This is a genomic window from Micromonospora haikouensis (assembly GCF_900091595.1).
GTDB classification, from domain to species: Bacteria; Actinomycetota; Actinomycetes; order Mycobacteriales; family Micromonosporaceae; genus Micromonospora; species Micromonospora haikouensis.
Map to the genome: position 1 here is coordinate 111,489 of NZ_FMCW01000014.1, position 95,458 is coordinate 206,946.

The following is a 95,458-nucleotide window of genomic DNA, read 5'->3' on the forward strand; positions in this document are numbered from 1 at the left end:
TCGGGGCCGTCGTCGCGCACGGCCGCCGCCTGCTGCCCCTGGTCGGTGACGCCGGGAGCGCGGTCGGCGGCCAGGGCGGCGACGCCGGTGACACCGGCCGCACCGACCACCAGGCTGCCGGCCACCACGCCGCCGGCTAAGAACCACCGGGACCGCCGCCTGCTGGGCGTCGCTCGCCGGTTGCCCTGGTACGTGAACATCACGGTCCTGCCTCTCCTGCACGAAATGACGCGGCGGCACCGGAACGGGGCGCCGGGTGGCGTACCTCGCGGGGGCCACCGAAGGTCACGATACGGAGAGGAAACGGGCAAGTCAGGCGTACGTGAATAAACGTACGATTCACGTCGAGAGGGTGATTCAGTCGGCCCCGGGGAGGTCCCCCGCCGCTCAGCCGCCGACGTGGATGCCGGGGCGGCGCGACGGGTCCCGCTCCGACTTGCGGATGATCTCCCGCACCACCGGCGGGGTGTCGCCGCGCCCGAGGATCAGATAGCGCAGCAGGTGGGCGATGGGGTTGCCCTCGGACCACTCGAAGTGCGCGTGCGGGCGGACCCCGGTGGCGTCGCGCAGCGCGAGCAGGATCGCGGCGATCGCGTTCGGCACGGCCGGGCTGGCCGCCCGCAGCACCCGATAGCCGCCGACCTCCACCCCGTGCACCCGCAGCACCCGGCTGAACTCCGACGGGTCGACCACGTCGACCTCCAGGAAGAGCACGTCGGCGGCGCCCGGGACCGGGTTCATGCCGCGCTGCGCGCGCTCCTTGACCGTGTACTCCTTCACCGCCCCGCTGTCGCGCTTGTTGGCGATCAGGTGCAGCCGCCCGTCGTGGGCGACGGACTCGGCGACGAACCGGCGGGCGGCGTCGTCGAACTCGATCCGGTCGGCGCGCAGCTCCGTGGTGCGGGTGACCCGGGAGATCAGCGAGACGCCGATGATGCCCGCGATGAACAGGCCGGAGATGGCGATGCCGTCCGGCTTGGCGACCACGTTCTCCGTGAGGGCGTAGAGCAGGACGACGGTGAGCACGGCGAAGCCGACCGCCGCGAACCGGTGGCGGGCGCGGGCCGTCGCTATCGTCACCGCCACCGCGGCGGAGACCATCATCGCCAGGATCCCGGTCGCGTACGCGCCGGCCTGGGCGTTGACGTCCGCGCGGAAGGCCACGGTGATCACGATGCTGATCAGCGTGTAGACGATCACCACGGGGCGTACCGCCCGGCCCCACTCGGGCGCCATCCCGTACGAGGGCAGGTAGCGGGGCACGATGTTGATCAGCCCGGCCATCGCCGAGGCGCCGGCGAACCAGAGGATCAGCACGCTGCTGACGTCGTAGGCCGTGCCGAACGCCTCGCCGAGCCGCTCGTGCGCCAGCCAGGCCAGCGCCCGGCCGTTGGCCGCCCCGCCCGGCCGGAACTCCCGCGCGGGGATCAGCACGGTGGTGACGAGGGTCGTGGCCACCAGGTACACCGACATGATCAGCGCGGCGGCGGTGAGCAGCCGGCGCGTGTTGCGGATCCGGGCGGCGAGCCGACGCTCGGCGTCCGGGCCGTCACCGCGCACCAGCGGCATCATGCTCACCCCGGTCTCGAAACCGGACAGGCCCAGGACCAGCAGCGGGAACGCCAGCACCGCCGGGCCGACCAGGCCGGCGACCCCGCCGCCGCCGGCCGTCAGCGCGGCGGTCCAGTCACCCAGGGTCGCCGGATCCGCGACGATCGCCGCCACGCCCGCCGCGACGATCACCGCGTTCAGCCCCAGGAAGACCACCACCAGGGGCACCGCCACCGTCACCGCCTCGCGGAACCCGAGCAGGAACACCCCGCCGAGGACCAGCAGCAGCACCACGGTCACCGCCACCGCGGCGAGGGTGCCGCGCGGGAACGACGCCGGCAGGTACGGGTTCTCCAGCAGGTGGACGGTGGCGTCGGCGGCGGACAGCGTGATCGTGATGATCCACGAGGTGGCCACGAAGCCGAGCAGGACGAGGACGAAGACCTTGCCCCGCCAGAACGGCAACAGCCGCTCCAGCATCGCCACCGAGCCCTGCCCGTGCGGGCTCTCCCGGGCCACCCGCCGGTACATCGGCAGCATCCCGAACAGGGTCAGCGCCACGATCAGCAACGTCGCCACCGGGGAGAGCGCCCCGGCCGCCAGCGCGGCGATGCCGGGCAGGTACGACAGGGTGGAGAAGTAGTCCACCCCGGTCAGGCACATCACCTGCCACCAGGGATGCGCCCGGCCCTGGGCCTCCCCGGTCTCCGGACCGACCGGCGGCACCCGGTGCTGGAACAGCCAGCGGCCGAACCGGCCGGCGGGCTGCTGGGGGCGGGTCGCCCGGTCGACGCAGGCCGGGACCACCACCGGGTCGCCCGGGGCCGCCGCACGCCGGTGGCCCCGGGTCCGCCTCGGCTGCCCGCCGTCCCGCCGCTGCGCCATGCGCGCCCCCTCCACGCCCTGCACCGACCGTAGGCGCAACCCGACGCCCGCTCCGCCCGAACCGGCGAGGAAGGTCGGGCCGGCCCGTGGCCGGTCAGCTCAGCGCGGCGGACCAGGCGGCCACGTGGGCGTCGAGGTAGTCGGCGGTGGCCCGCCAGTAGGGTCCGTCGTCCACCCAGATCCGCGCCCATGGCTGCCGGCCCTCCCGGGCACCGGCCTCGAGCAGGTCACACATGGCGCGGGCCCGTCGACCGAGCATCCGGGGCAGCTCGGCCCGCTCCGGGCCCTCGAGGCCGTAGCCGTCGACGAGGGCCCGCAGCCGCGCCGCCGACTCGGGCACCGGCCGGTCCGCCCGCATCCCGGCCATGCTCTGCGCCGCGTACGCCAGCTCCCACGGCCGCGACCCGGGCCCGGCACAGTCCCAGTCGATCAGGACCCAGCCCCGGGGCGAGCGGATCAGGTTCCACGGCGCGGCATCGTGGTGGCAGACGAGATCCTCGCGGTCCGGCGGGATCACCCGCTGCCACCCCGCCGGCTGCGGCGGCACGAAGCCGGCCACCGCGCGGTGCAGGTCGGCCAGGAGCGCCCCGATCCCGGCCAGCTCCCCCGGGGTGTACGTGCCGGTGACGTCGCCGGCCGCGCCGGGCACGTACTCCAGCACCTGGCGGCCCCGGTCGTCGCGGCCCAGCGGGCGGGGCGCGCCGGGAAACCCCGCGTCGTGCAGGTGGGCCAGCAGGGCGTCGACGGTGTCGGTCCACGGGCCGGCCGGCCGGCGGACGGTGTCGCCCACCCGCACCACCCCGGCGGTGGCGTTGCCGGGCAGCGGCTCCTCGTGGTTGCTCACCCCGCCATCCTGCCGGCCGGCCCACCACCGGGCCACCTCGTTACGGACAGGGGGTGTCCCCGCGCTTCCCCCCCGGTAGCGCGGGGACCCCCCGTACCCGGCTACTGCAGGAACGCCCCGAGGGGCGAGAGCAGCAGCCGACCGAGCGCGGCGGCGTTGTCGTCCAGCCGTACGCGCTCACACTCGCGGGCCTCCGGATCGTGCCGGCAGCGCCAGATCTTCTGGGCGTTGCGCCACGCCACGTTGCGGGTGTACTCGACCAGTTCGCCCTGGTACCAGTCGTCGATGTCGCCGTTGAGCATGTCGATCATGAGCTGCCAGTTGTCCAGGTAGCCGCGTCGCAGCTCCGGGATCCGCTCGGCGAAGATCTGGTTGATCTCCAGGTAGTCGCGGTGCTGGTCGGTGCCGTCGACCGGCTCGGACTCCAGGCTGTCGAACGTGGTCACCAGCGCGAACGGCAGATCGAAGTTGATGTGGGCGTTCACGCCGGCGGCGGCCGACGGCAGCGGCCGGGCGTCCGGGCCACGCATCCGCCGGAACAGGCAGGCCCAGGCCCGGGGGGTGGCCGGGCTGGACTCCGTCCAGTAGCGCAGCGCGTCGAAGTAGCGGGCGGCGAACTCCACGTCGAGCCGGGCCAGGAAGACCGGGTCGGCGAAGCGGTCGTCGTACAGGCCGTTCAGCACGCTGGTGGTGATGGTCAGGTACAGCTCGTTGAAGTCCGCCAGGGGGCAGCTGCGCTCCAGCGGGGGCAGCCGCACCAGCAGGTCCTGGAGCTTGGTGAGGTGGTCGACCACCGCCGGCACGTCCGCCGGGTGGTCGGCGAGCAGCCCCACGATGTCCTGGTGCACCGGGCCCCAGACCGGTTCGCCCATCCCCATCCGTCCTCCCCCCTGCGCGCCGCGCCATTCCCGTGCCGCGGCGTCGGGGCACAGCCTCTCAGCCGTGGTCCGTGCGGCGGATCAGTAGAACGACGTATAAGCGGGCGACGGGCGTACGTCGTGGCGGATCTAATCCGGACGGTTACGCAGGAAGATCGCGCTGGCCTGCACGCGGGTGCGCACCTGGAGCTTGTCGAAGATGTGCGACACGTGCACGCCGATGGTGCGTTCGCTGATGAACAGCCGCTGGCCGATCTCCTTGTTGGTCAGCCCCTCGGCCACGGCGGCGAGCACCTCGCGTTCCCGGGCCGTCAGCATCGTCAGCTCGTCGCCGGACGGCTCGGCCCCGGTCACCGGGCGCCCCTCGGCCGACGCGCCCCGCTCCTCCAGGGTCACCCGGGCCCGGGTCGCCAGGGTGCGGATCTCGGTGCTCAGTGGTTCCGCGCCGAGCCCCTGCGCCACCTGGTACGCCTCGCGCAGCAGCTTGCCGGCGGTGGCCGTGCGGCTGCGGCGGGCCAGCAGCGCCTCGGCCTGCCGCAGCCGCGAATATGCCGCCGGGTAGGGGTGGTGGCGGCGGTCCCACTCGGTGACCGACCGGGCCCACAGCTGCGGGTCGCTGCCGTCGAGGCGGCTGACCTCGGCCTCGCACAGCGCCAGGAACCCGTCGACGACGTCGCGCACCGGCCGGGCGGCGTGTTCGCTCTTGCGGGCCACCCGCTCGGCCACCTCGCGCAGCCGGCGCACCGCCGTGGTGTCGACGCTCGCGCGGGCGGCGTGCGCCTCGGCCTCGGCGCGCAGCCCGTGCCAGACCAGGGCGGCGAGGATGCCGACATCGTCGGAGCGGACCTCGGTGAGGCCGCGCTGCACCGCCTGCCGGGCCAGGTCGTGCCGGCCCTGCCACATGGCCAGCCCGGCGCGCAGGGTCAGCAGCGGGATGACGTGCCGGGCGCCGCCGCCGGCCAGCACGGTGGCCACGGCCTCCAGGTCGCGGTCGGCGGCGGCGATGTCGCCGTACCCGACCCAGAGCCGGCAGCGGGCCAGCAGCAGCTCGACGGCGTCCGCGCCGGACGGGCGGTGCCGCAGCGCCGCCGCGACCACCTTCTCCGCCTCCGCCCACTGCCCCACCCGGAACAGCCCGTTCGTGGCGATGGCCAGCAGCCGGGTTTCGTACGTGCGGCCCAGGCCCAGCTCGGCGACCCGCTCGGCGCCCCGGCGGGCCACCACCACCCCCTCCTCCAGGATGTTCAGCGGCCCGGTCAGCAGCTCCGCCAGGTGCAGGTACGCGCACGCCACGTCCTCGGGCCGGCCGGCCCGCTCGGCGGTGTCGAGGGCCTCCCGCATGACGGCCAGCCCGGCGTCCGGGTCCTCCAGGTAGGCCTCGCTGAAGCCCAGCGCCATGCTGGCCAGCACCACCTCGGAGACGGACCCCTCCACCTGCGCGGCCAGCTCCAGGGCCTCCCGGGCCCGGTCGCCGGCGTCGGCGTAGCGGCCCAGGTGCAGCAGCAGCTCGGCCAGGTGCGCGGCGGCGGTGGCCCGCTCCCGCGAGGTGCAGTCGGCGGCGGCCAGGGCCCGCCGGTACTCCGCCTCGGCGGGCGCGGACCGGCCGGCGGCAGCCAGGTAGCGGGCCCGCCGGATGTGCAACGCGCAGGCCGGGGGCGCGTCCTCGGCGTCGGCCAGCTCCTCCAGCAGGGACAGCGCGCGGGCGTGCTCGCCGCAGTGGTGCGCCGCCTCGGCGGCGTGGCGCAGCAGCTCCGCCCGGTCGGCGGTGAGCCCGCCGCCGGCCGGGGCGACCCCGGCGGCCGGCGGGCCGGCCAGTTGCAGGGCGACCGACCAGTGGCGGTGCGCCTCGGCGTAGCCGTGCAGCCGCTCGGCCTCCTGCGCCGCCGCGACCGCCGCCGGCAGCGCCCGCGCCGGCTCCCCCGCCAACCGCCAGTGGTGCGCCAGCCGCGCCTGGTGCAACTCCGCCGGCGCCGTCGTCAGCGCCTCCGCGTAGCGGCGGTGCAGCGCCGACCGCTCCGCGGGCAGCAGCTCGTGGGCGAGCACCTCCGCCACCAACCGGTGCCGCAGCCGGTAGCCGTCGTCGTCGCCCACCAGCAACCGGTGCGCCACCGCCGCCCGCACCGCCTCGATCAGCTCCCCCTCCGGCAGCCGGGTCACCTCCGCCAACAGCCAGTGCGCCACCGGCTCCACCCCGGCGGCCACCGCGTGCACCACCGCGTGCGCGGCCTGCGGCAACGCGTCCACCCGGGCCAGGAACACCTCCCGCAGCGTCTCCGACAGCCCGTCGCGCCCCTCGCGCAGATCCCGCGCCAGCTCCTCCACCACGAACGGGTTCCCGCCGCTGCGCTGCCACAGCGACTCCGCCGCCTCCGCGCCCAGCGGCCCGCCCAGCACCGCCGCGGCCAACTGCTCGGTGCCCGCCCGGTCCAGCGGGGCGAGGTCGACCACCCGCACCGACCGCAGGCGACGCAGCTCGGTCAGCACCCGCCGCAGCGGGTGCGCGCCCTGCAACGACTCGGCCCGCACCGCCGCCAACACCGACAACTGCAGGTCACCGAGCCCGGCCAGCAGATAGAGCAGCAACTGCCGGGTGCTGCGGTCGACCCACTGCAGATCGTCGAGCACCAGCACCAACGGCCGCCCCTGCGCGACCAGGTGCAGCCCCCGGGAGACCCGCTCCAGCAGGGCGCCCGCCCCGTCCGGGCCGGCGGTCTCGGCGGCGAACATCTGCAACAGCCCGCGCACCGCCGACGACGTCCGTGCGTGCGAGGCCGTCAGCTCGGCGTCGAAGCGCCGCAACGCCTGCAGCAACGGATGCAGGGGAGACGAGTCGCCGATGTCGAGGCACGTGCCGGTGAGCACGAGCGCGCCCCCGGCGCGGAACCGGTCGCCCGCCTCGCGCAGCAGCCGGGTCTTGCCCACGCCGCTCTCGCCCGTGACGAACACCGCCGCCGTCTGCCCCGGACCCACGCCGTCGAGCAGCGCGGACCGCAGCGTCGCGAGGTGGTCGGCACGGCCGACGAGTGGTGCGAGGTCCACATCGCTGGCCATGGTTCGCAGCCTAGTCACAGGTCCCCGGACCGTTCTACGGGTCTTCGCCCCCACTGGTACGCCTCGCGTCGACATTGCGACTAAAGGTTGCGGTAGGCCGACATACGTCGTTCTGCCGATCCCCCGTCGGACCGGTGGTGGGAGTCTCCTGAGGTCGTCAGGCACCAAGCGGGGGGAAAGGCGGTGCGATGCCCATGTCCACGATCGTCACGGGAACCCAGTCGTCGACGCCGGCCGACTGGCCGGTGCCCGAGGAACGACGAACGGTCAGCGTGCTCTTCGCCGACATCGTCGGCTCGACCGCGCTGATCGACCGGCTCGACCCGGAGGAGGTCCGGGCCCTGCAGAGCGCCTACTTCGACACCGTCGTCGGGGTGCTGGCCCGCTGGGGCGGTGTGGTCGAGAAGTACGTCGGCGACGCCGTGATGGCCCTGTTCGGGGCCCGCGAGTCCGACGGCCACGACGCGTACCGGGCGGTGCGGGCCGGGTTGGAGATCCAGCGCGCCCTGGACGGGCGGGCCCTGCCCGGCGTGGCGGCCCTGCGCACGCGGGTCGGTGTCGCCACCGGCGAGGCGCTGGTGGACGTCGCGGCCATCCGCGACGGCGCGCACGGCATGGCCAGCGGCGCGGTGATCACCGCCGCTGCCCGCCTCCAGGAACACGCCCCGCCCGGCGGCGTCGTGGTCTGCGCGGCCACCCGCCGCGCCACCGCCGGGGTGATCGTCAACCGGGCACTGGGCCCGCTGGCCGTCGCCGGCAAGTCGCTGCCCATGGACGTGGCGCTCGCCGTCGGGGCCGCCCGTCCCGAGCCGGTCCGCCATCACGGCTGGCTGGTCGGCCGCCGCCGGCAGCTCGCCGCCGCCCGGGACCGGGTGGTCCGGGCCGCCCGCGAGCGCGACCCGCGCTGGGTGTCGCTGGTCGGCGCGGCCGGCAGCGGCCGGAGCCGGGTGCTGCACGAGCTGCGCCGCGCGGTCGCGACCGTCGACGGCGCGCCGGTGCGCTGGTACGCCGCCGCCTGCCCGCCGCGCGCCGAGGGGCCGTTGGAGCCCGTCGCCGACCTGCTGCGCGCGTTCGCGGGCCTGCGCGCCGACGAGACGCCGGCGACCGTACGCCGACGGCTGCTGGCGGCGCTCGACGGCGTGGTCCCTGCGGGGCGGGCGCTGTCCACGGTGGTCGCCTTGGAGGGGCTGCTCGACGGGGCGTCGCCGGTCGGCGCGGCGGTGTGGCAGCGGGTGCTGCTGCGCCTGGCCGACCGGCAGCCCGTCGTGCTGGCGGTCGACGACGCCGACCGGGCCGCGCCGGCGACGGACCGGTTCCTGCGCGCCCTGTTCGCGGCGGCCGTCACCCGGCGGGTGCCGCTGGCGGTGGTGACGACGCGGCGTCCGCAGTGGAGCGGCGACCGCCCCGGCCCCGAGGGCAGGCACGACGAGGTGCCGCTGCCCCCGCTGGCGGCGGTGGAGACCGGGCGGTTGCTGCGCCGCCTGCTGGTCCGGGCCGGGCGGCCGGCGACCCTGGCGACCCGGCTGCTGCCGCTGGTCGCCGGGTTGCCGGGGCGCGCCGAGGCGTACGTGCGGCACCTGGCCGACGACCTGGACCCGGCGCAGCCGCCGCAGCCGGTGCTCGCGGCCGCTGCGGCCGGCCTGGACGCCTGCGACGGCCGGGAACGGGCCGCGCTGATGGTCGCCGCCGCGCTGGGCCCGGGGGTCGCCGCCGCGGCGGTCGACCGGGCCCTCGGCTGGCCGGCGGGTGACGCCGACCGGACCATGTGCCGGCTCACCGCGCGCGGGCTGCTGCGCCGCGCGACGCGGGGCGGGTACGACGTCGCCGACCCGGCGCTGCGTCGGGTGGCGCGCGACCGGCTGCCCCGGACGGTCCTGGCAGCCGTCGTCCGTCGCGCCGGCGCGACGGCACCGGTGCGGCTGACGACGCACCCGGCCCCGGCGCGGCTGCGGCCGACGGCACCGGCCCGGCCGGCGCACCCGGGCCCGGGCGACCGGTCACCCGACGGCAGCCTGCGGCCACCCGGGGGTCGGGGGCAGGGCTGGGGCAGCACCCGGCCGGGCCGGGCCCGGGATCAGCGCAGCGTCTCCAGCCGGGACACCAGGTCCGCCGGTGCCGGCATGGCGGCGATCTCGCCGCTGACCTCGCGGGCTGCCCCGGCCAGCGCCGGGTCGGTGAGCAGCCGGGTGAGCAGTTCGGCGGTGATCCGTCGGGCCGGGACGGCGAGGCCGGCCCCCCGGGCGGCGATGAGCCCGGCGTTGTGCCGACGGTCCCCCGGCCCCGCGGTCGCCAACTGCGGGATGCCGGCGACGAGCGCACCGTACGCGCTGCCCGACCCGCCGTGGTGCACCAGCGCCGCGCTCGCCGGCAGGGCGGCCGCCAGCGGGATCCAGCCCACCGCCCGGACGTTGGCCGGCAGTCGCCGGGCCCGCCGGAAACCGGGCCGGACCAGGACGAACTCGGCGTCCACCCGGCCGGCGGCGGCCAGCACTGCGCGCATGAGGCCGGCGCCGACCGGGCCGGCGATCGTGCTGCGGGTGACCAGCACGCGGGGCCGGGGGCCGGGCTCGGCGAGCCAGCGCGGCAGCTCCCCGCCGCCGGACCAGGCGACGTGGCGCAGCGGCCAGCCGTCCTGGGTGGCCACGCTGGGCGGGGCGATGGCCAGGGCGGCGACGGGGGGCGGCAGCCCGGCGAGGCCGTGCCGGCGCAGTGCCCCGGCCAGCCGGGTGGTGGTCACCCGGACCAGCTCCCGGCCGTCGAACAGGGAGTTCTCGTGGCGTCCGGCGGGGACGTCGAGCCGGGCGGCGGCGAGCGCGCCGGCCACCGCGAAGGGCTCGTAGAGCACCAGATCGGGCCGCCAGCTTTCCGCGAGCGCCACGAGGCCGTCGGCCAGCTCGTCGTTGACCTGCCCGAAGAGCAGCGCGGCGCCCCGGGTGCCGGCCGTGCCGGCGACCTCGGCGCGGCCGACCAGCGGATGGCGCAGCAGCACCGACCGGGCGATCCGGCCGAAGTCGAAGCCCGGCACGACGTCGCGCACCGGCAGGCCGCTGCGGGCGGCGGCCATCCCCTCGGCGCCCGTGGCGACGAGCACCTCGTGACCGGCGTCGCGCAGCGCGAGGGCCAGCGGCAGCAGCGGGAAGACGTGCCCGATCAACGGCGCGGAGACCACCAGGACGCGCATCCGCCGATGGTAGGCGGCCGCCGGGCGGCGGTGGGGGCCGCGAGTCCGGGCGGCGGGCCACCGCCGACGCGCCAGCGTCCCAACATGTGGACGGTGGCGCGACGCGCCCGACGCGAACGGCCGCCGGTCCCGGGCCGTCGCCCACGGGAGCCGCACAATGACGCTGAGTTGCCTTCTCCCGAGAGGACCGCCGATGACCAGCAGCGGAGTCCGCCACGACACCTCACCGTCCGCAGTCACCTCCCCCGGTGTGCCACCCGCCACCCGCCGGGAGGACCTCGTCACCGTCCTGTCCGGCGCGGTGCTCACCGCCGGGGCGATGTCCGACGGCTGGGCGCACACCAACATCATCGAGACCATCGAGGGCTTCTTCACCCCGTGGCACGGGCTGCTCTACGCGGGCTTCGTCGCCACGGCGGCGTGGACGTTCTGGCTGGCGTACCGGCGGCGCGGCGGCGCGCCCCGGTGGTGGCGGGACGGCTGGCCCGCCGGCTACCGGGTGGGTGCGATCGCGGCGGTGACCTTCCTGCTCGCCGGGCTGGCTGACCTGGCCTGGCACGAGACGCTGGGAGTGGAGGTCGGCCTCGACGCCGCGTTCAGCCCGAGCCACCTGCTGCTCGACGCCTCTGCGGTGCTGCTGGTGACCAGTCCCCTGCGTTCGTGGTGGGCCGGCGGAGAGGGCGGCGCGCGATCGGTCACGGGCGTCGCGTCGCTCGTGCTCGGCGCGATGGCACCGTCGATCCTGCTCACCTACGCGTCGGCGTTCCTCACCCTCGCCCCGACCCGGACGATCGGCCTGGGCGCCCAGCAGCAGGCGGTGCTCGGCGTCGACGCGTACCTGCTCACGACGCTGCTGCTGGTCGGACCGTTCCTGCTGGTCCACCGGCGGCACGCGACCGTCGGGACGGGCGCCGCCCTGGTCGCCGGGGTGGCGCTGTACGACCTGGTGATGCACGAATTCCCGGCGACGCAGACGTGGGCCGCGCTGGGGGCACTGGGCGGGGCGGCCCTCGCCGACGCGCTGCTCTGGCGGCTCGACGCGGTACGCGGCCCGGCCGCGCCGCTGCGGCTGCCGCTGGCCGGGGCGCTGCTCGGCGGGCTGCTGGTCGCCGGGCACCTGACCGGCCTCGCCCTGGCCGCCGGGGTCCGCTGGACGCCGGAGGTGACCGGCGGCGTCGTCGTCCTCGCCACGCTGCTGGGTGCCCTGCTCGGCGGCCTGGCCGCCCGCCCCGCCGGGCCCGCCGGGCCCGCGCCGGTCCCGGCGGCGGCGACGCCGGCGGTCCCGGCCCAGGCGGTTCCGCTCGGCAGGCGGTGACCTACCCGGCCGCCGCCCGTCCCGCCCGACCCGCCCGACCCGCCCGTCCCAACCGTCCCGGCCGGTCGGGACGCGGGGCAGCGCGGCGGTTCGCCCGGCGGTCCCGCTCACGGGGTGAGCAGGGTCTTGCCGACCGCCGCCCGGCCCTCGACGGCGCGGTGCGCGTCGGCGGCGCGGTCCAGCGGGAACGTCCGCCCCACCAGCGGCGTCACCCGGCCGGCCGCGACGGCGTCCAGGGCGGCCAGCAGGTGCGCCCGCCTGGTCTGCGGCCCGGCCGCCTGCAGGGCCCCGATGCCGGTGACCACGATGCCCCGGGCGCGGGCCGAGGCGGGTTCGGGGACGGCGAAGCCGCCGGCCGGCGCGCCGTACGCGCAGACCCGTCCGCCCGGTGCCACCAGGTCGTGCGCGGCCCGGCCGTACGCGCCGCCGGCACCGTCGAGGAGCACGTCGACGCCGCCGAGGAGGGCGCGTACCCGGTCGGTCCAGTCCGGGGCGGAGTAGTCCACCACGTCGGTGACGCCGAGGCGACGCAGCGCGTCCCCCTTGGCCGTCCCCCGCGCCGCCGCGACCACCCGGGCGCCCGCGGCCCGCGCCGCCTGGACCAGCAGCGCGCCCGCTCCCCCGGCGGCGGCGGTGACCAGCACCCGGTCGCCGGGGCGCACGCCGGCCAGGTCGAGCACGGCGAACGCGGTGGCGCCGTCGGTGAGCAGGGCCGCGGCGTCCCGCAGCGACACCGCCGCAGGCACGGCGAGGACGTCGTCGACCGGCACCGGGGCCCGGTCCAGGTAGCCGCCGACCGCTCCGGTCCGGGCGACCACCCGCCGGCCGGCCCAGGCCGGATCGACGCCGGGCCCCACCGCGCTCACCGTGCCGGAAACCCCCGACCCGGGGCGGTACGGGGGCCGGACCGGGAACCACTGCCCGGCCCGGCCCGCGCGGATCGCCGTGTCGATCCAGAGCACGTTGGCGTACGCCGTATCGACGACCACCTCGCCCGGCCCGGGCGACGGGTCGGGGTCCTCCGTCAGGGTCAGCACCTCCGGCCCGCCGAACCGGGCCACCTCGACCACTCGCATCCCGCACCTCCGTGTCGCTCGACCGTGTGCGCACAGCGTCGGAGGTGAAGCGGGGTTGAGGTCAACCGGCGCGCGGGGTGGGCCGGGTCACGGGTTCTCCGGGTCCAGGTTGCGTTCGCGCAGCAGCGCGTCCAGCTTGGCCTCGATCCGGTCGTCGGACTCCCGCGGCTGGGACGAGCCCCAGTAGTAGAAGAGGGCCAGCCCGGCGGCCTGCCAGATCAGCTGGAGGAACTCGGACCAGGCGAACGCCTGGCCGTGCTGGCTCGCCTCGTTGCGCTGCACGACGAGCCGGAAGAGCGCGCCGGTGACCAGCGCGAAGGCGTACGCCCTGGGCCATCGCGGCTTACGGAACGGTGGGCCGGCCGCCGGTCCGCGACTGCGGCCACCCCCGGTGTCGGCGCTGACGGACGGGCGCGTGCCGGTCGGCGTGCTGGTCTCCGCCATCACGATCCCCCTCTCGGTAGTCGATCTCACCCGTGATGCGCCCCGCCCGAACCGATCGAAACCGTGCTGAAAAGGGACGGAGGCCGCGAACAACACTCCCCCCTTGTTGCCAATAGTTGGCAACAAGGCCTGGACGCCGACCGACGGCGTAACTAGCCTGATGCGCATGACTCCTTACATCAGCGAGAGTGCGGCCGAGGCGGCCGCCGGGCGCCCCGCGACGATCACCGCGGGTTCCGCCGGCCCCTCCGACCCCGACCCCGCCGATTCCGGGCTCGCCGTTTCCGACCCCGCCGTTTCCGGGCTCGCCGCGACGGCGGCGGCCTGGCAGGAGAGCTGGGACCGGCAGCAGGAGGGGTTCATGCCGGACCGGGAGGAACGCCTCGCCGCCATGCTCGACGCCGTCGAGGCCGTGGTCGACACGGACTCACCCCGTCTGCTCGACCTCGCCGGTGGCACCGGCACGATCACGCTGCGCGCCCTGGCCCGCTTCCCCCGGGCCCGGGTCACCCTGGTCGACCTCGACCCGGCCCTGCTCGCCCTGGCCCGCGCGTCGCTGGGCGACCGGGCCGTCGTGCTCGCCGCCGACCTGGCCCGTCCCGACTGGCCCGGCCGGCTGCCGCACCGCGACTACGACGCCGTGCTCACCGCCACCGCCCTGCACTGGCTGCCCGCCGAGCGCCTCACCGAGCTCTACGGCGAGCTGCGCGACCTGCTGCGCCCGGGCGGGCTGTTCGTCAACGCCGACCGGATGCCCGACGACGCGCTGCCGACGCTGACCGACCGGTTGACGGCCCGGGCCCGGGAGCGACGCGCCGCCCGGTACGCCGCGGGCGCGGCCCTGTCCTGGTCCGACTGGTGGGCACGGGCCGGCGCCGACCCGGTGCTGGGCCCGCTGGTGCGACGCCGCCACGAGATCTACCCGACCGGGCACAGCCCCGAGTGGAACCCGCCGGTCTCCTGGCACCTCGGCGCGCTGACCGCCGCCGGCTTCACCGAGGCCGGCACGCTGTGGCGGGGCGGCGCGGACGCCGCGGTGGCCGCCCTGCACTGACGCGCCACCCCGCGCCGCCCCTTGATCGTCTGCGCGGAAAGGAGACGACACACCGGCCGAACTCTCCGTTTCCCGCAGACGATCAAGGGGCCCTCCGGCGGGGCGGCGGGGGTAGGCTCGCGCTCGTACGCCCAGGCGGCTGGCGGGAGGGCGAGGGTGACAGAACCGACCCCGCGCCGGGTCGACCCCGACGTCGACCTGCGGGTGCCGGCCGACCGGGGCGAACTGCGCGCCCACCCGGCGGTCGTGCTCGGCGTCATCGCGGCCGGGGGCGTGCTCGGCGCGCTCGCCCGGGCGGGTGTCCAGGCGGCGTTCCCACACCCGCCGACCGGGTTCGGCTGGGCGACGTTCGGCGTCAACGTGTCCGGATGCCTGCTGATCGGCGCCCTGATGGCGGTGGTCACCACCGGCCGCGTCCCGCCGCTCACCCGACCGTTCCTGGGCGTGGGCGTGCTCGGCGGCTACACCACCTTCTCCACGTACGTGGTGGACGTGCGGCAGGCTGCGGCCGCCGGTGCGGCGGGCACCGCGCTGGCGTACCTCGCCGCCACCCTGCTGGGGGCGGTCGCCGCGGTCTGGGTCGGCGACGCCGCCGGCCGGCTGCTCGGCCGCGCGACCGGCGCGCGAGAGGGCGAGACGGCGACGGGGCGCCCGGGCGCCGACGGGGCACGGGCCGACGGCGGGCCGTCGTGACGGTCCTGCTGATCGCCCTCGGCGCGGCCGTCGGGGCGCCGCTGCGTTACCTCACCGACCGGGCCGTGCAGTCCCGGCACGCCTCGCCGTTCCCCTGGGGCACCCTGACCGTGAACGTGGTCGGCTCGCTGGTGCTCGGCGCCCTGGTCGCCGCGCCGGTGGGTCCGGCGGTGAGCGCGCTGCTCGGCACCGGCTTCTGCGGCGCGCTCACGACCTACTCCACCTTCGGGTACGAGACGCTGCGCCTGGCCCGCGACGGCTCCCGCCTGCTCGCGCTGGTGAACGCGCTGACCAGCGTCGCCGCCGGGCTGGGCGCGGCGACGCTGGGTTACGCGGCGACCCGCGCGCTGGTCGGCTAGCTCCCGGGGGAGGTCGTGTGGTCGAGGATCACCTCGGCCAGCCGGGGCGCGATCGCCTCCGGCAGGGCATGGCCGAGCCCGGGGACGGTGACGAGCCGGGCGTTGCCCAGCAGCGTCGCGAGGTGCCGCGCGGAGGCGGTGCCGGCGACCGGGTCGGCCGGGGAGTCGACCACGAGGACGGGGGTGGTGACCGCCGCCATCTCGCCGGCGCGGTCGAGGCCACCCTGGTCCGCGCGGGCGTGCGCGGCCGGGTTCTCGTGCCGCCCCGCGTGCGCCATGATGCGCTCCTCCCGACGCCGGAACTCCTCGGCGTCGAAGGGCGACTCGCCGCCGTTGAGGACGCGCCAGTGCCGCACGCGCCAGGCCAGTTCGGCGTCGCGGTCCCGTGGTTCGAGCATGGTCTCCCACAGCGCCAGCAGCTCGGGGGCGATCCCGGGCCCGTCGGCCGGGCCACCGTCGAGGGGGGTGGTGCCGACGAGGGTGGCCGTCGCCACGCGTTCCGGGTGGTCGAGCAGCAGCAGTTGCGTCAGCGTGCCGCCCAGCGACATGCCGATCACGTGGGCACGGTCGATCCCCAGGGCGTCGAGGACCCGTACGGCGTCGGCGGCGAGCGCGGTGAGCGGGTAGGGGTCCTCGTCGAAGGACCACGTCGACCGCCCGGTGTCGCGGTGGTCGTAACGCACGACCCGGTGCCGGCGGGCCAGCGCGTCCAGGAGGGCTTCCGGCCAGGTCAGGCCCGAGGCGTTCGCACCCATGACGAGCAGCAGTGCCGGTGCGCGCGGGTCGCCGCGTTCCTCGGCCCACAGCCGGACGCCGGGCGCGACGGTGATCTGGTGTTCCACAACCCCACCCTCCCGGATGGCCGGTTCACCGTCCACGGGGTTACCGGCCTACGGTTCGGCCGGGGGCGATCATGGCGCGGGAGACCAACTAGGATGAGCAGGTGACGAGCACGCCCCGGCAAGCCGAAGCCCGCATCGGTCCGATCGGCGCGCTGTTGTGCCGGCTGGTGTTCCTCGCCATCTGCCTGCCCGGGCCGGCCCTGCTCGTCGCCGGCCTGACGATGGACCCGCCACCGTCGCCCAAGGACTTCTGGGGCATGCTCGCCGGTGACGTGTTCATGACGATTGTCTGCGTCGGCTTCGGTGTCTTCGGCTTGCGGGTGGTCGCCCGGTCGCGACGCGACGCGCGTCAACTGTCCGCCGCGGGTGTCGCCGCGACGGCGGAGGTTCTCACCGTGGCGGACCGCGTGGACGGAGAAGACCCGGGGCTGACGCTCCGCCTGCGCATCAGCGGGCCCGGGTTCGCCCCGTTCGAGGCGGACGTGAACCACCCCGTCGACCCAGCCCTCGTGCCTGGCGGGACGCTGCCCGCCACCGTCGACCCCGCTGACCGTCTCTTCTCGATCCCCTGACGGCCTGGGGCAGCGTCGTCCGGGCTTTTCCCGCCCGATGTCACGGCTCGCCGGAGTGCGGTCGAGTGGTCGCCCCGCTGCCGGCGCGGATCACGCCGGTCGCCCGGTCACGCGGTCACCTTGGCGACGAACGCGGCGAGGTGGGCCACGGTCCGCTGGATCTTCTCCTCCAAAGTGATCGACTCCTGGAGGCGTGCGCCGGGCCCCGCGTCCTTCCTGCCGCGCACGTACAGGGAACAGGCGAGGTCGCTGCAGATGTACGTGCCCACGGTGTTGCCCTGCTGTCCGGGCTTGCCCGCCCGGCGCGCGACCATGAGAGAGACGCCGCCGGCCGGGGTGGTGAGGCAGATCGAGCACATGCCGCGCGGTCGCTGCGCGGCGGTGGGGCTGGGGCAGGCGCAGTGCGAGGGCCGTCGGGCGGCCGTCGAGGGCGGTGGCGAGGTAGGCGCGGTCCGGGGCCTGCGGGTCCCGCCAGCCGAGGTAGTCCAGGTCGCTCCAGGGGCGTTCGGCCAGGTCACGCGGCACGGAGAGGCGCTTCGACTCGCCCTTGGTGCAGTTGACGAACGCGGCGCGGATCTGTTGTTCGGTCAGTGGCTCCATGGCCGGCACGCTAGGCTGCCTAAAACCTTTAGGCAAACGCTTAATGAGTTTAAGCAACGAGGAGGACCATGGTCCGCGCCGGACTCACCGCAGAACGCCTGGCCCTGGCCGGGGCCGAGCTGGCCGACGAGGTCGGCTTCGAGCAGGTGACCGTCTCGGCGGTCGCCAGGCGGTTCGGCGTCACGGTCGCCAGCCTCTACTCGCACCTGCGAAACTCCCAGGACCTCCGGACCCGGATCGCCCTGCTCGCCCTCGACGAGCTCGCCACCCGCGCCGCCGACGCCCTGGCCGGGCGGTCCGGCAGGGACGCGCTGACCGCCCTGGCGAACGTCTACCGCGACTACGCCCGGGAGCACCCGGGCCGCTACGCCGCCGCCCAGCTCCGGCTCGACCCGGCCACGGCCGCCGCCAGCGCCGGCGTCCGGCACGCGCGGATGATCCGGTCGATCCTGCGCGGGTACGACCTGACCGAGCCCGACCAGACGCACGCCGTGCGCCTGTTGGGCAGCGTCTTCCACGGCTACGTCAGCCTGGAGCTGGCAGGCGGGTTCGACCACAGCGCCCCCGACACGCAGGAGACCTGGACCCGCATCCTGGACGCCCTCGACGCCCTCCTACACACCTGGCCCCCACCCGACCCCCGCCCCGCCCCACCGCCCCCGCCCACCCCCCGGTGATCAAGAGGTTTGCGTCACCGTCGAGATCACCCTTGACACTTTCCTCTTGATCACCGACGCGGGGCGGGGCGACGCGGGTGGGGGGCAGGGGCTGGTGGATCAGGGTGGGGTGGGGCGGGCGGACAGGACCAGGAGGAGTTCCGTGCGGGCGGTCGGGTCGGTCAGGTCGTCGCCGTACAGCTCGCGCAGGCGTCGGATGCGGTAGCTGACGGTCTGCGGGTGCACGTACAGCTCCGTGGCCACCTCGGCGCGCGAGCCCCAGTGCCGCAGCCAGCTGTGCAGGGTGGCCAGCAGGCTCTCCCGCTGCGCCGGGCGCAGGTGCGCCAGGGGCGCCAGCCGGCGGGCGGTGAGCACGGCCAGCGCGCCGGCCTCCCCGCGTAGGGTCAGCGCGATCAGGTGGTCGTCGACGAAGACCGGCCCCGGGTCGGGCCCGGCCGGTCCGGCGGTCAGCTCGGCGAGCCGGAGGGCCGCCGGCACCTGCGCCCAGCCCAGGGTCGGCCCCACCACCGCCCCGCGCCCCGCGAGGGCCTCGGCGAGCTGCGGTCGGGCGGAGCGCGGGCCGGCCCGCAGCAGCAGCACGGCGTCGCGTCCGCGTTCGACCACGAGGCCGTCCGCGCCGTAGCGGAACCGGGCGTCGCGGGCCTGCTCCAGCGGAAGCAGCACCGGCACCACCTCGTCGAGGTGCGGCCAGCCGATCCGGGCGGCGGCGGCCCCGACGGCGGCGGGCAGGCCGTCGCCGCGCAGCAGCAGCTCGGCGAGCTGCCGACGCCGCCGGTCGCCCTCCCCGGCCTGCTCGCGCAGTTGCAGGGCGTAGCCGTCGGTGCTCGCGGCGGCCAACTCGTCGACGTACGCGGTGATCGCGTCGGACAGGTCGATCAGCTCCGCGGTGTCGACGGGGCGCAGCCGGGCCAGCGACTCCGACGCGGTGCGCAGCATCAGCCGCGCCGCCGTCCGTTGCGCCGCCAGCAGCGCCTCCGGCCCGCGGTCCTCGCGCGCCTCGCCCGCGCCGAGCGCGACGAACACGTCCCGCACGCGCGGCGGCAGGGCGGGCTCGGCGGTGCCGACGAGGTCGACGAAGCGCTCGAAGGCGACCTGCACGGCGGTGCGCACGTCCCGGGCGAACTTGGCGTCGGAGATGGCGGCGAAGGCCGGGGTGGCCTCGGTGACCGCCGCGGCGACCGCCCCGACGGTGGCGGGCAGGTGGGGTCGCATCGCGGCGGACAGGTCGGCGGGGAGCCGCTGCCAGGGCGTGGCGGGGGCGGTCATCCCGCGATTTTGTCACGCGGTGACAATCGAGGGCCCGATTCTCGCGTCCGGCGGGACGGTGCTCCGCGTCGGCCGCCCAGCGACGATGGACCGCGACGGGCACCCCCGCCGATCCGCCGTGGCCCGACCGAGGAGAGCGCCGTGGAGCACCGCACGTCCCGCCAGCACGTCGTCGACATGTGCCGCACCATGCTCGCCCGCGGCTACCTCAAGGCCACGGAGGGCAACGTGTCGGTCCGCGTCCCCGGCCACGAGCTGTACGCGGTCACCCCCAGCAACTACGACTACGACCGGATGCGCGTCGAGGACGTCTGCATCGTCGACTTCGCCGGCAAGCACGTGCCCGACGACTCCGGCACGGGCCTCGCGCCGTCGATCGAGTGCGGGATGCACGCCAACATCTACCGGCAGCGGCCGGACGTCAACGCGATCGTGCACACCCACCAGCCGTACGCCTCGGCGCTGGCCTTCCTGCGCCGGCCGATCCCGGCGCTGACCGACGAGCAGGTGCGCTTCCTCGGCAAGCGGGTCGCCATCGTCGACTACGCCCCGTCGGGCACCGGGTTCCTGGCGCGCAACGTGCAGAAGAAGGTAGCCGGCGGTGACAACGCGTTCATCATCGCCAACCACGGGATCGTCGCTTTGGGCACGGACCCGGACCGGGCGGTGTTCAACATGGCGCTGCTGGAGAAGGTGTCGATCGCCTACCTGCTGGCGCTGACCACCGAGACCGGGAAGGTCTACACGATCCCGACGGCCATCCGCGAGGTCGCCTTCGGCAAGCTGCGCGCCGACGAGAAGCGGATCGCCGCCCAGATCACCGAGGCGGTGCCGCCGCTGCGGGTGCCCGCCGACGAGGAGCCGCCCAGCGCCGACGCGACGGCCGCCGCGCTCGCCGCTCCCACCGAGGGAAAGCTCACCGCGCCCACCGAGGGGGAGACGGAAGGCGGCGAGGCGGCCCGGCTCGGGTACGCGATCAGCGAGTATCCCGACGTCGACGACGTGCTGCGCCGGCTAAAGGCGCTGGTCGCCCAGCCGATCCGCGGGCTGCGCCACGACGCGCTGCTCGACGTGCTCAACTACTACGACACCAAGTGCCGGGCCAGCCGGGAGATCACCGACCGGGCGAAGCAGCGCATCCCCGGCGGCGTCCAGCACAACCTGGCGTTCAACTACCCGTTCCCCCTCGCCATCGAGCGGGCCGAGGGCGCGCACCTGGTCGACCGCGACGGCAACACCTACATCGACTTCCTCCAGGCCGGCGGCCCGACGATCCTGGGCAGCAACTACGGGCCGGTCAACGAGCGGGTCGCGGAGGTGGTGCGGGCGTCCGGGCCGGTCACCGGCCTGTTCCACGAGTACGAGCTGAAGCTCGCCGAGATCATCCACCGGTACCTGCCGCACGTGGAGATGTACCGGGCGCTCGGCTCGGGCACCGAGGCGGTGATGGCCGCCGTGCGCGGGGCGCGGGCGTTCACCGGCAAGAAGATGGTGATCAAGGTCGGCGGCGCGTACCACGGCTGGTCCGACACCATGGTCTACGGCCTGCGGGTGCCCGGCACCTACCGGATGAACGCCAAGGGCATCCCGTTCGGCGCGACCAGCCGCACCCGGGAGGCGTTCCCGCACGACCTGGGGCAGCTGCGGCGCAAGCTGATCGAGAACCGGCTGCGGGGCGGCACGGCCGCCGTCGTGGTCGAGCCCGTCGGCCCGGAGTCCGGCACCCGGCCGGTGCCGCGCGACTTCAACGCCAAGGTACGCCAACTCTGCGACGAGTTCGGCGCGCTGCTGATCTTCGACGAGGTGGTCACCGGGTTCCGCCTCGGCCTGGGCGGCGCGGCCGGCTACTTCGGCGTCACCCCCGACCTGACGGTGCTGGGCAAGGCGGTCTCCGGCGGGTACCCGATGGCCGGCGGCGTCGGCGGTCGCGCCGACGTGATGGCGGTCTTCGGCTCCGGCCTGGACGGCAAGAGCGGCGCGCACATCCAGGTCGGCGGGACCCTGTCGGCGAACCCGCTGTCCTGCGCGGCCGGCTACTTCGCCATCGAGGAGATGGCCCGCACGAACGCGCCGGTGATCGCCGGGCGGGCCGGCGACCGGCTCACCCGGGGACTGCAGCGGCTCATCGACCGCTACGGCCTGCCGTACGTCGCCTACAACCAGGGCTCGATCGTGCACCTGGAGTGCAGCGGCGTCATGCTGCTGGACATGCGCCACCCGGTGAAGCTGCTCAAGGAGAACAAGGCCCGCAAGCGGCTGATGGAGCAGATGGGCGCGGCGTACGCTGCGCACGGCATCATCACCCTGGCCGGCTCGCGGATGTACACCTCGATGGCCGACACCGACGAGGTCATCGACGACGCGCTCGCGCGGTTCGACCAGGTGTTCGCGCTGGTCGAAGGAGTCTGAGCCGGTGGCAGGCACGGCACCGCAGGTGCTCGCGATCGACCTGGGCACCTCGGGGATGAAGGCGGCCCTGGTCGCCGCCGACGGCACCGTCACCGGCTGGGCCGAGCGGGCCGTGCCGCTGCGGGTGCTGCCCGGCGGCGGCGCCGAGCAGGATCCGCGCGCCTGGTGGGACGCGCTCGGGCAGGTCGCCGCCGACCTGGGCCGGGCCCACCCCGACCACCTGCGCGCGGTCACCGTGGTGTGCGCCTCCACCCAGGGCGAGGGGACCATCGCCGTCGACGCGGCCGGGGAGCCGCTGACGGCGTGCATCAGCTGGCTGGACATGCGGGGCGCGGCGAACCTGCGCCGCCAGTTCGGCGGCTTCCCCGCGTACCACGGGATGTCGGTGCGTCGGATCGCGCGCTGGCTGCGGCTCACCGGCGGCATGCCGTCGCCGACCGGCAAGGACCCGGCGGCGCACATGCTGCTGGTCCGCGACGAGATGCCGCAGGTGTACGCGCGCACCGCGTCGTTCCTCAACGTGCTCGACTGGATCAACCTGAAGCTGACCGGGCGGACGGTGGCCACCGTCGACTCGATCCTCACCTCGTGGGTGACCGACAACCGGCGGCCGGGCGACGTCCGCTACTCCCCCGCCCTGGTCGCCGACTGCGGCATCGACCGGGACAAGCTGCCGCCGATCGTCGCCTGCACCGACGTGATCGGCACGCTGTCGCCGGCCGCCGCCGCGCACCTGGGCCTGCCGGAGTCGGTGCGGGTGGTCGCCGGCGCCATCGACAACACGGCCGCCGCGATCGGGGCGGGCACGACCGGCGACAACGAGCCGCACCTGTATCTCGGCACCTCGTCGTGGGTCGCCGCGCACGTGCCGGCGAAGAAGACCGACGTGGTCGCCGGGATCGCCTCCGTGCCGTGCGCCATCCCCGACCGCTACCTGATGACCGCGTTGCAGGCCACCGCCGGGGCGAACCTGACGTGGCTGCGCGACAAGGTCGTCGAGTACGACGACCCGCTGCTGAGCGCCGGGCACGTCAGCCGGGACGAGGGCACGATCTTCGACGCGTTCGACCGGATCATCCCGACGGTGCCGCCGGGCGCGAACGGCGTCATCTACACCCCGTGGCTCTACGGCGAACGCGCCCCGGTCGACGACCCGCACCTGCGCGCGGCGTTCCTCAACATCTCGCTGGACACCAACCGCTCCGACCTGCTGCGGGCGGTCTTCGAGGGCGTCGCGTTCAACACCCGCTGGCTGTTCCGGGCGGTCGACCGGTTTCTCGGCGCGCCGGTCACCTCGCTGGCGATCACCGGCGGCGGCGCGCTGTCGGACTCGTGGTGCCAGATCTTCGCCGACGTGCTCGGCGTCGAGATCCGGCGCGACGCGAACCCCCTGGCGGTCAACGCCCGGGGGGCGGGCTGGATCGGCGCGGTCGGCACCGGGATGGTCGACTTCGCCGACCTGCCCGGCCTGATGCGCAGCGACCGGACGTTCACGCCGACGCCCGCGCACCGGGCCACGTACGACGAGATCTTCGACGTCTACCGTCAGCTGCACCAGCGGCTGGCCCCGGTCTACCGGCGGCTGCGCCGGTAGACCGCCCGCGCCTGGCGGGCGCGGGCGGCCCGGCCCGTCGGTCAGCCGAGGTCGGCCAGCCTCGGCAGCACCTCGTCGGCGACCCGCCGGGTGAACTCCACCGGGTGCCGGTCCGGCATGACCTGCACCTCGGTCACCCCGAGCGCGGCGTACGCGGCCACGTCGGCGACGAACGCGTCGACGTCGGCCAGCGGCGGCCGCATCATGATCGCCGTCTTTTCGATGGCGTCGTAGTCGCGGCCCTCGGCGGCGCAGTGGCCGCGCAGCACGTCCAGCTTGTGGGCCACGTCGTCGGGGCTGGAGCCGAACAGGTTGCACGCGTCGGCGTAGCGGGCGACCAGCAGCAGCGTCTTGCGTTCACCGCCGCCGCCGATCATGATCGGCGGGTGCGGGCGGCGCAGCGGCTGCGGTGAGTTGAGCGTCTCGGCCAGCCGGTAGTGCCGGCCCTCGAAGGGCCCGTCGTCGTCGCCGAACATCTGCCGGCAGATGCGCAGCGTCTCCTCCAACCGCTCGAACCGCTCGGCCACCGGCACGACCGGCACGCCGAGCCCGCGCTGTTCCCGCTCGTACCAGGACGCGCCGATGCCGAGGCGGGCCCGGCCGCCGGAGAGCACGTCCAGCGTCGTAACGATCTTGGCGAGCAGCCCCGGGTGGCGGTACATGACGCCGGTGACCAGCACACCCAGCGTCATCCGCCGGGTCAGCGCCGCGACGTAGCCGAGGGTCGTGTACGCCTCCAGCATCGGCTCCTCGGCCAGGGCCTGGGCCTCCATCTGGAAGTAGTGGTCCATCACCGTGAAGGACGCGAGCCCCGCCTGCTCGGCGAGGGTCGCCGTCTCGGCCAGGGTCGGCGCGATCGCCGCCGGGTCGGCCGGGGTCGAGAACGTCCAGTAGTGCAGCCCGAGTTTCATCTCCACACCTCCGGGTCGAGCCTAGTGGCGTCCAGGCCGTCGCACTGGGTGGGAACGATTCGACGGTTCTGGGCCGGTATCCGGTAGTCTCCCGCTACCAGGCCGAGAGGCGCTGCGACGGGCCTGGCCCGCCACGCTCGACCTGGGAGCATGTGGACCAAGGGCGCCTCCGAGACTTCGGGGGTGGTCGGTGTGGTTTCGTCCGTCGACGGTTCAGGTGCGGTTGCGGCGCTGCGGCGGCTGCTGGCCGAGCGCATCGTGGTGCTCGACGGCGCCTGGGGCACGATGCTGCAGGGCGCGAAGCTCTCCCCCGCCGACTACCGGGGCGACCTGATCGGCGACGACCATCCCCGCGACGTCACCGGCGACCCCGACCTGCTCAACCTGACCCGCCCCGACCTGATCCTGGACGTGCACCGGCAATACCTGGCGGCCGGGGCCGACATCACCACCACCAACACGTTCACGGCCACGAGCATCGGGCAGGCCGACTACGGCCTGGAGGCGCTGGCGCGCGAGATGAACGTGCGCGGCGCGCAGCTCGCCCGGCAGGCCGCGGACGAGGCGGGCGGGCGGTTCGTCGCCGGCTCCGTCGGCCCGCTCAACGTCACCTTGTCGCTGTCGCCACGGGTGGAGGACCCGGCGTACCGGGCGGTCACGTTCGACGACGTCAAGGCCGCGTACGCGGAGCAGATGGCGGCGCTGGCCGAGGGCGGGGTCGACCTGCTGCTGGTGGAGACGATCTTCGACACGCTCAACGCGAAGGCGGCGATCGCCGCGGCCCGCGAGGCGGCCCCCCACCTGCCGCTGTGGATCTCCGTCACGGTGGTGGACCTGAGCGGCCGCACGCTGTCGGGGCAGACGGTGGAGGCGTTCTGGCGCTCCATCGCGCACGCCGAGCCGCTGGTCGTCGGCGTCAACTGCGCGCTCGGCGCGGCGGAGATGCGCCCGCACGTGGCGGAGCTGTCCCGGCTGGCCGGCACCTACGTCGCCGCGCACCCCAACGCCGGGCTGCCCAACGCGTTCGGCGGCTACGACCAGACGCCGGAGGAGATCGGCGCGCTGCTCGGCGGCTTCGCCGGCGACGGCCTGGTCAACATCGTCGGCGGCTGCTGCGGGACGACCCCGCCGCACATCGCCGGGATCGCGGCGGCGGTGCGGGGCATGCCGCCCCGGCCGGTCGCCCGGGAGACCCCGGCGACCCGGTTCAGCGGTCTGGAGCCGTTCACCATCGGGCCGGACACCGGGTTCGTGATGATCGGCGAGCGCACCAACGTGACCGGCTCGGCGCGGTTCCGCCGGCTCATCGAGGCCGACGACCACCAGGGCGCGGTCGACGTGGCCGTCGAGCAGGTGCGCGGCGGCGCGAACCTGCTGGACGTCAACATGGACGCCGACCTGCTCGACAGCGAGCGGGCGATGACCACGTTCCTCAACCTGATCGCCACCGAGCCCGAGGTGGCCCGGATCCCCATCATGATCGACAGCTCCCGGTGGAGCGTGCTCGAAGCCGGCCTGAAGTGCGTGCAGGGCAAGGGCGTGGTCAACTCGATCAGCCTGAAGGAGGGCGAGGAGCCGTTCCTCGCCCAGGCCCGGACGATCCGCGACTACGGCGCGGGCGTCGTGGTGATGGCCTTCGACGAGCAGGGCCAGGCCGACACCACCGAGCGCAAGGTCCAGATCTGCGGGCGGGCGTACGACCTGCTGGTGGGCAAGGCCGGCTTCGCCCCCGAGGACATCATCTTCGACCCGAACGTGCTGGCCGTGGCCACCGGCATCGCCGAGCACAACGGCTACGCGAAGGCGTTCATCGACGCCCTGCCGCTGATCAAGGCCCGCTGCCCCGGCGCGCGCACCAGCGGCGGCATCTCGAACCTGTCGTTCGCGTTCCGGGGCAACGACGTGGTGCGCGAGGCGATGCACTCGGCGTTCCTGTTCCACGCCGTGCGGGCCGGGCTGGACATGGGCATCGTCAACGCCGGCCAGCTCAGCGTCTACGAGAACATCCCGGCGGACCTCCTCGAACTCGTCGAGGACGTCATCTTCGACCGCCGGCCCGACGCCACCGACCGGCTGGTCACCTTCGCGTCCACGGTCACCGGGTCGGGCACCAGGCGGGAGGTCGACCTGTCCTGGCGGGCCGCGCCCGTCGCCGAGCGGCTCACGCACGCGCTGGTGCACGGCATCGTCGACCACGTCGAGGCCGACACCGAGGAGGCCCGGCTGCTGTTCGACCGGCCCCTCGACGTCATCGAGGGCCCGCTGATGGACGGCATGAAGGTCGTCGGCGACCTGTTCGGCGCGGGCAAGATGTTCCTGCCGCAGGTGGTCAAGAGCGCCCGGGTGATGAAGCGTTCGGTGGCCTACCTCGAGCCGTACATGACCAAGGAGCGGGCCGCCGGGCACGGCCAGGGCAAGGTCGTCCTCGCCACCGTCAAGGGCGACGTGCACGACATCGGCAAGAACATCGTCGGCGTCGTCCTCGGCTGCAACAACTACGAGGTCGTCGACCTGGGCGTGATGGTGCCGGCCGCGCGGATCCTGGACACCGCCGTGGCCGAGGGCGCCGACGCGATCGGCCTGTCGGGGCTGATCACGCCGTCGCTGGACGAGATGGTCGCCGTCGCGGGCGAGATGCAGCGCCGGGGGCTGCGGGTCCCGCTGCTCATCGGCGGCGCGACCACGTCCCGGCAGCACACGGCGGTGCGCATCGCCCCCGCGTACGAGGGGCCGACGGTCCACGTGCTCGACGCGTCCCGGGTCGTCGGCGTGGTCTCCGACCTGCTCGACGCCGACCGGGCGCAGACCCTCGACACGGCCAACCGGGCCGAGCAGGAGCGGCTGCGCGAGCAGCACGCCAACCGGCACGCCCAGCCGCTGCTCACCCTCGCCGAGGCCCGCGCCAACCGCGAGCGGGTCGACTTCGCCAACCTGCCGGTGCCCGCGTTCACCGGCGTACGCGTCGTCGAGCCGTCCCTCACCGAGCTGCGCGAGATGATCGACTGGCAGTTCCTGTTCCTGGCCTGGGAGCTGAAGGGCAAGTTCCCGGCGATCCTCGACCAGCCCGTCGCCCGCGAGCTGTACGACGACGCCAACACCCTGCTGGACGCGATCATCGCCGACGGGTCGCTGCACGCCCGGGGCGCGTACGGCTTCTGGACGGCGCACGCCGAGGGCGACGACATCGTCCTCGACGACGCCGGGGTGCGCCTGCCGATGCTGCGGCAGCAGACCGCCAAGCCCGCCGGCCGGGCCAACCGGTGCCTCGCCGACTACGTCGCGCCGGCCGGCGACCACCTGGGCGGCTTCGCGGTGGCGGTGCACGGCGCGGAGGAGCTGGCCGCCCGCTACGAGGCCGAGCACGACGACTACCGCGCCATCATGGTCAAGGCGCTGGCCGACCGGCTCGCCGAGGCGTTCGCCGAGCACCTGCACCTGCGGGCCCGCCGCGACTGGTTCGAGCCCGACGCCGCCCCGGCGCTGGCGGACCTGCACGCCGAGCGGTTCCGGGGCATCCGGCCCGCGCTGGGCTACCCGGCCAGCCCGGACCACAGCGAGAAGCGGGACCTGTTCGACCTGCTCGGCGCGCAGACGCTGGGCATCGGCCTGACGGAGTCGTACGCGATGACGCCTGCGGCCGCCGTCAGCGGGCTGATCTTCGCGCACCCCGACTCGCGGTACTTCACGGTCGGACGGATCGGCCGCGACCAGGCCGAGGACTACGCGGCGCGGCGTCGCGTCGCCCTCGCCGAGGTCGAGCGCTGGCTGCGCCCGAACCTCGCCTACGAGCCGTGACCGGCGCGGCCGGGCCCGCGCGGCGGCGGGCCCGGCCGGCGCGGGGTCAGCCGCCGTCGACCGGGCGGAACGGCGGGACGTGGTGCCGGGCGCGGGCGGTGCGGTTGGTGGTGGTGCAGATCGCGTCGAACATGGTCCGGCCGAGGACCGCGTGCGCCCGCACCGCCGGGTGGGTCGACCCGTAGTTGTCCAGGTCGCCGAGGGAGTCGGCGAACAGCGCGTACGTCAGGGTGGGCGCGCCCGCCGGGTCGAACATGATGCCGGCCTCGTGCCGGGCCGCGCCCAGGTCGTCGTAGTCGGCGCCGTACTTGGTGGCGACCCGGCTGCGCTCGGCCGAGGACATGGTGTGCCGGATGCCGTCGTGGTAGCCGTTGATCCAGCGGAGGATGCCGAGCAGGAAGTCGGCGGACCGGGGGCTCACGATGGTCTTGTTGGCCAACCGCCACAGCAGGTCGTGGGTCTCGCGGGGCGTGGTGACGCCGAGGTAGAACCGGTTCGGGTTGGCGACGGGCTCGACACGGGTGTGGGTGAATCCCTTCGCGGCGAGGATGTCGTTGATCTCCAGCGCCGGCACCACCCGGCCGCACATCCGCACCGCCGTGTTGTCGGAGACGAGCAGCATCGCGGTGAGGAAGTTGGCGACGGTGACCTGGTCGCCCCAGACGGTCTGCAGGAAGTAGATGCCGCTGCCGCCGAGGATGATGTCGGCGGTCAGGTCGAGCCGCTGGTCCAGCTGCAGCTGCCCGCGATCGATCTTGTCCATCACCGCGACGGCGACGGCGAGCTTCTGCACGCTGTAGCCGTGCGTGACGCGGTCGGCGTCGTCGGCCACGACCGTGGCGAGCGCGCCGGAGCCGTCGACCATCGCGATGTGCGAGTGCCACACGCCACCGGCCGCGGCCTTCTGCTGCAGATAGGTCTGGCGGATCACCTCGGCTCTGCTGCGGGTGCGGATCCCCGGAGCCGGGACGGCCGGTGCCCGGCCCTCGGCGGCGGCGGGTCGGCCGGTGGCGGCGAGCGCGGCGGCGGCCGCGCCCAGCCCGATCGCGGCCCGACGGGTGACGTTGCTGGTCATGTGAACCTCCCCAGTGGTCGGCCACGATGGTCTCAGACGTGTCGATCGGACGGCGTCCCGGCAGGTCGGGACTGCGCCGAGAGATCCCGGTCCGAAGTGGTCAGAGCTGTTACGAGAACGTGACCCCGGCATTTCCCGAAACATGTTGACCAAGACGGATGTGAGCGCTAACACTGACCGGGGCGTGGACGCGCTCCGCACTTTCGGCACGAGGTCCTGGGAGGGAAGCCTGTGTCCAGAAGATTCTTGATGGCACTCGGCAGCGCCGTGCTGGCGCTCAGCATCGCGGCGTGCAGCGGCGAGGGGGCCGGCGGAGGCGGCGACACCGCCGACAAGAAGCCCACCGACCTGACCATCGGCGTCTCGATGCCGACGCAGACCTCGGAGCGGTGGATCGCCGACGGCAACTCGGTGAAGGAGAAGCTGCAGGCCAAGGGCTACAAGGTCGACCTGCAGTACGCCGGGGACGACATCCCCACCCAGTCGCAGCAGATCGACCAGATGATCACGCAGGGCGCGGACGTCCTGATCATCGCGGCGATCGACGGCACGGCCCTCACCGGCCAGCTCCAGGCCGCCGCCCAGGCCAAGATCCCGGTCATCTCCTACGACCGGCTCATCCTCGGCAGCCCCAACGTCGACTTCTACGTCAGCTTCGACAACTACAAGGTCGGCGTCGCCCAGGCCACCGCGCTGCTCGTCGGCCTCGGCCTGCAGAACAAGGACGGCTCCAAGGGCACGGCGACCGGCCCGTTCACCATCGAGCTGTTCGCCGGCTCGCTCGACGACAACAACACGCAGTACTTCTTCGGCGGGGCGATGGACACCCTCAAGCCGTTCTTCGACAACGGCGCGCTGAAGGTGAAGTCCGGCCAGACGAAGATCGAGCAGGCCGCCACCCTGCGCTGGCAGCAGGGGGTCGCCCAGACGCGGATGGAGGACCTGCTGACGTCGAGCTACAACGACGGGTCCACGGTGGACGGCGTGCTGTCGCCGTACGACGGGATCTCCCGGGGCATCATCACCGCCCTGCAGAACGCCGGCTACGGCAAGGGCAACAGAAAGCTGCCGGTGGTGACCGGCCAGGACGCCGAGATCGCCTCGATCAAGCTCATCAACGACGGCGTGCAGAGCTCCACCGTCTTCAAGGACACCCGGCTGCTGGCCGAGCAGGCCGTCATCGCCGCCGAGGCGTTCCTGCAGGAGAAGCAGCCGCAGGCCAACGACACCACCACCTACAACAACAAGGTCAAGGTCGTCCCGGCGTACCTGCTGCCGATCCAGACCGTCTTCAAGGACGACATCAAGTCCGTCCTCGTCGACTCCGGCTACTGGACGGCCGAGGAGGTCGCGGCCGGGCAGGCCAAGAAGTAACCCGGTCTCCGTCGGGCCCGGGCGGTCGCCCGGGCCCGACGGACGCCGGCCCGGCCGGCGACGCCACCCGACGACCCGAACAGCGGGAGGATGCCCGTGAGCGACACCATCCTCGAGATGCGCACCATCACCAAGACGTTCCCCGGGGTGGCGGCGCTCCAGGACGTCTCGATCACCGTGCGGCGCGGCGAGATCCACGCCATCTGCGGCGAGAACGGCGCCGGCAAGTCCACCCTGATGAAGGTGCTGTCGGGGGTGTACCCGTCGGGCAGCTACGACGGCGAGATCGTCTTCGACGGCCGCCCCGTGCACTTCCGCGGCATCCGCGACAGCGAGGCCCACGGCATCGTCATCATCCACCAGGAGCTCGCCCTGGTGCCGCACCTGTCGATCGCCGAGAACATCTTCCTCGGCAACGAGCGGCGCGGGCGCAGCGGCCTCATCGACTGGAACCGCGCCAACGCCGACGCGACGGCCCTGCTGGAATCCGTCGGCCTGCGCGAGAACGCCGTGACGCCGATCGCGGCGCTCGGCGTCGGCAAGCAGCAGCTCGTCGAGATCGCCAAGGCGCTGTCGAAGAAGGTGAAGCTGCTCATCCTGGACGAGCCGACCGCCGCCCTCAACGACGTCGACTCGGCCCACCTGCTCGACCTGCTGCGGCGGCTGCGCGACCAGGGCATCACCTGCATCATGATCTCGCACAAGCTGGGCGAGATCACCGCGATCGCCGACTCGATCACCGTCCTGCGCGACGGGCGCACGGTCGAGCGGCTCGACGTGCGCTCCGGCGAGGTGACCCAGGACCGGATCATCCGCGGCATGGTCGGGCGCGACCTGCACAGCTTCTACCCCGACCGGGTGTCGTCCCCCGGCGAGGAGGTGCTGCGGGTGGAGAACTGGACGGTGCGCCACCCCACCCAGGACCGCACGGTGGTCGACGACGTCGGCTTCACCGTCCGCGCCGGCGAGGTCGTCGGCATCGCCGGGCTCATGGGGGCCGGGCGCACCGAGCTGGCCATGAGCATCTTCGGCCGGTCGTACGGGCGCGACATCAGCGGCCGGCTCTTCCTGCGCGGCCGCCCGATCCGGGCGCGCACGGTCGCCGAGGCGATCGGCAACGGCATCGCGTACGCCACGGAGGACCGCAAGCGGTACGGCCTCAACCTCATCGACGACATCCGCCACAACGTCTCGGCGGCGGCGCTGCGCAAGCTCGCCCGCCTCGGCTGGGTGCACGACAACGAGGAGATCCGGGTCGCCGAGGCCAGCCGCCGCGACATGAACATCAAGGCGCCCAGCGTCATGGCGACGGTCGGCAAGCTCTCCGGCGGCAACCAGCAGAAGGTCGTCCTGTCGAAGTGGCTGTTCACCGACCCGGACGTGCTGATCCTCGACGAGCCGACGCGCGGCATCGACGTCGGGGCGAAGTTCGAGATCTACACGATCGTCAACCGGCTCGTGGCGCAGGGCAAGGCGGTCGTGCTCATCTCCTCCGAGCTGCCGGAGCTGCTCGGGATGTGCGACCGCATCTACACGCTCGCGGCGGGCCGGCTCACCGGCGAACTGCCGGCGGGCGAGGCCACCCAGGAGAAGCTCATGCAGCTCATGGCGAAGGACAAGGAACCGGCCTGATGACCGACATCAAATCCTCCTCCCCCGGGCAGCGCCCGCCGGCCGACGGGGCCGCCCCCGCCCTCGCCCTGCACACCGGCATCAGCGACCCGCGTACGCTGATCATGCGCAACCTGCGCCAGAGCGGCATCTTCGTCGCCCTCGTGATCATCGTGGCGCTCTTCGCGGTGCTGACCGACGGCGTCTCGCTGAGCCCGGGCAACATCACCAACATCGTCCTGCAGTACTCCTACATCCTGGTGCTCGCCATCGGCATGGTCATCGTGATCATCGGCGGGCACATCGACCTGTCGGTCGGCTCGGTGGTCGCGCTCACCGGCGCGGTCTCCGCGGTGCTCGTCATCCAGCAGGGCTACCCGTGGTGGCTCGGCGTGCTGGCCGCGTTGGCCGTCGGCCTCGCCGTCGGCGCCTGGCACGGCTTCTGGGTCGCCTACGCCGGCATTCCCGCCTTCATCGTGACCCTCGCCGGCATGCTGCTGTTCCGCGGCCTCACCCTGCGGGTGCTGGACAACATCTCGCTGTCGCCGTTCCCGGGCGAATACCAGCAGATCGCGGCGGGCTTCCTCAACGGGCTGCTCGGCGGGCAGGGCTTCGACGCGTTCACCCTGCTCATCGGCGCGGTGGCGGTCGCCGGGTATGCGGTCGGCGGCTTCCGCACGCGGGTGGCGCGCATCCGCTACCAGCAGCCGGTCGAGTCGTTCCCGCTGTTCGTCGCCCGGGTCGTGCTGGTGGGCGCGGTCGTCATGTACTTCGCCTGGCAGCTGGCGAACGCCCGGGGCCTGCCGATCGTGCTGATCGTCCTCGCGGTGCTCGTCCTCGCGTACGGGCTGCTGACCCGGCGCACCGTGTTCGGCCGCCAGGTCTACGCGATCGGCGGCAACCTTCCCGCCGCCATGCTCTCCGGGGTGAAGGTGAAGACCGTCAACTTCTGGGTCTTCGTCAACATGGGCTTCCTGTCGGCCGTGGCGGGGATCATCTACTCGTCGCGGTCCAACGGGGCGCAGCCCGCCGCCGGCAACATGTTCGAGCTGGACGCGATCGCCGCGGCGTTCATCGGCGGCGCGGCGGTCACCGGCGGGGTCGGCACGGTCGTCGGCGCGATGGTCGGCGGCCTGATCATGGCCGTGATGAGCAACGGCATGCAGCTCATGGGCGTCGACCAGTCGATGCAGTCGGTGGTGAAGGGCCTGGTGCTGCTCGTCGCCGTCGCGTTCGACGTCTACAACAAGCGCCGCGCCGGGTCGGCCCGCTGACGCCTGCGGGCCCGGGGTCACGTCGGCGGTCGCGGTCAGTGCGCGACGCGACCGCCGACGAGGGTACGGACGACCCGCTCGCGTACGGTCCAGCCGCCGAACGGGTTGTTCCGGGACCGGTTGCGGTGCCGGTCGACGCGGATGGGCCGTGGGACACCCGTCTCGACCACGCACAGGTCGGCGGGTTCCCCCACCCGCACGGGCCGCCCCGCCCGGGGCGCGATCCCGCCGATGCGGGCCGGCACGACGGAGAGCACCTCGGTGAGCCGCGCCCAGTCGACCCGGCCGGTGTCGGGTGCGCGCAGCACCATGGCGACGACGGACAGGGCCGTCTCCAGCCCGGTCAGCCCGAACGCCGAGTCGGCCCACCCGCGCGTCTTCGTCGCCTGCGGGTGCGGCGCGTGATCGGTGGCGACGACGTCGATGGTGCCGTCGGCGAGCGCAGCACGCAGGGCCAGCACGTCGGCGGCGGCCCGTAGCGGCGGGTTGACCTTGAGCGCCCCGCCCGCGCGCAGCGCCGCCTCGTCGTCCAGGACGAGGTGGTGCGGTGTCACCTCACAGGTGACCCGGACGCCCGACCGCTTCGCCTGCCGGATCAGCTCGACCGATCCCGCGGTGGAGAGGTGGCAGACGTGCAGGTGCCCCCCGGTGTCGGCGGCGATCGACAGGTCCCGGTCGACGACGCGTTCCTCGCCGGCCGCCGGCCACGGTGCCGCGCCCGCCCGGGCCGCGACCCGGGCGTTGACGACGCCGGCCCCGCACGCCATGTGCGCCTCGACGGACACCTGCAGCGGCACCCGCCACCGCCTGGCGAGGGTCATGGCGAGTGCGGTCAGCCGGTGGGAGCCGCACACCACGACCAGCCCGGGTGCCCGGTCGGCGAACCGGGCGGCCAGCCTACGGTCGAGGGCCTCGGCACCGAGCTCCGCGCAGTCGGACCGGCCGATGACGCGATCGTCGGTGCGGGCGCTCAGGACCACGGTGCTGGGGACGCCGGCGGCGCTGGCGTCCTCGATGAGGGTCATGAACGAACACACCCCGATCCCCCGGCCGATCGCCAGCAACGGGCCGGCGGTGGCGGGAAGGTCGAAGCCACGGCCCTGGGACATCTCACGCACGACGGTCGTGAGCGACTGCATGCCGCCGGCACCGCTCACGTTCTTCTCGGTGAGATCGCGGACGGCCGGACCGAGGAAGTAGCGCAGATCGATCGGCGACCGGCTGACGAACCGCTGTTCGCGCAGCACGGCGAGGATGCGGTGCATGCTCCCAGTGGGATGTCGAGCGCCAGGTGGAGTTCCTGGAGGGTCATGCCGTCAGGCCGGCCCGACAGCGCCTGGAGGACCTGGAGCGCGCGCACGACGGGTTGCATCCCCCACCCTATGGAGCACACCGCGGCCGGCCGTGCGGGGGTGGCCGGGTCCGCGGCAGGCAGGGCGGCCGACCGCGCACGGCCCAGGCGATCGGACACGGGCCGCAGGAATCCGGACGGACCCATCCGCACCGCTCGGGTCCGTCCGGATTCCTGCGCCACCATCGCAGCCATGGACACCTCCGACCGCGGTGCCGCGCCCTCGACCGACACCCGGGCCGGCGCGGCGCGCCGGCCCGCTCTGCTCCGCCGGTGGCCGAGCCTGCTCGGCCTGGCCGTGGCCACGGTGACGCTGGCGGCCGGGGCCGACCGGGAGGGGCTGTCGATCACGGTCGCCGTCGCCGCCCTGTGCTACCTGGGCGCCGCCGCGCTGGGCCGCCCCTGGGTGGCCTGGGCCGGCGTCGGCGGCGGCGGGATGGTGGTGGTGGCGAGCGAACTGGCGGGGGTGCCGTGGTGGGCCGGCGTGGGCGTCGTCGCGGCGCTGCTGGTCGTCGCCGGCCTGGCCGGCGGGGTGCCGCGCGCACCGCTGGTCGCCCAGGCGGCGGCCCTGCTCGGTTACGGGGGGCTCGCCGTCACCGCCGTCCTCGTCGACCCGCGCGTCGGGCTGGTGCTGGCGGGGCTCGCGCTGGCCGGGCACGGGATCTGGGACGCGGTCCACTACCGGCGCGCCGAGGTCGTGCCCCGGTCGCTGGCGGAGTTCTGCATGCCGCCGTCGCGGGGCCGCCGCAGTGACCCGGTCCACCCGGCGGCGGCGGGCGGACCCCGCCGGATCGCCCAAGATTTACCTGACTAAAGTCAGACACATGGACACGGAGCTTGTCGCGACGGTACGGCGGTTCAACCGGACCGTGACCCAACGGGTGGGTGCGCTGGACGACGCGTACATGGCGCGCGGGCGGCCCCTCGCCCAGGCGCGCCTGCTGTGGGAGATCGGCCCGGACGGCGCCGAGGTCGCGGCGCTGCGGAGCCGACTCGGCCTGGACTCCGGGCACCTCAGCCGGCTCCTGCGCGCCCTGGAGGGCGACGGGCTCGTCACCGTCGCGCCGGCCGGCGGCGACGGCCGCGTCCGGCAGGCCACCCTCACCGACGCCGGCCGGGCCGAGTGGTCCGCGCTCGACGAGCGCTCCGACGCGTTCGCCTGGTCGATCCTCGAACCGCTCACCGGGCCCCGTCGCACCCGGCTCGTCGCGGCGATGGCCGAGGTGGAGCGGCTGCTCGTCGCGTCGATGGTGACCATCGAGCCGTGCCCGCCGGGCGACCCGCGGGCGCGGGTGTGCGTGCGGGCCTACGCCCGCGACGTCGCCCGGCGCTTCGACGACGGCTTCGACCCCGCGCTGAGCAGCCCGCTCGGCGACGACGAGCTGACCCCACCCGCCGGGGTGTTCCTGCTGGCCACCCTCGACGCCGAGCCCGTCGGCTGCGGCGCGGTGAAGCTGCACCCCGGCGCGCCGGCCGAGATCAAACGCGTGTGGGTCTCCGAGGCGGTGCGCGGCCTCGGCGTCGGCCGGCGGCTGCTCGACGAGCTGGAGCGGTACGCCGCCATGCGTGGCTGGACCGCCGTCCGGTTGGACACCAACCGCAACCTCACCGAGGCGCTCGCCCTGTACCGCTCCGCCGGGTACCGCGAGGTCGAGCCGTTCAACACCGAGCGCTACGCCCACCACTGGTTCGAGAAGCGCCTCGTCCCCTGACCGGCCGGGCCGACCGCCCACGCTGTCCGGTAGCCGACCTCCGACCGCCGCGAATCCCCGTACGGTGGGCGCGGGAAACCGGCGGGTGATCCGCCGGAGGACGGGAGCACGATGACCGGCACCCCCCAGTGGCACGCCACCGCCGACGGGACCGAGGACGAGCTGGTCCGTCTGGCGATCCGGGCGGTGGCGCCCGACGAGGAGCCGCTGCTGGCCTTCCTCGCGTCCGCCTACCGGCGCCGTCCGGGCCACTGGCGGCGGGACCCGGCCCGGCTGGTGCGGGTGGGTGGCGGCGAGGCCGGCGGCGGCGGCTTCGACGAGGCCGTCGCGCCGCTGCTGCCGTACGTGCTGGTCCTCACCGGCATCGCGCTGGAGGCCCTGCGCGACGGCGTGCGGGAGCACGCCACCGACGCCGTCCGCGGCGGCCTGCGCACCCTGCGCCTGCGCTGGCGGGCCCGGCGGTCCACCGCGCTCCCCCCGCCGCCGGCGCTGCGGCTGCGGCCCGGGCAGTTGCTGCGCATCGAGGAGGTCGTCACCGCCGCCGCCCGCGACCCGGCCTGGGAGCTGACCGAGGACCAGGTCGCGCTGCTGCGCGACGCGGTGCGCGACGCGTTCGAGCAGCGCTTCGGCGTCGACGGTGGCGATGCCGACGGCGGCTGAGGGCTCCGGGCCGGCCGGCGCGGTCGCGCCCCCGCTGCCCTCGGCCACCCTCGGCCGGTTCGTCGCCGCGGTGACCGCGGTGGTGGGCACGAGCATGTTCGGTTGGCAGACCGTGCTCGTCGACAGGGAGGCCACCCGGCAGCGCGCGGAGTGCCTCGCCGGGCTCAGCGGCCTTCCGGCCCCCGTCGACGTGCGCACGGGCACGGTCAACGAGGAGAGCCTGGCCGCGGTGCAGCAGTGCCTCGGCACCCTGCGGGGGGACTCGCTGCGCCAGATGGCCGTGGGGCTCGCCGTGCTCGCGGCGGCGACCGCCGCCGTCTACCTCGCCGCGCCCTGGTGCGAGCGTTGGCTGCGCGACCTGCGCCGACTCGACCGGGTCCCCGGCACCGGGGCGCTGCGGTCCGCGCTGGCCGGCCTGGTCCGGGAGGCGGGCCTACGCCGGCCGCCGGTGTTCGTGGTGTCCCGGTCCGCCCGGGTCAGCGGCAACACCTTCGACGCCGGTCCCCTGAGGTACGTCCGGCTGGACCTCGGCCTCGTGCACGCCCACCGGACCGCGCCGCCGCTGTTCCGGGCCGTCGTCCTGCACGAGCTGGCCCACGTGCGCAACGCCGACGTCCACCTCACCCGGCTGGCCATCGCCCAGTCCTGGGCGTTCCCCCTGGCCGTCCTCGTCCCGGTCGCGGTCAACTACGTCGGCTCCGTGCCCGTGCGACGGCTGCTCGACGACGGCTGGAGACTCGCCGCCTTCGCGTTGATCGTGCAGGTGTCGGTGTGGTCGGTGCTGCGCGCCCGGGAGTTCGCCGCCGACGCCCGCCTCACCGGCGACGACCGGGCGGCCGCGCGGGCGCTGCTCGCCGCCGACCGCCGCCGGAGCGGCCGGTGGGCCCGCCTCGGCTCGGTGTTCCGGTTCCATCCGCTCGCCCAGGCCCGGGTCGACACGTTGGCACACCCCGGACGCCGGTTCGCCGCCCGCCCGGTCGAGGCGCTCGGCGCGGGCCTCGCCGCCGGGATCGCCGCCGCCGGCACGGTCGCGTCGGTGCTCCTCCGCCCGACGGCCACCGCGACCGTGAGCCGGGACCCCTGTCTGGTCGGGGTGTGGCGGCTCACGGACGGCCGCTACCACCTGCTCGTCGCGGCCGACTCGCTGCTCGGCGGTATGGCCGGCCTCACCCGCGACGCCACCCTCGACCTCGCCAGCGGGGCCGAGGACGGCTCCGCCACCGCCTACCGCGCCGACGGCACGGCGACGGACCTCTACGACCTGACCGCCGCCCGCGGCACGCTCGGCGGAAACCCCGTGCGATACACGCAGCGGGGCGTGCAGACCTACCGCTGGTCGACCGCCGGCGGGCGGTACCGCCAGTACGACCAGGTCGACCCGGGCGTCGAGACGGTGGTAAGGGTCGGTGACCGCGAGGCGGACCTGCCTGTGGGGCCGGAGGAGAACACGGGCACCTACCGCTGCGACGACGACCGGCTGACCGTCCGCCTGGAGTACGACGACGGGGCGTGGAGCGAGGAGTCGTTCGTGCGCAGTCCCGCCTGAGTCGGGACGGGGCTGCGCGGCGGCGGGTCGAGAGGGCGGGCATGGCCGCCCTCATGGAGCCATGGAGCCATGGCATCGACGTGGAGACAGCACGGAGTAGCCTGGCTCCATGTCGGACGAACCCGGGCGCCACCGCCGAGCGCGCGGCGAGATCGAGGAGCTACCCAGCGGGTCACTGCGGGTCCGGGTGTACGCCGGGATCGACCCCGTGTCGAAGCGACGCCGCTATCTCACCCGGACCGTGCCGGCCGGGCCGGGCGCGGCCGAGGCGGCCGAGACGGTGCGGGCCGAGCTGCTCGACACGGCAGGCCGGCAGCGCCGGCCGAGCGTCCGCGCGCAGGCCGGACCGGCGGCGGTCGGTTCGCCGGCCGCCGCGCCCGTGCCGCAGCGGACGGACGGCACGGCGGGCGCCGAGCGGCGCGGGCGCAGGCGGGGGGAACACACGCTCACCACCATCGCCCGCCTCGCCGACGTGTCGGTGCCGACGGTGTCGAAGGTGCTCAACGGGCGGCCGGGGGTCGCCGCCCAGACCCGGTCCCGGGTGGAGGCGCTGCTGCGGGAGCACGGCTACCGCCGGCCGGAGCTGGGCACCCCGAGCGCCATCGTGGACGTGGTCTTCTACGGGATGCAGAGCAACCTGGCGGTGGCGATCATGCACGGGGTGGAGCAGGTCGCCGGCGAGCACCGGCTGGCCGTCGGCTTCACCGACGCCCGGCGGCAGCTGTCGCAGGGGCGCTTCTGGTCCCGCGACCTGCTGGCGCGACGACCGACCGGGGTGATCGCGGTGCACCTCGGCTTCACCAGCGAGCAACACGCCCTGCTGCGGGCGAGCGCGATCCCGTTGGTGGTGCTGGATCCGACGGACGAACTGCCCCTGCACACCGTCCCCTCGGTGACGGCGACGAACTGGAGCGGCGGCTTCGAGGCCGCCCGGCACCTGCTCGACCTGGGCCATCGCCGGATCGCCGTGATCACCGGCCCGACCGAGCGGCTCTGCGCCCGGGCGAGGCTGGACGGGGCCCGGGCGGCGATGGAGGCCGCCGGGGTCGGGCTGGAGCCGAGGCTGCTGCGCACGGGGACCTGGTTCTCCTTCGAGGACGGTCTCAGCCTCGGCCAGGACCTGCTGCGCCTCAACCCGACCCCGACGGCGGTGCTGTGCGGCAACGACCTGCAGGCGCTGGGGGTCTACGAGGCCGCCCGCCTGACCGGCCGACGCATCCCGCAGGATCTCAGCGTCGTGGGCTTCGACGACATCCCGCACACCAGGCTGTGCGGCCCGACGATGACGTCGGTGCAGCAGCCGCTGACGAACATGGGGGCCGCCGCGGCCCGGATGGTGCTGGCCCTGGCCACCAACCAGCGCCTCCCCCAGACCCGCGTCGAGCTGGCGACCACGCTCGTCGTACGCGACAGCACCGCCGCTCCCGGCGCCTGGTGACCGACGCCCCGGGTTCCTCGGAAACCTCTCCTTGTCGTCGCCGACTTGTTTCGGTAGCATCCGAACCGATCGATACCACCCGTCCCATGCGCACAGGCCGCCGAGCACGGCGGCACGGCGAAGAAGGAAGGTGCCCCTCCAGGCCACCCGCCACCGGCTCGGCGCCCGTCCGCGATCCGTGATGACGAACATCACGGTTTGCCGCCGCAGTCCGGCCGTTCTCTCCAGCCCACCCGACACCACCGCCGCGTAGACTCTCGCTGATTTGGCGTTGTCCACGGCGGTATCTCTGCGTGCCCCGAGGTCGATGCCCGACGAAGCATCGGTCCGGCCAACCGGCCCCCCACGGGCCGGACGGGCGCACGGAGAGGTGGGTGGGATGACCGCACGCGGTCCTGCGATGAGGGACGTGGCCCGCCTCGCCGGGGTGTCGCACCAGACCGTGTCGCGCGTCCTCAACGGGCACCCCAACGTCCGGGAACAGACCCGGCTGCGGGTGCAGGCCGCGATCAGCCAGCTCGGCTACCGCCCCAACCGGGCGGCCCGCGCGCTGGTCACCGGGCGGTCCCAGGTGCTGGGCGTCGTGGCGCTCAACACCACGCTCTACGGCCCGGCGTCCCTACTGTCGGCCTTCGAGCTCGCCGCGGCCGAGGCGGGCTTCGCCGTCAGCGTGGGCAGCGTGCGCAACCTGGACCGCGATTCCATCACCGCTGTCGTCGAACGACACCTGGCGCACCGGGTCGCCGGGATCGTGGTGATCGCGCCCGTGGAGTCCGCCGCCGAGGCGTTGGACTGCCTGCCCACCGACATCCCGCTGGTCACCGTCGACGGCGACCCCCGCCGGCCGGAGCCGCTGGTCACCATCGACCAGGTGGAGGGGGGCCGGCTGGCCACCCAGCATCTGCTCGACGCGGGCCACCGGACGGTCTGGCACGTCTCCGGTCCGGGCGACTGGTTCGACAGCGCCGGCCGGATCGCGGGGTGGCGGGAGACGTTGCGGGCGGCGGGGGCGGACGCGCCCCCCGTGTTGCAGGCGGACTGGTCGGCGGCGTCGGGGTACCGCTGCGGGCAGATGCTGGCGCGGACGCCGGGAGTGACCGCCATCTTCACCGCCAACGACGATCTCGCCCTGGGCGTGCTGCACGCGCTGCACGAGCACGGCCGACGGGTGCCGGAGGAGGTCAGCGTCGTCGGCTTCGACGACGTGCCGGACGCGGCCTACTTCATCCCGCCCCTGACCACCGTCCGCCCCGACTTCGACACCGTGGCGAAGGCCAGCCTCACCCTGCTGCTGGCACAGATCGAGTCCGGCGTCGACCGCACGCTGCGGCAGACCGTTTCCCCGACGCTGATCACGCGCAGCAGCGTGGCCCCGCCCCCCGAGTGAGCCCGGTGCCGGCCGTGCCGCGGCGGCGCCCCTCGACCATGGGTTGATAGCGGTAACATCCCGGCCCGCCCGACGGCAAGCCCCCAGCGGCCTGGCCCGCGTCGGCAGCATCAGCCCTCACAGCCGCGCGCGGTGGCCGTCTACCCGCGCAAACGCGCCCACATCGTGGCCGTAAGAACCTCGATATAGTCATCACCTTGAATCAATCCAGGCGTCGAACGTAATATGTCTGCGTCACATGTGAACGTTAACGCGAGCTGTTCCGGTCGGGCCCGGCGGCGTGCCGGGCTCGACGACCTGTCCTCGGGCCGCAGTTCCCCGTCCCTGGCCCGGCACCCCTTGGAGGTCCGATGTCCCTGTCCATCAACCGACGACGGCTGTTGCAGGCCGCCGGCGCGACCGCCGTCGCCTCCGCGGCCGGCACCACGCTCGCCGGCGCGCAACCGGCCGCCGCGGCGCTGGTGGTGCCGCCGGCCCGACCGGACACCGGCGTCTCGGCGTACCCGTTCGAGCTGGGCCAGGTGCGGCTGACCGCCGGCCGCTGGCTGGACAACCAGAACCGGACGCTGAGCTACCTGCGGTTCGTCGACGTCGACCGGCTGCTCTACAACTTCCGCGCCAACCACCGGCTGTCCACCAACGGCGCCGCGTCCAACGGCGGCTGGGACGCTCCGTCGTTCCCGTTCCGCACGCACATGCAGGGGCACTTCCTGACCGCCTGGGCCCAGGCGTACGCGGTCCTCGGCGACACCACCTGCCGGGACAAGGCGAACTACATGGTCGCCGAGCTGGCCAAGTGCCAGGCGAACAACGGCGCGGCCGGGTTCACCGCGGGCTACCTGTCCGGCTTCCCCGAGTCGGACTTCGCGGCGCTGGAGGCGCGCACGCTGTCCAACGGCAACGTGCCCTACTACTGCATCCACAAGACCCTCATCGGCCTGCTGGACGTCTGGCGCTACATCGGCAACACCCAGGCCCGCACCGTTCTGCTGGCCCTGGCCGGCTGGGTCGACACCCGCACGTCCCGGCTGAGCTCCAGCCAGATGCAGAACATGCTGGGCACCGAGTTCGGCGGCATGAACGAGGCGCTGGCCGATCTCTACCAGCACACCGGCGACGGCCGCTGGCTCACCGTCGCCCAGCGGTTCGACCACGCCGCCGTGTTCAACCCGCTCGCCAGCAACTCCGACCAGCTCAACGGGCTGCACGCCAACACGCAGGTGCCCAAGTGGATCGGCGCGGCGCGCGAGTTCAAGGCGACCGGCACCACGCGGTACCGCGACATCGCCAGCAACGCGTGGAACATGACCGTCAACGCGCACACGTACGTCATCGGCGGCAACAGCCAGGCGGAGCACTTCCGCCCGCCCAACGCGATCTCCGGCTATCTCACCAACGACACGTGCGAGCACTGCAACACGGTCAACATGCTGAAGCTGACCCGGGAGCTGTGGCTGATCGACCCCAACCGGGCGGCGTACTTCGACTTCTTCGAGCGCGCGTTGGCCAACCACGTCATCGGCGCCCAGAACCCGGCCGACGGCCACGGCCACGTCACCTACTTCACCCCGCTCAAGCCCGGTGGCCGGCGGGGCGTGGGCCCGGCGTGGGGCGGCGGCACCTGGAGCACCGACTACAACTCGTTCTGGTGCTGCCAGGGCACCGGCCTGGAGGTCAACACCAGGCTGATGGACTCGATCTACTTCTACAACGGCACCACGCTCACCGTGAACCTGTTCGCGCCGTCGACGCTGAACTGGTCCCAGCGCGGCATCACGGTCACCCAGAGCACCACCTACCCGGTCGGCGACACCACCACCCTGAGCCTTTCCGGCACCATGAGCGGCTCGTGGAGCATCCGGGTGCGCATCCCGGCGTGGGCCACCGGCGCGACGATCGCCGTCAACGGCGCGACGCAGAGCGTGGACACCACGCCCGGCAGCTACGCCACGGTCACCCGCACCTGGGCCGCGGGCGACACCGTCACCGTACGGCTGCCGATGCGGGTCGTGCTCTCGCCCGCCAACGACAACGCCGCGGTGGCCGCCGTCACCTACGGCCCGATGGTGCTGGCCGGCAACTACGGCAACACCACCCTGAACGCCCTGCCCTCGCTCAACGCCACGTCGGTCACCCGGACGAGCACCAGCTCGCTCGCGTTCACCGCGACCGCCAACGGCGCCACGGTCAACCTCGCGCCGTTCCAGGACGCGCACGGCTACAACTACACCGTCTACTGGAGCGTCAGCGGCGGCACCGGCACCACCACCCACAAGCTGGTCAACGTCGGCAGCGGCCTGGTGCTCGGCATCCAGAACATGTCCACCGCCGACGGCGGGCTCGCCCTCCAGTGGGGCGACACCGGCACCGCCGACCACAACTGGGTCGTCGTGACCGAGGGCGGCAACGTCAAGTTCCGCAACGTCAACAGCGGCAAGGTCCTCGGCGTCGAGAACATGTCCACCGCCGACAACGCCCGCGTCCTGCAGTGGGCCGACAACGGCACCGCCGACCACCTCTGGACCCTGCTGAGCCAGGGCGACGGCACCTACAAGATCCGCAACGTCAACAGCGGCAAGCTGCTCGGCATCCTCAATGGCTCCACGGCCCAGGGGGCACAGGCCGTACAGGATTCCGACAACGGCAGCGCCGACAACCGCTGGCGGCTCGTCGCCAACGGCTAGGTCCCGCCCGCAGATCGTGAGCGGGTCGCGCCGGTGGCGTCGTCGCCGGCGTGGCCCGCTCCCCCACGCGCGGTGCGGGCTGGTCGGACCTCTCCGGCCCGACGGTGCGCCCCGGCGCCGACGGTCCGCTTCCTGTCGGCCTGCGCCACTACGATGGCCGCCGTGCAGTTCGGGGTGCTCGGGCCGCTCGCCGTCACCACCGACGCCGGCGAGCCGGTCCTGGTGCCCGGCGCGAAGGTCCGGGTGCTGCTGGCCGTCCTGCTGACCAACCGCAACCGGGTGGTGTCGGCGGACCGCCTGATCGACGACGTCTGGGGCTCGCACGCGCCGGCCAACCCGGGCGGCGCGCTGCAGGTGCGGGTGTCCCAGTTGCGCCGGGCGCTCGACGACGCCGAGCCGGGCGCCCGCGGCCTGGTCGAGTCCCGCCCGCCCGGCTACCTGCTGCGCACCCGGGCGGTGGACGCCGACCGGTTCGCCGAGCTGGCCGCGTCGACCGACGTCGAACGGCTGGCCGCCGCGCTCGCGCTGTGGCGCGGCGACGCGTACGCCGACGTGGCCGACGCCGGGTTCGTCCACGCCGAGGTGACCCGGCTGGCCGAGCAGCGCCTCGCCGTGCACGAGCGGCTCGCCGCCGCCCGCCTGGCCCGGGGCGAGCACGACCTCGTCGCCGCCGACCTCGCGGAGCTGGTGACCCGGCATCCGCTGCGGGAGGGCCTGCGGGCGTTGCAGCTGCGCGCGTTGTACGCGGCGGGCCGGCAGTCCGAAGCCCTGGACAGCTACGCCGACCTGCGCGACCGGCTCGCCACGGAGCTGGGGCTCGACCCGGGGCCGGAGCTGGTCGCCCTGCACCGCCGGATCCTCGCCCAGGATTCCGGGCTGAGCGCGCCGCCGCGCGCCGCGATCGTGCGCCACAGCCTGCCGGCTCGGCTCGACGAGCTGGTCGGGCGGGCCGGGGCCCTGGCGGAGCTGCGCGCCGTGCTGCCGGGGCGGCGCCTGGTCACGCTGGTCGGGCCGGGTGGCGTCGGTAAGACCCGGCTGGCCACCGAGGTGGCCCGCGAGCCGGCCGGGCCCGACGGCGGCTGCCTGGTCGAGCTGGCCCCGCTGCCGGCCGGTGACCCGCGCGTCGCCGACCGGGTGCTCGACGCGCTGGGCCTGCGGGAGCCGCCGGGCGCCGCCATCCCGGCCGCCGACCGGCTCTGCGCCGCGCTGCGGCACCGGCGGGTGCTGCTCGTGCTCGACAACTGTGAGCACGTGGTCGACGCGGTCGCCACGCTGGTGGCCCGGCTGCTGCGAGACGCGCCCGCGGTCACGGTGCTGGCCACCAGCAGGGAACCCCTCGGCCTGACCGGCGAGCTGCTGTGGGAGGTGCCGCCGCTGGCCCTGCCCGAGGACGACGGCGACGTCGACGCGGTCCGGCGCTCGGCGGCGGCCCGGCTGTTCGCCGTCCGGGCCGCCGCGCGGCAGCGCGGATTCCGCCTCGACGAGCGGACCGCACCGGCCGTGGCTCAGCTCTGTCGTCGGCTGGACGGCCTGCCGTTGGCCCTCGAACTGGCCGCGACCCGGGTGCGCGCGCTCGGCCTGTGGGGCGTCGTGGACCGCCTCGACGACCGGTTCCGGCTGCTCACCACGCAGCAGCGCGACGTGCCGGCGCGGCAGCGCACGCTGGCGGCGGTGATCGGCTGGAGCTGGGACCTGCTGGCCGAGGCCGACCGGCGCGTGCTGGCCCGGCTCGTCGTGTTCCGCGACGGCTGCCCGGCGGAGGCGGCCGAACGGGTGTGCGGGGCCGACGTCGACACGCTGACCCGGCTGGTGGACCGCTCGCTGGTGGTGCTGGACGAGACGCCCGACGGCCCGCGCTACCGGCTGCTCGAGTCCGTCGCCGCGTTCTGCGCCGAGCGGCTCACGGACGCCGACGACGTCCGGGCGCGGCATGCGGCGTACTACACGGAGTTGGCCGAGCGCGCGGACCCGCAACTGCGCGGCGCCGACCAGCGGCGGTGGCTGTTCCGGCTCGACGCCGAGGCCGGCAACCTGGCGGGGGCGCTGACGCACGGCGGCGGGCTGCGCCTGGCCACGGCCCTGAGCTGGTACTGGTTCCTGCGGGGCAGGCTGACCGAGGCGGGGCGGGCGCTGGCGGCGCGCGGCGAGCCGGCGGAGGAGGCCCGCGCCGCGCCGTGGCGGGTCGGCTTCGCGCTGTTGCGGGGCGAGCCGATCGTGCCGGGCGAGGTCCGCGCCGCGCTGGCCGGCGCGGTCGACGGCCGGGCGGCGTGGTTCGTCGCGCACGCGCTGATCGACCGCAGCGAGCTGGCGTTGGCGGCGGAGCTGCTGCCCGTCGCCTGCGCCGACCCCTGGGTCGAGGCCGCGGTGCTCTGCTCCCGGGCCAAGCTGGCGCACGCCACCGGTGATCTCGCCGCGCTGGAACGCGCCGGGGGCCGCAGCGCGGCGCTGTTCGCCGCGATCGGCGACCGGTGGGGCCGGTTGCAGGCCACCGACTGGGTGGGCGGCCTGGCCGAGATGCGCGGCGAGCACGAGCGCGCGGCCGCCCTGCACCGGGAGGGGCTGCGCTGGGCCGAGGAGCTGTCCCTGCGGCCGGAGGTGGGCAGCAAGCTGTCCTGGCTCGCGTGGCTCGCGGTGCAGACCGGCGACCACGGGCGCGCCCGGGAGCTGGCCGGGCGCGCGTACGCGCTGGCGGCGGAGCAGGACGCCCCGGCCGCGCTGGTCTTCGCGGAGACCAGCCTCGGCATCGCCGCCCGCCGGGCGGGCGACCTGGGCGTGGCCACCGGTCACCTGACGCGCGTCGCCGAGCGGGGTCGCCGCGAGGCGCGGCCCGCGCTCTACCTGCCGATGGTGCTCGTCGAGCTGGGCTACGCCGCCGAGCAGGGCGGTGACCGGGCCGCCGGGCTGGCCCTGCACCTGGAGGCGTTCGACGCCGCGCGGGCGATGGGTTCACCCCGGGACGCCGCCGCCGCCCTGGAGGGGATGGCGTCGGCGGCGGGGCCGCCCGAGGTCGCCGCCGCGCTGCTGGGGGCCGCCGCCGCTGCCCGGCTGGCCGCGCAGGCCCCGGCCGCGCCGACGGAGCGCGCCGAGACCGACCGGGTGGCCGGGCGCCTCGCCGCCACGCTCGGGCGGGAGCGCTTCGACGCGCTGTTCGCCGAGGGCGGGCGGCTGGGCCCGGACGAGGCCCGAGCCCGGGCCGGGGCCGGGGCGGCCGTCACCCGACCGGCCCTGGCCGGTACGAGGCGATGACCACGCCGCTCTTCATGACCCTGGTGTCGATCAGCTCGAACGACGTCGTGAAGTCGGCCAGGGGCGTCGTCATGCTGGCGCCGCCGGTGAGGACGGGGTGGATCCAGAACCGCACCTCGTCCACCAGGCCCGCCCTGACCAGTTGCGCGGTGACCGAGCCGAAGCCGTACTGGATGATGTCCCTGCCCTCCTGGGCCTTGAGCTTGCGGACCTCCGCCACCAGGTCGCCCCGGAGCACCCGGGTGTTGTTCCAGGTGGGGTCGGTCAGCGTGGTCGAGGCGACATACTTGCGGACGTTGTTGAAGTAGGCGGCGCCGGTGGTCGGGTCGCTCTCGTCCTGGGCCGGCCAGGCGACGGACATGCCGTCGTACGTGACGCGGCCCATCAGCACCGCGTCGGCGGCGTCGGTCTGCGCCCCGGCGAAGGCGCTGGCCTCGTCGTCGAAGTACGGCATGGTCCACATGGGATTCTCGATCACGCCGTCGAGGGTGACGTAGGTCGAGTTGATCAGCTTGCGCATCGGGGCTCCCGTGTCGGTGGCGCTCGTGGTGACACCGACACCCTGCCGGATCCCGCTTACGGTTCGCTTCAGGTCCGCGCGCGGGGGCGACGCGTTCATTGACAGGCATGAGAACCCGGGCTACGGTGCGCCAGGAAAGCGCTTTCACGCACGGCATCCGCCGACCTCCCCACCCCGTCCCCCGGAGGTTCCTCCACCATGCGCAGAAGCCGCCGACGGTCCCTGCTCGCCGTCGCCACCGCAGCACTCACCACCGTCCTGCTCGGCCTGACCCAGCTCGGCGGCGCCCAGTCCGCGTACGCCGCCACGCTGTTCAGCGACGACTTCGCCGACGGCGACACCGCCGGCTGGTCGAAGTCCGGCGGGACCTGGTCGGTCGTCGCCGACGACAGCCCCGCCCTGCAACAGGCCAAGGCCGACACCGACAACGCGCGCCTGTTCGCCGGCACGTCGTCCTGGGCCGACTACGCCGTCCAGGCCCGGGTCAAGGCCCTGACCCTGCCGGCCGACGGGGCCGTGGCCCTGCTCGCCCGGGCCTCCGGCTCGACCACCTACTACCGGCTGGCCCTGCTGCCCGGCAACCAGGTCCGGCTGGAGGCGGTACGCAGCGGCGCGGCGACCACCCTGGGCACGCTCTCCCGGACCGTCGCCACCGGCGCCTGGTACACCCTGCGCATCGAGGCCGCCGGGTCGACCGTGCGCGGGTGGGTCGACGGCGTCCAGGTCGGCTCCGGCACCGGCAGCATCGCCGCCGGCCGCATCGGCGTGCAGACCCGCTACGCCACCGCCCGCTACGACGACGTGACGGTCACCAGCGGCACCACCACCCCCACCACGCCACCGACCGGCACGCCACCGACGACCACACCCCCCGCCTCGCCGACCCCGACGCCCACCGGCACCCCGCCGGCCACCGGCACGGTGGTCGTCGCCAAGGACGGCAGCGGCACCTACACCAGCGTGCAGGCGGCGGTGAACGCCGTGCCCGCCGGCAACACCATCGGACGCACCATCGTCATCCGGCCCGGCACCTACCGGGAACTGGTCACCATCCCCGCCGACAAGCCCCACCTCACCCTCGTCGGCTCCACCGGCGACGCCCGCGACGTGGTCATCACCTACGACAACGCCTCGGGAACCCCGAAGCCGGACGGCGGCACCTACGGCACCTCGGGCAGCGCCTCGGTGACCATCGACGGCAGCGACTTCACCGCCCGGCACCTGACCTTCGCCAACAGCTTCGACGAGGCCGCGCACGACTACAGCGCCGAGCAGGCCGTCGCCGTGCTCACCCGCGCCGACCGGCTGGTCTTCGACAACGTCCGGTTCCTCGGCAACCAGGACACCCTCTACCACAACAGCGCCAACAGCAGCACCATCGGCCGCGCGTACTTCCGCAACTGCTACGTCGAGGGCGACGTCGACTTCATCTTCGGCCGGGGCACCGGCGTCTTCGACCGCTGCGAGATCAGGTCGCTCGACCGCGGGTCGTCGAGCAACAACGGGTACGTCACCGCGCCGTCCACGATGATCAGCAACCCGTACGGCTTCCTGTTCGTCGGCTGCACCCTGACCACCGACTCGGCCGCCGCCCAGAGCGTGCACCTCGGCCGGCCGTGGCACCCCAGCGGCGACGTCAACGCGATCGGCCAGGTCGTGTTCCGCGACAGCGTCCTCGGGGCACACGTCAAGGACTCCCCGTGGACCGACATGTCCGGGTTCTCGTGGCGCGACGCCCGGTTCTTCGAGTACCGCAACAGCGGCCCCGGCGCGACGGTCACCGCCGACCGCCCGCAGCTCACCGACGCCCAGGCGCCCACCTACACCGCGCAGCGCTACCTGGCCGGCTCGGACGGCTGGAACCCGATCCACTGACCGGCCCCGGTACGCGGGGGCGGCGGGACCACGCACCACCCCCGCGTACCGGCGGGTAACCTCCCGCCATGACGCACGAACGCGAGATCACCGCCCCCGTCGACCTCTGCCTGCCCGACGGCCGGCTCGACCCGGCGGCGGTCGGCTGGACCCGCCGCCCCCTGCACCGGGCGAACCTGCGGGGCTGGGGGCGGACCAAGCGCTGGGAGTACTGGGGCGTCGTCACCCCCGCCCACGTGATCGGGGTCGTCGTGTCGTCGCTGGACTACGCCGGCGTGCACAGCGTCTACGTGCTCGACCGGGCCACCGGCGAGGAGGTCAACACCGAGGCGGTGGTGCCGCTGGCCCGCGGGGTGACGCTGCCCGAACGCAGCGGCGTCGGCCCCGTCACCGCGCGCGGGCCGGTGACCGTCACCGTCGACCAGCGCCCCGACGGGACCACCCTGCGCGCCACCGCCGGCGACGTCGAGGTCGACCTGGCCATGCCGCTGCCCGCCGGCCACGAGTCGCTCGGGATCGTCGTGCCGTGGGGCCAACGACGGTTCCAGTACACCGTCAAGGACGTCGGGCGGCCCGTGCACGGCCGGCTGCGCGTCGGCGGGACGTGGCACGACGTCCCCGCCGACGACTCGTTCGCCGTGCTCGACCACGGCCGCGGCCGGTGGCCGTACTCGATCGCCTGGAACTGGGCGGCGGGCAGCGGACCCGGCCGGGCCATCCAGCTCGGCGGAAAGTGGACCGACGGCACCGGCAGCACCGAGAACGGGCTGTTCGTCGCCGGCCGGCTCCACAAGATCGGCGACGAGCTGCGCTGGACGTACGACCGGTCCGACTGGCTACGCCCGTGGCGCATCACCGGCGACCGGGTGGACGTGACGCTGCACCCGTTCCACGAGCGGGCCGCCCGCACCAACCTCGGCGTGGTGGCCAACGAGACGCACCAGTGCTTCGGGCACTTCACCGGCTGGGCGGCCACCGACGACGGCGAGCGGGTCGACCTCGACGGGCTCGTCGGCTGGGCCGAGGAGGCCCGCAACCGCTGGTAGCCGCGCCTGCCCCGCACCGCGCCCACGTCCCGTTCAGCGCAGCAGGCGCACCGCGCCCGGCACGGCGGTCACCGTCACCGGCAGGTCGAGGCACCGCTCCCCGTCGGCGTACGTGGTGATCCCCTCGGCGGCCAGCTCCACCGTGCGGGCCCGGTGGCTGCTCACCAGCGGGTGCCGCACGTGGGTGCCCCGGTAGATGCGCGGCTTCACCCGGATCAGGGTGCGCCGGTCGAACCGGCCGCCGACCACCACGTCCAGCAGGCCGTCCGTCGGGTCCGCGTCGGGGCAGATCCGCATGCCGCCGCCGTAGCTGGCGCAGTTGCCGACCGCCACCAGCACCGCGTCGCACTCCAACGGCTCGCCGTCGAGCCGCAGGGTGTAGCGGCGCGGGCGCAGCCGGGCCAGCTCCACCAGGATCGCCAGGTCGTAGCGGCGGGGGCCGCGCGGGCGGCGCATCCGGTTGGCCCGCTCGTTGACGATCGCGTCGAAGCCGGCGGCGAGCACCGCCCCGTACCACCGGGTGTCGCCGCCGGGGCCGGTCAGCCGGGCCAGGTCCACCGGCCGGGTCCGGCCCTCGCGCAGCGCGGCGGCGACGGTCTCGACGGCGGCGAGCGGATCGGCGGGGAAGCCGGTGTCGGCGGCGAAGTCGTTGCCGGTGCCGGCCGGCACCGCAGCGAACGGCACCCCCGTGCCGGCCACCGCCTGCAGGCCCCGGTGCACCGTGCCGTCGCCGCCGACGGTGACCAGGGCGGCGGCCCCGGCGGCGACGGCGGCCCGGCACGCCGCCTCGGCCTGCGCGCCCGTGCCCGCCTCCAGCAGCCGCACCGGACGGCCGGCCGTCGCCAGCCGGTCCAGCAGGCGCGGCAGCAGGCCCCGGTGCCGCCCGCGCCCGGCCGTGGGGTTGGCGAGCACGGCGACGGGACCGTCGGGACGCGGCCCGGGGGCGGGGTGGTCGGCTGCGGTCACGGCGAGCACCGTACCGCCCGCTCGCCCGCCCCGGCACCGGCCTGCCGGCCCGCCCGGAGCGGCCCTCGCGTCGGGCCGGCGGGAATCGTCGCCGAAGCAATCTGCCGCCGCGTTGAACGACCGGCGGGCCAACCCCGTACGTTCCGGTGAAGGGAGCTGCCCCATGAAGCGCATGACCCCGCTGCTGACGCTGGTGACCGGAGCCGGAATGGCGGCCGTGCTGTTCGCGATGAGCGCGCAGGCGGCACCGACGGCCGCACCGCCGAAGGTGGACGCCGCGCCCCCGGCCAGCGCCGCCGACGCGCCGCCGGCGCCGTCCGGGAGCCAACCGCCCGAGCTGTCCCCGGGTGCCTCGGCGCCCCCGGCGGCGGCCCCCGGCGCGACGGACGTCCCGGCCGCCGGGACGCCCGAACAGAAGGTGGACGCGAGCTGGACCGGCCGCCTGAACAACGGCGCCACCATCGCCATCACCTCCCGCGACGGCGCCGCCGAGGCGTACGTCTGCGACGGCAAGGACATGGAGCTGTGGCTGCGCGGCACGGCCACCGACGGCAAGCTCGCCCTCGACGGCAAGGACGCCACGCTCACCGGGACGTTCGACGGCTCCGAGGCGACCGGCAAGCTGACCATCGGCGGCGACACGACCACGTTCACCGCGAAGGCCACGGCGGGAACCGCCCCCGTGGTCTACCGGGCGACCCCGCAGCTGCGGGACGCCGGGGTCGACGGCGGCTGGATCCTGCGGCCCGACGGCACCCAGATCGGCGTGCTCACCTGGAACGGCCGGCCGATCCCGGCGCCGCCGCTGGACCCCGCGTTCGGCACCACGATCGTCGAGGGGCTGACCGTCACCGCCCGGCCGGTGATCCCCGCGCCGGAGCCCGGCCGGTGACCAGCGGCGACTGGCGCGCCGGCACGGACGTCGCCCCGGCCGGCGACGCCTGGGACAGCGGCACGAAGGCCGCGCCCCGCGTCGACTGGGACACCCCGCCCGAGGTCGACGTGTGGGGCGGCGACGCGGACAGCGCGCCCCGGGACGGCGCCTGGGACGGCGGGAACGACGACGGCCCACGGGCCGGCGGGTGGATCGGCGACGCCGGCGACGCGCCCCGCGCCGGCAGGCCGGGCCGCGACGACGCCCCCCGCGCCGGGGCGTGGGACGCCGGCCCGGACACCGGGCCGGAGGTCGACGTGTGGGGCACCGGGACGGGTGCCCGCCCCGGTGGCGACCGGTGGGACGCCAGCCGCAAGAAGGTTCGGCCCGAGGTCGACACCTGGCGCGCCGGCCGCGACGGTGGGCCGGACGCCGACCGGTCCCGCGACGGCCGGGACCCCGGCGACGACGATCGGGGCCTGCGGGTGCTGCCCGATCCCGCCGCGTTCGCGGCGCGGCTCGCCGCCGAGACCGAACCGGCCCGCACTGCCTCGCTGCTGCTGCCGGTGCTCGCCGGCGCGGCGGTCGCCGTGGCCACCGGCGTCTACGCCAAACTGCACCAGCCCACCGGCATCGCCGTCAACGTCGCCGGCTTCACCGGGCCGATGCAGGTCAAGGTGTGGCTGGGCAGCGGCGCGATGGCGCTCGCCGTGGTGCAGGTGCTGTCGGCGCTGGCGATGTGGGGGCGGCTCGGCGGCTTCCGCCCGTCCTGGGCGGGCGTCGCCCACCGTTGGTCCGGCCGGGTGGCGTTCCTGCTCGCCGTGCCCGTGGCCGTGCACTGCCTGTACGCCCTCGGCTTCGCCTCCTACGACCTGCGCACCCTGGCGCACTCCCTGTTCGGCTGCTTCTTCTTCGGCATGTTCACCACGAAGATGCTGGCCCTGCCGAAGCCGGGACTGGCCGGCTGGGTCCTGCCCGTCACCGGCGGGGCGGTCTTCGTCGCCCTCACGGCGATCTGGCTGACCTCGTCGCTGTGGTACTTCACCACCTTCGGGATCACCCGGTGACGCCGCCCGCCGGCACCGACAGAGGGTCGTTCGTCGGCACCGCCAGCAGACCGCCGGTCGGCACCGAACGCAGCGAGGAGAGCAGCGCGATGACCGACGAGTACCGGCCGTGCCCGTCCCGCCGGGCCGTCCTGTGCGCCACCGGCGCGGCGGGCGTCACCGCCCTGCTGACCGGCTGCCAGACCTACGGGGAGCCCGTCGCCGCCCCGGTGGCGGCCGACCCGCCCGGCGGCGACGCGCCGGCCAGCGGGGACCCGGTGGCCGAGCCCGCCGGCAGCGGCGACCCGGCCGACGCCGACGCCGATCCCCCCGCCGGTGGGCAGGCGGCGGCGCTGGCCGCCGTGGCCGACCTGCCCGTCGGCGGCGGTCGGATCCTCGCCGACCGGGGCGTGGTGCTGACCCGGCCGACGCAGGAGACCGTCAAGGCGTACTCCGCCACCTGCACCCACGCCGGCTGCACCGTCACCCGCGTCGCCGACGGCACCATCGTCTGCGGCTGCCACAACAGCAGATTCGACATCGCCGACGGGTCGGTGCGCGGCGGGCCGGCCGGCTCGCCGCTGCCGCCGGTCGCGGTGTCGGTCCGCGACGGCCAGGTCCTGCTCGCCTGACGGCGCCTCACGACGCCACTGCCGGCCCGACGGGTCGCACCCCCGGCACGACGAAGGCCCGCCCCGAACTTCCGGGGCGGGCCTTCGCGTCGTCAGCCTCGTCAGGTCATGTCGTCGTAGCGCCGGTCGATCGGCGCCGGCGCGGCCACCGGCTCCGGAGCCCCGATCGGGTCCGAGGCCTCGATTCGCTGGCTGGGCGGCACCCGGTCGTCATTGAGCTCCAACGGCGACACCTCGTCGTCGGCGATCCCCGCGTAGATCTCCTTGCCCCGCCCGCGCCGCTTGTCGTTGAGGAACGCGACACCCACGGCGACGAAGTAGAGCAGACACAGCGCCGCCGCCAGCAGGGTCATGCCGAACGGCCCCGGGTCGGGCGTGGCGATCGCGGCGAAGGCGAACGAAATGAAGATCACCGCACGCCACCAGCTGAGCAGCCGCTTCGCGCTGGCCACCCCGGTGAAGTTGAGCATCAGCAGGATCAGCGGGAACTCGAACGCCACCCCGAACAGCAGGATCATGTTGGTGACGAAGGAGATGTACCGGGTGACCTCAAGTTGGGTGGACAGGCCCGTGACGCCCGACTCCATCAGGAACGCCAGGCCCTTGTCCACCACCAGGAACGCCAGCAGCGCGCCGCCCGCGAACAGCGGCGCGGCGATGGAGACGAACACGTACGCCCACTTGCGCTCGTGCCGGTGCAGGCCGGGGGCGATGAACGCCCACAGTTGGTAGAGCCAGACGGGCGCGCCGATGATCAGGCCGATCCACAGCGCCAGCTTCAGCTTGAGGATGAAGCCGTCCGCCGGGGAGAGCTGAAGGAACTGCTGACACTCGCCGAGCGCGTCGGTGGCATCGGGCAGCCGGCAGTAGGGCTGCTTCAACAGCTGGAACGCCGGATCGGCCAGCAGGAAACCGCCGATCAGGCCGACCACGATCGCCAGCGACGCCCGGAACAACCGGGAGCGCAGCTCACGGATGTGGTCCATGAGCGTCATGGAACCGTCGGCGGCCTGCTCGAACTTGCTCGGTCCGCGTTTACGAAGGGCGAAGGCCACGGTGGTCGGGCCCCTCGGTCAGTGGTCGCGGACGCGCTGCACCGGGTCGATGACCGGCTGCTGCGGAGCCTGCGGCGGGGCGTACGGCTGCTGCTGCGTAAACGGCTGCGGCTGCGCGTACGACTGCTGGGGCTGCGCGGCGTTCGGCGGCAGCGGCTGGTAGCCGGCCTGGGCGTCGGCCTTCTCGGCCAGATCGCGGTCGTCGTCGTGCAGGCTCTTCGTCTCGGCCTTGATGATCCGCAGCGAACGGCCCAGCGAGCGGGCCGCGTCGGGAAGCCGCTTCGCGCCGAAGAGCAGGATCATCACGACCACGAGTACGGCGATGTGCCACGGCTTGAGGGCACCCATGGGAAGCTCCAGTCGCTCTGTGTCGTCGTGGGGGTGTTACCGGAGCCCATCGTACGTCCGTTGAGGGCCGTTGCCACCCGCCGGACGCTGGTGGTTTCGACCGGCTGGTGAAGTGTTGACCAACTCCGCGCGTCCCGTCAACCACCCGGACCCGGATCCCACCTGCGGATACCCGCCCCCGCGCCGGCCGCCGGGCGCACGCGCAGCGGCCCGGGTCGATCTAGTGGCCGCGCTTCGCCTTGATCACGGCCAGGCGGCGCTGGGTGAGCTCCACCTGCCCCTGCATCGCCTCCGCGCGCTCCTGCAGCGCCTCGGCCGACACCCGCAGCGCCTCCGCCTCCGCCTGGCGGCCCTGCAACGCCATCGCCGCCCGCCGCAGCCGGGGCAGCCGGACCAGCACCGGCCGCACGGCCAGCGCCAGCACCACGAACGCGAACAGCACCACCGCGACCACGATCCACTTCACCACGGCGGCCAGCCTACCGGGGCGACGCGGACCCCGCCGGGTCACCCGACGGCGCGCCGTCCGGGCTGGCGTACGCCTCCAGCGCCGCGACCGCCTGCGCCCGGACCTGATCGGCCAGCTCCGCCGGGGCGACCACGGCCACCCCGGGGCCCAGGCCCAGCACGAACCGGCGGGCCCAGCCCAGGTCGGTCACCCGCAGCGACACCAGCCACTGGTCGCCGTCGCCGCGCTCGACCCGCTCGCACGGATAGTATTCCGTGATCCACCGCTCGCCCCGACCGATCCGCAACGTGATCAACGGCAGGTCCGGCGACGGGCGGAACACCCCCTCGGTGAGGTCGTGCGGCCGGGCCTGCGGCGGCACCACCGCCGGCTCGTCCAGCTCGACGACCGCGTCGATCCGGTCGGCCCGGAACAGCCGGACCTCCTCCGCGCGGCGACACCACGCCTCCACGTACGCCCGGCCGCCCACCATCAGCATCCGCAGCGGGTCGATGACCCGCTCGGTCGTCTCGTCCCGGGCCGGCGTGTAGTAGGTGATCCGCAGCGCCCGGCCCCGCCCCACGGCGGCCCGCAGCTGCTCCACCCGCCGGCTGTCCGCCTGCAGGCGCACCTCCACCGGGGCGCCGACCAGGTCACCCGCCGCATTCTCGATCTTCGCGAGGGCCCGCTCCACCGCCTCCCGGTTGGCCACCCCCGGCGTCTCGGCGAGCATCCGCAACGCCACCACCAGCGCCAGCGCCTCGTCGGGGGTCAACCGCAGCGGCCGGTCGATCCCCGCGTCGTAGGTGATGGTCACCCGGTCACCGTCGAACGCCATGTCGATCAGGTCACCCGGGCCGTAACCGGGCAGCCCGCACACCCACAGCAGCTCCAGGTCCTCCCGCAGCTGCCGCTCGGTCACCCCCAGGTCACCGGCCGCCTCGGCGATCTCGATCCCCGGCCGGGCTAGCAGATAGGGCACCAGGTTGAGCAGCCGGGCCAGCCGGTCGGCCGACGCCCGGTTGCCGCCGGCACGCGGGCCGGTCGGGCGGGCGGCCGGACGGGTCGCCGGGCGGGTCATCGGGCACCTCCGGTCACGGTCAGCTCGTCGTGCCGGGCGGCGATCTCCTTGAGCCGCTGGATCACCGCCTCGCGCACCTCCGGCGGGTCGAGCACCCGCACGTCCGGGCCGTACCCCACCAACTTGGCGGCCAGGGACTCCGCGTCCGCGTACGGCAGGACCAGCCGGTCCCCCGCGGGCCCGGAACCGCTGTCGACCGCCCAGCGACGCAGCCCCGCCGCGCGGCCCGGACGGACCAGGACCGTCGCCCGGCCCGTGCGCTCCACCGGCCCCGACCAGCGCGCCACGTGGCTGATCAGATCCAGCCCCGGCGGCGGCTCGAAGCCGCCCGGGGCGCCGGCCACCCGGACCGCGCCCACCACCCGCGACAGCCGGAAACAGCGGGTCGCCGCCCGGTCCAGGTCGTGCCCCACCACATACCACCGGCCCCGCCAGCAGACCACGCCCCACGGCTGCACGCGGCGGCGGGTCGGGTCGTCACGGTCGGGCGCCCGGTAGTCGAAGCTCACCTCGCGGCGGTCCCGCGCGGCGGCCGTCAACGGCGCGAACGCCGGATCGACCGTCACCATCGGCTCCAGGCCCAGGGTCGCCTGCGGGTCCACATCCACCCCGGCGGCGCGCAGCTTCGCCAGCCCCGACGACGCGGCGGCCGCCAGCCCCGCGTGCTGCCACAACCGGGCGGCGATGCCGACCGCCGCGGCCTCGTCCGGCTCCAGCGGGATGTCCGGCAGCGCGTACTCCCGGTGGGCGATGCGGTAACCCGGCTCCGAGTCGAAGACGCTCGCCGTGCCCGTCTCCAGCGGCACCCCCAGCTCACGCAGCTCGGCCTTGTCCCGCTCGAACTTGCGCTGGAACGCTTCGTGATCCTTCGCGTCGTCCGGATCGTGCTCGTAACCGGGCACGGTCGCGGCGATCTGCGCGGCGGTCAGGAACCGTCGCGTCGACAACAGGCAGATCACCAGGTTGACCAGGCGTTCGGTGCGGGTCCGCGACACGTGTGCACGCTAGCAGCCCGCGCCGCGCGGGCGTGCACCCAATCCGGGCGCGTCGCGGCAACGCCATAACACTCACGCTGGGTGACCGCAACGGCACCGCTGCGGGCCCCGCCGGGCGGCCATAGGGTGGCCCCATGCCCGAAGCGGACGTCAAGACCGAGAGCGTGGGCACCGTCGTCGTGGCCGGCGCGGCCAACCTCGCCATCGCCGTGGCCAAGCTCGTCGCCGGGCTGATCTCCGGCTCCGCGGCGATGCTCTCCGAGGCCGCGCACTCCGTCGCCGACACCACCACCGAGGCGCTGCTCTACCTCGCGCTGCGCCGCGGCGCACGGCCCGCCGACGTCCGCCACCCCTTCGGGTACGGCAAGGAGAGCTACGTCTGGGCGTTCCTCGCCGCGCTGTTCACCTTCGTCGCCGGGGCCGGCTTCGCCATCACCCACGGCGTCACCACCATCCTCGTGCACAAACACAGCGGCAACTACCTCGTCGCGTACGTCGTGCTGGCCGTGTCCTTCGCCGTCGAGTCGGTCTCCCTGGCCCGGGCGACCCGGCAGATCCGCGCCGAGTCACGCCGCTGGAACACCACGCCGCGGCGCTTCCTGCGACTCACCGCCGACACCACCGTCAAGGCCGTCTTCCTGGAGGACAGCGCCGCCCTGATCGGCCTGCTGCTCGCCGCCGTCGGCCTCGGCCTGTCCCACCTCACCGGCGACGAACTCTACGACGGCCTCGCCTCCATCGCCATCGGCCTGCTGCTGCTCGTCGTCGCGATCACCCTCGCCAAGGCCAACATCTCGCTGCTCGTCGGGCGCTCCGTGCCCGAGCGGCTGCGCCACGAGATCGCGGCGGAACTCGACGGGCTGCCCGCCGTCGAACGCATCGACACGCTGCTCACCATGCAGCTCGGCCCCGAGGACATGCTGGTCGCCGCCAAGGTCGACTTCCGCGACGACGCCACCGGCGCCGACATCGAGGCCGCCGCCGACGAGGCCGAGCGCCGCCTCACCGCCCGCTACCCCGAGATCGGGTACGTCTTCCTCGACCCCACCCCGTCGCGCCCCGAGACCCGCAACCGGCGCACCCGGCACATCCAGGACGAGCCGCCACGCTGACCCCGCCGCCGTGCCCCGCGCCCGGCAACCGCTAGCGTGCACCGCATGGTGCGATGGCGGGCGGGAACCGTGACGGCGCTGCGGCGGGAGTGGACCGGCGCGATCGAACTGGACGTCACACTCGCCGACGGCACCACCATGCGGGCCCTGGCCTACCCGCACCTCGTCGGCCGCCCCGCGCCCGGCGACCGGGTGCTCCTCAACGCCGGGGCGCTGCTCATGGGCCTCGGCACCGGCGGGTACGCGCTCGTCGTGGCCCTGCCCGACCGGCTGCCGCCCGACCCGCCGCAGGCCGGCGACACCCGCGACGCCGGGCACCTCGTCAAGGCCCGCTACACGCCCCTGCAACCCATCCTGCTCGGCGTCGACGAGGAGGCCAGCCCCCACCGCGAGGTGCTCGCCACCGCCGAGGACGTCGCCGGCCTGCCCGTCGTCACCGCCGACCTGCACTCCGCCCTGCCCGCCATCCTCGCCGGCATCCACGCCGACGCCCCCGACGCCTGCGTCGCCTACCTGCTCACCGACGGCGGCGCGCTGCCCGCCTGGTTCTCCCGCGCCCTCGACGGGCTACGCGGCCGGCTCGCCGGCACCGTCAGCGTCGGGCAGGCGTTCGGCGGCGACCTGGAGGCCACCACCGTGCACAGCGGCCTGCTCGCCGCCCGGCACGTGCTCGCCGCCGACGTGGTCATCTGCGCCCAGGGCCCCGGCAACCTCGGCACCGGCACCCGCTGGGGCTACTCCGGCGTGGCCGTCGGCGAGGCCGTCAACGCCGTCGCCGCCCTCGGCGGGAAACCCGTCGGCTCCCTGCGCATCTCGGACGCCGACCCCCGCCCCCGGCACCGTGGCGTGTCCCACCACAGCCTCACCGCGTACGGCCGGGTCGCGCTCGCCCCCGCCGACCTCGTCGTGCCCGACGACCTGCCCGCCGCCCTGGCCGACGACATCGACGCCGCGCTCGCCCCCCTCGCCGGGCGGCACCGCATCGTCCGGGTCCCCACCGACGGGCTCGACGCCGCGCTGCGCGCCAGCCCCGTGCCCCTGTCCACCATGGGCCGCAGCCTCGACGCCGACCACGCCTACTTCCTCGCCGCCGCAGCCGCCGGCCGGCACGCCGCCGCCCTCGCCCGCTGATTCGCCGTCTTCCCGGCTACGGCCGGGCGGCGCGGCGGCCGGGCAGCGCGGCGGCCGGGCGCGGCTACGGCCGGGCTGTGCGGCTGTGCCCAGGCGGCGCGGGAGACCTCAGGCCAGGAAGATCAACGCCAGCCAGCCGCCGACGATCACCACCAACGCCGCGGCCAACACCCACGTCGGCACCGTGTACTCGCCGCGCCGGTTCCGCTCCACCTCCGCGCGGATCTTCTCCCGGCGGCGGTCGATCCAGTTCAACTTCTCGGCGCCGCGCTCGCGCCCCGGAGGTTCAGACATCATGGCAGCGCCAGCCTACCCGGACGGCCCCCTCCCGCCGCGACCAGCGCCGCACGAGGGGGCCCACCGGATCACATGCTCGCGATCAACCGCTCCACCCGCTCGTCGTACGCCCGGAACGGGTCCTTGCACAGCACGGTGCGCTGCGCCTGGTCGTTGAGCTTCAGGTGCACCCAGTCGACCGTGAAGTCACGCCGCTTCTCCTGCGCGTGCCGGATGAACTCCCCCCGCAGCCGCGCCCGCGTCGTCTGCGGCGGCGTCTCCTTCGCCTCGAAGATCTCCGGATCCGTCGCCACCCGGTCCACCTCCCCGCGCCGCTCCAACAGCCCGTACAGGCCCCGCCCACGCCGCAGGTCGTGATACGCCAGGTCCATCTGCGCCACCCGGGGATGCGACAACGGCAGGTCGTGCTTGCGCTGGTACCGCTCGATCAGCCGCAGCTTCGACACCCAGTCGATCTCCCGCGACACCGGCTCCAGGTCACCGGTCTCCACCGCCCGCAGCACCCGGCCCCACAGCTCCACCACCCGCTTGGCCGTCTGGTCCCCGCCCCGGCGCTCCACGAACTCCGTCGCCTTCGCCAGGTATTCCTGCTGGATCTCCAGCGCGCTGACCTCCTTGCCGGAGGCAAGCCGCACCTTCCGCCGGCCGGTGATGTCGTGCGACACCTCGCGGATCGCCCGGATCGGGTTCTCCAGCGACAGGTCCCGCATCACCACCCCCGCCTCGATCATCCGCAGCACGATGTCCGCGGAACCGACCTTCAGCAGCGTGGTGACCTCGTTCATGTTCGAGTCACCCACGATGACGTGCAGCCGCCGGTACCGCTCCGCGTCCGCGTGCGGCTCGTCGCGGGTGTTGATGATCGGCCGGCTCCGGGTCGTCGCCGACGACACCCCCTCCCAGATGTGCTCCGCCCGCTGCGACAGGCAGTAGACCGCACCCCGGGGCGTCTGCAACACCTTGCCCGCCCCACAGATCAACTGCCGCGTCACCAGGAACGGAATCAGCACGTCCGCCAGCCGGCCGAACTCGCCGTGCCGGGAGACCAGGTAGTTCTCGTGACAGCCGTACGAGTTCCCCGCCGAGTCGGTGTTGTTCTTGAACAGGTAGATCTCACCCGCGATGCCCTCGTCGTGCAGCCGCTTCTCCGCGTCGATGAGCAGCCCCTCCAGGATCCGCTCCCCCGCCCGGTCGTGGGCCACCAGGTCCACCACCGAGTCGCACTCCGGCGTCGCATATTCCGGGTGGGAACCCACGTCCAGATAGAGCCGGGCGCCGTTGCGCAGGAACACGTTGCTCGACCGGCCCCACGACACCACCCGGCGGAACAGGTACCGCGCGACCTCGTCGGGGGACAGCCGCCGCTGCCCACGGTAGGTGCAGGTGACGCCGTACTCGGTCTCAAGGCCGAAGATTCGCCGCTCCATGAGTTGACATTAGTCCTCTCCGGCCCCGAATGGGCAGGGCTGACCACCCGGACACACGCGACCGGCCACCCATCTGGGTGGCCGGCCAGGTGATCACTGTTGCCGAACGGTCACGCCCCGGGCGTGTCGGACCCGCGCTACCCCTCCAGGTCCGCCGAACCCGCCGACGTCGTCGGCTTCCCCGCCTCCTGCGTCGGCGTCGCCGGGGTCTCCGGACGCTCCTCGGTCGCCGGCTCCTTCGACTCCTCCGCCTCGGCGTCCAGCAGCGCGGTCAGGGCCGCACCGGTGATCCGCCGGAACGTCCGGCCCTTACGGTGCCGGTCCAGGACCGCCACCTCCAACTGGTGGGCCGCGATCGTCCGCGCCGCCCCGCCCTCACCGCCGACGCTGCCCAACGCCGCCACGGCCACCCGGACCGCCTCACCGAGCGACATGTCCGGCCGGTGCTGCGACTTGAGCACACCGGAGATCGCCTCGGCCTGCCCACCCATCGCCATCCGGCCCGGCTCGTCGTTGACCGAACCGTCGTACGTCAACCGGTAGAGCGCGTCGGCCTCCGGCGTCGCACCCACCTCCGCCACGCAGATCTCCACCTCGAACGGCTTCGACTGCTCGGTGAAGATGGCGCCGAGGGTCTGCGCGTACGCGTTGGCCAACGCCAGACCCGTCACGTCCCGCCGGTCGTAGCTCAGGCCGTTGAGGTCGGCCATCCGGACCCCGGCGCGACGCAGATTCTCGAACTCGTTGTACCGGCCCACGGCGGCGAAGCCGATCCGGTCGTAGATCTCACTGACCTTGTGCAGGGTGCTGGAGAGGTTCTCCGCGACGAAGAGCACCCCGCCGGAGTAGCTCAGGACCACCGCGCTGCGGCCCCGGGCGATGCCCTTGCGGGCCAGCTCGGAGCGGTCGCGCATGATCTGCTCGGGCGAGGCGTAGAACTGCATGGCCACGGCGGCGGTTCTCCTTTGGGCGCTGTGCTGACGACGACTGCTGACTAAGGCGGAGGCGGGGCTCAGCCGCCCGGGTTCTCCATCCGGCCGGCCACCACGGCCTCGGCGATCGCGGCCGTCTCGGCGTCGGTGAGCCGGTGGGTGCCCTCCGCCGTCGCCGTCATCACCACCGGGTAGATCCGGCGGGTCAGGTCCGGGCCACCGGTGGCCGTGTCGTCGTCGGCCGCGTCGTAGAGCGCCTCCACCGCGAGCCGCACCGCGTCGTCGACCGACAGGCCAGCCCGGAACCGCTTCTTCAACGCCGACCGCGCGAAGATCGAACCGGAGCCGATCGCGTCGTAACCGGTCTCCTCGTAGGGGCCGCCGGTGACGTCGAAGCTGAAGATCCGCCCCGCCCGCGCCGGGTCGGCGGCGGCCAGGTCGAACCCGGCGAACAGCGGGATCACCGCGAGGCCCTGCATGGCCGCGCCCAGGTTGCCCCGGATCATCGACGCCAGCCGGTTGGCCTTGCCGTCGAGCGAGAGCATCGCGCCCTCGATCTTCTCGTAGTGCTCCAGCTCCACCTGGAACAGTCGCATCAGCTCGATGCCGATGCCCGCGGTGCCCGCGATGCCGACCAGCGAGTACGCGTCGGCCGGGTGCACCTTCTCGATGTCCCGCTGGGCGATCAGGTTGCCCATGGTGGCCCGTCGGTCGCCCGCCATCACCACGCCACCGGCGGCCGAGATGGCCACGATGGTGGTCGCGTGCGGCGCCAGGTCGGCGGCCATGCCGGGCGGCAACGGCCGACGGCCGGGCAGCATCTCGGGGGCCACCCTGCTCAGGAAAGACGTGAAGGACGACGTCCCCGCGTTGGTGAACACATCTGGTAGACGCCCGGATGGATCAAAACCCGCTGCCACGTGGTTCCCTTCAGGTACGTGATCGCCCTGGCCAGCCTCGTAGGACTGTCACGGAACTGGCCAAGACCACCGTTGCAATTGAAGCAGAGTATCCCGCGCACCCAGCCGGTGCGATGATCGTGGTCCAGATGTTGCGGGTCCGCGCCACCACAGATCGCGCAGACCCCGCCCTGCTCGGCGAGGAGCTCGTCGAACTCCTTCTGCCCCACCCCGTAGCGGCGACGGAGGTGGTATTCGCGGGTGCCACCGTAGAGCCGCTGCACCGCTTCCCTGCCACGGGCGTTGTGGCACGGTTTGCAGTACGTGTGCCGCCCGCCGGCCTTCCTGGTGCGCGGAAAGTCCTCAAGCGGCTTGATGTCTCCGCAGTCGGGACACCATTTCAGCCCGACGGGGACCGGAACCGGAGCCCTCTTCGGCGCGCTGATCCCGCGCTTGCGGCGGCTCGCCTCCGAGCGGGCCGCCGCGCAGCTCTTGCAGTAAAAAGCCAGCCCGTCCGCGCGCCGCCGGTTGCGGTGGAACTCGGTCGTGGGCAGCAGGCGCTCACACTGGGGACACCTCTTGTCCGATGCGCTGGGCAAATCGGACATATAGCATCATTCACCCCCCTTTTGGACATATCCCCTCACGAACTCCTCTGCGTTCTCCTCCAGGACGGAGTCGATCTCGTCGAGCAGGTCGTCGACGTCCTCGGTGATCTCGGCGTGCCGCTCGGCGACCTCCGGGTTCGCCTCGGTGGTGACGTCCTCGATCTCCTCGCCCTGCCGGGCCTTGCCCGACTGCGACTGCCCGCCGCTGTCACGAGTGGCCATTGCTGCCTCCTCCACGATCGTCTCCGATGAACTTACCTCGCGGAGGCGACGAAAAGCCCGCCGCGCGCCGGCTTGGCGCGGGGCGGGCTTTCGGGCTCACGGCAGGGTCAGCCGCCGGTCAGCGTCTCCAGCAGGTCCTTCGCGCTGACGCACCGGTCGAACAGGGCGCCGACGTGCTTGCGGGTGCCCCGCTCCGGCTCCATCATCGGCACCCGCACCAGCGACTCCCGGCCCACGTCGAAGATCACCGAGTCCCAGCTCGCGGCGACCACCTCGGAGGCGTACTGGGCCAGGCAGCGGCCCCGGAAGTAGGCCCGGGTGTCCTCCGGCGGCTCGGTCATCGCCGTGCGGGTCTGCTCGTCGGTCAGCAGCGTCTTCATCGACCCGCGCTGCACGAGCCGGTGGTAGAGGCCCTTCTCCGGCCGCACGTCGGAGTACTGGAGGTCGACCAGTTGGAGCTTGTGCGAGCCCCAGCCGAGTTTCTCCCGCTCCCGGTAGCCCTCCAGCAGCCGCAGCTTCGCCACCCAGTCCAGCTCGTCGGCGCACTCGAACGCGTCGCGGCCAAGCCGGTCGAGCACGCTCTCCCAGCGGTCGAGCACGTCGGCGGTCTGCTCGTCGACGTCGGTGCCGTACCGGTCGTCCACGAAGGAGCTGACCCGCTCGAAGTAGGCCCACTGCACGTCCAGGGCGGTCAGCCGACGCCCGTCGCGCAGCCGCATCAGGTGCTTGAGCGACGGGTCGTGGCTGACGGCGCGCAGCTCGCTCACCGGGTCGGCGATGCCCAGGTCCGGCCCGAGGGCCTTCTGCTCGATCATGGTGAGGATCAGGGCGGTGGTGCCGACCTTGAGGTACGTGGAGATCTCCGACAGGTTGGCGTCGCCGATGATGACGTGCAGCCGGCGGTACTTGTCGGCGTCGGCGTGCGGCTCGTCGCGGGTGTTGATGATGGGCCGCTTGAGCGTCGTCTCCAGGCCGACCTCGACCTCGAAGAAGTCGGCGCGCTGGGAGATCTGGAAGCCGCTGGCGCCGCCGTCCTGGCCGATGCCGACGCGGCCGGCGCCGCAGACGATCTGCCGGGTGACGAAGAACGGCGTCAGGTAGGCGACGATGTCGGCGAACGGCGTCTGCCGGCGCATCAGGTAGTTCTCGTGGGCGCCGTAGCTGGCGCCCTTGTTGTCGGTGTTGTTCTTGTAGAGGTGGATGGGCTGGGTGCCCGGGATGGTGGCGGCCCGGCGGGCGGCCTCGGCCATCACCCGTTCGCCGGCCTTGTCCCACCGGACCACGTCGAGGGGGTTGGTGACCTCGGGGGTGGAGTATTCGGGGTGGGCGTGGTCGACGTAGAGGCGGGCGCCGTTGGTGAGTATGACGTTGGCCAGCCCGAGATCCTCGTCGGCGAGGGCCTCGGCGGGGTCGTACGCGGCGCCGGAGTAGGTGAAGCCGCGGGCGTCGCGCAGCGGCGACTCCTCTTCGTAGTCCCAGCGGGCCCGGCCGCCCCGGTTGAGTTCGGGGCGTGCCCCGTAGGCGTTGACCACCTGGGAGGAGGTGACCATCGGGTTGGCCCCCGCCTGGCCGGGCACGGAGATGCCGTACTCGACCTCGGTGCCCATGATCCGTCTTACGCTCATCAACCTACCCGCTTCGCTCGCCGACCCGGTCCCCCGTCACGTCGAGCGTAGTCCGCGTCGCGCGGTGCGGGGGCGCGGCGGGCGGCCACGTCGGGGCGGGTGTCGTGTCGGTGCGGGGACGCGACGGGGCCCGCGACGTCGCTGTCGCGGGCCCCGGTCGTGTTGTCGGGGGTGGTTACAGGTATTGGCCGGTGTTGCTGGCGGTCTCGATCGACCGGCCGGCCTCGGTGCCCTTGCCGCCGGAGACGAGCGTGCGGATGTAGACGATCCGTTCGCCCTTCTTGCCGGAGATGCGGGCCCAGTCGTCGGGGTTGGTGGTGTTGGGGAGGTCCTCGTTCTCGCGGAACTCGTCGACGCAGGCGTCGAGGAGGTGCTGCAGGCGCAGGCCCTTGCGTCCGGAGGTGAGGAACTCCTTGATCGCCATCTTCTTGCCCCGGTCGACGATGTTCTGGATCATCGCGCCGGAGTTGAAGTCCTTGAAGTAGAGGACTTCCTTGTCGCCGTTGGCGTAGGTGACCTCGAGGAAGCGGTTCTCCTCGGTTTCGGAGTACATCCGCAGCACGACCGCGTCGATCATGGCGGCGACGGTGGCCTGGGCGTCGCCTCCGTGTTCGGCCAGGTCGTCCGGGTGCAGCGGCAGCCCGGAGAGGATGTACTTGGAGAAGATGTCCTTGGCCGCCTCGGCGTCCGGCCGCTCGATCTTGATCTTCACGTCGAGCCGACCGGGGCGCAGGATGGCCGGGTCGATCATGTCCTCCCGGTTGGAGGCGCCGATGACGATGACGTTCTCCAGCCCCTCCACGCCGTCGATCTCGCTGAGCAGCTGGGGGACGATCGTGTTCTCCACGTCGGAGGAGACGCCGGAGCCGCGGGTGCGGAAGATGGAATCCATCTCGTCGAAGAACACGATCACCGGCGTGCCCTCGCCGGCCTTCTCCCGGGCCCGCTGGAAGATCAACCGGATGTGCCGCTCGGTCTCGCCGACGTACTTGTTGAGCAGCTCGGGGCCCTTGATGTTGAGGAAGAAGCTGGTGTGCCTCTCCTTGCCCAGCCGCTCGGCGATCTTCTTGGCCAGCGAGTTCGCCACCGCCTTGGCGATGAGCGTCTTGCCGCAGCCGGGCGGGCCGTAGAGCAGGATGCCCTTGGGCGGGCGGAGCTGGTGCTCACGGAACAGGTCCGCGTGCAGGAAGGGCAGCTCCACCGCGTCGCGGATCTGCTCGATCTGCGACTGGAGGCCACCGATGTCGGTGTAGTCGACGTCGGGCACCTCCTCCAGGACCAGCTCCTCGACCTCGCTCTTCGGGATCCGCTCGTACGCGTACGCCGAGCGGGGCTCGATCATGAGCGAGTCGCCGGCCCGGATCGGCGAGCCGATCAGGGTCTCGGCGAGGTGCACGATGCGCTCCTCGTCGGAGTGCGAGACCACCAGCGCCCGGTCGCCCGGAGCGCCCTCGGGACCCGCGAGGATCTCCTTGAGCATCACCACCTCGCCGACCCGCTCGAAACCGAACGCGTCGACGATGTTGAGCGCGTCGTTGAGCAGGACCTCCTGGCCACGTCGCAGCTCCGCGACGTCCAGCGAGGGTGAGACGGCCACCCGGAGCTTGCGCCCACCGGTGAACACGTCCACCGTGCCGTCCTCGTGCGCTGCCAGGAAGACACCGTAGCCACTCGGCGGTTGCGCGAGGCGGTCGATCTCCTCCTTGAGCGTCACGATCTGCGCTCGGGCCTCCTTGAGAGTGCTCACGAGCCGTTCGTTGTTCTCGGTCAGCCGCGCCAACTGTGCCTGGGTGGCCGCCAGCCGCTCTTCGAGCTGCCGGACGTGTCGGGGGCTTTCGGTCAACTTGCGCCGCACCAGAGCGAGTTCCTCTTGAAGGAACGCGACCTGCGTGGAGAGATCGTGGGCCTCCTTCTCCCACCGTGCGGCGCGCGAGTCCGCGTCGTCGCTGCGTGCCACGTCCCACCTCCCCGGGGGGCTTGAACGTTCTGCCCTAACACTAGCCGCTATGAGGCCGATTCGGTCCCACGCAACGCCCTCGTCACTGAACCTTGATCGCCAAGGGTGGCCACGGGGGCAGGTCGGGGCGTTCGGGTACCGTCGTGTCGTGGGACGGGAGAACATGGGGGTACGCCGGTGAGCGAGGTCGCGACCGACCAGTTGCAGGTCTGGGTGGACCAGGATCTGTGCACGGGCGACGGCCTGTGCGTGCAGTACGCGCCGGAGGTCTTCGAGTTCGACGTCGACGGGCTGGCCTACGTCAAGGGTGCCGACGGCGAGTTGCAGCTCGCCCCGGGCAGCCGGGTGGGGGTGCCCGAGCACCTGCGACTTGAGGTGATCGACTCGGCGAAGGAGTGCCCGGGCGAGTGCATCCACGTGGTGCGGGGCGACGGCGTCGAGGTCGCCGGCCCGGACGCCGCGGACGACTGAGCGTCGACCGGGCACCCGCCGGGTCGCCCCGGGCGGGGCGACCCGGGCGGCGTCGCCCGGCGGGCCGGGCTCAGAGCAGCGGCCGGCCCACCACGGCGGCGACCGTCCGGGCGAACTCCTCCAGCCGGGCGATCTGCCCCGCCCCGCCGTCGTCGAGGGTCTTGCCGAAGCGCAGCGCGTCGTGCCGGGGCACCCCGCCGATCTCGTCGCCGGGCGGCGCCTCGTCGAGCGAGGTGAGCAGCAGGTAGACGTCGATGCTGTCGACCCGGATCCGGCCGTCGTCGATGCGGGTGAGCCGCCGCCGGCAGCCGACCTCGGTGACGGTGGAGACCGGCACCACCCGCAGCGACGAGGTCATCGAGCCGGGCGGCCCCTCCCCCGGCGGCACGTCCTCGCCGTGCCAGAGCACGAGGCGGCTGCCGTCGCAGACCACGACCTCCTGCCACACGCCGTTGACCTCGTTGACGAACCGTTCGAGGGTGAAGCCGAGCACGGACGCGCCGCGCAGCACCCCGCCCAGGGCCTCCAGCGCGACGTCCGGGTCCCGCAGGTAGGCCCGCGCCGCCGATTCGAGGTCCGGGTAGGGCGACCAGTCGGGGAAGACCGCCGGCACGTCCTGACCGCCGAAGCCCGGCTGGCTCATCCGGCCACCCCACGCTCCTCCGCCGTGTCGGGCAGCGCCCCGGCGGCCTGGGCGGCGGCGGCCTGGCGGGCCTCGGCGGCCGCGCGCAGCGCCTGCTTGCGTTCGGCGTACGCCTCGGCGCCCTTGCTGGGTTTGCGCCGCCGGGGCGGTGCGGTGACGCCGGGGGCGAGGCGGCGGGCGGAGACGAGGAACGCGGTGTGCGCGATCATCCGGTGGTCGGGGCGCACGGCGAGCCCTTCGGCGTGCCAGTCGCGCACCAGGGACTCCCAGGCGCGCGGCTCGGTCCAGCCGCCGCGCTCGCGCAGCGCTTCCACCAGCTCCGACAGCTGGGGGGTGGTGGCGACGTAGCCGATGAACACCCCGCCGGGCACGAGGGCCCGCTCGACCATGTCGAGGGCCTCCCAGGGGGTGAGCATGTCCAGGATGATCCGGTCGAAGCCGGTCTCCGCGCAGTCGGCGACGTCGCCGACGTGCAGCCGCCACGCCGGGTGCGGGCCGTGGAAGAACGCCTCGACGTTGCGGCGGGCGATCTGGGCGAAGTCGTCGCGCAGTTCGTAGGAGTGCAGTTCGCCGGTGGTGCCGACGGCCCGCAGCAGGGAGCAGCTCAGCGCGCCGGAGCCGGCGCCGGCCTCGAGGACCTTCGCGCCGGGGAAGATGTCGCCCATGGCGACGATCTGCGCCGAGTCCTTCGGGTAGATCACCTGGGCGCCGCGCGGCATGGACAGGACGTAGTCCGACAGCAGGGGGCGCAGCGCGAGGAACGCGGTGCCGCCGCCGGAGGTGGTGACCACGCTGCCGTCGGTCAGCCCGATGAGCGCGTCGTGGGCGAGGATCCCGCGGTGGGTGTGGAACTCCTTGCCGGGCTCCAGGGTGACCGTGTGCATCCGCCCCTTCGGGTCGGTCAGCTGCACCCGGTCGCCGGGGCGGAAGGGGCCCCTGGCGTGGCGGAGGCCCGGCGCGGCGCTGCCGTGGGCCGCCGGCACGGGCGGCGACGCCGGGGTGTCGGCGGACGCCGGCGCGTCGGGGTCGGCCGGGAGGGTGGGGGGATGTGCGGTCACGTGTTCATCTTCCGTTTGGGTTCCAGGAGCTGCGCCAGGTCCGCGATGTGCAGAACGCCGACGACATCTTCGCCTGCCGTCACGACGTACTGTGCGCCCGGGTGGGTCCGCACGGCCTCCATGACCCGTTCCCCGTCGAGGCCGGCCGGCAGGACGGGCAGGCCGGCGAGGGCGCGGGCGACGGCGTCGACGGCGATCCAGGGCCGGCGGGCCGGCGGCACGGCGTCGGCGGCGACGGGGTCGACGAGCGCGACGGGCCGGCCGGCGCCGTCGGTGACGGCGAGCGCGGCGTCGGGGCGGTCGCCCTCGGCGCGGCGGCGCTGCGCCTCGGCCAGCGGGGTGCCGGTGGGTACGGCGAGGACGGGGCGGGCCAGTCGGCGCAGGTCGATCAGCGGGAAGCGGCGGCTGATCCGGGCCAGCCGGATGGACTGGCCCGCCCCGCGCCACAGGGTGACCGCGACGAGCAGCATCAGCGGCAGGGCGAGGGGGGCCAGCAGCCGGTTGACGGTCAGCACGAGCGTGACCGCGACGGTGCCGACGGCGACGGCCCGGCCGACCCAGCCGGCGACCTCGGTGCCGGTGTGCCGGTCGCGGGTGACCGCCCACACGGCGGCCCGCAGGGCGCGGCCGCCGTCGAGCGGCAGGCCGGGCAGCAGGTTGAACAGCGCGACGATGACGTTGCTGACCGCGAGCTGGAAGGCGAGCTGGTTGGTCAGGGTGCCGTCGGGCAGCGCCAACGTGGCGGCGACGGCGGCGGCGCCGAGCACCGCGGAGACGGCCGGGCCGGCCAGCGAGACCAGCAGGTCGACGCGGGGGCTGGGGGCGTCGCGGTCCATCTCCGTGTATCCGCCGAGCAGTTCCAGGGTGATGCCCCGCACGCCGATGCCGTAGCGGCGGGCGGTGAGGGCGTGGCCGAGCTCGTGCAGCAGCACGGAGCCGAGCAGCGACACGACGAACCCGACGCCGATCAGGTACGCGCCGAGCTGGGAGAGGTCGAGCTGGCGGCGGGCGAACTCGGCGTAGGTCACGGTGACCAGCAGGGCCAGCAGCAGCATCGACCCGTTGAGGTGCAGCGGCACGCCGAGGATCCGGCCGACGGTGAGGCCGGGGCGGGTGGGACGGCGCGGCGGTCGGTCGGTCTGCGGCGGCTCCATCGCCCCGATGCTACGGACCCGACGCCGACGGGCACCTGCCGGAGCGGCGCGGTGGGCTTGTCGGACCGGTGGCCTAACCTTCCGGGCATGACGGCGGAACCGGTGATCGACCAGCAGCAGGCGCGGGCCACGGCGGAGGTGCCGGCGACGGTCCGGGCGTCGCTGTCGCCGTCGCGGGCGGCCGACTTCAAGACGTGTCCGCTGCTCTACCGGTTCCGCAGCATCGACCGGCTGCCCGAGCGGCCGAGCGTGGAGCAGGCCCGGGGCACGCTGGTGCACGCGGTGCTGGAGCGGCTGTTCGACCTGCCGGCGGCCGGGCGCACCCCGGAGGCGGCCGGTGACCTGGTGGCCCCGCAGTGGGACCGGCTGGTCACCGAGCAGCCGGAGCTGGCGGCCCTGTTCGACGCCGCCGATCCCGACGGCACGGCGGAGTTCCTGCGGTCGGCGTCCGGGCTGCTGGGGGGCTACTTCGCGGTGGAGGACCCGCGCCGGTTGGAGCCGGCCGAGCGGGAGGCGTTGATCTCGGCGGTGGTCGACGACGAGCTGTTGATCCGGGGCTATCTCGACCGTCTGGACGTGGCCCCCGACGGGGCGCTGCGGGTGGTCGACTACAAGACCGGCGGCGCGCCCCGGGAGGCGTTCGAGGCGCGGGCGTTGTTCCAGCTGAAGTTCTACGCGCTGGTGCTGTGGCGCACCCGCGGGGTGGTGCCGCGGGTGTTGCGGCTGCTCTACCTCAAGGACGCGGAGGTCTGCGACTACGCCCCCGACGCGGAGGAGCTGGCGCGGTTCGAGCGCACCGTGGTGGCGTTGTGGCAGGCGATCGAGGCGGCGACGGCCCGGCAGGATTTCCGGCCCCGGCCGAGCCGGCTGTGCGACTGGTGCAACCACCGGGCGCTGTGCCCGAGTTTCGGCGGGACCCCGCCGCCGTTCCCGGCGGCGGCCGCCTCGGCGGATCCGCTGGTCGACGCCCGGTCGCGGCCCAGCCCGCCCGGCGCGGACGAGTGAGGCTCCTCCCTGAGGAGGAGACCGGGTTCACCGTCGGCGACGATCGATCCCGCGTGGCGGCGGCTAGCGTTCCCCTATGACCGCAGGGTTGAGGGCGTGGCTGCGCCGCCACCGGCTGGCCGCCGACGCGCTGCTCGCCGTCGCCGTGGTGCTGGTGGACGCCCTCTTCGTCCTGCTCACCCCGGTCGACTTCCGGCCCGGCCCGCTGCCGGCGGCGCTGGGGTGGAGCGTGCTGTGTGCCGCCCCGGTGGCGCTGCGCCGGACGGCGCCGTGGCCGGCGGTGGCCGCCGCCGTGGCGACCCTGGCGGTGCCGGTGTTGTTCGGGCACGCCCCGACCACGCAGAGCCTCACCTTCGTCGCGTTGACGTACACGATGGCGGCGCACCACCGGGCGCGCCCGGCGGTGCTGGCCACCGTGGCGCTGTGGGTGCCGGTGGCGGCGGTCAACGTCCTCGACCCGATCGCCGACACGGTCTTCGAGGTGGGCCCGGCCTACCTGGTGCTCAACAACCTGCTCGTCGCCGTGGTGGCGTACGCGGTGGGCCGGGCGGTGCACGCCCGCCGCGCCTCCACCGAGGCGCTGCGGGAACGGGCCCGGGTGGCCGAGCAGAACCAGCGGTCCCTGGCCGAGCAGGCGGTGGCCGACGAGCGGCGGCGCATCGCCCGGGAGCTGCACGACGTGGTGGCCCACCACGTGAGCGTGATGGGGGTTCTCGCCACCGGGGCTCGGCGGGTGCTGCGCCGCGACCCGGACGCCGCCGACGAGGCGATCGCCACGATCGAGGACACCGGCCGGGCGACGCTGCGGGAGCTGCGCCGGCTGTTGGACGTGCTGCGCACCGACGCGGAGCCGGCGGCCGACCTGGCCCCGCAGCCGGGGCTGGCGGGCATCGAGCCGCTGGTGGAGCAGGTGCGCGAGGCGGGGCTGCCGGTGACGTTGCGGGTCGAGGGCGAGCCGGGGTCGTTGGAGGAGGGGGTGGCGTTGACGGTCTACCGGATCGTGCAGGAGGCCCTGACCAACGCCCTCAAGCACGCCGGGGAGGCGACGGCGGTGGTGCGGTTGACGTTCGGCGCGGCGTACCTGGCGGTGGAGGTCACCGACACCGGTCGGGGGCCGGCGCCGGGCGCGGTCCGGGTCGGGCACGGGCTGGTGGGCATGCGGGAGCGGGTGGGGCTCTACGGCGGGACGCTGCGCACCGGGGCCCGGCCCGGCGGCGGCTACCGGGTGTACGCGAGGATTCCGGTGGAGCAGCTCGGGGCGGTGCCGGTGTGACCGGGCCGCGTCACGACCAGCCGGCCGGGCCGGCGCGACGGGGGGACCCAGATGACCGAAGAGGGCGCGACGCCGCCGCGGCCGGTGCGGATCCTGCTCGCCGACGACCAGCCGCTGCTGCGCACCGGGTTCCGGATGGTGTTGGGCTCCGAGGAGGGGCTGGACATCGTGGCCGAGGCCGGCGACGGCGTGGAGGCGGTGGACCTGTCCCGCCGGCTGCTGCCGGACGTGGTGCTGATGGACATCCGGATGCCCCGGATGGACGGGGTGGCCGCGACCCGGGCCATCGTCGAGGCCCGGCTGCCGGTGCGGGTGCTGATCCTGACGACGTTCGACCTCGACGAGTACGTGGTGGGGGCGCTGCGCGCCGGGGCCAGTGGTTTCCTGGCCAAGGACGTGCCTGCGGAGGACCTGGTGACCGCGATCCGCACGGTCGCCGCCGGGGAGGCGGTGGTCGCCCCGCGGATCCTCAAGCGGCTGCTGGACCGCTTCGCCGACTCGCTGCCCGATCCGGCGGCGACGCCGCCGCGGGCGCTCGGCACGCTCACCGAGCGCGAGCGGGAGGTGCTGGTGCAGGTGGCGCGGGGGCTGTCCAACGCGGAGATCGCCCGGGAGTTGACGGTCAGCGAGACGACGGTGAAGACCCACGTCGGGCACGTGCTGACGAAGTTGGGGCTGCGTGACCGGGTGCAGGCCGTGGTGCTCGCGTACGAGTCGGGTCTGGTGCGGCCCCGGGGGTAGCCGTTGACCTGGTGAGGCGGGGGCGTAGCGGTCAGGGGCAACCCTGAGCCGGCATCGGGGCCCACCCGCAGCGGGAAATCCGCTGTGGGTCCGCCCGAAGTCGGAGGGTTCGGCGCCGCGGGGGCCTGAGGATGGGCACATGCCCGCACCGGGCCAGCGGGGGCCGGTGCGGCCCACCCGACGGAAGAGGTAGATGACGTGACCGCGACGACAGGCCGCCAGGCGCAGGCCGCGGCCCGCGCAAGCGACGTGTGGAAGGTGTACGGCAGCGGCGAGGCGCAGGTCGTCGCGCTGCGGGGGGTGAGCGCCGAGTTCGAGCGGGGCAGGTTCACCGCGATCATGGGCCCGTCGGGGTCGGGCAAGTCGACGCTGATGCACTGCCTGGCGGGCCTGGACTCGGTGACCCGGGGCACGGTGGCGATCGGCGACACGACGGTGACGGGGCTCGGCGACGCGGGGCTGACGAAGCTGCGCCGCGACAAGGTGGGCTTCATCTTCCAGCAGTTCAACCTGCTGCCGACGCTGACGGCGAAGGAGAACATCCTGCTGCCGTTGTCGATCGCCGGGCGCAAGCCGGATCCGGCCTGGTACGACGTGGTGATCGCGACGGTGGGGTTGCGCGACCGGCTCGACCACCGCCCGGCGCAGCTCTCCGGCGGTCAGCAGCAGCGGGTGGCGTGCGCGCGGGCGCTGGTCGCCCGCCCCGAGGTGATCTTCGCCGACGAGCCGACGGGCAACCTGGACTCCCGCTCCGGCGCGGAGGTGCTGAGCTTCCTGCGCAACTCGGTGCGCGAGCACGGCCAGACGATCGTCATGGTGACCCACGACCCGACGGCCGCCGCGTACGCCGACCGGGTGGTGTTCCTCGCCGACGGGGAGATCGTGTCGGAGCTGATCGAGCCGACGGCCGACACGGTGCTGGACACGATGAAGAAGCTGGACGTCCCCGCCGCGACCGAGGTGGGCAACTGATGTTCCGGGCGACCATGAAGAGCCTGCTGGCGCGCAAGGTGCGCCTGGTCCTGTCCGGCCTGGCGGTGGTGCTCGGCGTCATGTTCGTCTCCGGGGCGTTCGTGCTCACCGACACCCTCGGCCGGTCCTTCGACGCGGTGTTCGCCGACGCGTACGCGGGCGTCGACGTCAACGTGGCCGCGAAGCCGAAGCTGGAGGTGGGCGAGGGCGAGGGCGAGCAGGTGTCCACGCCGTTCGCCGCGGACGTGGTGGACCGGGTGCGGGCGGTGCCGGGGGTGGCGGCTGCCACGGGTCGGGTCAACGCCGACGGGGCCCGGCTGATCGGCAGCAACGGCAAGGTGGTCACCTCGTTCGGTCCGCCGCAGCTCGGCGTGAACTGGGCGGGCGAGTCCGACCTGGTGCGGCTGCGCGAGGGGCGCGGTCCGCAGGCCGACGACGAGATCGCGGTGAACGCGGCGTTGGCGGAGGCCGCGAAGGTGAAGGTGGGTGACCGGGTCGGCGCGCTGACCGCGTTCGAGTCGAAGCGGCGCGAGTTCACCCTGGTGGGGGTCTTCGGCTACAGCAGCGGCCGGGACACCATCGGCGGCGCGAACGAGGTCGCGTTCACCACGCCCGCCGCCCAGCGGCTGATGCTCGGCAAGCCCGGCACGTTCAACAACGTCACCGTACGGGTCGCCGACGGGGTGCGCCCGGAGACGGTGCGCGACGACGTGGCCCGCACGCTGGGCGCCGGCTTTGACGTGAAGACCGGCGAGGAGCTCTCCGCCGCCTCGTCGGCCAGCCTCAAGGAGGGGCTGTCGTTCTTCAACAAGGTGCTGCTCGGCTTCGCCGCGGTGGCGCTGTTGGTGGGCACGTTCCTGATCCTCAACACGTTCTCGATCATCGTGGCGCAGCGGACCCGGGAGCTGGCGCTGATGCGGGCCATCGGCGCGAGCGGGCGGCAGATCATCGGTTCGGTGGTGCTGGAGGCCCTCGCGGTCGGCCTGATCGCCTCGGTCCTCGGGCTGGGCGCGGGCGTCGGGGTGGGCGCGCTGCTGGCCTGGGCGTTCGGCCGGTTCGCCGGAGGGCTGGAGCTGGCCGGGATCGGCGTTCCGCCGCAGGCGGTGGTCGGCGCGTTCGCCGTCGGCATGCTGATCACGGTCGTCGCGGCGCTGCTGCCGGCGCTGCGGGCGGCGCGCATCCCGCCGATCGCGGCGATGCAGGACGTGGCCACCCCGGACCGGCCGCTGACGAAGATCACGGTGTCCGGGGCGGTGGTCACCGCCCTCGGCGGCGGGCTGCTGGCCGTCGGCCTGACCGGCAACGCGGGCGGGGCCACGCTGACGGTGATCCTGGCCGGGGTGCTGTTCACGTTCATCGGGGTGGCGCTGCTGACCCCGCTGATCAGCCGCCCGGTGGTGTCGCTGCTCGGTGCGTTGTTCGCCTGGTCGGTGCCGGGCCGGCTGGGCCGGCTCAACTCGGGGCGCAACCCGCGCCGCACGGCGATCACCGCCGCCGCGCTGATGGTCGGCATCGCCCTGGTGACCGGGGTGACGGTGATCCTGGACTCGGCGAAGTCGAGCATCTCCGCCTCGGCGGAGCGCACCGTCGACGCGCAGTTGGTGATCTCCGGGGAGCAGACGGGGCCCCGGCCGCCCACGTTCGACGCGTCGGTGGTGGACAAGGCCGCCGCGCTGCCGGGGGTGGACGCGGTGCTGGGCGTCTACAACGACAACGCGATCGTCGACGGCGACCGGACGTACGTGGTGGCGCTGACCGACCTGGCCGCGATGGCCCGCATCTACGGCACCGTGCCGCAGTCGGGCACGGCCGCCACCCTCAAGCCGGACCAGGTGGCGCTGAGCGTGTCCGGCGCGAAGGAGCTGGGCAAGTCGGTCGGTGACCGGCTGACCGCGCAGTTCGCCCGGGGCGAGGGGCCGCACACGTACACGGTGGCGGCGGTGCTGCCCGACGAGCAGTCCATCGGGTCGATCATCCTGCCCGGGCAGGCGGGGCCGGAGTTCACCAACCCGGAGCCGTTCACGGCGCTGGTGCGGCTGACCCCGGGCACGCCGGTGTCGCAGGTGCAGCCGCAGCTCGACGCGCTGGTGGCCGACAACCCGGAGGTGTCGGTGGCCGACCGGGCCAGCTACATCGAGCAGCAGACCAGCGGTTTCGACACCCTGCTCACGATGATCCAGATCCTGTTGGCGCTGGCCATCGTGATCGCGGTGCTGGGCATCATCAACACCCTGGCGCTGTCGGTGCTGGAACGCACCCGGGAGCTGGGGCTGCTGCGGGCGATCGGGCTGCGCCGGGCGCAGACCATGCGGATGATCACCGTGGAGGCCGTGGTGATCTCCGTGTTCGGCGCGCTGCTCGGCGTCGCCGTCGGCACCGGCCTCGGCGCGGCGGTGGTCCGCGCGCTGAAGGACGAGGGGATCACCGACCTGGTGCTGCCGTGGTCGCAGATGGGGATCTTCCTCGGCCTGGCCGCGGTGATCGGGGTCGTCGCGGCGGCGCTGCCGGCGGTCCGCGCCGCCCGGATCAACGTCCTGGGCGCGATCGCCCACGACTGACGTGCAAGGAAGGGCCCCCTGTTAACACATTCTGCATAGCAGGGGGCCCTTCTTAACGCCGGGCGCCGGGCGGGTGCCCACGGCGGACGCCGGGCCGGGTGCCCACGGCGGGCCCCGGGCCGGGCACCCACCGCGGCGGGCGACGGGCCAAGCCCGCCGGGGCTACGACGGGATCGGCTGCCCCGGCAGGCTCGTCCGGGCCCGGCTCCGGGCAGCCGGGACCAGTCCCACCGTGAGGGCCAGCGCCACCAGCAGCGCGCTGACCCACAGCGGGGACCGGTAGCCGAGGCCCACGCCGATCGCGGCGCCGCCCAGCAGGGGACCGACGGCCGCGCCCACGTTGAGGGCGGCGGTCGCGAAGGAGCCACCCAGCGACGGCGCGTCGGCGGCCCGGTAGAGCACCAGCGTGATCAACGTGGCCCCGACGGCGAACGACAGCGCCCCCTGCACGAGGACGAGCAGCAACGCCACCGGGGCGATCGCGGCGGTCGCCGCGAGCAGCAGCCAGCCGGCGAGCAGGGCCAGGCCGCCGGGCACCAGGATCCGCATCGGCCGGGTGTCCGACAGCCGGCCGGCGACGGTGACTCCGACGAAGGATCCCAGGCCGAAGACCGCGAGCAGCGCCGGCACCCACGCCCTGCCGTACCCGCTGACCTCGGTGGCCAGCGGGGCCAGGTAGGTGAAGGTGCAGAAGGTCGCGCCGTTGACCAGCGCGGCCAGGGCCAGGGTCACGGCCAGTCGGGGACGGCGCAGCGCGCGCAGTTCCCGCCGCGCGTCGGGCAGGGGGCGCCCGGGGGCGTCGGCGGCACGGAACGCAGGATCGCGACGGCGGCGGGCACCGAGACGGCGGCCACCGCCCAGAACGCCGTACGCCAGCCCCACAGGTTTCCGAGCACGGCGCCGGCGGGCACCCCCGCGACGCAGGCGAGGGTGACGCCACCGAGCAGCACGGAGGCGGCCCGGCCCTTGGCGTGTGGCCCGGCCAGGCCGACCGCCGTGGCGAGCCCCACGGCCAGGAACCCGGCGTTGGCCACGGCACCGACGACGCGGGTGGCCAACAGGACACCGAAGCTGCCGGTGACCGCCCCGACGACGTGGGCGGCGATGAAGGCGGTCAGGAAGACCAGCAGCGCCCATCGTCTGGGCCAGCGCAGGCTGAGCACGGCCATCAGCGGCGCCCCGATGATCATTCCGGCGGCAAAGGTCGAGGTGAGCGTGCCGGCTGCCGGGACGGAGACCCGCAGGTCGGCGGCGATGTCCGGGATCAGGCCGGCCAGCATGAACTCGGAGGTTCCCTGGGCGAAGACGGCGAGCCCGAGGATGTAGATCACAACTGGCATGACGACTCCACAACCGCGTCGTGGGTGGATGGCGGGGACGCGGCGGGCCACGGCGCGGCGGATCGGTCCAGCCGGGCACCCGGGCACCGCCACGCGAGGCGACCGGAAGCCACGGCAGCACGGGCCCGATCAGGTCAGGGCGGCGGCTACGGCATCCCGGGCAACAGCGGCGGCGTGGGTGACGGCACGGCGACAAGGCGCGCTGGCTCAGCCTGCGCTGAGCTTCACCGCGCCCTTGTCGGGGCCAGCCACCGCGCAGCGGTGGCTAGCGTCTGGATGCCTCGGGGCCGGACACGCAGCGGAGCCTAGTTGCCGCGCGGAGCACCGTCAACGGAGATCGACGCAGGCGCGGGGAGGCCGGCGGTCAGGCGGGCGGCTCGCCGAGCAGGGCGGCGAGCAGTTCCAGGTCCGCGCCGGTCAGGCTGTCGAGCTGGTGTACGCCGTCGGTCGGCGCGATCGGCACCTCCGCCGGCACCGCCAGCACGGCCGCCCCGGCGGCGAGGGCACTGGCCACCCCGGGCGGGGAGTCCTCGATCGCCACGCACCGGGCGATCGGCACGCCGAGCAGCCGGGCGGCCGTCAGGTACGGCTCCGGGTGCGGTTTCGCCGCGTCCACCTCGTCGCCGCAGACCACCACGTCGAAGCTGTCCCGGCCCAGGGTGTCCAGCGCCACCTCCACGAGCGGGCGGCCGCTGGAGGTGACCAGGGCGGTGGGGATGCCCGCCGCGCGGACCGCGCGCAGCAGCGCCAGCGCGCCGGGCCGCCAGCGCAGCCCGGTGCGGAACAGCTCCAGGATCCGGGCGTCGATCCACGCCGCGCTGACCTGCGGGTCGCGGTGCGGCTGGCCGAGGTCGTCGTGCAGGATCCGCATCGCGTCGGCCATGCTGTTGCCGATGAGCGCCTTGCGGCCGGCGTCGGAGAGGGTGGTGCCGTATTCGGCGGCGAGCTCGCGCAGCGCGACGTCCCACAGTTTCTCGCTGTCGACCAGGGTGCCGTCCATGTCGAAGAGCACGGCGGCGGGGTGGTGGCTGCTCAGGGGGTCCTCCAGGCGTCGCGGGGTCGACCCGATCCTCGCAGCCGGCCCGCCCCGGCCGGGACCCGGTCCCCGCCCCTGTCCACGCCCGGCGGTCCCGTTGCCGCCCCGGCGGCCGGCCCGCGGGTGCGCCGTCAGCCCAGGTTGCAGGCCGCGAGGCCCTGTTCGTACCCGCGGAAGAAGTGGTCGGTGCGTTGCTCGGCGGTGCCGTGCGCCCCCTCGGCGAACCACGGCTGGTCGGGGTCGTCGCCGACGGCGAGCAGCCCCTCCCGGAACTCGTCGAGGTCGCCGTCCTCCAGCCGCAGGTGACCGGCCTCGATCGAGCCGCCGATGTACGCCCCGGCCATGCAGTCGGCCTGCAGCTCCTGCTGAATGGTGAACTGGGCGCGGATGCCGAGGCGCACCTGGATGCCGTGGGCGTACTCGTGGCCGAGCAGGTAGTAGAGGAACGCGTCGCCGACCTGCCGGAACGCCGCGACGGACCAGCGGACGTCGTAGGCGATGAAGTCGCCCGCCGAGCAGTACACGGCGTTGTTGCGGGGCAGGGCCTGCCCGGCGCAGGAGACCTCGCCCTCCCGCTGGTAGGGCACGACCCGCCGCACCGGCTGGAACCGCCGGCCCGACGCCCGGAACTGCGCGGTCCAGTAGATCTCGGCCTTGTCCACCGCGACGGCCATGTCCTCCTGGAACTCGGCCACGCTGGTGGTGCCGTCGGCGCGGGTCTGCTCCCCCTGCGGCGAGCTGGGCTGGCGGGTCGACCGGGGCAGGGGTTGCTGCGGCGCGCCTTCGTTCACCCCGCCGACCACGCAGCCGCTGGCCAGCACCAACGCGGCCAGCAGCCCGGCCAGCGGGCCGCCGGGCCGACGTCCCGACCGTGCCGTCACAGTGCCTCCCCGGCTCGTCCGACCGGTCCACTCCCCGGCTCCCTGTCGATCATGCCCGGCCGGCGACACGGTGACCATCCCCGATCGCGGTCGACCGGCCCGCACCCGTGGGCCGCACGCGTGGGCCGGGCCGGCGCGCGGCCCTCAGGGGTGGCGGCGAGGGATCAGGGGCTGGCGGCGAGGAAGACGAACGCGGCCAGCAGGACCAGGTGCACGCCGCCCTGCAGCAGGGTGGCCCGGCCCGGCACCACGGTCAGCACGCCGGTGACGACGGTCAGCGCCAGCAGGGTCAGCTGGGTGCCGCCGAGCCCGAGCAGCAGCGGCCCGTCGAGCCAGATGGAGGCGATCGCGATGGCGGGGATGGTCAGGCCGATGCTGGCCATGGCCGAGCCGAGGGCCAGGTTGAGGCTGATCTGCACCCGGTCGCGGCGCGCGGCACGGGCGGCGGCGAGGGTCTCGGGCAGCAGCACCAGCAGCGCGATCACCACACCGACGAAGGCCTGCGGCAGGTTCGCCGCCGACACCCCGGCCTCGATCGCCGGGGACACCATCTTCGCCAGGCCCACCACGGCGATCAGCGCCACCAGCAGCATGATCAGGCTGGCCAGGGCGGCGCCGGCCGAGGGCGGGTCGGCGTGCCCGTCCCCGTCGGCGTCGGCGACGGTCCCGTCGGAGGTGACCGGCAGGAAGTAGTCGCGGTGCCGGCCGGTCTGCACGAGCACGAACAGCCCGTACAGGGCGAGCGAGGCCACGGCGGCGAAGACGAGCTGCGGGGTGGAGAACTCGGGGCCGGGCCGGCTGGTGGTGAAGGTCGGCACGACCAGGCTGAGGGTGGCCAGGGTGGCCACGGTGGCCAGGGCACCACCGGTGCCCTCTGGGTTGAACACCGCCACCCGGCGGCGCAGCGCCCCGAGCAGCAGCGACAGGCCGAGGATGCCGTTGCAGGTGATCATGACGGCGGCGAAGACCGTGTCCCGGGCCAGCGACACCGTCTTGTCCCCGCCGCTGATCATCAGGGTGACGATCAGGGCCACCTCGATCACCGTGACCGCGACGGCGAGGACCAGCGAGCCGAACGGCTCCCCCACCTTGTGGGCGACCACCTCCGCGTGGTGCACGGCGGCGAGCACCGCCCCGGCGAGGAACGTCGCGACCACCCCCACGACCAGCGGGGGCAGTTCCCTGCCCCAGGTCAGAGCCAGGATCACCACGGCCAGCACGGGCACGGTGAGGGTCCAGTCGGTGACGCGGGAGCGCAGGACGGCAAGCATGGGGTCAACCCTGCCAGAAACCGCGATCATCGCCCACAGTTCGGGACGCGGCCCGGCCCCGTGCCGCGCCGCCTGCGACTGGGCCGTTTCGGTCACCGTGGATACCCGGCAATGATGCCCGGCAATACGGGAATGCCCCGCCGGCCAGGGCTTCCCGCATTCCGGAAGCAGGAAATGAACAAGCCTCACGACTGATGTACGGCACCGCCACCGGTCGATAGGTTGTGACGCCCCCGAGTACCGGAGTCACACCATGTCATCTGGCGCCGCAACGCCACTGATCTCCGTCATCGTCCCCACCTACAACCGTTCGCCCCTGCTGCGCGGCACCCTGACCGCGCTCGCCGGCCAGCGGATGCCCGCCGAGCGGTACGAGGTCGTCGTCGCCGACGACGGCTCCACCGACGACACCCGGCAGGCCGTCGCCGCGTTCGCCGACCGGCTCCGCCTGCGCTACCACTTCCAGCCCGACCTCGGCTTCCGCGCCGCCGCCGCCCGCAACGCCGGCGCCCGGCTGGCCACCGGCGACGTCCTCGCGTTCGTCGACACCGGCGTGCTGCCCGGCCCCGACTTCCTCACCGCTCACCTCGCCGCCCACGCCCGCCCCGGGCCGCCCCGCGCCGTCCTCGGCTACACCTTCGGCTACCAGCCCGGCGACCCCGTCCCCGGGCTGGAGGCCGCGACCCGCGACCGCACCCCCGAGGAGATCGTCCGCACGTTCGGCGCGCTGCCCTCCTTCCAGGACGGTCGGCACGCCACCTTCGCCAGCACCGCCTTCGACCTGTCCCGCGTCCCCCTGGCCTGGCAGCTGTTCTGGTCGCTCAACTGCTCCGTGCCGGCCGCCGACTTCCACGCCGTCGGCGGCTTCGACGAGGACTTCCGTTCCTGGGGCGGCGAGGACATCGAACTCGGGCTGCGCCTGGACCGCCACGGGCTCGCCTTCGAGGTCAGCCGCGAGGCGTGGGCGGTGGACAGCCCCCACCCCCGGGAGGCCGCCGTCGACACCGGCGACGACCCCAGCAACGTCCTGACCATCCTGCGCAAGCACCCCGAACCGATGCTGGAGCTGCTCTGGGCCTGGTTCGCCCGGCACCTGCCCCAACTGGAGGACACCCGCGCCTGGCACCTGCGCCAGGAACTGCCCGCCATCCGCCGGGCCGTCAACCGGGTCCGCGCCCTCGACGTCACCGCCGAACTGGCCCGGCTGCGCGACACCGTGCCGCCCGGCACCCGCATCGCCGTGTTCGGCTGCGGGGGCGAACTACCGCCCGGGTTCCCGCCCGCCCACCTGTTCGACTACGACGAGACGCTGATCGCCAGGCTTTCCGACGATCCGGCGCGCTCCGCCCACCACGCCCTCGGCATCCGCACCGTCCTGCCCGACGACGCCGTCGACGTCGTCTGGCTGACCTCCCGGATGACCCCGCTGTGGCGGCGCTGGCGCGCTCACCTCCTCGCCGAGGCCCGCCGCATCGGCGGCTCCGTGCAGGGCCCACTGGTGCAGGGGCCGCTGGTGCAGGTGGCCGCCGCCGCATCCATCGCGGCCGGCTGACCGGCCCGTCCCGCCGCGTGCCGCCGGCCGGCCCCCGCGCCGGCCGGCGGCACGCCACCCGGCCACTGGCCGGCCCTCAGCCCCGAGGCATGCGCCAGATCCGCAGCTCGGTGTCCGGCGCCCGCTCGGCGAACCATCCCCCGGACGATGCCGCCGAGAGCAGGGCCCGCAGGTCGGCGTCGAACTCCGCCAGCCGCGGCCCGAACAGGTGCGGGGCCCCGTCCGAGCGCGAGTGCACCCACGCCACCACGTCGTCGACCGACCGCCGCACCACGACGCCGGAGGGCACCCGCAGCCGCGTGGGGCCCGCGAACCCCGCCCCGGCCAGGACCCGTTCCTCGCCGCCCGGCGTCCCGTCCGGCAGGAACCCCCGACCGGCCCGCCGCACCGGCCCGAGCCAGCGGCGCACCAGCTCGGCGACCGCCTCGTACGGGGGCACCGGATCCGGCAGCCCCTCCGTCGACAGCGGTTCCTTGGCGTCGGCGACGTGCACGAACGCCCCGCCCGGCGGCAGCATCCCCCGCACCGTCGCGGCGACGGTGTCCTGCACCATCCAGTGGAACGACTGCGCGAACACCACCACCCGGAACACGCCCAGCCCGGCGGGCAGGTCCTCGGCCCGCGCCCGTACCCACCGGATGGTGCCCACGCCGTCGCGCGCGGCCCGCAGCCGCGCCCGGGCCAGCATCCCGGCGTCGGGGTCCACGCCCACCGTCTCGGCGAAGCAGCCCGCCAGCGGCACGGCCACCGTCCCCGGGCCGCACCCCACGTCCAGCAGCCGCCCCGACCCGTCGAGACCCAGCTCGCCGGCCAGCGCCGCCACGAATCCCGCCGCGTAGGGCAGGCGGCCCCGCTCGTAGTGCGCGGCGGCGCCCGCGAACAGCGACTCGTCCCACGTCCACCCGTCGGTCACGGCCGCACCCTACCGGCCGTCGAGACCACCAACGGCACGCTCACCCGCTCCGCAGCGGCCAGCCGGGATCGTTCCGATCGGGTGCGGTGGGCTGGGCTGTGGTATTCCACAGGTGCAGTTCCGTGGCGGCGCGCAGAACGTCGCGGGCGGCGGTCGCCGCCGGGCAGCCCGCCGTGCGGCAGACCGGGCAGCGTCCGTCGAGCCCGGGGCGGTGGTCGCGCAGGACCCAGCGGGCGGTGAGGATCAGCCGGTTGCGGATCTGCGCCAGGGACAGGAACGGCGCGGTCATCGGATCAGGCCGATCACCGTGGCCAGGTGCGCGGCGCCGGCCGGCGCCGGGCCGCCCCGGGCCACCTCGGCGATCACCGTACGCGCCGACGGCCGCACCCGGACCTCGGCCGGCGCGATCCGGTCCGCCTCGACCAGGGCGCGGCCCGGGTGACGACCGCCCACGCCAACCCCGAGGAGCTGCGCGCGATCTGCCGCGACACGCTGGCGGAAGCACGGCGGCTGGGGGTGAAGACGCCCCGGCTGGAGGCCGCCGAGCCCTACTTCACCGACGGTCACCTGGCGTTGAAGTAGTTCGCCTCCGGGTGGTGCACCACGATCGCGTCCGTCGCCTGCTCCGGCACCAGCTGGAACTCCTCCGACAACTGCACCCCGATCCGCTCCGCGCCCAGCAGGTCCACGATCTTCGCCCGGTCCTCCAGGTCCGGGCAGGCCGGGTAGCCGAACGCGTACCGGCAGCCCCGGTAGTCGGTGCGCAGCAGGCCCGCCAGGTCCGCCGGGTCGTCGTCGGCCACCGTACGGCCGCCCGGCAGCGTCAGCTCCGCGCGGATCCGCCGGTGCCAGTACTCCGCCAGGGCCTCGGTGAGCTGCACCGACAGGCCGTGCACCTCCAGATAGTCCCGGTAGGAGTTCCCGGCGAACATCTTCGCCGTGTAGTCGCTGATCGGCTGCCCGACCGTCACGAGCTGCAACGCCACCACGTCCAGGCCGTCGCCGCGCGGCCGGAAGAAGTCCGCCAGGCACAGCCGCCGCTCCTGCCGCTGCCTCGGGAACGAGAACCGGGCCCGCTCGGCGCGCCCGTCCTCGTCGAGCACCACCAGGTCGTTGCCCTCCGAGTACGCCGGGAAGTAGCCGTACACCACGGCCGCCTCCAGGACCTTGTCGGCGGTCAGCCGGTCCAGCCAGTACCGCAGCCGGGGCCGACCCTCGGTCTCCACCAGCTCCTCGTACGACGGGCCCTTGCCGCCCCGCGCGCCCCGCAGCCCCCACTGCCCCAGGAACGTCGCCCGCTCGTCCAGCAGCGCCGCATAATCCGCCAGCGGCACCCCCCGCACCACCCGCGTGCCGAGGAACGGCGGCGTCGGCACCTCCACGTCGACCGCCACGTCCGAGCGCACCGACGCGTCGTCCAGCCCCGGCAGCGCCTGCCCGACCGTCGCCCGCTGCCGCTCCCGGCGCTGCCGCCGCGCCGCCAGGGCCGCCTCCCGCTGCGGGTCCACCACCGGCGCGCCGCCCCGCTTGGCCGTCATCACCCGGTCCATCAGCGACAGCCCCTCGAACGCGTCCCGGGCGTAGTGCACCTGACCGGGGAACGCCGCCCGCAGGTCGTCCTCCACGTACGCCCGGGTCAGTGCCGCCCCACCGAGCAGCACCGGCCAGCGCTGCGCCACCCCGCGCTCGGCCATCTCGGCCAGGTTCTCCTTCATGATCACCGTGCTCTTGACCAGCAGCCCCGACATGCCGATCGCGTCGGCCCGGTGCTGCTCGGCCGCGTCGAGGATCGCCGAGATCGGCTGCTTGATGCCGATGTTGACCACCTCGTAGCCGTTGTTGGACAGGATGATGTCCACCAGGTTCTTGCCGATGTCGTGCACGTCGCCCTTGACGGTGGCCAGCACGATCCGGCCCTTGCCGCCGTCGTCGGCCTTCTCCATGTGCGGCTCCAGGTAGGCCACCGCCGTCTTCATCACCTCGGCCGACTGCAGCACGAACGGAAGCTGCATCTGGCCCGAGCCGAACAGCTCCCCGACCACCCGCATGCCGTCCAGCAGCAGGTCGTTGATGATCGACAGCGGCGACCGGCCCCCGGCCATCGCCACGTCGAGGTCGGCCTCCAGGCCGTTGCGCTCGCCGTCGACGATCCGCCGCCGCAGCCGCTCGTCCAGCGGCAGCGCCGCCAGCTCCTCCGCCCGGGTGGCCCGCGCCGACGACGCGTCCACCCCCTCGAAGACCTCGATGAACCGCTGCACCGGGTCGTGGCCGGCGCGCCGCCGGTCGTACACCAGGTCCAGCGCGGCCTCGCGCTGCTCGTCGGGGATCCTCGACATCGGCAGGATCTTGCTGGCGTGCACGATCGCCGACGTCAGCCCCGCCCGCACGCACTCGTGCAGGAAGACCGAGTTGAGCACCTGCCGGGCCGCCGGGTTCAGCCCGAACGACACGTTCGACACGCCGAGGGTGAAGTTGACCCCCGGCCAGCGCCGCGCGATCTCCCGGATCGCCTCGATCGTCTCGACGCCGTCGCGGCGGGTCTCCTCCTGGCCGGTGGCGATCGGGAACGTCAACGCGTCGATCAGGATGTCGGACCGGCGCAGCCCCCACCGCCCGGTCAGGTCCTCGATCAGCCGCTGCGCGACCCGCACCTTCCACTCGGCCGTGCGGGCCTGCCCCTCCTCGTCGATGAGCAGCGCCACCACCGCCGCCCCGTGCTCGACGACGACCGGCATCACCCGGGCGTAGCGGGAACCCGGCCCGTCGCCGTCCTCGAAGTTGACCGAGTTGACCACGCACCGCCCGCCGAGCATCTCCAGCCCGGCCTCGATCACCGCCGGCTCGGTCGAGTCCAGCATGACCGGCAGCGTGGACGCGGTGGCGAACCGCCCGGCCAGCTCCCGCATGTCCCGGGTGCCGTCGCGGCCCACGTAGTCCACGCACAGGTCCAGCAGGTGCGAGCCGTCCCGGGCCTGGCTGCGGGCGATCTCCACGCACGCCTGCCAGTCGCCGGCGAGCATCGCCTCCCGGAACGCCCTCGACCCGTTGGCGTTGGTGCGCTCCCCCACCATCAGGACGCTGGCGTCCTGCGCGAACGGCACATGGTGGTAGATCGAGGAGACCCCGGCCTCGGCGCGCGGCTCGCGGGCACCCGGCCGCGCGCCGCGCAGCCGCTCGGCGACCAGCCGGATGTGCTCCGGCGTCGTCCCGCAGCAGCCGCCGACCAGCGCCACCCCGTACTCGGCGACGAACCGCTCCAGCGCGTCGGCCAGCTCCACCGGGGTCAACGGGTAGACCGCGCCGTCGGCGGTGAGCTGCGGCAGGCCGGCGTTCGGCATCACCGACAGCGGCACCCGCGCGTGCTGGGACAAATAGCGCAGATGCTCGGTCATCTCCGCCGGGCCCGTCGCGCAGTTCAGCCCGATCAGGTCGATGCCCAGCGGCTCCAGCGCGGTCAGCGCCGCGCCGATCTCGCTGCCCAGCAGCATCGTGCCGGTGGTCTCCACCGTGACGTGGCAGATCAGCGGCACGCGCCGCCCGGCCTCGGCCATCGCCCGCCGGGACCCGACCACCGCCGCCTTCACCTGCAGCAGGTCCTGGCAGGTCTCGACGATCAACGCGTCCACGCCACCGGCGAGCAGGCCCGCCGCGTTTTGCTGGTACGCGTCGCGCAGCGTCGCGTACGCGGCGTGCCCGAGGGTGGGCAGCTTCGTGCCGGGGCCGATCGCACCGAGCACGAACCGGGGCCGCTCGGCGGTGCCCCACGCGTCGGCGGCCTCCCGGGCGAGCCGCGCGCCGGCCTCGGACAGCTCCCCGATCCGGTGCTCGATGCCGTATTCGCCGAGGTTGGCCAGGTTGGCGCCGAAGGTGTTCGTCTCGACGCAGTCCGCGCCCGCCGCGAGGTAGGCGTCGTGCACCCCGCGGACGACGTCCGGGCGGGTGACGTTGAGGATCTCGTTGCAACCCTCGTGCCCCTCGAAGTCGTCCAGGGTCAGCTCGGCCGCCTGGAGCATCGTCCCCATCGCGCCGTCGGCGACGAGAACCCGCTCCGCCAGCACGTCCAGCAGCGAAGTCCCCACCCCACTCAGGGTAGTGCGAGGATCCGGCGGTGGGGGCGGGCCGCGACGCACCGGGGGCCCGCGGGCCGGACCGGCGCGGCCGACGGGCCGCATCCGGCCCCGACACGTAGGCTGACGGACGTGAAGGACATCAGGGACGTCACCGGGCCCGGCAGGCGGACGACCGGGCCGCAGCCCGGGACCGCCCGCCGACGACAGGGTGAGGTGACGGCATGACCGAGTTCGACGGACTGCCGGTGCTGCGGTCCCCCGTGGCCATCGCCGCTTTCGAGGGCTGGAACGACGCTGCGGACGCCTCCACCGCAGCGGTCGAGCACCTGGAACAGGTCTGGCAGGCGCGGCAGGTCACCGAGCTGGACCCGGAGGACTTCTACGACTTCCAGGTCAGCCGGCCGACGATCACGATGGCCGACGGCGAGACCCGCCGCGTCGAGTGGCCCACCACCCGGTTCATGGTGGCCAGCCCGGAGGGCACCGAGCGGGACGTGGTGCTGATCCGGGGCATCGAGCCGAGCATGCGCTGGCGCACGTTCTGCGAGCAGGTGCTGGAGATCTGCCACAGCCTGGAGGTCGAACGGGTGGTGCTGCTCGGCGCGCTGCTGGCCGACGTGCCGTACACCCGGCCGTTGCCGATCAGCGGCAGCGCCTCCGACGCGGAGGCGGCGCGGCGCTACCAGCTCACCCCCACCCGCTACGACGGCCCCACGGGCATCGTCGGGGTGCTGCACGACGCCTGCACGCGCGCCGAGGTCGACGCGGTGTCGTTCTGGGTGCACGTGCCGCACTACGCCAACAACCCGCCCTGTCCCAAGGCCACCCTCGCGCTGCTGCACCGGGTCGAGGAGGTGCTCGACCTGCCGGTGCCGATGGCCGACCTGGCGGAGGAGGCGGCGGAGTGGGAGCAGCGGGTGCGCGGGGCCGCCGAGCAGGACGCCGAGCTGGGGGAATACGTGCGCGAGCTGGAGGAACGCGTCGGCGACGCGGGCATCACCCCGCTGACCGGCGACGAGATCGCCCAGGAGTTCGAGAAGTACCTGCGCCGGCGCGGCGGCTCGGCCGGCCCGACGGCCGGCTCCTGGTAGCCGCGCTTCTCCGGGCAGCCACGCTGCTCCGAAAGCCCCCGGACCGGACCGGTCCGGGGGCTTTCGCGTGTCCGGGGTGGCGCGCTCACATCCTCTAGGGCATCCTAGGAACCTAGCTGTGATCTCCAGGAGGAGCCATGCAGATCAACCCGGGTGCGGCCGAGTTCCCGCACCGGCAGATCGCCGCGCAGCTCAAGGCCCAGGTGCGCCGCGGCGACTGGGGGCCGGGCGAGCGACTGCCGTCCATCCCGGCCATCGCCGAGATGTTCGGCGTCGCCAAGCAGACCGTGCAGCGCGCCGTCGACCAGCTGCGGGTCGAGGGCATCCTGATCACCAAGCCCGGCTCCGGTACGTACGTCAGAGGCACCCGGCGCCGGCTCAACCGCCTCTCCCGGGGCCGGTACGGCGGCTTCCGCGGCTACCACACCGATCTGGCCGCCCGCTACCGTCAACAGCTCGTCTCGGTCGGCCGCGCCCCCGCCCCGCCCGAGGTGGCCGACGCGTTCGGCGTCGCCGACGGCACCGAACTGCTCTGCCGCCGCCACCTCGTACGCACCGAGGACTCCCCCGTCGAGGTGGGCGCCTCCTGGTTCCTGCCGGCCGACACCGCCGGCACCACCCTGGAGCGGGGCGAGGCGTTCGGCCGGCCCCTCTACCAGGAGGCGGAGGAGGCCACCGGCCGGCAGTACGTCACCGCCACCGACACCATCACCGCCCGCCAGCCCAGCCGGGAGGAGGCGGAGACCCTCCAGATCCGCCCCGACACCCCCGTGCTGCACCTGCTGCACGTCGCCTACGACGTCCGGCGCAAGCCCATCGAGGTCGCCCAGGCCACCTGGCCCGGCCCGATGACGACGCTCACCGAGGAATACAAGATCCCGTCCCCCACCCCGGACCCCGACCCGGACCCGGGCCTGATCCTGGGCTGACCCCACCCTGCCCCCCGCCCCCGCCGCCCGCCCCGGTGATCAAGAGGTTGCGTCATCGCCGAGATCAACTTTGACGCTTTTCTCTTGATCACCGACCAGAGCGGGGGTGGGGGTTAGAGGCGGAGGCCGAGGAGGGCGTCGACGGTCGTGGCGAAGAGGGCCGGGGCCTCGGGGTCCGGGCCCTCCCCGGCGAGGGCACGCTCTGCCCAGTCGTCGGCGAGCGCGAGCGCGCCCGGGGTGTCCAGGTCGTCGCCGAGGCGCTCGCGTACCCCCGCCAGGAAGTCGTCGCCGGACGGCCCGGACGGCGCGGCGGCGGCCCGCCGCCAGCGGGCCAGGCGCTCCTGCGCGGCCACGAGCAGCTCGTCGGTCCAGGTGCGGTCGGCGCGGTAGTGGCCGGCCATCAGCCCGAGCCGCACCGCCATCGGATCCACCCGGTCGGCCCGCAGCCGGGAGACGAAGACCAGGTTGCCCTTGGACTTCGACATCTTCTCGCCGTTCAGGCCGATCATGCCGGCGTGCACGTAGTGGGTCGCGAACGGCGACCGGCCGGTGAGCCGCTCGGCGTGCGCGGCGGAACACTCGTGGTGCGGGAAGAGCAGGTCGTTGCCGCCGCCCTGCACGTCGATCGACTCGCCGAGCAGGTTCAGCGCGATCACCGCGCACTCGATGTGCCAGCCGGGCCGGCCCGGGCCGAGGTCGCCGCCGGGCCAGGACGGCTCGCCCTCGCGGGCGCCGCGCCACAGCAGCGGATCGAGGGGGTCGCGCTTGCCGGCCCGCTCCGGGTCGCCCCCGCGCTCGGGGAAGATCTCCAGCATCTCGGCCCGGGACAGGTTGGACTCGTAGCCGAACTCGGGCGCGGCGGCGACGTCGAAGTAGACGTCCCCGGTGCCGTCGTCGAGCCGGTACGCGGCCCCGTCCTTGAGTAGGGTGAGAACCTTGTCGGCGATGTCGGGGATCGACTCGACCGCGCCGACGTAGTGCGCCGGCGGGATCATCCGCAGCGCCTCCATGTCCTCGCGGAACAGCGCGGTCTCCCGCATGGCCAGGACCTTCCAGTCCTCGCCGTCGCGCTCGGCCCGCTCCAGCAGCGGATCGTCGATGTCGGTGACGTTCTGCACGTAGCGCACCGTCAGGCCGGCGTCGAGCCACATCCGCTGCACCAGGTCAAAGGTGATCATGGTGGCGGCGTGGCCGAGGTGCGTGGCGTCGTACGGGGTGATGCCGCAGACGTACATGGTGGCCACGTCGCCAGGTCGACTGGGATGGGCACCGCGTCGCGCCGAGTCGAACAATGTCAGCGGGCCGCCCCTGCCGGGCAGCCGTGGCACCTCATGTCCCGTCCAAGACTCCATGACCGTCAGCCTAGCCAGCCGCCCCGCGCGCCGGACCCACCCCACGGGTGACCAACGCGACAACCGCTCGCGCCCCTGGTGACCGCCCTGGCGGGCCTGCCGGACCGACGGCTGCATCGGCGGCTCGCACTGACCTGGCTACGTCGGCGGCGTGGACCGACGGCTACATCGGCGGCCAGGGCATCGCCGGCCAGTCCTGCGGCGGCTGGGGGAACCGGCCACCGTCGCGCAGCCGGCCCACCCGGGTCGCCAGCTCGGCGACCTCGCGGATCGTCAGGTGCCCGGCCAGCTCCTCGCCCAACTCCCCGCCGAGCCGGACGGTCAGGTCGGCGAGCATCTCCAGGGCGTCCGGCGGCAGCTCCCGGCCGGCCCAACCCCAGAGCACGGTGCGCAGCTTGTCCTCCACGTGGAAGCTCACCCCGTGGTCGACGCCGTAGAGCCGGTCGTCCGCGCCGAGCAGCACGTGGCCGCCCTTGCGGTCCGCGTTGTTGATGACCGCGTCGAGCACCGCCAGCCGGGCCAGGCGCGGATCGTCGGCGTGGGCCAGTGCGTACGCGGCACCGTCGTCGTCCCGGGCCGCCGCGACCGGGAACCAACGCGGCGGCACCGCCTCCGCCGGCACGAAGCCGACCAGCGGCTCGGCGTCGTCGGGCTCGTCGATCCACAGTTGACAGGAGCCCGGCCCGAACGGGCCGTCGCGCAGCACCGTCGGCGGGACCAGGTCCCAGCCGGTGGCGCGGGAGACCAGGTACGCCGAGACCTCCCGACCGGCGAGGGTGCCGTCCGGGAAGTCCCAGAGGGGACGCTCGCCGCGCACCGGCTTGTAGACGCAGCGGGCGCTCACCCCGTCGAGGGTGAGCGCACCGAGCAGCGTCGCGTTCGACGCGTCGACCAGGCGGCCTTCGACGGTCAGCTCACCGTCGCGGAGCAGCCGTAGCGTCGCCACGTCGTCCTGCCGACGTTCGAGTTCGGACGAGGTCACCGGTGATAACCGTTGTGCCGCGGGCAGAGGTGCCCGGCGGGATCCAGCGGCTGGCCGCAGAGCGGGCAGGGCGGGCGACCGGCGTTGACCACCCGGCGGGCCCGCTCGATGAACTCGCGGGTCGCCTCGGGGGTCAACCGGACGCGCAGCCGGTCCAGGTCATCGTCGTCCTCGTCGTCGTCCTCGTCGTCCTCGTCCTCGTCGCCACCCAGCTCGACCTCGGTCTCCGCCTCGCCAGCGGCGATCGCCTCGATCACGACGGTCGCGGTGTCGACGTCGAAGGCCAGGCCGAGGGTGCCGACGCGGAACTCCTCGTCGACCGGCGTGTCCAGCGGGTCGTTGTCGCCCACCGACGTCACCGCTTCGGGCAACTGCACGCCGAAGCGGCGCTGCGCCTCGGTGAGCAACTCCTCCAGCTTCTCGGCGAGCAACGACACCTGGACCTTCTCCAGCGCGACGCTGACCAGCCGGCCTCCGCCGCGGGCCTGCAAGAAGAACGTGCGCTCCCCGGGCGCCCCGACGGTCCCGGCGACGAACCGCTCCGGCGGCTCGAAGGCGTGCACCTGGTGGGTCATACCCACGACCCTATCCGGCGTGCCACAGCGTCGCGCACCCCACCGACCCGGAATCGCGCGCCCGCGCCGCGCCCGTCCTGCCACCCGGGCCGACCGACCGGGAGGACGCCCGCCGTCGGCCTCACCGCCCGGCCCCCGCTCCCCCGCCGACCGCCGCGTCGGACTCCGCCGGCCGCGTGGCCCGCCGCCGACGCCGGCGCGGCGGCGGCACCAGCCCGGCCAGGTCACCGCCGGTGTCGTTGAGCCGCAGCAGGAAGGGCCGCAGCGGCGTGTACCGGATCGCCGTGACCGACGCCGGGTCCGCGACGATGCGCTGAAAAAGATCAAGGTGTACGCCGAGCGCGTCCGCGACGATGGCCTTGATCACATCGCCGTGGCTGCACGCCAACCAGACCGCCTCGGGCCCGTGCTCGGCGGTGATCCGGGCGTCCCAGGAACGCACCGTGGCGACAGCTCGGGCCGCCATCGCCGCCATGGCCTCCCCGTCGGGGAAGACGACGGCGCTCGGGTGCTGCTGGACCACCGGCCAGAGCGGTTCCTTGGCGAGCTTCTTGAGCGGCTGTCCCTCCCAACTGCCGTACCCGCACTCGATCAGCCCCTCGTCCACCGTCGGCGCGGCCTGCGGCAGGGCCAGTTCCAGGGTCTGCCGGCACCGGACCAGCGGGCTGGTCACCACCGCCGCGAGGGGCAGCCCGCGCAGCCGCTCACCCACCGCGCTCGCCTGGGCCCGGCCCGTGTCGTCCAGCTCGACGGGCTGCCGTCCGGCGAGACCGCCGTCGGCGTTCGCGGTGGTGCGGCCGTGCCGCAGGAGGAGAAGAGTCGCCACGCTGCCCACCCTAGGCGGTACGGACCGGGACGCGGCGAGAGGTTGATCGACTCCGTGTCGGCGACATGGCGGCATCAACGCGCCGGGACACCCCCACCTGCCCGGCATCCCGTCACGCGACCGCCCGATTGGGTGGTTTGTCCGGGCGTGGCTGGGTTGATCGACTTCATGTCGGGCGGGTGGGGGTATCCCGCGGCGTTGATACCCCCACCTGCCCGACATGCCGTCAGCCCTCCGCCGGAATGGGCGGATTGTCCCGGCCCGGCGGGGTGTGTGGGGCGGGGTGGCGTGGGGCGGGGTGGGGGCGGGGTGGG

80 protein-coding genes and 3 pseudogenes (1 of these 83 running past the window's edge) are annotated in these 95,458 nt (G+C 74.1%); 38 read left to right on the forward strand and 45 right to left on the reverse strand.

The window, feature by feature from the left end; translation table 11 throughout:
- The 5 genes from GA0070558_RS16140 to GA0070558_RS16160 form a co-directional block, all read right to left on the reverse strand.
- A protein-coding gene (locus GA0070558_RS16140) for a right-handed parallel beta-helix repeat-containing protein (protein ID WP_091280566.1) crosses the window boundary here: on the reverse strand, window positions 1-200 show its beginning. It extends 1,351 nt beyond the left edge of the window; 200 of the gene's 1,551 nt are visible here — the first part of the coding sequence; it begins with the start codon at window positions 198-200; its stop codon lies off the left edge, out of view.
- A 187-nt stretch (window positions 201-387) separates the two neighbouring features.
- Window positions 388-2,436, reverse strand: coding sequence for an APC family permease (locus tag GA0070558_RS16145; RefSeq protein WP_091280569.1), 2,049 nt, complete (start codon window positions 2,434-2,436; stop codon window positions 388-390).
- 94 nt (window positions 2,437-2,530) lie between these two features.
- Window positions 2,531-3,280 carry a phosphotransferase enzyme family protein gene (locus GA0070558_RS16150; RefSeq protein WP_176734230.1) on the reverse strand — a complete coding sequence of 250 codons (750 nt, stop codon included), beginning with the start codon at window positions 3,278-3,280 and terminating at the stop codon, window positions 2,531-2,533.
- A gap of 101 nt (window positions 3,281-3,381) precedes the next feature.
- Complete coding sequence (locus GA0070558_RS16155) at window positions 3,382-4,152, reverse strand: DUF5995 family protein (protein WP_043968872.1); 771 nt, start codon at window positions 4,150-4,152, stop codon at window positions 3,382-3,384.
- A 135-nt stretch (window positions 4,153-4,287) separates the two neighbouring features.
- Window positions 4,288-7,209, reverse strand: a complete 2,922-nt coding sequence (locus GA0070558_RS16160; protein ID WP_091280572.1) for a helix-turn-helix transcriptional regulator — start codon at window positions 7,207-7,209, stop codon at window positions 4,288-4,290.
- A gap of 194 nt (window positions 7,210-7,403) precedes the next feature.
- Between GA0070558_RS16160 and GA0070558_RS16165 the strand changes: the two are divergent.
- Window positions 7,404-8,519: pseudogene (locus GA0070558_RS16165) on the forward strand (adenylate/guanylate cyclase domain-containing protein); the annotation flags it as partial.
- A gap of 764 nt (window positions 8,520-9,283) precedes the next feature.
- Here GA0070558_RS16165 and GA0070558_RS16170 read toward each other — a convergent pair.
- Window positions 9,284-10,390 (reverse strand): nucleotide disphospho-sugar-binding domain-containing protein, encoded by a 1,107-nt coding sequence (locus tag GA0070558_RS16170; RefSeq protein WP_091280575.1) that lies wholly within the window; start codon window positions 10,388-10,390, stop codon window positions 9,284-9,286.
- 193 nt (window positions 10,391-10,583) lie between these two features.
- Here GA0070558_RS16170 and GA0070558_RS16175 point away from each other — a divergent pair, with 193 nt between their 5' ends.
- Window positions 10,584-11,705 (forward strand): hypothetical protein, encoded by a 1,122-nt coding sequence (locus GA0070558_RS16175; protein WP_141722223.1) that lies wholly within the window; start codon window positions 10,584-10,586, stop codon window positions 11,703-11,705.
- Between the two features lie 107 nt (window positions 11,706-11,812).
- Here GA0070558_RS16175 and GA0070558_RS16180 read toward each other — a convergent pair whose 3' ends face one another.
- Complete coding sequence (locus GA0070558_RS16180) at window positions 11,813-12,781, reverse strand: zinc-binding dehydrogenase (RefSeq protein ID WP_091280584.1); 969 nt, start codon at window positions 12,779-12,781, stop codon at window positions 11,813-11,815.
- An 87-nt stretch (window positions 12,782-12,868) separates the two neighbouring features.
- The gene (locus GA0070558_RS16185) at window positions 12,869-13,225 is read right to left on the reverse strand and encodes a hypothetical protein (protein WP_091280587.1); all 357 of its coding nucleotides are present in this window, start codon (window positions 13,223-13,225) and stop codon (window positions 12,869-12,871) included.
- 361 nt (window positions 13,226-13,586) lie between these two features.
- On the opposite strand from GA0070558_RS16185, the gene GA0070558_RS16190 reads away from it, so the two are divergent.
- From GA0070558_RS16190 to crcB, 3 genes are all read left to right on the forward strand, one after another.
- Window positions 13,587-14,279 carry a class I SAM-dependent methyltransferase gene (locus GA0070558_RS16190; protein WP_141722226.1) on the forward strand — a complete coding sequence of 231 codons (693 nt, stop codon included), beginning with the start codon at window positions 13,587-13,589 and terminating at the stop codon, window positions 14,277-14,279.
- A 156-nt stretch (window positions 14,280-14,435) separates the two neighbouring features.
- Window positions 14,436-14,972: a FluC/FEX family fluoride channel gene (locus tag GA0070558_RS16195; RefSeq protein ID WP_091280593.1), complete on the forward strand. Its 537-nt coding sequence runs from the start codon at window positions 14,436-14,438 to the stop codon at window positions 14,970-14,972.
- Window positions 14,969-15,331, forward strand: coding sequence for a fluoride efflux transporter CrcB (crcB, locus tag GA0070558_RS16200; protein ID WP_043968868.1), 363 nt, complete (start codon window positions 14,969-14,971; stop codon window positions 15,329-15,331). The genes GA0070558_RS16195 and crcB overlap by 4 nt, the downstream gene beginning before the upstream one ends.
- On the opposite strand, the gene GA0070558_RS16205 is transcribed toward crcB, so the two are convergent.
- The gene (locus GA0070558_RS16205) at window positions 15,328-16,173 is read right to left on the reverse strand and encodes an alpha/beta fold hydrolase (RefSeq protein ID WP_091280595.1); all 846 of its coding nucleotides are present in this window, start codon (window positions 16,171-16,173) and stop codon (window positions 15,328-15,330) included. The genes crcB and GA0070558_RS16205 overlap by 4 nt on opposite strands.
- A 101-nt stretch (window positions 16,174-16,274) precedes the next feature.
- Between GA0070558_RS16205 and GA0070558_RS16210 the strand changes: the two genes are divergently transcribed.
- The gene (locus GA0070558_RS16210) at window positions 16,275-16,745 is read left to right on the forward strand and encodes a hypothetical protein (RefSeq protein WP_091280598.1); all 471 of its coding nucleotides are present in this window, start codon (window positions 16,275-16,277) and stop codon (window positions 16,743-16,745) included.
- A 107-nt stretch (window positions 16,746-16,852) separates the two neighbouring features.
- Here GA0070558_RS16210 and GA0070558_RS34985 read toward each other — a convergent pair.
- Window positions 16,853-17,345, reverse strand: a pseudogene (locus tag GA0070558_RS34985) (FBP domain-containing protein).
- A 68-nt stretch (window positions 17,346-17,413) separates the two neighbouring features.
- Between GA0070558_RS34985 and GA0070558_RS16220 the strand changes: the two are divergent.
- Complete coding sequence (locus GA0070558_RS16220) at window positions 17,414-18,022, forward strand: TetR/AcrR family transcriptional regulator (protein ID WP_091280602.1); 609 nt, start codon at window positions 17,414-17,416, stop codon at window positions 18,020-18,022.
- A 99-nt stretch (window positions 18,023-18,121) separates the two neighbouring features.
- Here GA0070558_RS16220 and GA0070558_RS16225 read toward each other — a convergent pair whose 3' ends face one another.
- Window positions 18,122-19,288, reverse strand: coding sequence for a PucR family transcriptional regulator (locus GA0070558_RS16225; RefSeq protein WP_091280605.1), 1,167 nt, complete (start codon window positions 19,286-19,288; stop codon window positions 18,122-18,124).
- 141 nt (window positions 19,289-19,429) lie between these two features.
- Between GA0070558_RS16225 and GA0070558_RS16230 the strand changes: the two genes are divergently transcribed.
- Window positions 19,430-21,697: an aminotransferase class III-fold pyridoxal phosphate-dependent enzyme gene (locus tag GA0070558_RS16230; RefSeq protein WP_091280609.1), complete on the forward strand. Its 2,268-nt coding sequence runs from the start codon at window positions 19,430-19,432 to the stop codon at window positions 21,695-21,697.
- A 4-nt stretch (window positions 21,698-21,701) separates the two neighbouring features.
- Window positions 21,702-23,291 (forward strand): xylulokinase, encoded by a 1,590-nt coding sequence (locus tag GA0070558_RS16235; protein WP_091280612.1) that lies wholly within the window; start codon window positions 21,702-21,704, stop codon window positions 23,289-23,291.
- Window positions 23,292-23,332: 41 nt separating this feature from the next.
- Here the strand turns inward: GA0070558_RS16235 and GA0070558_RS16240 are convergent, their stop codons facing one another.
- Entirely contained in the window at window positions 23,333-24,202 is an 870-nt protein-coding gene (locus tag GA0070558_RS16240) for an LLM class F420-dependent oxidoreductase (protein ID WP_091280615.1), read from the reverse strand.
- Window positions 24,203-24,352: 150 nt separating this feature from the next.
- On the opposite strand from GA0070558_RS16240, the gene metH (GA0070558_RS16245) reads away from it, so the two are divergent.
- On the forward strand, window positions 24,353-27,997 hold the full coding sequence (gene metH, locus GA0070558_RS16245; RefSeq protein ID WP_256091974.1) for a methionine synthase: 3,645 nt from the start codon (window positions 24,353-24,355) through the stop codon (window positions 27,995-27,997).
- A gap of 46 nt (window positions 27,998-28,043) precedes the next feature.
- On the opposite strand, the gene GA0070558_RS16250 is transcribed toward metH (GA0070558_RS16245), so the two are convergent.
- Window positions 28,044-29,072, reverse strand: coding sequence for a serine hydrolase (locus GA0070558_RS16250; protein WP_091280621.1), 1,029 nt, complete (start codon window positions 29,070-29,072; stop codon window positions 28,044-28,046).
- A gap of 249 nt (window positions 29,073-29,321) precedes the next feature.
- Here GA0070558_RS16250 and chvE point away from each other — a divergent pair, with 249 nt between their 5' ends.
- The 3 genes from chvE (at window position 29,322) to mmsB (ending at window position 33,331) form a co-directional block, all read left to right on the forward strand.
- A complete protein-coding gene (gene chvE / locus GA0070558_RS16255; protein ID WP_091280625.1) occupies window positions 29,322-30,446 on the forward strand; it encodes a multiple monosaccharide ABC transporter substrate-binding protein in 1,125 nt (374 codons plus the stop codon).
- 96 nt (window positions 30,447-30,542) lie between these two features.
- Window positions 30,543-32,078: a multiple monosaccharide ABC transporter ATP-binding protein gene (gene mmsA, locus GA0070558_RS16260; protein ID WP_091280628.1), complete on the forward strand. Its 1,536-nt coding sequence runs from the start codon at window positions 30,543-30,545 to the stop codon at window positions 32,076-32,078.
- On the forward strand, window positions 32,078-33,331 hold the full coding sequence (mmsB, locus tag GA0070558_RS16265; RefSeq protein WP_091280631.1) for a multiple monosaccharide ABC transporter permease: 1,254 nt from the start codon (window positions 32,078-32,080) through the stop codon (window positions 33,329-33,331). Before mmsA ends, mmsB begins: the two co-directional genes overlap by 1 nt.
- Window positions 33,332-33,366: 35 nt before the next feature.
- Here the strand turns inward: mmsB and GA0070558_RS16270 are convergent, their stop codons facing one another.
- Window positions 33,367-34,596 carry an amidohydrolase family protein gene (locus GA0070558_RS16270; RefSeq protein WP_091280635.1) on the reverse strand — a complete coding sequence of 410 codons (1,230 nt, stop codon included), beginning with the start codon at window positions 34,594-34,596 and terminating at the stop codon, window positions 33,367-33,369.
- Window positions 34,485-34,877, reverse strand: coding sequence for a helix-turn-helix domain-containing protein (locus GA0070558_RS34990; RefSeq protein ID WP_141722225.1), 393 nt, complete (start codon window positions 34,875-34,877; stop codon window positions 34,485-34,487). Before GA0070558_RS34990 ends, GA0070558_RS16270 begins: the two co-directional genes overlap by 112 nt.
- Between GA0070558_RS34990 and GA0070558_RS16275 the strand changes: the two genes are divergently transcribed.
- The 8 genes from GA0070558_RS16275 to GA0070558_RS16310 all read left to right on the forward strand — a co-directional run bounded on the left by GA0070558_RS16275 (window position 34,876) and on the right by GA0070558_RS16310 (window position 47,355).
- The gene (locus tag GA0070558_RS16275) at window positions 34,876-35,496 is read left to right on the forward strand and encodes a hypothetical protein (RefSeq protein ID WP_176734231.1); all 621 of its coding nucleotides are present in this window, start codon (window positions 34,876-34,878) and stop codon (window positions 35,494-35,496) included. The genes GA0070558_RS34990 and GA0070558_RS16275 overlap by 2 nt on opposite strands.
- 10 nt (window positions 35,497-35,506) lie before the next feature.
- On the forward strand, window positions 35,507-36,394 hold the full coding sequence (locus tag GA0070558_RS16280; RefSeq protein WP_091280638.1) for a bifunctional helix-turn-helix transcriptional regulator/GNAT family N-acetyltransferase: 888 nt from the start codon (window positions 35,507-35,509) through the stop codon (window positions 36,392-36,394).
- A 111-nt stretch (window positions 36,395-36,505) separates the two neighbouring features.
- Window positions 36,506-37,054 carry a hypothetical protein gene (locus GA0070558_RS16285; protein WP_091280641.1) on the forward strand — a complete coding sequence of 183 codons (549 nt, stop codon included), beginning with the start codon at window positions 36,506-36,508 and terminating at the stop codon, window positions 37,052-37,054.
- Window positions 37,038-38,600, forward strand: coding sequence for a M48 family metalloprotease (locus GA0070558_RS16290; protein ID WP_218107004.1), 1,563 nt, complete (start codon window positions 37,038-37,040; stop codon window positions 38,598-38,600). Before GA0070558_RS16285 ends, GA0070558_RS16290 begins: the two co-directional genes overlap by 17 nt.
- A 109-nt stretch (window positions 38,601-38,709) precedes the next feature.
- The gene (locus GA0070558_RS16295) at window positions 38,710-40,038 is read left to right on the forward strand and encodes a LacI family DNA-binding transcriptional regulator (protein WP_091280644.1); all 1,329 of its coding nucleotides are present in this window, start codon (window positions 38,710-38,712) and stop codon (window positions 40,036-40,038) included.
- 379 nt (window positions 40,039-40,417) lie between these two features.
- Window positions 40,418-41,425, forward strand: a complete 1,008-nt coding sequence (locus GA0070558_RS16300; RefSeq protein ID WP_091280647.1) for a LacI family DNA-binding transcriptional regulator — start codon at window positions 40,418-40,420, stop codon at window positions 41,423-41,425.
- 350 nt (window positions 41,426-41,775) lie between these two features.
- Window positions 41,776-44,109: a beta-L-arabinofuranosidase domain-containing protein gene (locus GA0070558_RS16305; protein WP_091280650.1), complete on the forward strand. Its 2,334-nt coding sequence runs from the start codon at window positions 41,776-41,778 to the stop codon at window positions 44,107-44,109.
- A gap of 162 nt (window positions 44,110-44,271) precedes the next feature.
- Entirely contained in the window at window positions 44,272-47,355 is a 3,084-nt protein-coding gene (locus GA0070558_RS16310; RefSeq protein WP_091280807.1) for an AfsR/SARP family transcriptional regulator, read from the forward strand.
- Here GA0070558_RS16310 and GA0070558_RS16315 read toward each other — a convergent pair.
- A complete protein-coding gene (locus GA0070558_RS16315) occupies window positions 47,321-47,875 on the reverse strand; it encodes a dihydrofolate reductase family protein (protein ID WP_077939999.1) in 555 nt (184 codons plus the stop codon). The genes GA0070558_RS16310 and GA0070558_RS16315 overlap by 35 nt on opposite strands.
- A gap of 198 nt (window positions 47,876-48,073) precedes the next feature.
- Here GA0070558_RS16315 and GA0070558_RS33850 point away from each other — a divergent pair, with 198 nt between their 5' ends.
- Window positions 48,074-49,750 carry a pectinesterase family protein gene (locus tag GA0070558_RS33850; RefSeq protein ID WP_091280654.1) on the forward strand — a complete coding sequence of 559 codons (1,677 nt, stop codon included), beginning with the start codon at window positions 48,074-48,076 and terminating at the stop codon, window positions 49,748-49,750.
- Between the two features lie 68 nt (window positions 49,751-49,818).
- Window positions 49,819-50,796, forward strand: a complete 978-nt coding sequence (locus tag GA0070558_RS16325; RefSeq protein WP_091280658.1) for a DUF2804 domain-containing protein — start codon at window positions 49,819-49,821, stop codon at window positions 50,794-50,796.
- 33 nt (window positions 50,797-50,829) lie between these two features.
- On the opposite strand, the gene GA0070558_RS16330 is transcribed toward GA0070558_RS16325, so the two are convergent.
- Window positions 50,830-51,771 (reverse strand): diacylglycerol kinase family protein, encoded by a 942-nt coding sequence (locus tag GA0070558_RS16330; protein WP_091280662.1) that lies wholly within the window; start codon window positions 51,769-51,771, stop codon window positions 50,830-50,832.
- 154 nt (window positions 51,772-51,925) lie between these two features.
- Between GA0070558_RS16330 and GA0070558_RS16335 the strand changes: the two genes are divergently transcribed.
- From GA0070558_RS16335 to GA0070558_RS16345, 3 genes are all read left to right on the forward strand, one after another.
- Window positions 51,926-52,654 (forward strand): hypothetical protein, encoded by a 729-nt coding sequence (locus GA0070558_RS16335; protein ID WP_077939996.1) that lies wholly within the window; start codon window positions 51,926-51,928, stop codon window positions 52,652-52,654.
- A 536-nt stretch (window positions 52,655-53,190) separates the two neighbouring features.
- The gene (locus GA0070558_RS16340) at window positions 53,191-53,703 is read left to right on the forward strand and encodes a DUF6529 family protein (protein ID WP_256091978.1); all 513 of its coding nucleotides are present in this window, start codon (window positions 53,191-53,193) and stop codon (window positions 53,701-53,703) included.
- On the forward strand, window positions 53,700-54,314 hold the full coding sequence (locus GA0070558_RS16345; RefSeq protein WP_256091975.1) for a Rieske (2Fe-2S) protein: 615 nt from the start codon (window positions 53,700-53,702) through the stop codon (window positions 54,312-54,314). Before GA0070558_RS16340 ends, GA0070558_RS16345 begins: the two co-directional genes overlap by 4 nt.
- Window positions 54,315-54,415: 101 nt before the next feature.
- Here GA0070558_RS16345 and tatC read toward each other — a convergent pair whose 3' ends face one another.
- The 5 genes from tatC to GA0070558_RS16370 form a co-directional block, all read right to left on the reverse strand.
- On the reverse strand, window positions 54,416-55,369 hold the full coding sequence (gene tatC, locus GA0070558_RS16350) for a twin-arginine translocase subunit TatC (RefSeq protein WP_091280668.1): 954 nt from the start codon (window positions 55,367-55,369) through the stop codon (window positions 54,416-54,418).
- Window positions 55,370-55,387: 18 nt separating this feature from the next.
- Window positions 55,388-55,717 (reverse strand): Sec-independent protein translocase subunit TatA, encoded by a 330-nt coding sequence (gene tatA, locus GA0070558_RS16355; RefSeq protein ID WP_091280671.1) that lies wholly within the window; start codon window positions 55,715-55,717, stop codon window positions 55,388-55,390.
- A 220-nt stretch (window positions 55,718-55,937) separates the two neighbouring features.
- Complete coding sequence (locus GA0070558_RS16360; RefSeq protein WP_077940027.1) at window positions 55,938-56,186, reverse strand: hypothetical protein; 249 nt, start codon at window positions 56,184-56,186, stop codon at window positions 55,938-55,940.
- Window positions 56,187-56,196: 10 nt separating this feature from the next.
- Complete coding sequence (locus GA0070558_RS16365) at window positions 56,197-57,246, reverse strand: helix-turn-helix transcriptional regulator (RefSeq protein WP_091280675.1); 1,050 nt, start codon at window positions 57,244-57,246, stop codon at window positions 56,197-56,199.
- Entirely contained in the window at window positions 57,243-58,241 is a 999-nt protein-coding gene (locus GA0070558_RS16370; RefSeq protein ID WP_043968830.1) for a helix-turn-helix transcriptional regulator, read from the reverse strand. Before GA0070558_RS16370 ends, GA0070558_RS16365 begins: the two co-directional genes overlap by 4 nt.
- Window positions 58,242-58,375: 134 nt before the next feature.
- Here GA0070558_RS16370 and GA0070558_RS16375 point away from each other — a divergent pair, with 134 nt between their 5' ends.
- Together GA0070558_RS16375 and GA0070558_RS16380 are read left to right on the forward strand one after the other, a co-directional pair.
- Complete coding sequence (locus GA0070558_RS16375; protein WP_091280679.1) at window positions 58,376-59,353, forward strand: cation diffusion facilitator family transporter; 978 nt, start codon at window positions 58,376-58,378, stop codon at window positions 59,351-59,353.
- A gap of 45 nt (window positions 59,354-59,398) precedes the next feature.
- On the forward strand, window positions 59,399-60,484 hold the full coding sequence (locus tag GA0070558_RS16380) for a DUF3866 family protein (protein WP_091280683.1): 1,086 nt from the start codon (window positions 59,399-59,401) through the stop codon (window positions 60,482-60,484).
- Between the two features lie 108 nt (window positions 60,485-60,592).
- Here GA0070558_RS16380 and GA0070558_RS16385 read toward each other — a convergent pair whose 3' ends face one another.
- The 8 genes from GA0070558_RS16385 to arc form a co-directional block, all read right to left on the reverse strand.
- On the reverse strand, window positions 60,593-60,781 hold the full coding sequence (locus GA0070558_RS16385; protein ID WP_077939991.1) for a hypothetical protein: 189 nt from the start codon (window positions 60,779-60,781) through the stop codon (window positions 60,593-60,595).
- Between the two features lie 68 nt (window positions 60,782-60,849).
- Window positions 60,850-62,208: a Pup--protein ligase gene (gene pafA, locus GA0070558_RS16390; RefSeq protein ID WP_043968825.1), complete on the reverse strand. Its 1,359-nt coding sequence runs from the start codon at window positions 62,206-62,208 to the stop codon at window positions 60,850-60,852.
- 137 nt (window positions 62,209-62,345) lie between these two features.
- Entirely contained in the window at window positions 62,346-63,158 is an 813-nt protein-coding gene (prcA, locus tag GA0070558_RS16395; RefSeq protein WP_091280687.1) for a proteasome subunit alpha, read from the reverse strand.
- A 62-nt stretch (window positions 63,159-63,220) separates the two neighbouring features.
- Window positions 63,221-64,060, reverse strand: coding sequence for a proteasome subunit beta (gene prcB, locus GA0070558_RS16400; RefSeq protein ID WP_176734232.1), 840 nt, complete (start codon window positions 64,058-64,060; stop codon window positions 63,221-63,223).
- On the reverse strand, window positions 63,979-64,647 hold the full coding sequence (locus tag GA0070558_RS16405) for an endonuclease VII domain-containing protein (protein ID WP_091280691.1): 669 nt from the start codon (window positions 64,645-64,647) through the stop codon (window positions 63,979-63,981). Before GA0070558_RS16405 ends, prcB begins: the two co-directional genes overlap by 82 nt.
- Before the next feature lie 6 nt (window positions 64,648-64,653).
- Window positions 64,654-64,869, reverse strand: coding sequence for a ubiquitin-like protein Pup (locus GA0070558_RS16410; protein ID WP_036375672.1), 216 nt, complete (start codon window positions 64,867-64,869; stop codon window positions 64,654-64,656).
- Between the two features lie 107 nt (window positions 64,870-64,976).
- On the reverse strand, window positions 64,977-66,494 hold the full coding sequence (gene dop, locus GA0070558_RS16415; RefSeq protein WP_077939988.1) for a depupylase/deamidase Dop: 1,518 nt from the start codon (window positions 66,492-66,494) through the stop codon (window positions 64,977-64,979).
- Window positions 66,495-66,669: 175 nt separating this feature from the next.
- On the reverse strand, window positions 66,670-68,451 hold the full coding sequence (gene arc, locus GA0070558_RS16420) for a proteasome ATPase (protein ID WP_043968817.1): 1,782 nt from the start codon (window positions 68,449-68,451) through the stop codon (window positions 66,670-66,672).
- A 177-nt stretch (window positions 68,452-68,628) separates the two neighbouring features.
- Here arc and GA0070558_RS16425 point away from each other — a divergent pair, with 177 nt between their 5' ends.
- A complete protein-coding gene (locus tag GA0070558_RS16425; RefSeq protein ID WP_091280694.1) occupies window positions 68,629-68,922 on the forward strand; it encodes a ferredoxin in 294 nt (97 codons plus the stop codon).
- A gap of 70 nt (window positions 68,923-68,992) precedes the next feature.
- Here GA0070558_RS16425 and GA0070558_RS16430 read toward each other — a convergent pair whose 3' ends face one another.
- From GA0070558_RS16430 to GA0070558_RS16440, 3 genes are read right to left on the reverse strand one after another with little or no spacing between them, the layout of a single operon-like run.
- On the reverse strand, window positions 68,993-69,565 hold the full coding sequence (locus GA0070558_RS16430; RefSeq protein ID WP_091280698.1) for a hypothetical protein: 573 nt from the start codon (window positions 69,563-69,565) through the stop codon (window positions 68,993-68,995).
- Complete coding sequence (locus GA0070558_RS16435; protein WP_439709606.1) at window positions 69,562-70,623, reverse strand: tRNA (adenine-N1)-methyltransferase; 1,062 nt, start codon at window positions 70,621-70,623, stop codon at window positions 69,562-69,564. The genes GA0070558_RS16430 and GA0070558_RS16435 overlap by 4 nt, the downstream gene beginning before the upstream one ends.
- Window positions 70,620-71,711 carry a M50 family metallopeptidase gene (locus GA0070558_RS16440; RefSeq protein WP_439709607.1) on the reverse strand — a complete coding sequence of 364 codons (1,092 nt, stop codon included), beginning with the start codon at window positions 71,709-71,711 and terminating at the stop codon, window positions 70,620-70,622. Before GA0070558_RS16440 ends, GA0070558_RS16435 begins: the two co-directional genes overlap by 4 nt.
- Window positions 71,712-71,864: 153 nt before the next feature.
- Between GA0070558_RS16440 and GA0070558_RS16445 the strand changes: the two genes are divergently transcribed.
- The 5 genes from GA0070558_RS16445 to GA0070558_RS16465 all read left to right on the forward strand — a co-directional run bounded on the left by GA0070558_RS16445 (window position 71,865) and on the right by GA0070558_RS16465 (window position 78,326).
- Window positions 71,865-72,782: a RecB family exonuclease gene (locus GA0070558_RS16445; protein WP_077939986.1), complete on the forward strand. Its 918-nt coding sequence runs from the start codon at window positions 71,865-71,867 to the stop codon at window positions 72,780-72,782.
- A gap of 76 nt (window positions 72,783-72,858) precedes the next feature.
- On the forward strand, window positions 72,859-74,055 hold the full coding sequence (locus GA0070558_RS16450) for a sensor histidine kinase (RefSeq protein ID WP_091280704.1): 1,197 nt from the start codon (window positions 72,859-72,861) through the stop codon (window positions 74,053-74,055).
- A gap of 51 nt (window positions 74,056-74,106) precedes the next feature.
- Window positions 74,107-74,796, forward strand: coding sequence for a response regulator (locus GA0070558_RS16455; RefSeq protein ID WP_091280708.1), 690 nt, complete (start codon window positions 74,107-74,109; stop codon window positions 74,794-74,796).
- A 198-nt stretch (window positions 74,797-74,994) separates the two neighbouring features.
- Window positions 74,995-75,768: an ABC transporter ATP-binding protein gene (locus GA0070558_RS16460; protein WP_077939983.1), complete on the forward strand. Its 774-nt coding sequence runs from the start codon at window positions 74,995-74,997 to the stop codon at window positions 75,766-75,768.
- Entirely contained in the window at window positions 75,768-78,326 is a 2,559-nt protein-coding gene (locus GA0070558_RS16465; protein WP_091280712.1) for an ABC transporter permease, read from the forward strand. The genes GA0070558_RS16460 and GA0070558_RS16465 overlap by 1 nt, the downstream gene beginning before the upstream one ends.
- 162 nt (window positions 78,327-78,488) lie before the next feature.
- On the opposite strand, the pseudogene GA0070558_RS34995 reads toward GA0070558_RS16465, so the two are convergent.
- The 4 genes and pseudogenes from GA0070558_RS34995 to GA0070558_RS16485 form a co-directional block, all read right to left on the reverse strand.
- Window positions 78,489-79,666 (reverse strand): annotated as a pseudogene (locus GA0070558_RS34995) (Cmx/CmrA family chloramphenicol efflux MFS transporter).
- A gap of 364 nt (window positions 79,667-80,030) precedes the next feature.
- Window positions 80,031-80,678: an HAD family hydrolase gene (locus tag GA0070558_RS16475; protein WP_091280716.1), complete on the reverse strand. Its 648-nt coding sequence runs from the start codon at window positions 80,676-80,678 to the stop codon at window positions 80,031-80,033.
- A 155-nt stretch (window positions 80,679-80,833) separates the two neighbouring features.
- Entirely contained in the window at window positions 80,834-81,661 is an 828-nt protein-coding gene (locus GA0070558_RS16480) for a neutral zinc metallopeptidase (RefSeq protein ID WP_305119944.1), read from the reverse strand.
- An 86-nt stretch (window positions 81,662-81,747) separates the two neighbouring features.
- Window positions 81,748-82,854, reverse strand: a complete 1,107-nt coding sequence (locus tag GA0070558_RS16485; protein ID WP_077939978.1) for a calcium:cation antiporter — start codon at window positions 82,852-82,854, stop codon at window positions 81,748-81,750.
- A 253-nt stretch (window positions 82,855-83,107) separates the two neighbouring features.
- Between GA0070558_RS16485 and GA0070558_RS16490 the strand changes: the two genes are divergently transcribed.
- Window positions 83,108-84,406, forward strand: a complete 1,299-nt coding sequence (locus GA0070558_RS16490) for a glycosyltransferase (RefSeq protein WP_091280721.1) — start codon at window positions 83,108-83,110, stop codon at window positions 84,404-84,406.
- A gap of 76 nt (window positions 84,407-84,482) precedes the next feature.
- On the opposite strand, the gene GA0070558_RS16495 is transcribed toward GA0070558_RS16490, so the two are convergent.
- From GA0070558_RS16495 to GA0070558_RS33425, 3 genes are read right to left on the reverse strand one after another with little or no spacing between them, the layout of a single operon-like run.
- The gene (locus tag GA0070558_RS16495; protein ID WP_091280723.1) at window positions 84,483-85,319 is read right to left on the reverse strand and encodes a class I SAM-dependent methyltransferase; all 837 of its coding nucleotides are present in this window, start codon (window positions 85,317-85,319) and stop codon (window positions 84,483-84,485) included.
- 40 nt (window positions 85,320-85,359) lie between these two features.
- Complete coding sequence (locus GA0070558_RS16500) at window positions 85,360-85,608, reverse strand: hypothetical protein (RefSeq protein ID WP_091280725.1); 249 nt, start codon at window positions 85,606-85,608, stop codon at window positions 85,360-85,362.
- Window positions 85,605-85,772, reverse strand: coding sequence for a hypothetical protein (locus GA0070558_RS33425; RefSeq protein WP_176734233.1), 168 nt, complete (start codon window positions 85,770-85,772; stop codon window positions 85,605-85,607). Before GA0070558_RS33425 ends, GA0070558_RS16500 begins: the two co-directional genes overlap by 4 nt.
- On the opposite strand from GA0070558_RS33425, the gene GA0070558_RS33430 reads away from it, so the two are divergent.
- Window positions 85,758-85,901 carry a hypothetical protein gene (locus GA0070558_RS33430; protein ID WP_176734224.1) on the forward strand — a complete coding sequence of 48 codons (144 nt, stop codon included), beginning with the start codon at window positions 85,758-85,760 and terminating at the stop codon, window positions 85,899-85,901. The genes GA0070558_RS33425 and GA0070558_RS33430 overlap by 15 nt on opposite strands.
- On the opposite strand, the gene metH (GA0070558_RS16510) is transcribed toward GA0070558_RS33430, so the two are convergent.
- Window positions 85,883-89,398 carry a methionine synthase gene (metH, locus tag GA0070558_RS16510; protein WP_176734234.1) on the reverse strand — a complete coding sequence of 1,172 codons (3,516 nt, stop codon included), beginning with the start codon at window positions 89,396-89,398 and terminating at the stop codon, window positions 85,883-85,885. The genes GA0070558_RS33430 and metH (GA0070558_RS16510) overlap by 19 nt on opposite strands.
- A 212-nt stretch (window positions 89,399-89,610) precedes the next feature.
- Here metH (GA0070558_RS16510) and GA0070558_RS16515 point away from each other — a divergent pair, with 212 nt between their 5' ends.
- Both GA0070558_RS16515 and GA0070558_RS16520 read left to right on the forward strand, forming a co-directional pair.
- The gene (locus tag GA0070558_RS16515) at window positions 89,611-90,480 is read left to right on the forward strand and encodes a PAC2 family protein (protein ID WP_043968784.1); all 870 of its coding nucleotides are present in this window, start codon (window positions 89,611-89,613) and stop codon (window positions 90,478-90,480) included.
- A gap of 137 nt (window positions 90,481-90,617) precedes the next feature.
- Window positions 90,618-91,409 carry a GntR family transcriptional regulator gene (locus tag GA0070558_RS16520; protein WP_091280730.1) on the forward strand — a complete coding sequence of 264 codons (792 nt, stop codon included), beginning with the start codon at window positions 90,618-90,620 and terminating at the stop codon, window positions 91,407-91,409.
- A 113-nt stretch (window positions 91,410-91,522) separates the two neighbouring features.
- On the opposite strand, the gene mshC is transcribed toward GA0070558_RS16520, so the two are convergent.
- The 4 genes from mshC to GA0070558_RS16540 all read right to left on the reverse strand — a co-directional run bounded on the left by mshC (window position 91,523) and on the right by GA0070558_RS16540 (window position 95,153).
- Window positions 91,523-92,761, reverse strand: coding sequence for a cysteine--1-D-myo-inosityl 2-amino-2-deoxy-alpha-D-glucopyranoside ligase (gene mshC, locus GA0070558_RS16525; RefSeq protein WP_091280734.1), 1,239 nt, complete (start codon window positions 92,759-92,761; stop codon window positions 91,523-91,525).
- Between the two features lie 163 nt (window positions 92,762-92,924).
- Window positions 92,925-93,743, reverse strand: a complete 819-nt coding sequence (locus tag GA0070558_RS16530) for an SCO1664 family protein (protein ID WP_091280737.1) — start codon at window positions 93,741-93,743, stop codon at window positions 92,925-92,927.
- A complete protein-coding gene (locus tag GA0070558_RS16535; protein ID WP_091280740.1) occupies window positions 93,740-94,318 on the reverse strand; it encodes a DUF3090 domain-containing protein in 579 nt (192 codons plus the stop codon). Before GA0070558_RS16535 ends, GA0070558_RS16530 begins: the two co-directional genes overlap by 4 nt.
- A gap of 121 nt (window positions 94,319-94,439) precedes the next feature.
- Window positions 94,440-95,153: a histidine phosphatase family protein gene (locus GA0070558_RS16540; protein WP_091280743.1), complete on the reverse strand. Its 714-nt coding sequence runs from the start codon at window positions 95,151-95,153 to the stop codon at window positions 94,440-94,442.
- Window positions 95,154-95,458: the final 305 nt, after the last annotated feature.

Bases quoted from the DNA above. Each gene is read 5' to 3' on its own strand.
- GA0070558_RS16535 (WP_091280740.1), bottom strand. From the start codon at position 94,318: ATGACCCACCAGGTGCACGCCTTCGAGCCGCCGGAGCGGTTCGTCGCC.
- metH (WP_256091974.1), top strand. From the start codon at position 24,353: ATGTGGACCAAGGGCGCCTCCGAGACTTCGGGGGTGGTCGGTGTGGTT.
- GA0070558_RS16430 (WP_091280698.1), bottom strand. From the start codon at position 69,565: ATGAGCCAGCCGGGCTTCGGCGGTCAGGACGTGCCGGCGGTCTTCCCC.
- GA0070558_RS16285 (WP_091280641.1), top strand. From the start codon at position 36,506: ATGACCGGCACCCCCCAGTGGCACGCCACCGCCGACGGGACCGAGGAC.
- GA0070558_RS16175 (WP_141722223.1), top strand. From the start codon at position 10,584: ATGACCAGCAGCGGAGTCCGCCACGACACCTCACCGTCCGCAGTCACC.
- GA0070558_RS16380 (WP_091280683.1), top strand. From the start codon at position 59,399: ATGGTGCGATGGCGGGCGGGAACCGTGACGGCGCTGCGGCGGGAGTGG.
- GA0070558_RS33850 (WP_091280654.1), top strand. From the start codon at position 48,074: ATGCGCAGAAGCCGCCGACGGTCCCTGCTCGCCGTCGCCACCGCAGCA.
- GA0070558_RS16300 (WP_091280647.1), top strand. From the start codon at position 40,418: ATGACCGCACGCGGTCCTGCGATGAGGGACGTGGCCCGCCTCGCCGGG.
- dop (WP_077939988.1), bottom strand. From the start codon at position 66,494: ATGAGCGTAAGACGGATCATGGGCACCGAGGTCGAGTACGGCATCTCC.
- GA0070558_RS16225 (WP_091280605.1), bottom strand. From the start codon at position 19,288: ATGACCGCCCCCGCCACGCCCTGGCAGCGGCTCCCCGCCGACCTGTCC.
- GA0070558_RS16480 (WP_305119944.1), bottom strand. From the start codon at position 81,661: ATGGTCACCGTGTCGCCGGCCGGGCATGATCGACAGGGAGCCGGGGAG.
- GA0070558_RS16170 (WP_091280575.1), bottom strand. From the start codon at position 10,390: ATGCGCGTCCTGGTGGTCTCCGCGCCGTTGATCGGGCACGTCTTCCCG.
- GA0070558_RS16220 (WP_091280602.1), top strand. From the start codon at position 17,414: ATGGTCCGCGCCGGACTCACCGCAGAACGCCTGGCCCTGGCCGGGGCC.
- GA0070558_RS16180 (WP_091280584.1), bottom strand. From the start codon at position 12,781: ATGCGAGTGGTCGAGGTGGCCCGGTTCGGCGGGCCGGAGGTGCTGACC.
- GA0070558_RS16385 (WP_077939991.1), bottom strand. From the start codon at position 60,781: ATGATGTCTGAACCTCCGGGGCGCGAGCGCGGCGCCGAGAAGTTGAAC.
- GA0070558_RS16455 (WP_091280708.1), top strand. From the start codon at position 74,107: ATGACCGAAGAGGGCGCGACGCCGCCGCGGCCGGTGCGGATCCTGCTC.
- GA0070558_RS16190 (WP_141722226.1), top strand. From the start codon at position 13,587: ATGCCGGACCGGGAGGAACGCCTCGCCGCCATGCTCGACGCCGTCGAG.
- tatA (WP_091280671.1), bottom strand. From the start codon at position 55,717: ATGGGTGCCCTCAAGCCGTGGCACATCGCCGTACTCGTGGTCGTGATG.
- mshC (WP_091280734.1), bottom strand. From the start codon at position 92,761: ATGGAGTCTTGGACGGGACATGAGGTGCCACGGCTGCCCGGCAGGGGC.
- GA0070558_RS16500 (WP_091280725.1), bottom strand. From the start codon at position 85,608: ATGACCGCGCCGTTCCTGTCCCTGGCGCAGATCCGCAACCGGCTGATC.
- mmsB (WP_091280631.1), top strand. From the start codon at position 32,078: ATGACCGACATCAAATCCTCCTCCCCCGGGCAGCGCCCGCCGGCCGAC.
- GA0070558_RS16410 (WP_036375672.1), bottom strand. From the start codon at position 64,869: ATGGCCACTCGTGACAGCGGCGGGCAGTCGCAGTCGGGCAAGGCCCGG.
- GA0070558_RS16185 (WP_091280587.1), bottom strand. From the start codon at position 13,225: ATGGCGGAGACCAGCACGCCGACCGGCACGCGCCCGTCCGTCAGCGCC.
- GA0070558_RS16405 (WP_091280691.1), bottom strand. From the start codon at position 64,647: ATGTCCGATTTGCCCAGCGCATCGGACAAGAGGTGTCCCCAGTGTGAG.
- GA0070558_RS16375 (WP_091280679.1), top strand. From the start codon at position 58,376: ATGCCCGAAGCGGACGTCAAGACCGAGAGCGTGGGCACCGTCGTCGTG.
- GA0070558_RS16335 (WP_077939996.1), top strand. From the start codon at position 51,926: ATGAAGCGCATGACCCCGCTGCTGACGCTGGTGACCGGAGCCGGAATG.
- GA0070558_RS16145 (WP_091280569.1), bottom strand. From the start codon at position 2,436: ATGGCGCAGCGGCGGGACGGCGGGCAGCCGAGGCGGACCCGGGGCCAC.
- GA0070558_RS16325 (WP_091280658.1), top strand. From the start codon at position 49,819: ATGACGCACGAACGCGAGATCACCGCCCCCGTCGACCTCTGCCTGCCC.
- GA0070558_RS16490 (WP_091280721.1), top strand. From the start codon at position 83,108: ATGTCATCTGGCGCCGCAACGCCACTGATCTCCGTCATCGTCCCCACC.
- GA0070558_RS16240 (WP_091280615.1), bottom strand. From the start codon at position 24,202: ATGAAACTCGGGCTGCACTACTGGACGTTCTCGACCCCGGCCGACCCG.
- chvE (WP_091280625.1), top strand. From the start codon at position 29,322: ATGGCACTCGGCAGCGCCGTGCTGGCGCTCAGCATCGCGGCGTGCAGC.
- GA0070558_RS16270 (WP_091280635.1), bottom strand. From the start codon at position 34,596: ATGCACCGCATCCTCGCCGTGCTGCGCGAACAGCGGTTCGTCAGCCGG.
- GA0070558_RS16450 (WP_091280704.1), top strand. From the start codon at position 72,859: ATGACCGCAGGGTTGAGGGCGTGGCTGCGCCGCCACCGGCTGGCCGCC.
- GA0070558_RS16520 (WP_091280730.1), top strand. From the start codon at position 90,618: ATGCAGATCAACCCGGGTGCGGCCGAGTTCCCGCACCGGCAGATCGCC.
- GA0070558_RS16365 (WP_091280675.1), bottom strand. From the start codon at position 57,246: ATGACCCGCCCGGCGACCCGTCCGGCCGCCCGCCCGACCGGCCCGCGT.
- GA0070558_RS16315 (WP_077939999.1), bottom strand. From the start codon at position 47,875: ATGCGCAAGCTGATCAACTCGACCTACGTCACCCTCGACGGCGTGATC.
- GA0070558_RS16160 (WP_091280572.1), bottom strand. From the start codon at position 7,209: ATGGCCAGCGATGTGGACCTCGCACCACTCGTCGGCCGTGCCGACCAC.
- GA0070558_RS16250 (WP_091280621.1), bottom strand. From the start codon at position 29,072: ATGACCAGCAACGTCACCCGTCGGGCCGCGATCGGGCTGGGCGCGGCC.
- GA0070558_RS16515 (WP_043968784.1), top strand. From the start codon at position 89,611: ATGACCGAGTTCGACGGACTGCCGGTGCTGCGGTCCCCCGTGGCCATC.
- GA0070558_RS34990 (WP_141722225.1), bottom strand. From the start codon at position 34,877: ATGGCTGCGATGGTGGCGCAGGAATCCGGACGGACCCGAGCGGTGCGG.
- GA0070558_RS16280 (WP_091280638.1), top strand. From the start codon at position 35,507: ATGGACACGGAGCTTGTCGCGACGGTACGGCGGTTCAACCGGACCGTG.
- pafA (WP_043968825.1), bottom strand. From the start codon at position 62,208: ATGGAGCGGCGAATCTTCGGCCTTGAGACCGAGTACGGCGTCACCTGC.
- GA0070558_RS16465 (WP_091280712.1), top strand. From the start codon at position 75,768: ATGTTCCGGGCGACCATGAAGAGCCTGCTGGCGCGCAAGGTGCGCCTG.
- GA0070558_RS16445 (WP_077939986.1), top strand. From the start codon at position 71,865: ATGACGGCGGAACCGGTGATCGACCAGCAGCAGGCGCGGGCCACGGCG.
- GA0070558_RS16290 (WP_218107004.1), top strand. From the start codon at position 37,038: ATGCCGACGGCGGCTGAGGGCTCCGGGCCGGCCGGCGCGGTCGCGCCC.
- GA0070558_RS16275 (WP_176734231.1), top strand. From the start codon at position 34,876: ATGGACACCTCCGACCGCGGTGCCGCGCCCTCGACCGACACCCGGGCC.
- GA0070558_RS16305 (WP_091280650.1), top strand. From the start codon at position 41,776: ATGTCCCTGTCCATCAACCGACGACGGCTGTTGCAGGCCGCCGGCGCG.
- GA0070558_RS16155 (WP_043968872.1), bottom strand. From the start codon at position 4,152: ATGGGCGAACCGGTCTGGGGCCCGGTGCACCAGGACATCGTGGGGCTG.
- GA0070558_RS16295 (WP_091280644.1), top strand. From the start codon at position 38,710: ATGTCGGACGAACCCGGGCGCCACCGCCGAGCGCGCGGCGAGATCGAG.
- GA0070558_RS16485 (WP_077939978.1), bottom strand. From the start codon at position 82,854: ATGCTTGCCGTCCTGCGCTCCCGCGTCACCGACTGGACCCTCACCGTG.